The sequence below is a fragment of the Lysobacter sp. TAF61 genome, from assembly GCF_052113485.1.
Taxonomy (GTDB): Bacteria; Pseudomonadota; Gammaproteobacteria; order Xanthomonadales; family Xanthomonadaceae; genus Lysobacter_J.
Genome location: NZ_JBFRDH010000001.1, coordinates 170,481 through 285,823, shown reverse-complemented (window position 1 = coordinate 285,823; position 115,343 = coordinate 170,481). Strand labels below are relative to the sequence as shown.

Below are 115,343 nucleotides of genomic sequence, written 5' to 3'. Positions count from 1 at the left end.
ACCTGGGGCTATGACGGGCGTGGCGTGTGGGTCAACGGCGGTTGCCGCGCCGAATTCGCACTGACGCGCGCCGGCCAGGGCGGCTGGAATGGTGGCAACGGCGGCGGGAACGGCGGCGGGAATGGCGGCGGGAATGGCGGTGGCAACGGTGGCCGCAATGTGCGCTGCGACTCCAACGACAACCGTTACCACCAGTGCCAGATCGACGGCCGCAGCGCCTACCTGGTGCGCCAGTACTCCAAGGCCTCGTGCGTCGAAGGCCGCAGCTGGGGCGTCGGCCGCGGCTTCGTCTGGGTCGATGACGGCTGTCGCGCCGAGTTCGCCAGTGGCTACGGCGGCGGTCACGGCGGTGGCAACGGTGGCGGCCAGGGTGGCGGCCAGGGCGGCGGCAACTATCCCGGCGGCTGGGGGCAGGCGCAGCAGCTGTACTGCGGTTCCGATGATCGCCGCCAGCGCCGCTGCAACGTGACCATCCGTCGCGATGCGCGACTGGTCAAGCAATCGTCCAAGGCTCCGTGCATCGAAGGCCAGAGCTGGGGCTGGGACCGCAATGGCGTGTGGGTCAGCGACGGCTGCCGCGGCAGCTTCAGCGTCCTTTGACGCCACGCGGGTGCTCCCAAGTCCCCGTCGCCACACGCGGCGGGGACAGCCGGCAGCCGGATGTCGCCAAGTCGCGGCGTGCAGTTCGCTAAACTGCACGGCATGAACACCACCATCGATTTCGACCGTTACGACCGCATCCGCCCGATCCGCTGGACCGGGCAGGCCCTGGAGCTGCTCGATCAGCGCAAGCTGCCCTTCGTGGTCGAGTACGTGGCGTGCCGCGACAGCGCCGCGGTCGCAGAAGCCATCCACGCGCTCACCGTGCGCGGCGCGCCGGCCATCGGCATCGCCGCGGCCTGGGGCGTGGTGCTGGCCGCGCGCGAGATCGATGCAGGCGACGGCGCCGAAGCGGCGACCAGGCTCGAGCCGGCCATGCAGCAACTCAACGCAGCCCGCCCGACCGCGGTCAACCTGGCCTGGGCGCTGGCGCGGATGCGTCGCACGCTGGCTGCGGCAGGCTCCGACTGGCGCGAAGTGATCGAACGCGAAGCGCAGGCCATCGCCGACGAGGACCTGGCTGCAAACCGCCGCATGGGCGCACTGGGTGCGGCCCTGATCGAACCTGGCAGCGGCGTGCTGACCCATTGCAACACCGGCTCGCTCGCCACCGCGGGCTTCGGCACCGCGCTGGGCGTGATCCGCGCGGGCGTTGCCGAAGGCCGGATCGACAAGGTTTTCGCCGGCGAAACCCGGCCCTGGCTGCAGGGCGCGCGCCTGACCGTGTGGGAGCTGCAGCAGGATGGCATCGCGCCGACCCTGATCGCCGACTCGGCGGCCTCGCACCTGATGAAGACCGGTGACGTGCAGTGGGTCGTGGTCGGCGCGGACCGGATCTGCGCCAATGGCGACACCGCCAACAAGATCGGCACCTACCAGCTGGCCATTGCAGCGCGCCATCACGGCCTGAAGTTCATGGTTGTCGCGCCGTCCTCGACGGTCGACATGGAAACTCCGTCCGGCGACGCGATCCACATCGAGGAGCGCGACCCCGGCGAGCTGTTCGGCGTCGGTGGCGTACGCACCGCGGCCGAGGACGTGGGCGCCTGGAACCCGGTCTTCGACGTCACCCCGCACGAGCTGATCGACGCCATCGTGACCGAGCGCGGGGTGATCGAGCGCCCGGATGCAGCGGCGATGAAGGCCGCCTTCGGCTGAGCCTGGGCTGGCGCACCGCCGTGGCGGCTTGCTGCCTTCGGAAAGGCGCCGTCCGCCACGCCGGGGATTGCTCCGCGGGAAGCCAGCGACCTGGGATCAGGAACCCGGTCGGCAACCCAAGGCAGTCCCCGACAATTCCGCTTGCAAAACCCCCGCAACTGCTTGTTTCTGCGTGGGAATCGGGCAGCAGACGGACCCCGTTCCGTGCTATGATTTCGTGTCCATTTGAAGCCGTCGACGACGGGCTGTCAGAGGGCCCCTGACGGGGTCCGCGACGCAGGCCCGCCGGGCAGTTACAGCGGCGGTGTTCAAACGTGATGCCCGACCGCAGTCGTCGCTGCGGACAACCAACGAACGGAAACCTGATGGCCGAACTCGCCAAGGAAATCATCCCGGTCAATCTCGAAGACGAGATGCGCCGCAGCTACCTCGATTACGCCATGAGCGTCATCGTCGGGCGCGCGCTCCCGGACGCGCGCGACGGACTCAAGCCAGTCCACCGCCGCGTGCTCTACGCGATGAACGAGCTCGGTGCCCACAGCAACAAGCCGTATTACAAGTCGGCGCGTATCGTCGGTGACGTCATCGGTAAGTACCACCCGCATGGCGACACGGCCGTGTACGACACGCTGGTGCGCATGGCCCAGCCGTTCTCGCTGCGCTACATGCTGGTCGACGGCCAGGGTAACTTCGGCTCGATCGACGGCGACAACGCCGCGGCGATGCGATACACCGAAGCGCGCATGTCGCGCATCGCCCATGAGCTGATGGCGGACATCGACAAGGAAACCGTCGACTTCCAGCCCAACTACGACGAGAAGGAACTCGAGCCCACGGTCATGCCGACCCGTGTGCCGAACCTGCTGGTCAACGGCTCGGCCGGCATCGCCGTCGGCATGGCGACCAATATCCCGCCGCACAACCTGTCGGAAGTGATCGACGCGACCATCGCGCTGATCGATGACCCGACGATCGATGTCGATGGCCTGATCCAGTACATCCCGGGTCCGGACTTCCCGACAGCGGGCATCATCAACGGCACGGCCGGCATCGTGAATGCCTACCGCACCGGCCGCGGCCGCGTGCGCATGCGCGCGCGCGCCGAGATCGAGGTGGCCGACAACGGCCGCGAAGCGATCGTGGTCTCCGAGATCCCGTACCAGGTCAACAAGGCGCGGCTGATCGAGAAGATCGCCGAGCTGGTCAAGGAAAAGAAGCTCGAAGGCATCAGCGAGCTGCGCGATGAGTCCGACAAGGACGGCATGCGCATCTACATCGAGGTCAAGCGCGGCGAATCGGCCGAGGTCGTCCTCAACAACCTCTATCAGCAGACGCAGATGGAGTCGGTGTTCGGCATCAACATGGTCGCCATTGTCGATGGCCGGCCGAAGCTGCTCAACCTGAAGGACCTGCTGGAAGTGTTCGTGCGCCACCGCCGCGAGGTGGTGACCCGCCGCACCATCTTCGAGCTGCGCAAGGCCCGCCAGCGCGCCCATATCCTCGAAGGCCTGACCGTTGCGCTGGCCAACATCGACGAGATGATCGAGCTGATCAAGACCTCGGCCAACCCCAACGAAGCGCGCGACCGCATGCTCGCCCGCAAGTGGGAAGCCGGCCTGGTCGGTGCGCTGCTGTCGGCGGCCGGTTCCGACGCCTCGCGTCCGGAAGACCTGCCGGTCGGTGTCGGCCTGGTCGATGGTTTCTACCAGCTGACCGAGACCCAGGCCCAGCAGATCCTCGAGATGCGCCTGCACCGCCTGACCGGGCTGGAGCAGGACAAGCTCACCGAGGAATACAAGCTGCTGCTGGAAACCATCCGTGGCCTGATCGAGATCCTCGAGCATCCGAACGTGCTGCTGGAAGTGATCCGCACCGAGCTGCGCAACGTCAAGGAAGAGTTCGGCGACAAGCGTCGCAGCGAGATCCGTGCCAGTGAGGAAGATCTCGACATCCTCGACCTGATCGCGCCGGAAGACGTGGTCGTCACGCTGTCGCATTCGGGCTACGCCAAGCGCCAGCCGGTCAGCACCTACCGCGCGCAGAAGCGTGGCGGCAAGGGCCGCAACGCGGCGGCGACCAAGGACGAGGATTTCATCGACCACCTGTGGCTGGTCAACACGCACGACACGCTGCTGACCTTCACCAGCGCCGGTCGCGTGTTCTGGCTGCCGGTGCACCAGTTGCCCGATGCCGGCCCGAACGCGCGCGGTCGTCCGATCATCAACTGGATCCCGCTGGAAGCCGGCGAGCAGGTGCAGGCCGTGCTGCCGGTGCGCGAGTACGTCGAAGACCAGTTCGTGTTCTTCGCCACCCGCAACGGCACCGTCAAGAAGACGCCGCTGACCGAGTTCGCCTTCCGCCTGCAGCGCGGCAAGATCGCGATCAACCTCGACGACGGCGACGCCCTGGTCGATGTGTCGCTGACCGATGGCACCCGCGACATCATGCTGTTCGCAAGCAACGGCAAGGCCGTGCGCTTCGCCGAAGACGCGGTGCGCTCGATGGGTCGCACGGCCACGGGCGTGCGCGGCATCCGACTCGCCGAGGGCGAGGAGGGCGAGGACGGCGCGCAGGACACCAGCGGCGCGCATGTGGTCAGCCTGATCGTGGTCGAAGGCGATGGCGACATCCTAACCGCCAGCGAACGCGGCTTCGGCAAGCGCACTTCGCTGGAGGAGTACCCGCGCAAGGGCCGTGGCACGCAGGGCGTGATCGCGCTCAAGACCACCGAGCGCAACGGCACGCTGGTGGGCGCGGTGCAGCTGTCGGATCACCACGATGTGTTGCTGATCTCCGATGGCGGCACGCTGGTGCGTACGCGCGCGGCAGAGATCTCGCAAGTGGGCCGCAACACCCAGGGCGTGACGCTGATGCGCCTGGCCGCCGACGAAAGCCTGCAGACCATCGAGCGCGTCGATGCCTCGCTGGACGCGGACGAAGACGGCACCGATGCGGTGATCGATCCGGGCACCGCCGCAGGATCGGTCGACGTCGCCCCGATTCCGGGCTGATTGATCGCTTGCCACGAAGACGCCGCCGAAAGGCGGCGTTTTCGTTTGTGGACGCGGGCGGCTGTGGAGCCGGGCAGCTGTGGAGCCGGGCAGCTGTGGAGCCGGGCGGCGCCGCGTTGCCCGGGCGACCTCAGGCAATGCGGGCGAAGACCTCGTCCACGGACAACTGCCCCAGGTCCGCCGTCTCGATCGCATCGAACGCTCGCATCCGGATGCCGGTGCGGCGGGCGCTGGTATGCGGCCCGAAAAGCGCCAGGCCTGGGGTGCCGAGGGCCGCCGCGAGGTGGGTCGGGCCGGTGTCGTTTCCGACCACGAACGACGCCCTGGCCAGCACCCCGGCAAGGGCGAACCAGTCCAGGAAGCCGGACGGCCCGACCAGCACCTGGCAGGGCAGCGTGCGCGCGAGGTCGAGTTCGTCCGGCCCCGGCGCCACTACGACCTGGCGACCAGACTGGACGAGCCGCCGGGCGAGTTCGGCGAAATGCGGCCAGCGCTTTTGCGGGTGACGCGCCGAACTGCCGGGAACGAGCGCGATGTAGCCTGGAGCGACGCCCTCGGCGGCGAGCAGCGCCGAAACGTCGTCGGCCATCCAGGCCACGTCCGGTGTACCGGTATGCGTCGGCTCCACGCCCGCAGCGGCGAGCAGGCGCGCGTAGGCGGCGCGGTCGGGGGCCGCGCTGGAGCCGGGGTTGTCCTTGCCATGCCATGCCAGCCCGGGCGTCATCAGGTGCCGGTACAGGCGCGTGCGCTGGCTGCCCTGGAGGTCGTAGACGCGGGCGAAGCCCGAATCGCGGAGCCTGCGCAGCAACGCCAGGTTGCCAGGCAGGTTCAGCAGTGGCGCACGCGGGTCGTCGATCAGCGTGTCCACGTGCGGACAGCGCTGCATCAGCCGGTGGAACTGGGGCGCGACCAGCAGGCTGATATGCGCGCCCGGGTGATGCGCGCGGATGTCGCGCAGGGCGCCGTCGGCCTGGACCAGGTCGCCGAACGAGCCCTGGCGGATCACCAGGATCTGCTGTCGCGGTCCGGGAATGCGGTCGGGCATGGCGGCGCCTGGTTCGCTGGCGGGGGGAAGCAGGTCTTCGCGCAGCATGGTGGTCCGGGAAAGGCGTTGGGATCGTCGGGGCCCGCTGCGCGGATGATCGCACAAGCGCTCGCATCGCCGTGGTGGCGCGCTCACATGCGGCCTGTTGCGGGGCCCGTTTCGTGGCATGTTCCATGGCCGATCGCGTGTGCCGATCGCGTGTGCCGATCGCGTGAGCCGATCCAATGGCGATGCTCCTATACTTCGCCAAAATCAGGGGAGGTCGCATGAAGCGCGTATCCGTTGCGGAAGGAACCGTCCACGCCCCATTGTCTGCAACGTCCCGGGTCCGGCCGCTCCTGCGCCTGATCGCCATCGGCATGGCAGCGCTGCTGATGCTCGGCGCCTGCAAGCGCGATCCCGACGGCCAGTTGCCCGCGGTCAGTGGCGAAGCGGTGCACGCCAGGCGCGAGGCGGTGCAGGGTTTCGCGCTGGTCGCCGCCTACCCGGACCAGAAGGCCGACGAGCAGATGGCCATCGCGCTCGAGTTCAGCCGGCCGCTGGTGGGCAGCCAGTCGTTCGACGAACTGATTGCCGTCGCCGATGAGAATGGCGCGGTTGTCGAGGGCAGCTGGGTGCTGTCGGACGACGCAAAGATGCTGCGCTTCCCGCACGTGGCGGCCAGTCGCGACTACGTGGTGACGATCAAGGGCGGGCTGACCGCCGCCGCCGGCGACCGGCTGGGGCAGGAGCTTCGCAGGCAGGTCCACACCGGGCCGCTCGACCCCGTGGTCGGCTTCGCCTCGCAGGGCAGCGTGCTGCCGGCGCGCGAGAGTCGGGGCTTGCCGGTGGTGTCGGTGAATGTCGCCGAAGTCGACGTCGAGTTCCTGCGCGTGAAAGACAAGGAGCTGCCGCGGTTCTTCGCCCAGTACCAGCGCGGTGGACGGCGCAGCAGCTGGGAGCTGGCCAACGACTACGGCGACAAGACGCCGATGGATCACCTTGCCGAGCCGGTCTACGTGAACCGGTTCGTGCTCGGTGGCAAGACCAACGAGCGCGTGCTTACGTACCTGCCGTTGCAGGACATCAAGGAACTGCAGCAGCCAGGCCTGTACTTCGCGGTTATGAAGCGCACGGGCCAGTTCCAGAACAGTTTTGAAACCGTGTTCTTCACGGTCAGTGACCTGGGTGTGCACGTGCGCGCCTACAAGGACAAGCTCTTCGTCCACACCGCGTCGCTGCACACCGGATCGGCGGTGGGCGCGGTCGAGCTGAAGGTGCTCGACGACAAGGGCGAGACGGTGCTGAAGGGCGAGACCGACGGCAACGGCAATGCCATGCTCGGCTACAAGCTCGATGCCGCGCACGTGCTGGTCGCAACGCACGGCAAGGATGTGTCGATGCTGCCGTTCAACCAGCCGGCGCTCGACCTGTCCGAGTTCGCGGTGAGCGGTCGTGAGCAGGCATGGTTCGACGTGTTCGCCTGGTCCGGGCGCGATCTGTATCGCCCCGGCGAAACGGTGCGGGTTTCGGCGTTGCTGCGCGACCAGGACGGTCAGCCGGTCGCGACCAGGGGCAAGCCACTGCAACCGCTGTTCCTGCGCTACGTCCAGCCCGACGGCAAGACGTTCGTCGAGACGCGCCTGCAACCGGACGCGCAGGGCTACGTGCGACATGCGCAGGTGATCCCGGTGGATGCGGCGACTGGCCGCTGGCGCATCGAGTTCCGCACCGACCCGGGCAGCAAGGAAGCGGTGCAGGGCATGGCGTTGCGGGTCGAGGAGTTCCTGCCCGAGCGGCTCAAGCTGGACCTGCAGGCACAGCCCGTGTTGAGGCCGGGCGAGCCGCTGCACCTGGCGGTGGACGGCGCTTACCTATACGGCGCCCCTGCTGCCGGAAACCGCTTCACCGCCAAGCTGGCGGTGGCGGTGGAGCAGCATCCGCTGGAACAGATGCCCGGTTACTTCTTCGGCGACCCGACGATGTCGCTGCCCAAGGAAGCCAAGGACGTCATCGATACCAAGCTCGATGCCAGCGGCAAGTTGCAGCAGGACATCGCACTGCCGGCCGAAGCCAGGCCGGTCAGCACGATCGCCGCGATAGTCACCGGCAGTGTCTTCGAGAGCGGCGGCCGCAGCGTCAACCGCAGCGTCAAACGCGTGCTGTGGCCAGCCGGCGCGCTGGTCGGCGTGCGCCCGTTGTTCGACGACAAGGAAGGCACCGATGCCAACGCGACCGCGGGCTTCGAACTGACCCGGGTCGACAGTGCCGGCAAGCCACGCGCCGGCAAGGGCCTGCGCGTGACCCTCGTCCGCGAGCATCGTGACTACCACTGGAACTACCAGGACGATGGCGGCTGGGATTACGACTTCACCCGGCGCTACGAAGACATCCAGACGCGCACCCTGGACGTCGGCCAGGCGCCGCAGCGCATCGACTTTCCGGTGGAGTGGGGCGATTACCGCGTCGATGTGTTCGATCCCGCGACGAAACTCACCACCCGCTACCCCTTCACCGCCGGGTGGAGCTGGGACGACGACAACCGCGGCCTGGACGCGCGCCCGGACAAGGTCAAGCTCGCCCTCGACAAGACCGCCTATCGCGCCGGCGACACACTCAAGGTAACGCTGACGCCGCCGCACGAAGGCAAGGGCCTGCTGATGGTCGAGAGCGACCGCATGCTCTTCGTGCAGGACATCGACGCCAAGGCCGGCAGCACCTATGAGATTCCGGTGACCGCCGACTGGGAGCGCCATGACGTGTATGTCACCGCACTGGTGTTCCGCGGCGGCAGCGCGCCCAGCAAGGTCACGCCCGCGCGCGCCGTCGGCGTGGCGCACGTGGCGATGGACCGGCGCGAGCGCAAGGTCGCCGTTGGCCTGTCGGCGCCGGCGCTGATGCAGCCCGGTCACGACCTGCCGGTGACGGTGAGCGTGCCGCAGCTGGCGGGCCAGGATGCATTCGTGACCGTATCCGCCGTCGACGTCGGCATCCTCAACATCACCCGTTTCCCGGTGCCGGACGCGGCCGCGCATTTCTTCGCCCAGCGTCGCCTCGGCGTCGATGCCTACGATGTCTACGGCCGCGTGATCGAGAGTTTCGAGGGCGGCATCGCCAAGCTGCGCTTCGGCGGCGACATGGCGCTGGCGGCCTTGCCGCAGGCGCGGCGTCCAACGGCGCGGGTGCAGACCGTGGACCTGTTTGCCGGACCGGTGAAGCTGGACGCAAGAGGCAATGCGCGCATCAACCTGGCAGTGCCGGACTTCAACGGCACGTTGCGCGTGTCGGCGCTTGCGTTCTCGGGCAACCGCTACGGCAGTCGCGATCGCGAGACGGTCGTGCGGGCGCCGGTTCTGGCCGAGGCCAGCCTGCCGCGCGTGCTCGCACCCGGCGACCGCAGCAACGTCACCCTCGACATACAGAACTTCACTGGACGCGATGGCCAGTTCAAGGTCGAGGTCAACGGTGAAGGCCCGCTGGCGCTGACCGATGGCGCGCGCAATGCGAGCCTGGCTGCGCAGGCCAAGGCCACTTACACCTTCCCGTTGCAGGCGAAAGAGGGTTACAGCACCGCGCAGGTACGCGTGCGGGTGCAGGGTAACGGCTACACGGTCGACCGCCGCTACGACGTGCCGGTGCGGCCGGCGTGGCCTTCGGTGGTGCGTGCACGCACGCGCGTGCTCGATGCGGCCGGCCCGCTGCAGTTCGACACCGGCCTGGCCGACGGCCTGATGAGTGAATCGGTGACTGCACGCCTGTCGGTCAGTGCGCTGCCGCCGATTCCGTTCGCGAGTGCGCTGCAGGGAGCGCTCGACTATCCCTATGGCTGCGCCGAACAGACCACGAGCAAGGGCTTTGCCGCGCTCGAGCTCGATGACGCTACGGCGAAGATGCTCGGGGTGAAGGGGCTGGATGCGAAGGCGCGCCGTACGCGCATGGAAGGTGCATTCGGGCGCTTGGCGGCGATGCAGATCGGCTCTGGCCACTTCTCGATGTGGGGCAGTGGCGACTACGTCAATCCCCTGATCACACCCTACGTCGTCGAGTTCCTGCTCGACGCGCGCGAGGCCGGGTTCGCCGTGCCCGATGCGGTGTTGCAGAAGGCGCTGAAGGTGCTCAGCGATGACCTGCTGTCGGGGGGGCAGGGGTTCTATGGCTACGACTCCCGCGATCACCTCAAGTTCGCCTACCAGGCCTACGCCGGCTTCGTGCTCGCGCGTGTGAACCGCGCGCCGCTGGGCACCCTGCGCGCGCTTTACGACAACGATCGCAAGCAGAGCCTGACCGGCCTGCCGCTGGTGCACCTTGGCCTGGCACTGGCCCTGCAGGGCGACAAGGCGCGTGGCGGCAAGGCCATAGCGGACGGGTTCGCACGCGACTCCGTCGATCGTCCCGAATACCTCGGCGACTACGGCAGCCGCATCCGCGACGATGCACTGATGATTGCGTTGCTTCATGAGCGCGGCCTGGCCACACCGGCCTACGATGCCCGCGCGGTGGAGCTGGGCAAAGAGCTCGATGCGCGCCGCAACAGCGGCTGGATGTGGCTCAGCACGCAGGAGCAGGTGGCGCTGGTGCGGCTGGGCAAGGCGCTCGCGGCGGAGCAGGGCAAGCAGGTTTCGGGGCAGTGGAAGATCGGCGATATCGCCACCGATGCGCCGGCCGCGCGCCTGGTCGGTCGTGTGTTCGATTACGCCACGTTGCTGCGCGGCGTGTCCTTCAACGCCAAGGGCGAGCCGCCGCTGTACGCCAGCCTGGAAGTGGCCGGCGTCCCGCGGCGCGCCCCGGAGCCGGATGACTCGTTGATCAAGGTGACGCGCCGGTACTTCGCCACCGATGGCAAGGAGTGGAGCGGCGGCAAGCTGGAGGAGGGCGAGGCGCTGATCGTGCAGGTCGCGATCACCAGCCATCGCGACATGCCCGATGCACTGCTGACCGACCTGCTGCCGGCCGGACTGGAGATCGAGAACTTCAACCTCGGAGACGGCAAGCAGTGGGCGGGCGTGGTCATCGACGGCATCGAGATCGCCGACCGCGATGATGCGGCCGAGGTCCGCCACGAGGAGTTCCGCGACGACCGCTACGTCGCCGCGCTCAAGCTCGACAGTGGCGACACCGCGCGGCTGTTCTACCTGCTGCGCGCGGTGACACCGGGCACCTACACCGTGCCGCCGCCGCTGGTGGAAGACATGTACCGGCCGGATCTGCGTGGCGTGGGCAAGTCCGTGCCGGCCACCGTGACGGTGACACAACCCGGAGGCGGGTGATCGCCGCGCCACCCGCCACCGTCATCCCGGCGAACGCGGCGCCCCTCAAGCGCAGGTGGCATCGCCCTGCGCTCAAGGCGATGTTCACCGCGCTGACGCTTGTCACCGCGGCCATGCTCCTGGACCTCGCATTCCCACTGCCGTTGCCCGACCGCGACGACGAGGGCGCGATTGTCGTGGCCGCCGATGGAACGCCATTGCGCGCATTCGCCGATCGTCGCGGCATCTGGCGCTATCCGACGACGATCGACCAGGTCTCGCCGCTGTATCTGCAGGCGCTGCTGAACTACGAAGACCGCTGGTTCTGGAGGCACCCCGGCGTCAATCCGGTGGCGATGCTGCGCGCCGGCGGGCAGTGGCTGCGCAGCGGCCGGGTGGTGTCCGGCGGCTCGACGCTGACCATGCAGGTCGCGCGGATCCTCGATCCTGCACTGCGCACGGGCACCCGCACGCCGCCGGCGAAGTTGCGCCAGCTGCTGCGCGCACTGCAGCTGGAAGTGCACCTGTCCAAACGCGGGATCCTCGCGCTCTACCTGCAACGCGCGCCTTTCGGCGGCACGGTCGAAGGTGTCGAAGCCGCCAGCTGGGCCTATCTCGGCAAGCCGGCGTCGCGGCTGTCGCATGCCGAAGCGGCGCTGTTGACGGTGCTGCCGCAGGCACCCGGGCGGCTGCGCCCGGACCGTGATCCCGGCCGCGCCCGCATCGCCCGCGACAAGGTGCTGACGCGGATGCAGGCATTGCAGGTGTGGTCGCCCGATGCGGTCGCCGACGCACGCATCGAACCGGTCGTGGCGCGATCGCTGCATCCACCCCTGCATGCACCCTTGCTGGCGCAGCGTCTGCGCTTCGAATTTCCACGCTCGCCCAGGCTGGTATCGACGCTGGATGCGGAGTTGCAGCGCACGCTCGAGGAACGGGTCGCTAGTTACTTCTCCGACCTGCCGCCGCGCACTTCGGCTGCGCTGCTGGTGGTCGACAACGCCACGCTGGAAGCGCGCGCCTACGTCGGCTCGGTCGCCTTCACCGACACCGAACGGCTGGGGCATGTCGACATGGTCAAAGCCTGGCGCTCGCCAGGTTCGACGCTCAAGCCGTTCCTGTACGGGCTGGCGCTGGATGACGGCCTGATCCACTCGGAAAGCCTGCTGGTCGATGCGCCGCAATCGTTTGGCGGCTACCGGCCGGGCAATTTCGACGCGGCGTTCAACGGTCCGGTCAGCGCGGCGCAGGCGCTGCGCCTGTCGTTGAACGTTCCGGCCGTGGACCTGCTCGACCGGGTGGGTCCATCGCGTTTCGCTGCGCGCCTGGCGCACGCGGGCATTCGCCTGCAGTGGCCGCGTGGCGGGGCGCCAAACCTGGCGATGATCCTCGGCGGTACCGGCGCCAGGCTCGAGGACCTGGTGGGCGCCTACGCCGCGCTCAACCGCGGCGGCGTCGCCGGACGCGTGCGTTACACCGCAGGTGCGGCGCGCATCGACCGGCGTGCGATGTCGCCCGGCGCGGCCTGGATCGTGCGCGAAATCCTCGAGGCGAACCCGCGCCCGGGCAGCGTCGCCGATACGTTCGAACCCGGCGGCCGTCCGCGCGTCGCCTGGAAGACGGGCACCAGTTACGGCTTCCGTGACGCCTGGGCGTTGGGCAGCACGCGCCGCCACACCGTCGGGGTGTGGGTTGGCCGCCCGGACGGCACGCCACTGCCCGGCCAGTACGGCGCGGTCACGGCATTGCCGTTGTTGTTCGAGGTCATCGACAGCCTGCCGCGCCAGCGCGGCGATTCGTCGCCGCGCCCGGTGCCGGCCGATGTCGCCAGCGTCGAAGTGTGCTGGCCACTGGGACTGCCGCCCGACCCGCAGGCGCCGCAGTTGTGCCAGCGACGCCTGCAGGCGTGGACCCTGGACGGCTCGCAGCCGCCGACGATGTCCGAGCGCGATGCGCGGTTATGGAATGCCGGGATCGAGCGCTTCGACGTCGATGCACGCAGTGGCCTGCGCCTGTCGGGTGAGTGCTCCGCAGCGCATGTGCGCGTACCGCGCCAGCTGGCGCGCTGGCCGGTACTGGCATCGCCGTGGTTGCCGGCGGAAACACGCCGGGCAGCGCGATTGCCGCCGCTGGCCGCCGACTGCGCCGCCGACGGACGCGACGCGGTCGAGGAATTGCGAATCGATGGTCTGGCCGACCGGGCCACGCTTGCCCGCGCTCCCGGCAGCGAACATCCGGTGCGATTGTCCCTGCGTGCGCTGGGCAGCGATGCGCGGATCCGCTGGTTGCTCGATGGCCGGCTGATCGGCGAGTCGGCCGGCGCGGCGTCGTTCGTCCACGACTTCGGCGAAACCGGCCCGCACACGCTGACGGCGCTGGCCGACAGCGGTGCCTGGTCGCGGTTGCAGTTCAGCGTGCTGCGCTGACTGCGGCGGTGTTGCTCAGAGGTCCTGCTTGAGCTGCGCGAGCATGTGCTCGGCCGAAGACACCCGGAACTCACCCGGCGCCTCGACGTTGAGCAGCTTCACCACGCCGTCCTCGGCATACAGGGCGAAGCGCTTGGCGCGGCGGCCCATGCCATAGGCGCTGGCGTCGAGTTCCAGGCCGAGCGCGCGGGCGAAGTCGCCGTTGCCGTCGGCCAGCATCATCAGGCCTTCGGGCACGTGCTGGCTTTCGCCCCAGGCCTGCATCACGAACGGATCGTTGACCGACATGCAGGCCACTTCGATGCCCTGGCTGCGGAACTCGTCGAAGTGCTGCACGAAGCCGGGCAGGTGCTTCTCCGAGCAGGTCGGCGTGAACGCGCCCGGCACCGCGAACAGGACGATGTTGCGTCCGTCGAACAGGGCATTGGTGTCGAGGGTTTCCACACCCTCGCGGATGCGCTGCAGGGTGACTTCGGGGATGTGATCGCCGATCTGGATGGTCATGGAGGACTCCGGTGAGAATGGGCAGCATACTGGCAGCGCCCGCAATGCCGCGTCAAAGTCACTTGAAATCGACTGCGCGGCTGGCATTGTCTGCGGCGTGCCGGAACGCACGTTCGCCGGACGTTTCCGGGCGCGCCAGTCGCGGCGCATGCATCGAGGGAGCCACACCATGCAGTTCAAGGATTACTACGAAACCCTGGGCGTCGAGCCCAGCGCCGGCGAGGCCGAGATCAAGACGGCCTACCGTCGCCTCGCCCGAAAGTTCCACCCCGACGTCAGCAAGGAAGCCGGCGCCGAGGACAAGTTCAAGGCGATCAACGAAGCCTACGAGGCGCTGCGCGACCCGCAGAAGCGCGCCGCGTACGATCAGTTGCGCGCGCGCGGTTATCGACCCGGCGATGAGGTGCAACCTCCGCCCGGCGGATTCGGCGGCGGCGGTTACGGTGGCGTCGACTTCGAGGAGATCTTCGCAGGCGGCGGCGCGGGCGGCGGCTTCAGCGATTTCTTCGAAAGCATGTTCGGTCGCGGTCGCGGCGGCGGTTTCGGCCAGCGCGGTCCGCAAGCGCGCGGCAGCGGCGACACGCGCGCCAAGCTGGCGGTCTCGCTGGAAACCGTCCATGACGGCGGCAGCGTGCGCATCGCCGTCAACGAACGCACGCTCGACGTGCGCATCCCCAAGGGCATCCGGCCGGGCCAGGTCATCCGCCTGGCCGGGCAGGGCGTACAGGGCGATCTGTTGCTGGAGATCGAGTACGCCGCGCACCCGCAACTGGAAGTCGACGGGCTCAACGTGATCTATGTGTTGCCGCTGGCGCCATGGGAAGCGGCGCTGGGCGCTTCGGTCAGCGTGCCGACACTGGGTGGCCCGGTGGAGCTGAAGATCCCCGCCAACTCCGAGGCCGGCCGCAAGCTGCGCCTGCGCGGACGCGGATTGCCGGGGGATGCAGCGGGCAGGATCGCGCCGGGTGACCAGCTGGTCGAACTGGAAGTGCTCGCACCGCGTGCGCACAACGAGGCGCAGCGGGCGGCCTACGAAACGATGCGGGAAGCATTCGGCGACGACTGGCGCCGCGTCTGAGGACTCGTGGCCGGGTTGGCGGCCAGTTTGGCGATCCAGGCAGCCTGGATCGCCGGTGTCCGGATCAGGCCGGGATCATCTGCGAGATGATGTCGGCCAGGTCGTTCTCGCTGAAAGGCTTGGTGATGTAGGCCTTGGCGCCTTGGCGCATGCCCCACACGCGGTCGGTATCCTGGTCCTTGGTGGTGACCAGCACGACCGGGATGTGCTTGGTGCCCGGATCCCGGCAGATCGAACGCGTCGCCTGGAAACCGTTGAGATTGGGCATGACGACGTCCATCAGCACCATGTCGGGCAGCTCGCGCTTGGCCGCTTCCACGCCGGCAGCGCCATCCTCGGCAGTCAGTGCCTCGTGGCCAAGCTTCTCGACGATGCGACGGATACCCATCAGCTGCGACGGCGAGTCGTCGACGATCAGAATGCGCGCCATATGTTCCCCCTGAACCTGACGCGATTGTAGCGGTCGGCGATGGGGCCGCAATAGCCGTCGCCGAATCGGACGGGGAGCTGGCACCGGAACTGGGAACCGGGTGCCGGTTGCGGCAGAGTCCCGGCGGGCCGGCAGGGCAGGTGCGCTCAGCCCACCGCGACCAACGTGCGCCCAAGCGAACCGCCCGCCAGCATCGTTGCGAACACCTCGGGCAACTGTTCCAGCCGTACTTCGCGCGTGCAGATGCGCTTGAGATGACGCGGCTTCCAGTCGCTGGCCAGGTGCTGCCAGACGGCCTGGCGGATATCGCGGGCAGTGCCGGCCGAGGCGACGCCCAGCAGCGACACGCCGCGAATGATGAAAGGCATCACGGTGGCGTCGAGTTCGGCCGTGGCGGCCAACCCGGCGCTGGCGACATTGCCATACGGCACGGTCTGCGCGAGCAGGCTGGTCAGCATCGGTCCACCGACGTTGTCGAGACCACCGCCGAAGCGCGCCGTTTCCATCGGCCGCGTCGTGGCAAGGGCGTCGCGCCCGAGCACTTCGCTGGCGCCGATCTCCTTGAGGTAGTCGCTCTGTTCGGCCTTGCCGCTGATCGCGTGCACCTGGTAGCCGGCGCGACTGAAGATGTCCAGGGCCAGCGAGCCCACGCCGCCGCTGGCACCGGTGACAGCGAGCGGACCGAGCTCGGGCGTCTGCCGGTTCTCGGTCATGCGCAACAGCGCCAGCGCGGCGGTGAAGCCGGCAGTGCCCAGGATCATGCTCTCGCGCAGGCTCAGCCCCTTGGGCAGCGCGATCACCCACTTCGATTCCAGCCGCGCGTACTGGCTGTAACCACCGTCGCGCGTTTCGCTCAGCCCGCAGCCGGTGACGAGGACTTCGTCGCCCTCGCGGAACGCTGGATCGGTCGATGCCACTACATGGCCGGCGACATCGATGCCACCCACCAGCGGGAACCGGCGCAGGATCTTGCCCTGGCCGGTGCCGGCGAGCGCGTCCTTGAAATTGACCGAAGAGTAGGCGGTGCGGATGACCACTTCGCCCGGCGCCAGGTCGTCGACCGAAACCGCTTCGATGCCACTGCGGTAACCAGCGTCGTCGTTATGGATGCGGAAGGCGTTGAATGAAGTCGGAATCGTCATCGTCGTGTTTCCTGAGGGGGTTATCGCAGCGCCTTGCGTCGCTTCTCGTCCATCCACTTCGACGCTGCCGCAGGCTCATACGCCTCCATCCACGACAGCATCGCGCCGATGTCGTCACCGTGCCACAGGTCCTCGCGCTGGTCCGGGTGCAGGAAACGCTCGGACACCATGCGGTCCATCATCGCGATCAGCGGCTCGTAGAAGCCATCCACGTCGAGGAAGGTGCACGGCTTGTCGGCAATGCCCAGCTGGCGCCACGTCAGCATCTCGAACATCTCGTCGAGCGTGCCGAAACCGCCGGGCATGGCGATGAAGCCGTCCGACAGGTCGAACATGCGCGCCTTCCGCTCATGCATCGAGCCGACCACTTCGAGGTGGGTCACGCCCTTGTGCGCGACCTCCCAGTTGACCAGTTGCTCGGGGATCACGCCGGTCACTTCGCCACCGGCGGCGAGCACGGAATCGGCAACCACGCCCATCAACCCGACATTGCCGCCGCCATAGACCAGGCCGATCCCGCGCTTGGCCAGTTCCGTGCCCAGGGCGATCGCGCGCTCGGTGTAGATGGGCTTGGCGCCGGCATTGGAGCCGCAATAGACGCAGACATTCTTCATTTCATTGAACCGGGATGGACAGGCAGGATGGGGCGGACGTTCATCGTGCGCGGAACAGGACGATGCCGGACATGCGCACCATCTCCTCACGCAGGCGCCTGGGCTGCAGCAGGCGCAGCAGTTTCCACAGCCAGGCGTGCGGCGCGGTGCGATTGAGGCGCAGCGATTCGGTCCAGCTCGAGCGGAACTCGACCTCGTCCCAGCCGAAGGGCGCGAAGAAGGCGGTGCCCTCGGCCGGGCCAAACCGGAATGGCGCATTGCCTTCGCGCAGCTTTGGCGACCAGCGCTTCTCGAGGAACTTCAGCAACCGCGGCGAGGCCAGGTCGGTCAACCACCACTGTGCCTGTGCCACGTCGTGCAGGTCGGCGGCAAGTTCGGCGACGTTCTCGGCCTCCAGGTAAACCAGCAGGCCCTCGGTGATCACCAGCATGGGGCCGTGGCCGGCGGCATGGGCGAAGACTTCATGGCGCACCGCGCGTTCGCGCAGGTCGGCAGGGATGAACTCGACCGCGCAGTTCGGCGTTTCGCTGGCCATGTGCCGGCGGAAGTGGTCGACCATGTCGGGGAGGTCGACATGCAACCAGCGCAGCGTCGAGGGCAGCGGCAAGCGGTAGGCGCGCGCATCCAGTCCCGCAGCCAGGTTGAGCACCGTGGTCGCGCCCTGCTGCACGCAGCGCAGGATGATCTCGTCCATGACCGCCGTGCGTACCACCATCGGCCAGCTCATCGACGCGCCCTGCGGCATCGCATCGACGATGGCCTGGCCGCGTTCCCCGGCGAGACGGCGCGCATACGGGTCGCGGAAGATCGCGTCCGGGCGGTCGCTTTCCATCGCGCGATAGACCGCCACCCAGGCGGCGGTGTCGGAGACGTTACGGATCGGGTTGGCGTCAGCCATCGTTGTGCTCCTGTCGTGAACGCAAAAGGCCGCCAGCACCTGCGTGATGGCGGCCTTCCGGCTCGATCATCGCCGACGAGATCGGCGAGACGATCAGTTCGCCTTGTGGATCGAGCGCTTGTCGACCGCCATGGCGGCGTCGTGGATCGCCTCCGACAGCGTCGGGTGGGCATGGCAGATGCGCGCCAGGTCGTCGGCCGAGCCCTTGAACTCCATCGTCAGCACGCCTTCGTGGACGAGTTCGGAAACGCCGACGCCGACCAGGTGCAGGCCCAGGACCAGATCCGTCTCGGCGTGCGCGATCACCTTGACGAAGCCGGCCGGCTCGCCCATCGCCACGGCACGACCAATCGCGGCGAACGGGAAGCTGCCGGTCTTGAACGGCGTGCCCTCGGCCTTGAGCTGCTGCTCGGTCTTGCCGACCCAGGCAATCTCCGGCTCGGTGTAGATGACCCACGGAACGGTGTCGAGGTTGACGTGGCCCGGCAGGCCGGCGATCAGCTCGGCCACGGCGATGCCTTCCTCGAAGCCCTTGTGCGCCAGCATCGGGCCACGGACGCAGTCACCGACCGCCCAGACGCCGTTGACGCCGGTGTGGCAGTGCTCGTCGACCTCGATCATGCCGCGCGCATCGAGCTTGACGCCGGTGCCATCGGCCAGCAGGCCCTTGCTTGCGGCGCGACGGCCAACCGAGACCAGCAGCTTGTCGACGACGATCGTCTTCTCGCCTTCGGCGTCGGTGTAGGTGACTTCGACTTCCTTCGCCTTGCCCTTGGTCTTGATCTCGGCCTTGCTCACCTTGGCGCTGAGCTTGATGTCCAGGCCCTGCTTCTTGAACTCGCGAGCGGCAGTCTTGGCGACCTCGGCATCGGCGGCGGCGAGGAAGTCGGGCAGGGCTTCGAGGATGGTGACCTCGGCGCCGAGGCGCTTCCAGACGCTGCCCAGTTCCAGGCCGATCACGCCTGCGCCGATCACGCCGAGGCGCTTGGGCACGGCGGTGAAGTCGAGCGCGCCGACGTTGTCGACGATGGTGTCGTTGTCGAACTTGGCGAACGGCAGCTCGATCGAATCCGAACCAGCAGCCAGGATCACATTGGTGCCCTTGAGCTCGACCTCGGAACCGTCGTGCTGCTTCACCTTGACCACGTTGCCCGGCTGCAGCTGGCCGAAACCATAGAACGGCGTGATCTTGTTGGCCTTGAACAGCATCGCGATGCCGCCGGTGAACTGCTTCACGATCTTGTCCTTGCGGGCGATCATGGTGCCGACGTCGATCTTGGCGTCCTTGGTGGTGATGCCGTGCTCACCGAACAGGTGCTGCAGGTTGTAGAACTGGCGCGAGCTGTCGAGCAGCGCCTTGGACGGGATGCAGCCTACGCGCAGGCAGGTGCCGCCGAGGGCAGGCTTGCCGTCCTTGCCGAGCGCGGCGTCGATGCACGCGGTCTTCAGGCCGAGCTGGGCGGCGCGGATGGCGGCGTGGTAGCCGGCCGGGCCGGCGCCGATGACGACTACGTCGAAGTTCTGCTGTTCGCTCACGTCTTGATCCTTGCTGATGCCCCCAACGCTCACGCAGAAGCCGGGGAGCCGATAGTTCCCTCCCCTTCAAGGGGAGGGCAGGGTGGGGATGGGTTTCAGGTCGCGGGCGCGCATGCAGCACGGCGCTTGCAACCCTTCCCCATCCCGGCCTTCCCCTTGAAGGGGAAGGAGCAAATCACATGCCCAGCAGCATGCGGTGCGGATTCTCGAGCTGGTTCTTGATGTCGACCAGGAACAGCACCGCTTCCTTGCCGTCGATGATGCGGTGGTCGTACGACAGCGCGATGTACATCATCGGCGCGGCGATGACCTGGCCGTTCTCGACGATCGCGCGTTCCTTGATGGCATGCATGCCCAGGATCGCCGACTGCGGCGGATTGACGATTGGCGTCGACATCAGCGAACCGAAGGTGCCGCCATTGGTGATCGTGAACGTGCCGCCTTGCAGGTCATCGAGGCCGAGCTTGCCGTCGCGCGCCTTCTTGGCGTAATCGGCGATGCCCTTCTCGATGTCGGCAAAGCCCATGCGCTCGACATTGCGCAGCACCGGCGTGACCAGACCCTTCTCGGTCGACACGGCGATCGAGATGTCGGCGTAGCCGTGATAGATCACGTCGTTGCCGTCGACCGAAGCGTTGACCACCGGGTACTTCTGCAGCGCGTTGGCGGCGGCCTTGGCGAAGAAGCTCATGAAGCCCAGCTTGATGCCGTTGGCCTTCTCGAACTGCTCGCCCAGCTCCTTGCGCATGGCCATGACCTTGCCCAGGTTGACCTCGTTGAACGAGGTCAGCATGGCGATCGAATTCTTCGACTGCATCAGGCGCTCGGCGATGCGGGCGCGGATTCGGGTCATCGGCACGCGCTCTTCCGGACGCGCGCCGCCGGAGGCGCCGACGCCCTTGCCCGAGGCGTAGTTGACCAGGTCTTCCTTGGTCACCGCGCCGCGACGGCCGGTGCCTTCGACCTGCGCCGGATCGATGCCCTGGGTGACGGCGGTGAAACGCGCGCCCGGCGGCAGGCTTTCGGTGCCGGCAGCGGCCGGAGCGGCCTTGGCGGCCTCGGCCTTGGGCTGCACCGGCTGCGCTTCGGCCGTCGTGGCGGCAACGTTCTTGGCGTCGATGGCCTCGGCCTTGGTCGCGGCGGCCGGAGCCGCCGCGGCAACCGCGCCGGCTTCGACCACGGCGATCAGCTGCTCGCTGACGACCGTGGTGCCTTCGGCGAACTTGATTTCCTTGAGCACGCCGTCGACAGGCGAGGGGACTTCCAGGACGACCTTGTCGGTTTCCAGGTCAACCAGGTTCTCGTCGCGCTTGACCGCGTCGCCGACTTTCTTGTGCCAGGTCGCGATGGTGGCGTCGGAGACGGATTCGGGCAGAACGGGAACTTTGATTTCGGTGCTCATGGGGTGCGTCCTAATGTCATTCCGAACGTAATGAGGAATCTTGATGCCCGGGCGGCGACGGCGCTGCCCGGGGCGACACGATGGTTACTCTGCGGTGACTTCGCCGCGCAGCGGGTTGCGCAGCGCGTCGGCGACCAGCGCGGCCTGCTCGGCGACATGGTCGGCGAGGTGGCCGGCAGCCGGCGACGGCGAACGCGCGCGACCTGCGTAGTGCAGCGTCTGCCCGGACTGCAGGCAGGCCGCCAGGTGGTGGCGGATCTGGTACCACGCGCCCTGGTTCTGCGGCTCTTCCTGGCACCAGACCACGTCGGTGGCCTTGGTGAAACGCTTGAGTTCGGCCACCAGCTGCGGACGCGGGAACGGATACAGCTGTTCGACGCGGACGATGGCGACGTCGGTCAGGCCCTGCTTCTGCTGTTCCTCGAGCAGGTCGTAGTAGACCTTGCCGCCGCAGAAGACCACGCGCTTGACCTTCTTGGCGTCGGCGCTGGCATCCGGGATCAGCTGCTGGAACTCGCCCTTGGCCAGCTCGTCCATCGTCGACACCGCCAGCTTGTGGCGCAGCAGCGACTTGGGCGTCATCACCACCAGCGGCTTGCGCGTGGTCATGCGCATCTGCCGGCGGATCATGTGGTAGGCCTGTGCCGGCGTGGTCGGCGTGCAGACGATCATGTTCTCCAGCGCGCACAGCTGCAGGAAGCGCTCCAGGCGTGCGGAGCTGTGCTCCGGGCCCTGGCCTTCGTAGCCGTGCGGCAGGAACAGCGCCAGGCCGCACAGACGACCCCACTTGGCCTCGCCCGAGGACAGGAACTGGTCGATCACGACCTGCGCGCCGTTGGCGAAATCGCCGAACTGCGCTTCCCAGATGTCGAGCGTCATGGGATCGGCGGTGGCATAGCCATACTCGAACGCCATTACCGCTTCTTCGCTGAGCAGCGAGTCGATGATGGTGACGTCGGACGGGTTCTTGACCAGGCGACGCAGCGGCAACACGTACTCGTCGTTGGTCTGCTCGTGCAGGATCGCGTGGCGGTGGAAGAACGTGCCGCGACCGCAGTCCTGGCCGACCAGGCGCAGCTTGTAGCCTTCGTCGACGAGGGTGGCATAGGCCAGGTTCTCGGCGAAGCCCCAGTCGCCGCCGAGCTCGCCGGCGATCATCTTGCGGCGGTCGTCGTAGATCTTGGCCACGCGCGGGTGCAGCTTGAGGTCGGCCGGGACGTCGTTGATGGTGACGGCCAGCTTGTCGAGCTTCTTGCGGTCGAAGGTGGTGTCGACCTTGTCGCTGAGCTTGCCCGACAGGTAGTTCGACCAGTCGATGGTGAACTCGTCCGGCTTGACCTCGACCACTTCGGTGGTGACCGCGCCGTCGTCGAGCTTCTGGCGGTAGCCGTCGACCAGCGCCTGCGCCTCGTCGGCGCTCAGCGTGCCTTCGGCAACCAGCTTCGTCGCGTACAGCTCGCGCGGCGTCTTGTGCTTGCGGATGATCTGGTACATCACCGGCTGCGTCGCCGCCGGCTCGTCGGCCTCGTTGTGGCCGTGGCGGCGGTAGCAGACCAGGTCGATGACCACGTCCTTGCCGAACCTGTTGCGGAAGTCCAGCGCCAGCTCGGCGCAGAACACCACCGCTTCCGGGTCGTCACCGTTCACGTGCAGCACCGGTGCGTCGACCATCTTGGCCACGTCGGTGCAGTACAGGGTCGAGCGCGCGTCCTGGACGGCGCTGGTGGTGAAGCCGACCTGGTTGTTGATGACGATGTGGACCGTGCCGCCAACGCGGAAACCGCGTGCCTGCGACATCTGGAACAGCTCCATCACCACGCCCTGGCCGGCAAACGCGGCGTCGCCGTGGATCAGGATCGGCAGCACCTGCTGGTGGCCCTTGTCGCCGCGGCGGGTCTGGCGCGAACGAACGCTGCCAACCACGACCGGATCGACGATCTCCAGGTGCGACGGGTTGAACGCCAGCGCCAGGTGGACCGGGCCGCCCGGAGTGGCGACGTCGGCCGAGAAGCCCATGTGGTACTTCACGTCGCCCTGGTGGGCCAGGTCGCTGTGGACGTGCTCGAACTTGCCTTCGAACTCGTCGAACAGGTGACGCGGCGGCTTGCCCAGGGTGTTGATCAGCACGTTGAGACGGCCGCGGTGGGCCATGCCGATGACCACGTCCTTGGCACCCTGTTCGCCGGCGCGGCGCACGGTGGAGTCCATCAACGGGATCAGCGCATCGCCGCCTTCCAGCGAGAAGCGCTTCTGGCCGACGTACTTGGTGCCCAGGTAGCGTTCCAGGCCATCGGCGGCGGTGAGGCGCTCGAGGATGCGCTTCTTGTCATCGCTGCTGCGGCCGAACTTGCCGCCGGCCTTTTCCAGGCGCTCATACAACCAACGCCGCTGTTCGGAGTCGGAGATGTGCATGAACTCGGCGCCGATCGGGCCGGTGTAGGTGGCCTTGAGCAGCGCGAGCAGGTCGCCCAGCTTCATGCGCTCGTTGCCACCGACGCCGCCGGTGCTGAACTCGGCCTTGAGGTCGTTGTTGGTCAGGTGGTGGAAACCCAACTCGAGGTCCGGCGCTTCGGGCTTCTGCAACAGGCCAAGCGGGTCGATGTCGGCACCCAGGTGGCCACGCGACCGGTACGCCGTGATCAGGCGGCCGACTTCGCGCTCGCGCTCGTCGCCTGCACCGGCGGCCACGGAAACGACCCCGCGGGCAGCCATGCGACCGGCCTGGGCGATGGTGTCGATGACGGCCGAATGCGGCACGTCACCGGCTTCGCGGCCCTTGAAGCCGTCGAAATACGCCTTCCATTTCGGGTCGACACTGTCGGGGGAAACCAGGTACTGCTCGTACAGGTCCTCGACGAAAGCGGCATTGGCGCCGAGCTGGGAGGACTGGGAGAACTGCTTCAGGAGACTGTCCACGATGGTGATCGGGAAACTCGGTGGGAGAAGGCGGAGGAGGCCTGGATTGCACGCTTGTACGGCTATTCAGGCGCCAAGATTCGGAATTATAGCCCTTGGCTGGTGGTAAACGGCTAACACTTATGTCGAATCAGCCACTGCAGCCAAGCCCTTGGTCACATAGCGTTGGGTCGCCACGGGCCGCTTCAAGGGTGAAACGCCGGTGCATCAGGCCATCACAGGCCCAGTGCGCGGTACTCGCTGCAAGGCCGGGCACGTTCCCAGACGGGCTCGAAGTGGGCGCGCAGCTGGCGGCCGCGGGCCGGATCGTCGAGTCGGGTCTCGCCGTCGAAGCGGTGGCCGAGCGGGCGGAAGTACCAGCCGCCGTCGTCGTTGACCACGTAGGCGCTGGCGTAGTCGCGGTCCACCGGCTCCTCGATCGCGCGCATGGCAAAGGCGCTGGTCAGGCGCTGGGCCAAGCCGAGCACTGGCGCTATGGCGCGCTGAGGTGCGGCCGGGTCGTGCAGCAGGACCCGCACCTCGCCACCGGCGACGGCGAAGGTGCGCAGCTGCGCCAGCACTTCGGGCTGGTCCAACACGCCCGGGTCCAGCTCGCGGCTATAGACCAGCAGGCGCCGGCGGGCATTGGCGATCACGCCCAGCACGGCGGCGATCGCGGCGTCGCGACGTTCCACCACGTTGACCTTGCCCAGCGCCAGATGCATCGACTGGTGGTCCAGGCCGGCTTCGACGAAGCGCTCGCCATAAGGCAGGAATCCCTGGCGGGCATAGAACACGATGGCGGGCACCTGCGCGTGCAGGCTCACGACCGGCCAGCCCAGTTGCCGGGCCTGCGCGAGCAGGGCCAGCAGCAGTGCCTCGCCGACGCCCTGGCCGCGCCATGAGGGCAGCACCGCCATCCGGCCGATGCGATGGTCGGGGGTGAGGCGGCCGGTGCCGATCGGCTGGCCCAGGTCGTCGCGGGCGATGACGTGGACGCACAGCGGGTCCAGGGCGTCGCGCTCGATCTCGACCGGCACGCCCTGTTCCTGCACGAACACCGCATCGCGCACCACGCGCAGCTCGGCCACGCCGTCCTGGAAGGCGATGGCCTCCACGCGGAAGGTGCGGCCGGTATGGCTCAAGTCGTTCATTCTTCTTCGTCCGCCAGGGCCAGCTGGTAATGGCCGGCCTGGAACAGGGCGTACACGCAGTCACGGCCGGCCTCGGACAACCCGGCGTAGGTCGCACCGTCGAGGAGCGCGGCGTTGGCGATGGCGGATGCGTCGTCGGCAGGCAGGTCGTACGAGTGGCCGCTGACGAACAAGCGCGACGGCTCGCCCTTGCCGTGGGCCCTGCGCCAGGCCATGCGCGACCAGGGATGGCGGTGCAGGGCGGCCTCGTGCTGCAGGTCCCATTCGATCTCGATGCGCGAGCGGGTATCGCTGCCGGGCTGGACCTCGCCAGCGGCGCGATAGACCGTCATGAAGCGGCCGAACCAGTCGCCAAGGCGGTCCGGGTTGTTCATGCGCAGCAGGTTCAGCGCCTCGACGGCGCGATTCATCGCGGCAGCGTCTATCTCGGCCGGGTCGGCCGCGGGCGCCAGATCCGGGTCGGCGTAGCGCAGCGCCTCATCGGCATCGGCAGCGAGGGTGTCGACAAAATCGCCAAGCAACTCGGCCGCCGATGGCGCGCGCATGCCGACCGAGAAGGTGAGGCAGGCATCCTCGGCGACGCCGTTGTGCGGCACGCCCGGCGGCAGATACAGCATGTCGCCCGGGCCCAGCACCCATTCGTGGGTCGCGTTGAACTCGCTCAGCAGCTTGAGCTCGACGTCGTTGCGGAATCCCAGCGGCGGATTGGCCGAAGCGTCGATTTCCCAGCGCCGGTGTCCCTGCGCCTGCAGCAGGAACACGTCGTACTGGTCGACATGGGCGCCAACCGAACCGCCCGGCGCGGCAAACGACACCATGATGTCGTCGATGCGCCAGCGCGGCAGGAACGAGAACGCCGGCAGCAGCGCGGCAACATCGCTGTCCCACTTGTCCATGTCCTGCACCAGCAGGGTCCAGTCCTGGTGCGGCATGTCGGGGAACTCGGCCTCGTCGAACGGGCCGTGGCGCAGCGTCCAGTGGTCGTTGGCTCGGTCGTGCATGACGATCCGCGACAGCGCCGCTTCCTCACAGGCCAGGCCGGCGAGGTCCTCGGGCTGCAGCGGCGATTCGAAGCCGGGAAAGGCATTGCGGATCAGCAGCGGCTTCTTCTGCCAGTACTCGCGCAGGAATCGCTCGGGCGTCATGCCCAGCGGCGGCAGCGCGCTTGCGTCGATTTCATTTGCGTTGATCTCGATGGGGACTTCCTTCGAGGCCGGCTTCTTCGCCGCCACGGTTTTCCTGCTCATGTCGTGATCTCGTCGTAGCCGCGGCCGCGGAACTGCAGCAGGCACCAGCCATGCCCGAACGGGTCGGCGATGGTGACAATGCGGCCCCAGTCGGCTTCGCGGATGGCGCCTTCCTGCACAGCACCGGCGGCGACGGCCCGGGCCAGTGCGGCGTCCAGGTCGTCGACCACCACGTCGCAGTGCAGCGGCGTCCAGTGTCGGTCGTAATTGCGTGGTTTGGCGCCGGCGCCGGTGCTGCCGGCGGCCTTGAGCAGCAGGTAGATCGGCGCTTCGGCGCCGAGCATCTCGACTACGGCTTCGCCAAAGCGGCGCGCCGGCTGCAGGCCGAACGCGGCGACGTAGAACGCCTCGGCCGAGGACAGCTCGTCGACGTCGATGTTCAGCAGCAGCTTCACTCAGATCTCGCGCGCCAGCTTCTCTGCCAGACCGGTGTAGCTGCCCGGCGTCATCTCGAGCAGGCGCTTCTTGTCCGCCGCCGGCAGTTCCAGCGAGGCGATGAACTCGCGCATGGACGCTTCATTGATGCCCTGGCCGCGGGTCAGCGCCTTGAGCTGTTCGTACGGGCTGGGCAGGCCATGTCGGCGCATCACCGTCTGCACGGCCTCGGCCAGCACTTCCCACGAGGCGTCCAGGTCGGCCGCCAGGCGTTCGGGGTTGACGCTGAGCTTGCCCAGGCCACGCTGCAGCGCATCGAAACCAATCAGTGCATGGCCGAACGCCGTGCCCAGCGCGCGCAGCACGGTTGAGTCGGTGAGGTCGCGCTGCCAGCGGCTGATCGGGAGCTTGGCAGCGAAATGTTCGAACAGTGCATTGGCGATGCCGAAGTTGCCTTCGGCATTCTCGAAGTCGATCGGGTTGACCTTGTGCGGCATCGTCGAACTGCCGACTTCGCCGGCCTTGACGGCCTGCTTGAAGTAGCCCAGCGAGATATAGCCCCAGACGTCGCGGCACAAGTCGATCGCAATAGTGTCGATGCGGCGCTGCGCGTCGCAGATCTCGGCGATGCCGTCGTGCGGTTCGATCTGGGTGGTGTAGGGCTGCCAGTTCAGGCCGAGCGAGTGGACGAAGTGCTCGGAGAACGCCGGCCAGTCGACATCCGGATAGGAGGCGACGTGGGCGTTGTAGTTGCCGACTGCACCGTTGATCTTGCCCGGCATGCGTGCCGCGGCGAGCGTCTCGCCCTGGCGCTGCAGGCGCGCGACGACGTTGGCCAGTTCCTTGCCGACGGTGGTCGGCGAGGCGGTCTGGCCGTGCGTGCGCGACAGCATCGGCAGCGCGGCATGCTCGTGCGCCATCGTGCGCAGGGTCTGGATCAGCTCGTCGAGCTTGGGCAGCAGCACGAACTGGCGCGCCTGGTTGAGCATCAGCGCATAGCTGAGGTTGTTGATGTCCTCGGAGGTGCAGGCGAAGTGCACGAACTCCAGCGCCGGGCCGAGCTCGGTATCGTCCTTGAGACGCTCCTTGATCAGGTACTCCACGGCCTTGACGTCGTGGTTGGTGGTGCGCTCGATCTCCTTGACCCGGGCGGCATCGGCCGGCGACAGGTTGTCGGCGAGGGCACGCAGGCGCGCGGCGGCGGCATCGGAGAACGGCGCCAGTTCGGCGATGCCCGGTTCCGCACCCAGTGCCAGCAGCCATTCCACCTCGACCTTCACGCGCGCCTTGATCAGGCCGTACTCGGAGAAGATCGGGCGCAGCGCATCGACCTTGCCGGCGTAGCGGCCATCGAGCGGGGACAGGGCAAGCAATTGGGATTCGACGGACATGGCGGGCTGGGGGCGAGAAAACCGCGATTCTACTACTCCTGCCAAACCGTGCCCTGCACGCGGATGGGGCATCCGATGGGGGCGCGCCGGTGGGGTTAAGCTGATCCCATCGATCCCCCCGGAGAGTCGGCAATGGCCAGGCAGCGACGCAGCAGCGCGCAGTTCCGTACCGAACGAGACAGCATGGGCGAACTGCAGGTGCCCGCCGACGCGCTCTGGGGTGCGCAGACGCAGCGCGCCGTGCAGAACTTCCCGATTTCCGGCCAGCCGATGCCGCGCGAGTTCATCCGTGCGCTGGGCCTGATCAAGGCCGCCGCGGCCCAGGTCAATGGCAGCTATGGCCTGCTCGGCAAGGGGGCGGCGCAGGCGATCCAGGCGGCCGCACTGAGTGTGGCCAAGGGTGAGTACGACGCGCAGTTCCCGATTGACGTCTACCAGACCGGCTCGGGCACCTCCAGCAACATGAACGCCAACGAGGTCATCGCCACGCTGGCCACCTCTGGTAGCCGCCACAAGGTCCACCCCAACGACCACGTCAACCTGGGCCAGAGCTCCAACGACGTGATCCCGACCGCGATCCGGGTATCGGCGCAGATTGCCACCGTCGAGCACCTGCTGCCGGCCCTCAAGCACCTGCGCCGCACCATCGAGCGCCGCGGCAAGGCGCTGGGCAGGGTGACCAAGACCGGCCGCACCCACCTGATGGACGCGATGCCGTTGACGTTCGCCCAGGAGTTCGGCGCCTGGGCGTCGCAGCTGGCCTCGGCGCAGGCGCGCATCGACGACGCGCTCAAGCGCCTGCGTCGCCTGCCGATCGGCGGCACCGCGATCGGCACCGGCATCAATGCCGATCCGCGCTTCGGCCGGGCGATGGCCAAGGCGCTGTCGACCCTGGCCGGCACCCGCTTCGAGTCGGCGCAGGACAAGTTCGAGGGCATCGCTTCGCAGGACGACGCCGTCGAGTTGTCCGGCCAGCTCAGCACGCTGGCGGTGGCGCTGATGAAGATCGCCAACGACCTGCGCTGGATGAATTCAGGGCCCCTGGCCGGCCTGGGCGAAATCGAACTGCCGGCGCTGCAGCCTGGCAGCTCGATCATGCCGGGCAAGGTCAACCCGGTGATTCCCGAAGCGACCTGCATGGTCTGCGCGCAGGTCATCGGCCATCACGCCGCGATCACGGTGGCCGGCCAGAGCGGCAACTTCCAGCTCAACGTGATGCTGCCGCTGATCGCCTGCGACCTGCTCGACTCGATCCGACTGCTCGGCAACGTGATGCGGCTGCTTGCTGACGACGCGATCGAAGGGCTCAAGGCGCGACCGGAACGGATCCGCGAAGCGCTCGACCGCAATCCCATCCTGGTGACGGCGCTCAACCCGATCATCGGTTATGAAAAGGCCGCGGCGATCGCCAAGCAGGCCTACAAGGAAGGGCGACCGGTGCTGGAGGTCGCAGTCGAAGTCAGCGGTCTGCCGGCGCAGGATCTGCGCCAACTGCTGGACCCCGCGGCGCTGACGCGCGGCGGGATCCACGAGGGCGCTGGCGGCGGCGGATAGCGCCGCCGGACAACGCCGCCGGATAGCGCCGCCGCGGGCCCCGTTCGAAGATCAGCGCTTGGCCGCTTCGGCCGCCGCCGTGCTCGCCGTGTCGTGGTCGCGGGATTCCTTCCAGCAATCATCGATGTCGGACGCGTCCATGCTCGCGTACGGCCTGAACTCCGGCAGCGCCTCGGCCAGCTCCTGCTGCGAAGCCAGCATCGCCGGCAATTGCGTGCACAGTTGCTGGGCGGCGTTGCGGATCTTGTCGGCCTGGGCATCCACGCGCTTTTCGACGTCGTCGGTGTTGCCCGTGAACACGCCCTTGAGCGATTCGGCCACGGCCTTGGTGGCCAGGTCCGCGCCTTCCATGCCGATGTTCATGCCGGCCGTGGCGATGCCGACGACGTGGCTGCGGTAGTCGAGCACCAGCGCACGCTGCGCCGGCGTCTCTGACACCGGCTGGCCATCGATCAGCAGGTCGCCCTTGGGGGTGATCTCGGCCTTCTTGCCGCCACCGTGTTCGTTCTTGGAGACCGTGATGTTGCCTTCGGTGATTTCCTTGTGCGCCTGGGTGATGGCTTTGTGGATCGTCGACGAGATGAACGTGCTGTCGCGCTTGGCGGTGGCCTCGCTGCCGGATTCCTGCGCCTTCGCCGTCGATGCATTGTCCGGGGCGGGGTTGGCGCCGCAGGCGGCCAGCAGCGACATGCCGGTGAGCGTGGCGGCCAGTAGAACGGTACGGCTTGCGGCAATCATGTGAAGCTCCTGGCGGCAGAGGAGGGCGCGCGGACGCGCCCATGGTGGTTTTGGTCTGGAGCGCGGTTGCTGATCAGTTGTCCTGCGGCACGTCGGTGCGACCCGACACGCCACTGTGGTCGACCGAGCCGCTGCCGACGCGATGCACGGTGAGGTTGCCGCGCACGTTGCGCACGTCGAGGTCGCCCGAGCCGATCCGGTCGACGCTGACGTCGCCGTCGACATCGACCAGTTCGACATCGCCCGAGCCGATGCTGCCCACGGTGGCGCCGCGGCCAATGCGGCGCGCGGTGAAGTCGCCGGAGCCGACGCTGAGCACCTGCAGCGAACCAATCGAATCGAGCTTGATGTCGCCCGAGTTGAGATCGGCGGTGACCAGGCCGCGGATGTCGCGTGCCTCCACGTCACCCGAACCCAGGTCGATGCTCAGCGCCGACGCGCCCTTGACCTGGGCATCGCCGGAACCGACCTTCAGCTGCACCATCACGTTGTCCGGCACCGAGGCCTTCAGGTCGAGGTAGGCGTAGTGATTGCCGCTCCAGTTGAACGTGATCCCATCGCTGCGCTCGGCCGTCACCATCAGCTTGTCGCCGACGCGCTGCTGGGTGAGGGTGAGGTCCTTGAGGCGGTCGGCATCGGAGGCGCATGCCTTGCCATCGACGGCGCCGCGGGCATTGGGCGTGGCCGTGACGATCAGATCATGCGGGCCGATGTCGAACACGACCGTCTTCACCCCGGCCAGGTCGAGCTGCAGGTTGCGTGCCTCGGTGTGCAGGCACTGCGGGGTGCCGGCATGGGCGACCGGCAGGAGCGAGAAGCTCAGCGAGAGGGCGGCGGCAACGACAGGCGTGCGGATCTTCATTTTGGGGCTCCGTGGGTCAGTGCAGCTGGGATGCGGGACCGTGGCCGAAGGTTGCATGCCACGGTCCCGCAGACCCTGCGATGGCGATCAGCCGTCGTCGCGCCAGCGGCGCATGCGGATCGCGCCGTAGAGCATCGCTGCACCTGCAATCGCGCCGATCCACAGTTTGGTCGAGAGCAGGACCGAGTACATCGTGCGCAGGTTGATCACCGAGTGGATCGCCGTCGGGCCGTCGACGCTGATGTCGCCGATGTTGGCCGCGTCGAACCAGGCGCCCGGCACGATGCTGGTCAGGCTGCGGGCAACGATGTTCTTCCAGAACCAAGCCGTATCCAGGTCGAAGATGTTCATCAGGCCGAACCAGCCGACCAGGATGCCGGCGAAGACCGGGATGATCAGCGCCCACAGGAACGGCTTGCTCTTGGCCCATGAGGAGCACAGCATCAGCCAGCCGACGGTCGGCAGCGCCCACAGCGCATACACCGGGATCGAGGCGAGCAGGTGTGCGCAGACCGTCAGCGGGCTGGCCGGCACCCAAAGCAGGGTGTACGGGTTGCCGCCATGCAGCAGCACGACCAGGCTGTAGAGCAGCATCGAGCCGAACACGGTCAGGATCGCGGCGATCGCGGCGATGGTCGGCGCCATCACGGTGGCGCTGAGCACCTTGGACAACACTGTGTCGCGGTCGGAGATCGGCAACGACTTCCAGAACAGCACGCTACGGTCCTTGCGGTCGTCGTACAGGCTGCCCAGGCAGTAGAAGAACACTACGAAGGCGAGGACAACGAACGGCCAGGTCGCCGCCATGTAGAGGCTGGCGTCGATCGCGCCGCCGAACTCACGCAGCTCGTTCGGGCTGATCTTCTCGGTCAGTCGCGCCAGGTCGAGTCCGTTGACCTGGAAGCTGCCGCCTTCGACGTTGATGGTGGCGTGCTCGGGGACCTTGCGCAGCAGCACTTCGCCGGCGCCGACACCCATCAGCGTCAGCAGCAGGAGGATGCCGCCAGCGACCAGCGGCGCCCAGAAGAAGCCGCCCTTGTGCTCCCAGAACTCGCGCTTGAGCAGCATCTTGTAGGTGTGGGTCGGGTGCGGCGCAGCCATCGCGGTGGCCCTGCTTGCGCCGTGGGACTCTTGGATTGCGTTCATGCGTAGGTCCCCTTCATGGTGGCCACGAACAGGTCGGCCAAGCCCGGCGTACGGGTTTCACCCAGGCCCGCCAGGCGCTCGTGCGGCACCGAATCGAACAGCATCACGGTCTTGCCGAAGGGCAGGGCACGTTCGTCGATCGGCTGCAGCGCACGCGCCTGCTCGGTCTTGTCGCCGTTGACCAGCACTTCGATGAAGCGCTCGCCCAGCGATTCCATGTCGTTGTCGAGCACGATCTTGCCGTCGCGGATGAACATGACGTCGGTGAGGATGTGCTCGATCTCCTCGACCTGGTGGGTGGTGACCAGGATGGTTTTCTCCTCGTCGAAGTAGTCCTCCAGCAGGCGCTGGTAGAACTGCTTGCGGTAGAGGATGTCCAGGCCCAGGGTCGGCTCGTCGAGGACGAGCAGCTTGGCGTCGATCGCCATCACCAGCGCCAGGTGCAGCTGCACGATCATGCCCTTGGACATTTCGCGCACCCGCATGTTCGCAGTGAGCTTGGTGTGGGCGAGGAAGCGTTCGCACTTGGCGCGGTCGAAGCGCGGATGCACGCCGGCGACGAATTCGATCGCCTCCTTGACCCGGATCCAGCGCGGCAGCACCGCCACGTCGGCGATGAAGCAGACATCGCGCATCAGCTCGTCGCGTTCGCTGCGCGGATCGCGGCCCAGCACCTGCAGCGTGCCTTCGAACGGGATCAGCCCGAGGATGGCCTTGAGCGCGGTGGTCTTGCCGGCGCCGTTGGGGCCGATCAGGCCGACGATGCGGCCGGCCGGGATCTCGAAGGCGGTGTCGTCCAGCGCCATCTTGTTCTTGTAGGCCTTGCGCAGGCCGTGGGCGCTGACCACGGACGCGGAAGTGGTGGCGGGGGCGTTCATTGCGTGCCTGCCTTGACGTCGGTGGCCAGCAGTTCCTGCGGGGTGAGGCCCAGGCGCATGATGCGTTCGAGCACCAGCGGCCATTCCTCGCGCAGGAAGCGTTCGCGTTCGTTGAACAGCAGTTTCTTTGCGGCCTCTTCGGTCACGTACATGCCCAGACCCCTGCGTTTTTCGACGAGAGCCTCGTCCGCCAATTCCTGATAGGCGCGCGAGACGGTGATTGGATTGAGCTGGTATTCGGCGGCCACCTGGCGCACGGAGGGAAGAGCGTCTCCGGGCTTGAGCACCCCGTCGAGCATCATCGCGATGACGCGCTCCTTCAGCTGGCGATAGATCGGAGCGCCGTCGCTCCATTGAATTGCGGTCATGGGTTCAGCCCCGCGGTGCGAATGAGAAATAAGGCATGACTAGGGTTTGCCGGCGATGCCGGGCGGCAGTCCTTGCCTGTTTCTGTTCGGTGTCGATGGTGGCGCTCTGGAAGGACCTGGAACTCTTTACCGCCTCGGCCAGGGCGGCCGCGGTGGCGATCTCCGCAGTCAGGGCGGCGGCGTCGGCCAGGCTTTCGACCTTGTCTGCGCGACGCTCGATGCTGCGGGTGAGGGCCTCGATCTGGGCGCCGTGGTTGGCATTGGGATCGGACGGAGTGAAAGTGAATTCGACCGGTCCCACGTTCAGGGCGATCGGGCGGGCCTTGGCCTGCTGCTGCGTCTGCTGCTGGGCGGGGAGCGCCAGGGCCAGGCACAGCGCCAGGGTCGAAGCCGAGGCGAGCAGGGCGAAGTAGGAGTTGTGGAGCCTGCGGTTCATGTGGGCGTCCTGCTCGTTGGTCAACCGGTGTTGTAGGCAACTATAACACCTAAAAGGTTCCGGTCAAGTACTGCCTACCCAACTGATGGCATAGAAGGCTGAATGGGGCAAGCCCGCTCTCGTGCCGGATGGCCCGGAACGTGCTTGCACAGGCGCGATGGCCGGGCCGGGACCGGAGTCCGCGCGGACTGACCAGAGGTATTGGACCGGTCGCCATCGGGCAGGCGCCCGATGCTGAGTGCGCCGCAGCCGATCGACGAAGGAACAAACGGACATCAAAACGGTCCGACGGTACTGCGCGCACGGTCATTGCCCATGCGATCCTGTGCCGCGACAATGCATCGCTTGCGTGGCGGTGCCGGTACCCGGCGCCGTCGATGTGCGATCCGGCCAGCCAGGCCGACGACTTTCCCTTATGGAGTAGGTAGGTACCCGATGAAGGCTTTTGTGCGCGGCGCAGCCGTGTTGATCACCACTGCGGCCACGCTGATCGGCGCGGCAGCCTCTGCCCAGGACAAGACCGTGCTTACTACCGAACGCGACAAGGCCAGCTACATGGTCGGCAGCGACATCGCCCAGTCCATCGCCCCGGTGGCGCCGGACATCGACCTGGCCGCCTTCGAGCGCGCCATCAAGAATGCCTTCGACGGCGGCAAGCCGCTGATCACCGAGGACGAAGCCCAGGCCGTCGGCCCGGCGCTGATGCAGCGCATCGCCTCGCGCGCCGGCCAGGCCCCGGCCGGCGCCAAGGTGCCGGAAGTGCCCAAGGACAAGGTTGCCTACCTCGTCGGCGCCGACGTCGGCCGCTCGCTCGCTCCGATCAAGGACGAGCTCGAGCTGCCGGTGGTGGTGCAGGCGATCAGCACGGCCTTCAACAAGGGCAAGCCGCTGCTGAGCGAAGAAGAGCAGGCAGCGGTGCGCCAGGCCTTCCAGCAGAAGGTCCAGGTCAAGATGCAGGCGCAGGCTTCTGCCCTGGGCGGCAAGAACCAGGCCGATGGCGCCGCGTTCCTCGCCAAGAACAAGGCGGTCAAGGGTGTCTTCACCACCGGTTCGGGCCTGCAGTACATGATCCTGCGCCAGGGTTCGGGCCCGCGTCCGAAGGCCACCGACCATGTCCGCGTCAACTACCACGGCACGCTGCTTGACGGCACCGTGTTCGACAGCACTTACGAGCGCAACCAGCCGGCCGAGTTCGCACTGAACCAGGTCATCGCCGGTTGGACTGAAGGCGTGTCGATGATGCCGGTCGGCAGCAAGTTCCGTTTCTGGATCCCGGGCGAGCTGGCCTATGGCCCCAAGGGCACGCCGGGTGGCCCGATCGGTCCGAATGCAACGCTGGTGTTCGACGTTGAACTGATGTCCATCCTCTGAACTCGAGCCCGGCACTGAACGCGAAGGGTCGTCTTCCGTTCAGTTCGGTGCTGGCAGTTTGTCTGGCCGCAATGGCAGCGTGATGCCCAAGTCACACGCTGCCGCCCCCAATTCCTGGAGCCCCCAACCGATGAAGTTTTCCCCGCGCCACACCGCTCTCGCCCTGGCCGTCGCCTCGCTCGCGGTGGTGACCGCCGCCTGCAACAAACCGGCCGACAAGGCTGCCGATGCGGCCAAGGCCGACACCGCCGCCGAAGCCGGCAAGACTGGCGACGCCAAGGCGATCCCGGGGCTTGCGACCGAGAAGGAGCAGGTCAGCTACATGATCGGCATGGACATGGCGCGCTCGCTGGAGCCGGTCAAGGACGAAATCGACCTGGACACCCTGCACAAGGCGCTCAAGAGCTCGCTGGCCGGCGAGAAGCTGCTGCTCGATGAGAAGCAGTCCGGCGAGATCCGTGAGGCATTCGCGCAGAAGGTGCAGGCGCAACGCATCGCCAAGATGATGGCCGAAGCCAAGAAGAACCTCGTCGACGGCGAGAAGTTCCTCGCCGAGAACGGCAAGAAGCCGGGCGTCGTCACCACCGCTTCGGGCCTGCAGTACCAGGTGCTGACCGAAGGCAAGGGCGCCAAGCCCGCCGTCACCGATGCCGTCAGCGCGCACTACAAGGGCGCACTGCTCGACGGCAAGACCTTCGACAGCTCCTATGACCGCGGCGAGCCGGCCACATTCGTCCTCGGCCAGCTGGTCCCGGGCTGGCAGGAAGGCATCGCGCTGATGCCGGTGGGGAGCAAGTACCGCTTCTGGATCCCGAGCAAGCTGGCCTATGGCGAGCAGGGCGCGGGCCCGATCGGCCCGAACCAGACCCTGGTGTTCGAGGTCGAACTGCTCGACATCGTCAAGCCGGGCGGCAACGCGAAAAAGTAAGTAACGAGTAACACCCCCCGGGCGCAGCGGACGCCACCCGTCCGCTGCGCCAGAAGACTCGTTCCTTCGTTGGAGTACCTATGCGCGTCACCATTTTCGGCACCGGATACGTAGGCCTGGTCACCGGCACCTGCCTTGCCGATGTCGGCCACGACGTGATCTGCGTTGACATCGACCAGGCCAAGGTCGACGGCCTCAACCAGGGCGTGATCCCGATCTACGAGCCTGGCCTGGAGCCGATGGTCAAGGCCAACCACGCCGCCGGCCGACTGCGCTTCACCACCGACGCCGAAGCCGCGGTGGGTCACGGCGACGTGGTGTTCATTGCCGTGGGCACGCCACCGGACGAGGACGGCAGCGCCGACCTCAAGTACGTGCTGGCGGTGGCGCGCACGATCGGTCGCTTTCTCGAGCGGCCGGTGGTGGTGGTCAACAAGTCGACGGTGCCGGTCGGTACCGCCGACAAGGTGCGCGCGACGATTGCCGCCGAGCTTGCGGCGCGCGGCGCAGAGTTCGGATTCGAGGTTGCCTCCAACCCCGAGTTCCTCAAGGAGGGCGACGCGGTCAACGACTGCATGCGTCCTGACCGGATCGTGATCGGCGCCAGCAGTACGGCGGCGGTCGACAAGCTCAAGCGCCTGTATTCGCCGTTCAACCGCAATCACGAGCGGATCGTGGTGATGGACGTGCGGTCGGCCGAACTGACCAAGTACGCCGCCAACGCGATGCTGGCGACCAAGATCAGTTTCATGAACGAGATCGCCAACATCGCCGAGAAGGTCGGCGCCGACGTGGAGATGGTGCGCCAGGGCATCGGTTCGGACCCGCGCATCGGCTGGCACTTCATCTATCCGGGTGCCGGCTATGGCGGCTCGTGCTTCCCCAAGGACGTGCAGGCGCTGGCGAAGACGGCGCAGCAGCATGGCTACCAGGCGCAGCTGCTCGACGCGGTGGAGTCGGTCAACGACCGCCAGAAGGAACATCTGTTCGAACTGATTGGTCGCCACTACGACGGTTCCATTGCCGGCAAGACGTTCGCGGTGTGGGGCCTGGCCTTCAAGCCCAACACCGACGACATGCGCGAGGCATCGAGTCGGCGCCTGCTGCAACTGCTGTGGGACGCCGGTGCGAAAGTGCGCGCCTACGACCCGGAGGCGAGCGAGGAAGCACACCGCATCTTCGGTGACCGCGACGACCTGGTGCTGTGCGATTCGGCGCGCGCCGCGCTGGCAGACGCCGACGCACTGGTCGTGGTGACCGAGTGGAAGCAGTTCCGCAGCCCGGATTTCCAGCGTTTGAACCAATCGCTGGGCGATAGGGTGATCTTCGACGGACGCAATCTCTACCATCCCGATGAGGTCGAGGCGGCCGGGCTGGCCTATTACGGCATAGGCCGTGGCCGCTCGATCGTGATTGAAGCGCCGTGAGCAGCCAGGGCGAACTCGAGCAGCGCCTGGTCGATCTGGAGGTGCGCGTGGCATTCCAGGAGCAGGCGCTGACCGAACTCAGCGACGCGCTGGCGGGCGCGCGTGAGGAAGAAGGTCGCAACGCCTTGCTGTTGCATCGCGTGCTTGAAGAGCTCAAGCAGATGCGCATGGCGATGTCGACCAACCCGATCACCGGCGACGCTTCGCAAGAACCGCCCCCGCCGCATTACTGACACGACGCAATGAGCAATAGTCTTCGCGATCAACTGATGGGGCTGGGCTTCACGCCGGCGCCGAAACCCGAACGTCCGGCGCAGGGCAAGCCCGATGGCAGGCCAGGTGGGCGTGGCCCCGGCAAACCGCCGGGTGGCAAGCCTGGCGCGCAAGCGGCTGGCGCTCCTGGCGGTGAGCAGCGCAAGGGCGAGCAGCGCAGGAACGATCAGCACCGGGGCGACCCGCGCAGGGGCGACCAGCGCAGAGGCGCGCCCGGCAAGCCAGGCGCCCCGCGCCCGGGCGGCAAGCCGCAGTCGCGCGAGGACATCGACCTGGCCAAGGCCTATGCGATCCGCGCCCAGCGCGAGAAGGACGAGCGCATTGCCGCCGAGGCGGCCAAGCAGGAAGAAGCACGCCTGCGGCGCGAAGCGCGCGCGAAGCTGACCGAGCTGGTCAAGGACAAGACGCTCAACGATCCGGCCGCCGAGATCGCCCGCCATTTCCCGTACGGCGGCAAGATCAAGCGCATCTATGTCAACGAGGTCCAGCTCAAGGCACTCAACGCCGGCGAGCTCGGCGTGCTGCAGATGGACGGCCGCTACGTGCTGGTCAGCGCGGAAATGCTGGCCCAGGCCGAGGCGATCTTCGCCGCGGCGATCGCGTTGAAGGTCGATCCGAATGCGCCGGCGGGCGAGGATCCGTACGCCGACCCGCAATACCAGGTGCCTGACGACCTGGTCTGGTGAGATTTGCCTGTCGTCCCGGCGAAAGCCGGGATGACGTAGCTTCTCGACAACCCGTGGATCACTCCGGGTCGTAATCCAGGTTCGAAGCCAGCCAGCGCTCTGCCTGCGCGACGCTGGCGCCCTTGCGGCGCGCGTAATCCTCTACCTGTTCCTTCGACACCCGGCCGACCACGAAGTACTGGCTGTCGGGATGGCTGAAGTAGTAGCCCGAAACCGCCGCCGCCGGATACATCGCGAAACTCTCGGTCAGCTGCAGGCCGGCGTTGTTTTCGGCGTCGAGCAGGCGGAACAGCGTTGCTTTCTCGCTGTGTTCCGGACAGGCCGGATAACCAGGCGCCGGGCGAATGCCGCGGTAGGCCTCGTGGATCAGCGCGTCGTTGTCCAGTGTCTCGTCGTTGGCAAATCCCCAGAATTCCTTGCGCACCCGCTGGTGCAGGCGCTCGGCCAGCGCCTCTGCGAAGCGGTCGGCCAGCGCCTTGAGCAGGATCGCGTTGTAGTCGTCGTGATCGGCCTCGAATCGGGCGACATGCGCTTCGATACCCAGCCCCGCGGTGACGGCGAAACCGCCGATCCAGTCCTGCTTGCCGGAGTCCTTGGGCGCGATGAAATCGGCCAGGCAGAAGTCCGGGCGCTCGACCGGCTTGTCGACCTGCTGGCGCAGGAAGTGCAGGGTGGTGGGCGTTGCGCCGGTGTCGACGACGACATCGTCGCCGACGCTGTTGGCCGGCCACAACGCGAACACTGCCTTGGCCTTGAGCCACTTCTCGTCGACGATGCGCTTGAGCATCTGCCGGGCATCGCGATACAGCTCGCGGGCCTGTGGCCCGACGATCTCGTCGTCGAGGATCGCCGGGTACTTGCCGGCCAGTTCCCAGGTGTTGAAGAACGGCGTCCAGTCGATGTAGTCGACCAGTTCGGCCAGCGGGTAGTCGTCGAACACCTGCAGGCCCGGTTGCTTCGGCGTCGGCGGCGTGTAGTCCTGCCATCGGCCGTCGAAGCGTTGCCCGCGCGCCTTTGCCAGCGGGACCAGGCGCTTGCCGTCGCCGCGGTGCTTGTGACGCTCGCGGATCTCGGCGTAATCGGCATCGTTGGCGGCGACGAAACTGGCACGCAGGTCCGGGCTGATCAGCGACTGCGCCACGCCGACGGCGCGCGAGGCGTCCTTGACCCACACCGTGGGCGACTTGTAGTGCGGATCGATCTTCAGCGCGGTGTGCGCACGCGAGGTGGTTGCACCGCCGATCAGCAGCGGCACGTGGAAGCCCTGGCGCTGCATCTCGCGCGCGACGTGGCTCATCTCCTCCAGCGATGGCGTGATCAGGCCCGACAGGCCGATCAGGTCGGCATTCTCGGCGCGGGCGCGGTCGAGGATGGTCTGTGCCGGCACCATCACGCCCAGGTCGACCACGTCGAAGTTGTTGCAGGCCAGCACCACGCCGACGATGTTCTTGCCGATGTCGTGGACGTCGCCCTTGACCGTCGCCATCACGATCTTGCCGTTGGACTTGCCGACGTCGCCGGTGCGCAGCTTCTCGGCTTCGATATAGGGCAGCAGGTAGGCCACGGCCTTCTTCATCACGCGCGCGGACTTCACCACCTGCGGCAGGAACATCTTGCCGGCACCGAACAGGTCGCCGACGACGTTCATGCCGTCCATCAGTGCGCCTTCGATCACGTCGAGCGGGCGGCTGGTCTGCACGCGCGCTTCTTCGGTGTCGGTCTCTATGTACTGGTCGATGCCGTGTACCAGCGAGTGACTCAGTCGCTCGCGCACCGGGCGCTCGCGCCAGGCCAGGTCCTCGACGCGCTTTTCGCCTTTCTTGCCCTTGTAGCGGTCGGCGATCTCGAGCAGGCGCTCGGTGCCGTCGCTGCGGCGATTGAGCACGACGTCCTCGACGCGCTCGCGCAGGTCGGCGTCCAGGTCGTCGTAGAGGGGCAGGGCGCCGGCGTTGACGATGCCCATGTCCATGCCGGCGCGGATCGCGTGGTACAGGAACACGACGTGGATCGCCTGCCGCACCGGTTCGTTGCCGCGGAACGAGAAGCTGACGTTGGAGACGCCGCCGGAGATGTGGCTGTACGGGAACCGGCGCTTGAGTTCGCGCGCGGCCTCGATGAAGGCCACCGCGTAGTCGTTGTGCTCGTCGATGCCGGTGGCGATGGCGAACACGTTCGGGTCGAAGATGATGTCTTCCGGCGGGAAGCCGATCTCCTGCGTCAGCAGCCCATAGGCGCGCGTGCAGATATCGACCTTGCGCTCGATCGTGTCGGCCTGGCCGACCTCGTCGAAGGCCATCACCACCACCGCGGCGCCATAGCGGCGCACCAGCCGTGCCTGGCGCAGGAATTCGGCCTCGCCTTCCTTCATCGAGATCGAGTTGACGATGCCCTTGCCCTGCAGGCATTTCAGGCCCGCCTCGATGACGCTGAACTTGGAGCTGTCGACCATCACCGGCACGCGCGCGATGTCGGGCTCGGCGGCCATCAGGTTGAGGAACTCGACCATGGCCCGCTCGGAGTCGAGCATGCCTTCATCCATGTTGACGTCGATGACCTGGGCGCCGTTCTCGACCTGCTGGCGCGCGACCACGACCGCCTCATCGAGGCGGCCATCCAGGATCAGTTTCTTGAACTGCGCCGAGCCGGTGACATTGGTGCGCTCGCCGACGTTGATGAAGTTGCTTTCCGGAGTGATCTGCAGCGGCTCCAGGCCGCTGAGTCGGGTCTGGCGCGGCAGTGCGCTCATGCGGCCTCGTCCTTGGCTGCGTTCTCGAGCGACGGCAACACGCGCGGCGGATACGGCGCAACCGCTTCGGCGATCGCGGCGATGTGCGCCGGCGTGGTGCCGCAGCAGCCGCCGACCAGATTCAGCAGGCCGGCCTGGGCAAACTCGCCCAGCACCGCGGCCATGTCTTCCGGTGTTTCGTCATAGCCACCGAACGCATTGGGCAGGCCGGCGTTGGGATGGGTGCTGACGTTGGCATCGGCGACCTGGGCAAGGACGTCGACGTGCGCACGCAGATCCTTGGCGCCCAGTGCGCAGTTGAGGCCGATGGCCAGCGGCTGCGAATGCCGCAGCGAGTACCAGAACGCCTCGGCGGTCTGGCCCGATAGCGTGCGGCCGGAGGCGTCGGTGATGGTGCCGGAGATCATCACCGGCAGCCGCGCGCCGCGGCCATCGAATGCTTCCTCGATCGCGAACAGCGCGGCCTTGGCGTTGAGCGTGTCGAACACGGTCTCGACCATCAGGACGTCGGCGCCGCCGTCGATCAGGCCGTCGGCGGCTTCGCGGTAGGCCACGCGCAGCTCGTCGAAGGTGATCGCGCGGAAGCCCGGGCGGTTCACGTCGGGGCTGAGCGAGGCGGTGCGGCTGGTCGGCCCGAGCACGCCGATGACGAAGCGCGGACGGCCCGGGGTCGTCGCTTCGGCGGCATCGCACGCGGCACGGGCAAGGCGCGCGCCGGATTCGTTGAGCTCGCGCGCGAGGTGCTCCAGGCCGTAGTCGGACAGCGACACCGTGGTCGAATTGAAGGTGTTGGTTTCGATCAGGTCGGCGCCGGCGTCCAGGTACTGGGCGTGGATGCCGCCGATGATGTCCGGCTGGGTCAGGGTGAGCAGGTCGTTGTTGCCACGCTGGTCGCGCGCGCAGCCGCAGCCTTCGCCGTGCACGTGCTCGGAAGCGGCGTAGGCACGGTCGTAGCCATGGGCGAAGCGCTCGCCGCGATAGGCGGCCTCATCGAGTTCGTGGCGCTGGATCATCGTGCCCATGGCGCCGTCGATGATGAGGATGCGCTCGCGCAGAAGCTGCTGCAGCGACTGCGCACGATCGGGGTTGAGCCAGGGGAGGGTGCTCATGTCAGGCTTTCCTGCTGCTTTTGCGTGCTGCGGATCTGGAGTCGGGGGTGACGGCATCGACCGGCTTGCGCGCGATCAGGGCGATGACTTCGAAATGGGGCGGGCGGCGTTCGCGGGTGACGGTTTCGCAGCTGCTGATCTCGAACCCGGCCTTGCCGACGAACTTCGACAGGTCCTTTTCGCTGAAGCCCAGGTTGACGTGGCCATAGGCCTCCACCACGCCACGATGCTCGTGCTTGGCCAGGCTGGTCAGGAGCAGGCGACCGCCCGGTCTCAGTACCCGTGCGGCCTCGGCCACTGCCTGCGCCGGATGGTCGGCGTAGGTCAGCGCATGCATCAGCACCACAAGGTCGAAGTGCGCGTCGTCGAAGGGCAGCGCGTGCATGTCGCCTTCGCGGACCTCGACGTTGCGCAGCTTGCGCAGGCGCTCGGAGGCGGCAAGTACGACCTTGGTGCTGGAGTCCAGGCAGACGTAGCGGCGCGAATGCGGCGCGAGCAGTTCGGCCAGGACGCCGTCGCCCGATGCGATGTCGAGCACGTCGCCCGGCTCCAGCAGCGGCAATGCCGAGCGTGCAAGCGCCTCCCAGGTGCGGCCCGGGGAGTAGTGGCGCTCCATGTCGCCGGCCACTGAATCGGCCCAGTTCTGTTCGGAGGCGCGCGCCGCGAGCACGTTGCCGACGCGCTCGGCATCCTGGCGCAGCAGGGGGTCGTCGCTGCCTTCACGCAGCGTTTGCCACAGTGCCCGCTGCGCCGAATCGAGCGAGGCGTCGTCGAACCGGTAATACGCCGAGACGCCGGAACGGCGGTCGCGGACCAGCCCGGCCTCCTTGAGCTTTGCCAGGTGCGTCGAAACGCGCGGCTGGGCGAGGCGGGTGATGGCCGACAATTCGGCGACCGTGAGCTCCTCGCGCTCCAGCAGCGCCAGCAGGCGCACGCGGGTGGCGTCGGCGAACACCTTCAGTCGCAGCGACCAGCCTTCCAGATCCATGATTTATCAACCTATCGCGATATAGCGATAAGTTTGGGCCGCAAGGCCTCAAGGGTCAAGCGCAACCGCGGGCCTGCCTTTCCTGCACGAGACGGCTACAATTCGCGTCTGCGGTACCGAAATAACATCCGTAAGCACCCGAATTACTAAAGCCCGAGGTAACCGACGTGGATTTTGGCTTCACTGAAGAGCAGTTGATGATCCAGGATGTGGCCCGCCGCATCGCCCAGGAAAAAATTGCTCCCAGCGCAGAGCACCACGACCAGACCGGCGAGTTTCCGCTGGCGAACATCCGCACCCTGGGCGAGAACGGCCTGATGGGCATCGAGGTGCCGGCCGAGTACGGCGGAGCCGGCATGGACCCCATCAGCTACGTGCTGGCCATGATCGAGATCGCCGCCGGCGACGCTGCCCACTCGACCATCGTTTCGGTCAACAATTCGCTGTTCTGCAACGGCATCCTCAAGTTCGGTACCGAAGAACAGAAGCAGCTGTACGTGCGCGCGATTGCCGAAGGCCGCGAGATCGGCGCCTTCGCGCTGACCGAGCCGCAGTCGGGTTCCGACGCCACCGCGATGCGCTGCAAGGCCACCAAGCAGGCCGACGGCACGTTCGTCATCAACGGCAAGAAGAGCTGGATCACCTCCGGCCCGGTTGCCAAGTACATCGTGCTGTTCGCGATGACCGAGCCGGACAAGGGCGCGCGCGGCATCACCGCTTTCATGATCGACACCGCCAAGCCGGGCTTCCTGCGCGGCAAGACCGAGCCCAAGCTCGGCATCCGCGCCTCGGCCACCTGCGAGATCGAGTTCGAGGACTACGTCGCGCAGCCCGAGGACGTGCTCGGCGACGAAGGCCACGGCTTCAAGATCGCCATGAGCGTGCTCGACGCAGGCCGCATCGGCATCGCCAGCCAGGCCATCGGCATCGCCCGCGCCGCCTACGAGAGGACCCTGGAGTATGTGCGCGAGCGCAAGGCCTTCGGCGCCGCGATCGGCACGTTCCAGATGACCCAGGCCAAGATCGCCGACATGAAGTGCAAGCTCGACGCAGCCACGCTGCTGACGCTGCGCGCGGCATGGCAGAAGGGCCGGTTCGAGCAGGGCGGCGCCCGCTTCAGCAACGAGGCGGCGATCGCCAAGCTCACCGCTTCCGAAGCGGCGATGTGGATCACCCACCAGGCCGTGCAGATCCATGGCGGCATGGGTTACTCCAAGGAGATGCCGCTGGAGCGGTACTTCCGCGACGCCAAGATCACCGAGATCTACGAGGGCACCAGCGAGATCCAGCGCCTGGTGATCGCCCGCAACGAGACCGGCCTGCGCTGACAGGCCGGCGTACCGAGCGGGTGCCGGCGCCCGGCGCCCGTGACACGGCTGCAGCCAGACCCGCTGCAGCCGAGCGATGAAGTAGCACTCCCGCTGTAGAGATCCACGCAGTAGCGAGCCACGTCATGAAACGTTTTGGATCGTCACGCCCCACGGCCTGTCCCGTCGACCGCGGTGGCGGCCTGCTCCCGGCCCGCCTCCGCAAACCCGAGGCCGGCGCACCCGACGCCGACCCGGGCGTAAAGCGTCCGCTGATCGCACCGCGCCAAGTCGCGCCCGCGAACTGCCCGTACTGAACCGTATCCCCCTGGCCCGCGCGAATAGCGTGGGCCTCTTTCCATTGGACCTTCAGTTCCCATGAGCATCAAACGCAACGTTGCTGCCAAGCCCGCCGCCAAGGCCTCCGCGGAAAAGACCAAGGCTCCGGCCAAGGCGCCCGCCAAGTCATCGCCGGCAACCGTGAAGAACGACACCGTCTCGCTCGAACCGATCCTCGCCGCCATGCGCAAGCGCCTGCCCAAGGCGCGCCATGCCGAGGCCGAGGCCTTCATCAACGCTTTCTACAAGCGCATGAGCAGCGATGAGCTGCCCCAGCACAGCGCCGAAGGCTGGGCCGAGCTGGCCACCGATTTCCTCGATTACGCCCGTGCGCGCAAGCCGGGCGCGGCGCTGGTGCAGCTGTTCAACCCGACGATCAAGAACGAAGGCTGGGAATCGACCCACACCGTCGTCCAGATCGCCAACGACGACATGCCGTTCCTGGTCGATTCGGTGACCATGGCGCTGGCCGAGCAGGGCATCGGCGTGCACGTGCTGGGACACCCGGTGGTGACCTTCAAGCGCGACAAGTCCGGCAAGCTGGTCGCGGTCGGCGAGGGCGTGTCGGAATCGCTGATGCACCTGGAGATCGACCGCCAGCCGCTGGAAGCGATGCCGAAGATCAAGCAGGCGCTGGAAGCGGTGCTGGCCGATGTCCGCGCCTCGGTGCGCGACTGGCCGCAGATGAAGGCGAAGATGCTCGCCATTGCCGAGGACCTGGGCTCGCGCAAGCTGCCGGTCGGCGACGCCGGCAAGCACGAGGCACAGGAGTTCCTGCGCTGGGCCGCCGACAACCACTTCACCTTCCTCGGCTTCCGCGAGTACGACGTGGTCGAAAAGGGCGGCCAGCAGGTGCTTGCTGCCGACAAGGCCAGCGGCATGGGCCTGTTGCGCGGCCAGGACGTCGGCAAGCCGCGCCTGCTGACCTCGCTGGCGGCGCATTACATGCCGCAGTCCGGTTCGGTCGATGCACTGATCCTGACCAAGACCAACGCCCGCGCCACCGTCCATCGCCCCGGCTACATGGATTACATCGGCATCCTCAGCTTCGACGCCAAGGGCCAGCCGGTGCGCGAGGAGCGCTTCCTGGGCCTGTACACCTCCAGCGCCTACAACCGTCGCCCGTGGGACATCCCGCTGGTGCGCCAGCGCCATGAGTACGTGATGGCCAAGTCCGGCCTGGCGCCGGACAGCCACAGCGGCAAGGCGCTGCGCCACATCCTCGAGAGCCTGCCGCGAGACGAGCTGTTCCAGTCCAGTGAACAGGAACTGCTGCGCACGGCCACCGGCATCCTGGGCCTGCAGGAGCGCGTGCGCAGCAAGCTGTTCCTGCGCCGCGACCGCTACGGTCGCTATTTCTCGGTGCTGGTCTACATCCCGCGCGATCGCTTCAACACCGACATGCGCCTGCGCATCGAGGCGATGCTCAAGCGCGAGTTGCGCGGCGAGCACGTCGATTCCTCGGTCACCCTCGGCGGCGAGTCGCCGCTGGCGCAGGTGCACCTGATCGTCCGGCCCAAGAGTGGCGAAGCCGCGCGCGAGGACATCACCGCCGCGGAAACCGTGCATATCGAAGCCGAGCTGTCGAAGATCGTGCGCAACTGGCAGGACGACCTGCGTGAACAGCTGATCGCACGCCATGGCGAGGAACGCGGCCTGGCGCTGACCAACATCTACGGCCGCGCGTTGCCGACCGGCTACATCGAGGAAGTCAGCGCCGGCGTCGCCGCCGACGACGTCGACCACCTGGCCGCGCTGACCGGTCCGGACGACCTGCGCCTGAGCCTGTATCGCGCCCATCGTGGCGTGGGTGGCCTGCGCTTCAAGTTCTATCGCGAGCACGACGACATCCCGCTGTCGGATGCGCTGCCGATGATGGAGAACATGGGCCTGCGGGTGATTTCCGAGCACCCCTACCGCCTGGTGGCCGGCGACAAGGCGACCGGCGACGGGACCACCGGCTCCAAGACGATGTTCATCCAGGACTTCGAGGTCGAGATCGCCGATGCCAACCTCGACATCTCCAGCCTCGATGCCAACTTCGAGGAAGCCTTCGCGCAGATCTGGCGCGGCAATGCCGAGAACGACGGCTTCAACCGCCTGATCCTCACCGCCAACCTGTCCTGGCGCCAGGTGTCGATGCTGCGCGGCTACACCAAGTACCTGATGCAGGTCGGCGTGCCGTTCTCGCAGCCGTACGTGGAAGCCACGCTCAACCGCTACCCGCTGCTGGCGCGCCTGCTGGTGGAGCTGTTCGAGGCCAAGTTCGACCCGTGCACCGGCAACGAGAGCAAGGCCGAGATCAAGGCCGGCATGGAGCAGTTCGCCGCCCAGCTCAAGACGCTCGCCAACGGCGACGAAGCCGCGCTGGCCGTGCTCAAGCCGGCCATCGACGCCCGCGCCGGCAAGCGTGACGCGCAGGTCGGAGCCACCCGCGAGGCGATCAAGGGCCTGCTCGACCGCGTTGCCAGCCTCGATGAGGACCGCATCCTGCGCAGCTTCATCGGCGTGATCGACGCCACCCTGCGCACCAGCTACTACATCAACTACAAGAACGGCCTGCGCGCCGACGGCGGCCCGACCGACTACATCAGCTTCAAGTTCGACTCCAGCAAGGTGCCGGACCTGCCCAAGCCGCGTCCGTACCGCGAGATCTTCGTCTACGGCCCGCGCGTGGAAGGCGTGCACCTGCGCTTCGGTCCGGTTGCCCGTGGCGGCCTGCGCTGGTCGGATCGCCGCGAGGACTTCCGCACCGAGGTGCTGGGCCTGGTCAAGGCGCAGATGGTGAAGAACACCGTGATCGTGCCGGTCGGCTCCAAGGGCGGTTTCTTCGCCAAGCAGCTGCCGGACCCGGCCGTCGACCGCGACGCCTGGTTCAACGAGGGCGTGGCCTGCTACCAGCGCTTCATCAACGGCCTGCTCGACATCACCGACAACCTGGTCGACGGCAAGGTCGTGCCGCCGTCGAACGTGGTGCGCCACGACGGCGACGATCCGTACCTGGTCGTGGCCGCCGACAAGGGCACCGCGACCTTCTCCGACATCGCCAACGCCATCGCCCGCGCGCACGGCTACTGGCTCGACGACGCGTTCGCGTCGGGCGGCTCGGTCGGCTACGACCACAAGGGCATGGGCATCACCGCACGCGGCGCCTGGGAGTCGGTCAAGCGCCACTTCCGCGCCATGGGCCGCGACAGCCAGAAGGACCCCTTCACCGTGGTCGGCGTCGGCGACATGTCCGGCGACGTGTTCGGCAACGGCATGCTGCTGAGCAAGCAGATCCGTCTGCTGGCCGCGTTCGACCACCGCCACATCTTCCTCGACCCGAACCCGGATGCGGCGGCGACGTTCAAGGAGCGTCAGCGCATGTTCAAGCTGCCGCGTTCGAGCTGGGACGACTACGACAAGTCGCTGATCAGCAAGGGCGGCGGCGTGTTCCCGCGCTCGGCCAAGTCCATCCCGCTGTCGCCGGAGATCAAGGCCGCGCTCGGCATCGACAACGGCGTGACCGCGATGAGCCCGGTGGAACTGCTCAGCGCGATATTGAAGGCGCCTGTCGACCTGCTGTGGAACGGCGGCATCGGCACCTACGTCAAGTCCAGCAACGAGAGCAACTCCGACGTCGGCGACCGCGCCAACAACGCCCTGCGCGTGAATGGCCGCGACCTGCGCTGCAAGGTGGTGGGCGAGGGCGGCAACCTGGGCATGACCCAGCTCGGCCGCATCGAGGCCGCGCTGCACGGCGTGCTGCTCAACACCGACTTCATCGACAACTCCGCCGGTGTGGACACCTCCGACCATGAGGTGAACATCAAGATCCTGCTCAACGGCGAAGTGCAGAAGAAGAAGCTCACGGTGCCCGATCGCAACAAGCTGCTGGCGCAGATGACCGACGAGGTCGGCCTGCTGGTGCTCAACGACAACTACCGCCAGAACCAGGCGCTGAGCCTGATGGAGCGGATGAGCGTGCACCGCCTGGGCTCCAAGCAGCACTTCATCCAGACGCTGGAATCGCAGGGCCTGCTCGATCGCCAGATCGAATACCTGCCTTCCGATGCCGAGATCGCCGAGCGCAAGTCGCGTGGCCAGGGCCTGACCCGTCCGGAGCTGGCGGTGCTGTTGTCGTACTCGAAGATCGTGCTGTTCCAGCAGCTGCTCGACTCGGACGTGCCGGAAGACCCGTACCTGTCCAAGGAACTGGTCCGCTACTTCCCGCAGCCGCTGCAGGCCAAGTACGCCAAGGCGATGGAAAACCATCGCCTGAAGCGCGAGATCATCGCCACCGCGGTGACCAACTCGATGGTCAATCGCATGGGCGCGACGTTCACCCTGCGCATGACCGAGGACACCGGCCGCAGCCCGGCCGAAGTGGCCGAGGCCTACACCATCTCCCGCGAAGCGGTCGATGCACGTGGCCTATGGGCGCAGATCGACGCGCTCGACGGCAAGGTGCCCGAGAGCGTGCAGGTCGATGCCTTGCAGGTGATCTGGCACCTGCTGCGGTCGATGTCGCGCTGGCTGTTGTCGCGTCCGGGCAAGATGCCGGAGATCGCCGCGGCCATGACCCGCTACAGCGACGGCATCAACGCCGTGCGCGGTGCGGTGCCGGGCGTGCTGTCCGATGCCCGCCGCGACACCTACGCCGCGCGCGTGGCCGAGTGGAAGGGCAAGGGCCTGCCGGCTGCGCTGGCCGAGCAGCTTGCCGTGCTGCCGCTGCTGGAGTTCGGCTGCGACATCGTCGAGATCTCGCTGGCGCGCAAGATGCCGGCGGTCGAGGTTGCCCGCGCGTACTTCTCGCTGGGCGCCGCGCTCAACCTGCCGTGGCTGTACGAGCAGGTCGAGCAGCTGCCTGTCGATGGCCGTTGGCAGGCACTCGCCCGCGGCGCGCTTCGCGACGAGCTGGCGACGCAGGCACGCACGCTGGTGTCGCAGATCCTCGCCGACGGCGGCAAGAAGCCGACCGAGGCCAAGGTCGAGGCCTGGCTCAAGCGCGACGACGCGGCACTGCGCTTCACCCTGACGATGTTTGCCGACCTGCTCAACCAGAAGTCGCTCGACTACCCGACGTTGTCGGTGGCCGTGCGGCGCCTGGCACAGGTGGCCGCTTCCGGCGCGTAAGCCCGGTCGAAGGTCGAGAACGAGCCCCGGCATGTCCGGGGCTTTTTCTTTCCAGGCCACGCCTGAATCCGCTCCGGGTTATGCTGATCGCATCCACCCGGAGCCGCCGATGACCGCGACGCCACGCATCGCCTTCCTCGCCAGTACCGCCGATGAGGCGCAACGCGCACTGGCGGAACTGGTTGCACGACACGGCCAGCACGAACCCGCGGACGCGGACGTCATCGTCGCGCTCGGCGGCGATGGCTTCATGCTGTCGACGCTGCACCGCCACGGCAGCCTCGGCCGCCCCGTCTACGGCATGAAGCTGGGCACGGTCGGCTTCCTGATGAACCACCATGGCGGGGACGGCTTGCTCGGGCGCCTGCACGCAGCCGAACCGGCGGTGCTGCGGCCGCTGGAAATGGTCGCGCAGACCGAATCCGGCGCCACCGTCGGCTCGCTGGCCTACAACGAGGTCTCGTTGTTGCGCCAGACCCGCCAGGCCGCGCACCTGCGCATCGATCTCAACGGCGAGACACGCCTGGACGAACTGATCTGCGACGGCGTGCTGGTGGCGACCACCGCGGGCAGCACGGCCTACAACTTTTCCGCGCTCGGACCGATCCTGCCATTGGGAGCGAATGTCATCGCGCTGACGCCGATCGCGGCCTTCCGCCCCCGTCGCTGGCGCGGCGCCGTGCTCAAGGCCGACACCGAAGTGCGGTTCCAGGTCCTGGACCCCTACAAGCGGCCGGTCAGCGCCACTGCCGATTCCCATGAAGTCCGCGACGTGGTCGAGGTCACCATCCGCGAATCGCATGACCGCACCGTCACGCTGCTGTTCGACCCGGAGCACAACCTCGAAGAGCGGATGCTGGCCGAACAGTTCACCAGCGGTTGAGCTCGGCCCGCACCGCCCGGATGGGGCCCGGTCGCCGGCGTGCAGGCCGGTCGTGTCGCATTGGGCGAGACGGGACTGCTGCATAATGCGCCCATGCCCGACCGTGACGCCGATCCGCTGATAGTCGCGATTTCATCGCGCACCCTGTTCGACATGGAAGACAGCCACGCGTTGTTCGAACGCGAGGGCATCGATGCCTATGCCGAATTCCAGCGCGCCCACGAAGACGATCTGTTGTCGCCGGGCGTGGCGTTTCCGCTGGTGCGCAAACTGCTGGCCCTCAACGAAGGCGCGCCGCAGGAAGCCCCGCGGGTCGAAGTGATCCTGATCTCGCGCAATTCGGCCGACAGCGGCCTGCGCATCTTCAACTCGATCGCCCACCATGGCCTGGCGATCAAGCGCGCGGCATTCAGCAATGGCGCGCCACCGTTCCCCTATATCCGCCCGTTCGGCGCCGACCTGTTCCTGTCGGCCAACGCCGAAGACGTGCGCAATGCGCTCGCCGCCGGGATCGCGGCCGCGACGCTGCTGCCCTCGCACGTGCCGCAGCAGCGTCACGACCAGTTGCGCATCGCCTTCGACGGCGACGCGGTGATCTTCGATGACGAGGGCGAGCGCGTCTCGCGCGAAGGCGGCCTGGCCGCGTTTGCCGAACACGAGCGCAGCCACGCTGGCGAACCGCTGTCCGGCGGGCCGTTCCGCGGCTTCCTCGATGCGTTGCACCGGTTGCAGGAGGCGTTCCCGACCGGCCAGAACGCGCCGATTCGCACGGCCCTGGTCACCGCACGCTCGGTGCCTGCGCACGAACGCGTCATCCGCACGCTGCGCGAGTGGGGCATCCGCCTGGACGAGGCATTGTTCCTCGGCGGCCGCGCCAAGGGGCCGTTCCTGGAAGCATTCGGGGCCGACATCTTCTTCGACGACTCCGAACACAACATCGTGTCCGCGCGCGATCACGTCGCCGCGGGGCACGTGCCCCACGGCATCGCCAATCGCTGAAGACGGGTACGCGCCGGCGAAGGTGCGTCAATCGGAGAGCGCAGGACCGTCCAGTGGCAGGCGGATGTCGGCAAGTTTCCAGGTCATCCCTTGTCGCAGCAGGACGAACACGACGGGTGAGCCGTCCGCGGTGCGGACCGTGGCGGTGAAACGCGAGGGCGACTCGAAGCGGTAACTGGCGTCGCGCAGCGGATCGGGCGGTGGCTGGTGCGCGTAGCTGTCGTCGCTGCGGATGCCGCCGCCGCTGAGGCGGTGCACCAGCCCGCGACCCTCCAGGATTGCGCCGATTCCGGCTGGCGTGGCGATCGCATCGACCATGCCGCCGGCGGCCTGGTTGGCCAGCCCGAGCGCGATGGCGCCGAGCGGGTTCTCCTGCACCTGCGCGCCCGCACGCCGCGCCAGCGTGTCCTCGACCTGCGCCCGCAGGCTCTGCCGAAGCAACGGGAAGTCGACCTGCTCCGACAGCGCCGCGCTGTTCTGGCTCTGGATCGCCTCGCGAATGGCGCGGATGGTCATGAACGGGCCCGCCGCGATCCAGGCCATCAGGGCCAGCACGACGAACAGCGACAACGCGATCCATTTCTTCATCGGGCGCTCCATATTGCAGGCGCACCAGCATAGCGGCGCATTCAGCCGCGACGGTGAAGGCCGGTCGAACGCGTCAGCGTGGCGCACTCAATGAATCAGACGTTTCTCATTGTTCCGTCTGGCCGCAGCTGCCATTTTTCACCCCCTATTTGAAGCGGCCCTTCGGGTTCGCAGTGCCGCAGCGGCGGCAGCGCGATGGCACAGCCGGCCTGCGACCATCCCACGGAGGATCTGCGTGAGAGCAATACGACCCCTGGCGTTTGCGCGTGCATTGCCGAAACCGCGTTTGCCAGTTCCACTGCAAACGCTGATGGCGACGCTGGTGCTGCATTCCGGACAGGCGTTCGCTTCCGGCGGATTGGAGGATGCGATTGCCGACGTCATGGTCTGGGTCGTCATCGTGGTGACGCCGGTCCTGGCCCTGAGCGTCTTCTGGGTCGTGCACGTCTGGCCCGAACGGGTCGCCGAGGCGCGCAACCACCCGCAGAAGGAGGCCATCCAGGCGCTGTGTCTTTTGTCGCTGGTGTTCGGCGGCCTGTTGTGGCCGCTGGCAATGCTGTGGGCCTACATGAAGCCGCTGCGTTTCCGCCTGGAGCCATCCGTCGAAAACGAGCATGAAGGCAGGTCGGCGGCATTCGACAAGCCCCTGCCCGGGAAACGCGCAGCAATCGTGCCGGACCCGCATTTCGATGACGCCGCCGACGACGACCGTATCGACGAGGAACTCGTGCTGCTGCGCCAGCGGGTTGCCGTGCTGCAGGGGCGTCTGGATGCGCTGACGGCACGCAACACGTCGTTGCACGGCTGAACCCTGCCGCCCATGGTGCGCAGCTTGCCCCGCGACATGCCTACACCACCCATCCGCAACGAAGTGGGGACACCTTGGAAGTCCTGATACTCGCGATTTACAGCCTCGTCGTCTGGCTGGTCTTCATCAAGTTCAAGCTGCTGCCCTGGAACATCTACTCCCAGGTCGCAGTGGTGGTGATCGCGCTGGCGGGAATGGCCGCCACGATCCTGGTGCTCAACGTGGTCGCGCCCTCGTCCAACGACGTGCGCGTGCTGAACTACGCGGTTGAAGTGGTTCCGCGCGTGACCGGACGCGTGATCGAGGTGCCGATCGAAGGCAATCGCCTGTATCGCAAGGGAACGCCGATCCTGAGGATCGATCCGGAACCGTTCAAGCTGAAGGTGAAGGAACTCGAGGCCACGCTGGTGGGTGCCGAGTCGTCCGCCGCCCAGCTCAATCAGGATCTGCGTGCCGCGCGCAGCAACACGCAGTCGGCGCTGGCGCAGCTCGGCCTGGCGCGGACGCGACTGAAGCAGTCGCAGCAGCTTTCGTCGGAGGGTGCCGGCGCCCATTACGACGTCGAATCGTACGAGGCAGACGTCAAGCGGCTGGAACCGGCCTACCACGCCGCGATGGCGGCCGAAGCGAAAGTGCAGACCGAGCTCGACGCACTGGTCGGCGGTGAGCAGTCCGCGGTCGCCGCCACGCGTGCGCAACTGGAGCAGGCGCAGTGGGAGCTGTCGCAGACCGTCGTGCGGGCACCGGCGGATGGTTACGCGATCAACCTGCAGGTGCGCGTGGGCTCCTACGCGGCGGCGTTGCCGTTCCGCCCGGTGATGACGTTCGTCGAAGTCGACCAGCAGGTAGTCGCGTTCTACAACCAGAACGAGCTGACCAAGGTCAGGCCGGGCGACGAAGTGGAGATCGCGCTGCCGACCTTGCCGGGGAAAATCATCAAGGGCGAGGTCGATTCGATCGTGTGGGCAACCGGGCAGGGGCAGCTCCAGGCCTCCGGTGTGCTGCCCAACCTGCCGGGTCAGTCCGAGCTGCCGCCGACGGCGCAGAAGTATGCGGTCAAGGTTCGGATCATCGATCCCGAGCGCAACTTCCTTGCCATGGGCGCGCGCGGCACGGGGGCGATCTACACGCCGCATGTGCGGCCGATTCACCTGATCAGGAAGGTGCTGATCCGCGTCGATTCGGTGACCAACTACCTGATCCTGAAGTTGCATTGAGGTTGGCATGGGCAGGGCACAAGTCATGACCACCGATCGCGCACGCCGCAGACGCGTTCTCCTGGCGGGCGCCGTTGCGGGCCTCGCTGTCGCGATCGCCGGTTGCGCCAACCTCACCGCACCGTCCGATGGCGAGATCTACCAGGAGGCGGTCGGTTCGCTGGTGGTACCCGCGCAGTGGACCGCCGCGGCGCAGGCCAATCCCTTCCGCCCGGAATGGCTGGGCTTCAGCGACGATGGACAGCTCGGCCAGTTGATCGACGAGGCCATCGCGCACAACCCCGACCTGCGCGCGGCCGGCAGCCGGCTCGAGCAGGCGCGTGGCCAGATGCAACTGGCCGGCGCAGACCTGCTGCCCACCATTGGCCTGGGCGGCAAGTATTCCAACTCGCTGCAGCCGGCCAACGGACTCGACATCAACGGCTATGGCGCCGTCCTCAACTGGGAGCTGGATATATGGGGCAGGGCGCGCGCCGGGAAGAAAGCTGGCGAAGCCGCCTTTCGATCTGCCCAGGCCGACTACGTCTATGCCCGCCAGTCACTGGCGGCGATGACTGCGCGTGCCTGGCTGCTTGGCATCGAGGCGTCGCGCCAGGCCGAACTGTCCGCCCGGATCCGCGATATCGCGCTTGCCCAGGCGGACCTCGTGGCCCGGCGCGAACAGGTCGGCAAGGTCTCCGGCCAGGACGTGGCCGTCGCCCGCGCACAGACGCGGACCTCCGAGGAAGCGGCGTTCCAGGCCGAACAGGCCCGTCAGCAGGCGCTGCGCACGCTGGAGCTTCTGGTCGGGCGCTATCCGTCGGCCTCCATCGCGCTGCCGACCGCGCTTCCCGGAGGGCTCGACCCGATTCCCGCCGGTGTGCCGTCGGATCTGGTCGAGCGGCGTCCGGACCTGCAGGCAGCACGCAAGCGCTACGAGCAGGCCTTCTTCAATCACGAGGAGGCCAAGGCGGCGCGCCTGCCGCGGCTCGCACTCAATGCTGGTGCAGGGCAGCTGACCTCCGACTACGTCAGGTTCAAGGACGGATTGAGCTCGACCGTCTTTCCGGTGGGGGGCACGTTGTTGTGGCCGCTGTTCGATGCGGGCAGGCTGAAGACCCAGGTGCTGATTCGCGACGAGCAGCAGCACGAAGCGGCGGCCGACTATGCACGGGCGATTCTGGCGGCATTCGGCGAAGTGGAAGGTGCGCTGGCGGCAGATGCCCTGCTGCAACAGCGGGAATTGTCCCTGTCCGGCCAGGTCGGGGCGCTGCAGCAGGCGCTGGACGCGGCCAATGCCCAGTTTCGGGTCGGCAAGATCGATCGCTACGACGTGCTCGATCGCGAGCTGGCCGTGGATGCAGCCAGCATTGCCCTGATGCGCGTGGCGACCGAACGTCGTGCGCAGCGCGCCACGCTGCATCTTGCGCTCGGCGGCGATTTTGGTGTCCAGGCGCAGGCTGCCGCAGGTGCCACGCCGGCGGGCGAGTGACGGGGATCGGATAGCGGATCTGCGGCGGAGTGGCGACGCTGCGCGGGTATCGAAACTGGTATAAGGGCGTGCAGCTGGCTACGGCCCGGCTGATCAATCGCGTCGCTGTTCCTTCATGCCGCTGTAGAACGACCACTGCCGTGGATGGCTGCCATGGGCATCGAACGTCGCTCCTCACTGATGAACCGATACCTCGACCCGGCCACGAGCCTGGCAGAGGTACTGTTCGGCCTGATCATGACGCTGACCTTCACCCTCGGTGCCGGCATCATCATCCAGGACGAGGGCCGCGAAGGCGCACGCGAGCTGCTGATCGCGTTGATCGGCTGCAATATCGCCTGGGGCATCATCGATGCCGCGATGTACCTGGTGGGCGTGCTGTTCGACCGCGGCCGCAAGCGCCGCCTGGCGCAGGCCGTGCGCGCAGCGGCGGACGAGCGTTCCGCCCATATCGTGGTCGCCGGTGAGCTGGACGAGCTGCTGGGCGACGTGATGCCCGCCAGCGATCGGCAGTCGCTGTACGCGCGAATCGCCAGCCACCTGCGCACCCGGACGGAAGCGGCTGTGTCGCTGCACAAGGACGATTACCTGGGTGCGTTCACCAGTTTCTGGCTGGTGGTGCTGAGCAGCGTGCCGGCGGCGGTGCCCTTCCTGCTGATCGACGATGCCTGGCTGGCGCTGCGCGCGTCCAACGCCGTGCTGCTGTTGCTGCTGTTCGGCACCGGTTGCGCCTGGTCGCGCTACACGCTGGGCAGACCCTGGCTGGTTGGCCTGTGTTTCCTGTTCGGTGGCGCGGGGCTGGTGGCCCTGGCGATCGCACTGGGCGGCTAGCGTAGCCGCGAGGCATGCTTCAAGTGGCCGGTTGCGCGCGCAGTAAGCGGACGGGCACCAGATGCACCACCAACGCGAGCACCGCGATCACGGCGCCGAGCAGGAACGCGCGTTGGCCGCCGCCCGTCTGCCAGGCAACCGCGGCGATGCCCGCGCCGGCGACGCCGCCGATGCCGCCGCTGAAGCCGTAGAGCATTCCCTGTGCGGCGGCCATGTCGCGCCGCTGCGGGAACAGCTCGGCCATGCGCCGCATGCACCCGGCATGAAACGCGGCGAAGCTGAAGGCATGGCCGGTCTGCGCCAGCGCCATCCATGCGAACGAGCTGCCGAGCAGGGCGACCATGGCCCAGCGCAGCGCGGTGGCGACCAGGCACGCCGTCATCAGCCGCTGGGCACCGAAACGCTGCACCAGGCGAGGCGCCTGCCAGAACATCAGGATCTCGCACAGCACGCCGATCGCCCAGAGCACGCCGACGGCAAATCCGTCGTGTCCGTTGGCCTGCAGGTGCAGGGTGAAGAACACATAGAACGGGCCGAAGCCCAGTTGCATCAGCATCGCAACGAGCAACAGGCGACGCACGCCGACACGGCGCCACAGGGCCAGTGCCGGAGCACCGGCATGGGCGGCGGGCGCGGCGGGAATGGGCCGGTCGCCACGGTGCAGCCACGAGGCGACGACGGTCAGCGCCAGCCAGGGCAGGGTCAGCCAGACGAAGGCGTCGTTGCCGAGGCGATCGAGCAGCCAGCCGTAGCTGCCGGCGACGATCAGGAAGCCGATCGATCCCCACATGCGGATGCGGCCGTAGTCATGGTTGCGATCGCCCAGCGCCGACAGCGTCATCGCTTCGAACTGCGGCATCACCGCGTTGAAGAAGACGCCGAACCAGGCCATGGTGACGAACAGCATCGCGCCGGTGTTGAAGCCGGTGAACGCGCAGAAGCCGAGCAGGGAGAGCAGGCAACCGGCAACCAGCCAGTGGCCCGGGTGGGGGCTGCGCGTACTCAGGCGCGCCCAGGTGGGCGGCGCGACGATGCGGCCGCCGTACCACAGCGCCAGCATCGCGCCGACGGCGTAGCCGCCGTGGCCGTTGGCCACCACCCAACGACCGATATAGGGGGTGTAGGCGCCCAGCGCACCGTAATACCCGAGGTAGAACAGCGCATAACGGCGGAAGTCGGCGGGGGACACTCAGAACTCCAGGTCGAGTGCCGCACACAGATAGTCGGTGAACGGCGACAGGCCCTGCAGGTCGGTCTCGAGCGTCTTGAGCAGGCGTGGACCGGTCATCGTCGCATCCTCGATCGCGCGCAACGCAACGAAGTTCTTGCGCTTGAGGTCCTCGGCGAACTCGAAGTCGTCGGGGAAGCCGCGCGGCATGCGTGTCAGCATTTCGCTGTCGTCGAGGTCGAAACGCCGGCGGAACCTGCTGGCGTGCGCCGCTGCTTTCCAGCTGCCCGGATTGTCGAGGATGAAGTGGCGCACGCGGCGCAGGCTGTCCGGTTGCGGGTGCCAGATGCCCGAGGCGATGAAGCAGTTGCCCGGCTGCAGGTGCAGGTAGAACGACGGCGCCTCGACCTGGCGGCCGCGCTCATGGAACAGGCGCGCGCCCTGCCAGTTCTTGTAGGGCGTCTTGTCGTTGGCGAAGCGGGTATCGCGATGGATGCGGAACAACGACCCGCCAACGCCCTTCGGCTCGGAGCGGTAGTGCGTGCTGACGCCGGCGAGGACCGGTTGCAGGTCGCCGAGCAGGCGCTGGAACGGTTCACGCACGTGGGTGTCGTAGTCGCCCTTGTGCGCGTGGAACCACTCGCGGTCGTTGTTGCGGGCAAGGCCGCGCAGGAACTTGAAGCTGGCGTCGCTGAAGTACTGGCTCATGGGGGATGTCCGGACTCAGGTCAGGCTGGCCGCGATCTCGCCGCCCCAGGCTTCGAGTCGTTCGAGCAGGGCCAGCTTGTCGGGGGAGGTGGCGTGGGCCGCGCGCAGTTCGGCGATCTCGGTACCGAAGCGGTCGAAGCCGTACTCGGCCAGGCCCGTTTCGGTGTAGAGGCGTTGGCGGCGATAGTCGTCCCAGCTGGCGCGCTCGTCGGCGGACAACGTCTGCAGCCAGTTGCGCGCACGGTAGCGAAACAGGATGCCGGGCAGGCGCGCGTCGCGGAAGCCGAACTCGCGCTGGCCCAGGGCTTCCGGCGGAGTCGTACGCACCTGCGCGAACAGGCGCTTGTCGCCGTCGCCGATGAAGCCGTCGTACAGCGCCGCATCGAGGTCGGGCGTCGAGCGTTCGCGCTCGCGGGCGAACACCTGGCGGACTTTTTCCACCAGCGCCGGACCGGCGTCGCGGATCCGCGCCGCACGCTGCTGCACCTGGGCCGGGTCGATGCGCAGGCGTTCGAAGTCCGGCGCGCGCAGGTGGTCCCAGGCGACCAGGGCCGGGCTGCGGTTGCTGTGCACTTCCTTCAGGGCGATGCGTTCCTCGCCTTCGGCCAGGTCGGCCGAACGCACGTACAGGCGCGCCGCGATCGACTCGGCATCGAGTTGCAGCAGCGGTTCCGGGTCCTGGTCGAGATCGAACACGATCACGCGGCTGTCGATGTGCGGATGGCGCGCGACCGGCAGCACCGCGGCCGCGCACAGCCGGCTGGCCGGGAAGCGTTGGGACACATGCAGCAACGGCGTCATCGCCACGACGTCCATCAGGCTGGCGGCATAGCGCTTGTCGCGCAGGCGCAGGGCGTAGTCCCAGAAGCGGGGCTGGGCCGTCTTGAGCTTGCGTGCCAGGCCGATCAGCGCGCGCACATCGGAGAGCGCCTCGTGGGCATCGCCCTCGCGCACGCCATTGGCCTGGGCCAGGTGCTCGAGGCGGAACGAAGTGGCGCCGTCCTCGCGCTTGGGCCAGACCAGGCCCTCCGGGCGCAGCGCATGCGCCAGTCGCAGCACGTCGAGCAGGTCCCAGCGCGAGTTGCCGCTGCGCCATTCGCGCTCGTAGGCGTCGTAGAAATTGCGGAAGAAGCCATAGCGGACGAACTCGTCGTCGAAGCGCAGCGAGTTGTAGCCGAGGCTGCAGGTCTCCGGTCGCGCCATTTCCTCGAAGATGCGCGCGAACGCCTCGGCCTCGTTCACGCCTTCGCGCATGGCGTGCTGCGGCGTGATGCCGGTGACCAGGGTCGCGCCGGGCGAGGGCAACAGGTCGTCGGCAGGTTTGACGAAGAAGCTGATCGGTTCTTCGGCCTGGTTGAGGTCGGCATCGGTGCGGATCGCCGCGAACTGGGCGATGCGCGAGGTGCGCGGGTCGGCACCGAAGGTTTCGAGGTCGTAGAAGAGGAAGCTGGCGGGCATGGGCGGGCAGGGACTCAGGCGCGCGGCAGCACGTCGAGCCGTTCGCGCACCGTCGCATCGACAATTTCCCAGTCGAGCGAGTCGAGCGAACGGTGGCCGCGCGTCAACTCCACCAGCAGCTCGCGCTGCACCCGGCCGCGCTCGAACGCGGTTGCGTAGGGCATGCGCTGGAAGGTGACCATCGAATAGCGCGGCATGAAACGGTCCGGGTGGCGCTCGGCCAGGGTACGTTCGAGGGCGCGCTGCAGCAGGTAGTCGTCGTCGTCGACGCGGTCGCGCATTTCCAGGTAGTTCTCCAGTGCCATCGCCTGGATCGCGCGGGCGTTGGGCAGGCGCTCGGCCTGGAAGGCGGCGAATGCGGCGGCGCGGTCGCTGTTGGCGTCCAGGTGCTCGGCCAGGGCGACGCAGTCCTCGAACGCGCAGTTCATGCCCTGGCCATGGAACGGGACCATCGCATGGGCGGCGTCGCCGACCAGGACGGCGCGGTCGTCGAGATGCCAGCGATTGAGGTAGAGCGTGGCCAGCAGGCCAGCCGGGTTGCGTTCGAAGTCCTGCTCAAGGTTGGGGATCAGCGCCAGTGCGTCGGCGAAGTCGCGCTCGAACAGGGCGCGCGCATCGGCGCCGTCGCGCACGGTGGCGAAGCTGGGGTCGCCCTCGTTCGGCAGGAACAGCGTCACCGTGAACGTGCGCTCGTCGTTGGGCAGTGCAATGCACATGTAGCGGCCACGCGGCCAGATGTGCAGGGCGTTGGGTTCGATGCTGAAGCCACCGTCCGCGGCCGGAGGGATTTCCAGTTCCTTGTAGGAATGGCCCAGGAACTCGGTGCGCTCGCCCAGATCGGCCTGCGGGCCCATGGCTGCGCGCAGCGCGGAGCCGGCGCCGTCGGCGCCGACCAGCGAGACGAATGCGGCCTCGTGCGAGCTGCCATCGCGCGGGTCGGCGAAGCGGGCGATGCGCGCGTCGAAGTCGACCTGCGACAGGCCACGGTTGAAGTGCAGCCGCGCGCCGGCGCGTTCGGCGATGTCGAGCAGGATCACGTTGAGCTCGCCGCGATGCACCGACCAGATCACTTCGCTGTCGTCGCGACCGTAGCGCTGCAGGTCGGTGCGGCCGTCGAGGAAGTGGACCATGCGTCCGCGCATCATCACCGCGTGCTGCATCACCGCCTCGTCGGCGCCGGCCAGGCGCAGCGCATGGCGGCCGCGTTCGGCGAGCGCGAGGTTGATCGAACGCCCGCCCTCGTAGCCCTTCAGGCGCGGATCGCCACGCTTTTCGAACACGTCCACGCTCCAGCCGCGCTGCACCAGCAGCGTGGCGAGCACGGCGCCGGCAAGGCCGGCACCGATCAGGGTGATGTGCTTGGAAGTGTCGTTGCTCAAACAGGTCACCTCAGACAGTGCTGCAGATTTCCCCGCCCATCGGGAGAGGAGTTCGACGGGACATCAGTGGGCGTCGCGCCAGGCTTCCGCGGTGCGGACGAATCGCAGCACATCGGCATAGCGGTTGTAGAGCGGGGCGGGCGAGATGCGGATCACGTCGGGCTCGCGCCAGTCGCCAAGCACGCCGTTGCGGGCCAGGTACTCGAACAGGTCGCGTCCACGTTCGCGCCCGCCGACCACGCGCAGCGATAGCTGGCAGCCACGGCGCTCCGGTTGCGAGGGCGTGACGACCTGCAAAGTGTCGGCCAGGCGCAACTTGATGAGTGCTTCGAGGTAGCCGGTGATCTTCAGCGACTTGGCGCGCAACGCCGCCATGCCGGCCTGGTCGTACAGCTCCAGCGACGCACGCAGCGGCGCCAGGCCGAGGATCGGCGGATTGCTCAGCTGCCAGCCTTCGGCGCCCGGTGTCGGCACGAACTGCGGGCCCATGCGGAAGCGGGTGTCGGCTTCGTGGCCCCACCAGCCTGCGAAGCGCGGACGGTCGCTGGTGGCATGACGCTCATGGACGAAGCAGCCGGCGACCGCGCCCGGGCCACTGTTGAGGTACTTGTAGTGGCACCAGACCGCGAAGTCGACGCCGCTGTCGTGCAGCGCCAGTTCGAGGTTGCCGACGCCATGGGCGAGGTCGAAACCGCACACGGCGCCCTGTGCGTGCGCCAGGCGCGCGATCGCTGCCGGGTCGAAGGCCTGGCCGGTCCGGTATTGCACGCCCGGCCACAACACGAGCGCCAGGCGCGGGCCGTGTTCGGCGATGGCGCGCTCGATGGCGGCCATCGAAATGGTGCCGTCGGCTTCGTCTGCTTCCAGTTCGATCAGATCGGTCGCCGGATCGAAACCGTGGAAGCCGATCTGCGAGGCAACCGCATGGCGGTCGGACGGAAACGCGCCGGCTTCGATCAGGATCGCCGGGCGCTCGCGCGTGGGCCGGTAGAAGCTGACCATCATCAGGTGCAGGTTCACGGTCAGCGTGTTCATCGCGACCACTTCGACCGGTTTTGCACCGACCAGACGGGCCAGCGATTCGCGCACCAGCTGGTGGTAGGCCATCCACTGCGCGTCGCCGCTGAAGTGGCCTTCGACGGCTTCGGCCGCCCACTTGTCGAGCACTTCCTCGACATGGCGGCGCGCGCCGCGCGGCTGCAAGCCAAGCGAGTTTCCGACGAAGTAGGCCTGGTCGGCGCCGTCGTGCTGCGGGATCAGGAACTGCGCGCGCATGTCGCGCAGCGGGTCGGCGGCGTCGAGGGCCTGGGCGTGGGAATCGGAGTAGAGGTCGTGCGAAGTAGTCACGTTAAAGAACCCTGAGATGTTTCATCGCCGTCATCCCCGCGAAGGCGGGGAGCCAGCGACTTTGAGGCTAGCAAGACGCTGGGTTCCCGCCTTCGCGGGAATGACGGTCAATGGCTACGGTGGTAACGCCGTTCACACGAACCGCGCCTTCGACAGCCCCAGCCATTCCAGCGCGGTGCCGTGGTAGAGCCTGGCCTGTTCTTCTTCCGACAGCGTCAGCGCGGCGATGCCGGCGCCGGGCTCCTGCTCGCCGAGCGGGAACGGATAGTCGGTGCCGAGCATCACCCGGTCGACGCCGCAGGTGTCGAGCAGGTAGCGCAGCGCGCGCGGGTCGGCGACCCACGAATCGAAGAACAGCTGGTTGAGGTACTCGCGCGGGTTGCGCGGGTTGTCGGTGGCCACCAGGTCCGGACGCATGTTGAAGCCATGCTCGATGCGGCCGATCGTGTACGGGAAGCTGCCGCCACCGTGGGCCATGCAGACCTTCAGGTTGGGGATGCGCTCGAGCACGCCTCCGAACACCAGGCAGCAGGCCGCGCGCGACTGCTCGGCCGGCATGCCGACCAGCCATGGCAGCCAGTACTTCGGCATCGTCGCCGCGCCCATCATGTCCCATGGGTGCACGAGGATCGCCGCACCGAGTTCACCGGCGGCCTGGAAGAAATCGAACAGCTCTGGCGCGTCGAGGTTCCAGTCGTTGATGTGGCTGCCGATCTGCACGCCCTGCAGGCCGAGCTGGTCCATGCAGCGTTCCAGTTCCTGGATGGCCAGGCGCGGCGACTGCAGCGGCACCGTGCCGATGCCGGCGTAGTGGCGCGGGTAATCGCGGCAGGCCTGGGCCATGTGTTCGTTGAGGGCCTGGTGCAGCTCCAGCGCGTGATGCGGCTTGGCCCAGTAGCTGAACATCACCGGCACGGTGCTGATCACCTGCACCTGCACGCCGAAGCGGGCGTAGTCGTCGATGCGCTCCTGCGGGTCCCAGGTCTTGGACCAGATCTCGCGGAAGAACTTGCCGTCCTTGTAGATGCGATGACGCCCGTCCTCGGTGTGGTGGATCACCGGGAAGCGGTCGTCGCCGTACTTGCGCGCCAGGTTGGGCCAGTCGCGCGGCAGGTAGTGGGCGTGGGTGTCGATCTTCAGCATGGTTGGCTCAGGTGTCGGGCATGACGTACTTGGCCGGAGCCGGGTTGAGGTGCCCGCACTGCTTGCAGGTACGGTGCTCGCGCGACGAATAGAAATGGTCGAACACCGGCGGGAAGTCGGTCTCGATGTTCTTCAGCGGGAAGAACTCTTCGTAGAGCTTGTGGTTGCACTGCTCGCAGAACCACATCAGGCCGTCGAGCTCGTGCGGCAGGCGACGGCGCTCGATCACCAGGCCGACCGAGTCGGGCATGCGCTGCGGCGAATGCGGTACGCGCGGCGGCAGCAGGAAGGTCTCGCCGGCGCGGATCGGGATGTCGCGCACGGCGCCGTCTTCCTGGATGCGCAGCACCATCTCGCCCTCGAGCTGGTGGAACCACTCGGCGCCTTCGTCCCAGTGGTAGTCGGTGCGCTGGTTCGGGCCGCCGACGACCATCACGATGAAGTCGCCCAGGAACACGACCTTGTTGCCGACGGGCGGCTTGAGCAGGTGGCGGTGTTCTTCGATCCAGGCCTGGAGATTGATCGGGTTGGGAAGCATGGTCTCTTACTCTCCCGCGGACGTGCCGGGCATGACGGCGATGCACTTGAGCTCGATCGCGATCGGAGTCGGCAGTGCGGTGATGCCCAGCGTGGTGCGGCACGGCGCGGTATCGATGTCGGGGAAGTACTCGGCCCAGACCGCGTTGTAGGCCTTGAAGTCGTGTGCCATGTCGGTCAGGTAGACGGTGACGTCGACCAGATCCTCCCAGCGCGCGCCACTGGCCTCGAGCACGGTGTGCACGTTGGCGAACACCGCGCGCGTCTGCGCATCGATGTCGTAGCTGATCAGGTTGCCATCGGCGTCGTGGACGTTGCCGACGATGGCGTTGCTGGCCGGATCGCGCGGACCGATGCCGGACAGGAACAGCAGCTCGCCGACGCGTCGCGCATGCGGGTACGAGCCGACCGGTCGTGGCGCCGCGCCGGCGCGGATGGCATCGCTCATCGCGGCGAGTCTCCCTTGAAGGCGTTCACCCGCGCCACCGCCGCCTTGTACAGGCCATCGAGCGCATCGAAGCCGTCGACGTTCATGGCCATGTCGTGGACCAGGCCGTTGCGCAGGCTGTAGACCCAGCCGTGCACCGACAGGTCCTGACCGCGCGTCCAGGCGTCGCGGACAATGGTGGTCTGGCAGACGTTCTGCACCTGCTCGATCACGTTGAGCTCGCACAGGCGGTCATGGCGCTCGCTCTCGGCGGCGTGGGCGATGCAGTTGCCATGCTTGTCGGCGACGTCGCTGACGTGGCGCAGCCAGTTGTCGGCCAGGCCGACGCGCTGGCCGTGCAGCGCCGAATGCACGCCGCCGCAGCCGTAGTGGCCAACGACCAGGATCCGCTTGACCTTGAGCACATCGACGGCGAACTGGATCACCGACAGGCAGTTGAGGTCGGTATGCACCACGACATTGGCGATGTTGCGATGGACGAAGACCTCACCCGGTGCCATGTCGATGATCTGGTTGGCCGGCACGCGCGAGTCGGAGCAGCCGATCCACAGGTACTCGGGGGCCTGCTGCTTTGACAGGCGTCGGAAGAAGTCCGGATCCTCGCGGTTGATCCGCTCGGACCATTCGCGATTCTTTTCCAGCAGGTCGGCGAGGGGGTTTGTGCTCATTGCTTCCATCCCAGGTTCAGACCGACGTTCTTGGCGTCGGTGAAGAAGCGCATGGCCTCGAATCCGCCCTCGCGGCCCAGCCCCGACGCGCCGCTGCCGCCGAAGGGCGTTCGCAGGTCGCGTTGCAGCCAGGTGTTGACCCAGACCATGCCGGCGCGCAGCTGCGCGGCGAAGTGGTGGGCGCGGTTGAGGTCGCGGGTCCAGACCGATGCGGCCAGACCGTAATCGCCGGCATTGGCCAGGGCCAGTGCTTCGGTATCGGTGTCGAAAGGTTGCAGGGTCACGACCGGGCCGAAGATCTCTTCGCGGTTGCTGGCGCAATCCGGGCCGAGGCCGTCGATCACGGTCGGCATCACGAACCAGCCGGGGCGGTCGAGCGCGTTGCCGCCGCACAGCACCTGGCCGCCTTCATCGCGGGCGCGCTGCAGCGCCGCCATGACCTTGTCGAAGTGCGCCTGCGACACCAGCGGACCGAGCTGGTTGTCCTCGTCGATCGGATCGCCGACGCGCAGTCCGGTGGCGCGTTCGACCAGGGTGTCGCGGAATTCGCGATAGATGCTGCGCTCGACCAGGATGCGCGAGCCGCACAGGCAGATCTGCCCGGAGTTCTGGAACGCCGAGCGCACCAGCATGTCGAGATGATCGCGCCAGTCGCTGTCGGCGAACACCAGGGTGGGGTTCTTGCCGCCCAGTTCGAGCGAGACCTTTTTCAGTAACGGGCTGGCCATGCCGGCGATGCGACGGCCGACCGCGGTGCTGCCGGTGAACGACACCGCCTTGACGCGCGGGTCGACCACCAGCGGCTCGCCGACTTCGGGACCCAGGCCATGGACGATATTGAGCACGCCCTTGGGGAAACCGATCTGCGCGGCCAGTTCGCCGAGCATCGTCGCCGTCAGCGGTGTGACCTCCGACGGCTTGGCGACAACCGTGTTCCCTGCGGCCAGGGCCGGCGCGATCTTCCAGGTGAACAGGTACAGCGGCAGGTTCCAAGGAGAGATCGTCGCGACCACGCCGAGCGGCTGGCGCAGCGTGTAGTTCAGACCGGCCTGGCCGTGGTGCGATTCGCTGGCGAACTGGGTCGCGGCGTGGGCGAAGAAGCGCAGGTTGCTGATCGCGCGCGGGATCTCGGCTTCGCGTGCGAGCCGGATGGGTTTTCCGCCATCGCGCGACTCGGCGTGGGCGAAATCGTCGAGCCTGGCCTCCAGCGCATCGGCAAGCTTTTCCAGCCAGCGCGCGCGCTCGCTGTTGGGAAGGGCCGACCAGGCGGGGAAGGCGGCTTCAGCGGCGGCGATCGCCGCGTCGACGTCCGTGGCGTCGCCCTGGGCGACTTCGGCGAAGGGTTTGCCGTTGGAGGGGTCGATGACTTCGAGCCAGCGGCCCGATGCGGGTTCGCGGGATTGGCCGGCGATGAAGTGGCAAAGGCGCATGGGGCTAGCTTAACAGTGCGGCTTGGCCGTGCCTGTGCGTATGTTCGCTGCCTCCCGGCGGACCGGGGGCGCGCTTGCACCGTTCGTCCTGAGCGTAGCGCAGCGAAGTCGAAGGATGATCGGGCGGCCTGGCATGGCGGGCGCGGCGGTCCTTCGACTTCGCGCCTGCGGCGCTACGCTCAGGACGAACGGAGAGGGGCGCGATAGCTTCCCGGCAGGGCTACAGCGACCGCGTCCGCCCGCCATCCACCGGCAGGTTCACCCCGGTGATGTACGACGCCGCCGGCGAGCACAGGAACGCGATCGCCGCCGCGGTCTCCTGTGGCCGCGCGAAGCGGCGCATCGGGATCTCCGACACCATCTTCTCGAACACTTCCTCGCGGCTGCGCCCGGTCTTGCTGGCGGTGTTGTCGATGATCTGCTCGATGCGCGGCGTCTCGGTCGAGCCGGGCAGCACATTGTTGACGGTGATGCCCTTGGCGGCGACTTCGGTCGCCAGCGTCTTGGCCCACGATGCCACCGCCCAGCGCGTGGTGTTGGACACGCCCAGGCCCTGCAGCGGCTCCTTCACCGAAGTGGAGATGACGTTGACGATGCGGCCGTAGCCGTCGCGCTCCATGCCCGGGATCACCGCCTCGGCGAGCACGTGGTTGGCGATGAGGTGCTGGCGGTAGGCCGCCTCGAACGCAGCGATGTCGGCGCCGTGCACCGGACCCGGCGGCGGGCCGCCGCTGTTGTTGACCAGGATGTGCACGGGCCTGGCCGCCACGAGTGCTTCGACCTTGGCGCGCAGGGTATCGGTATCGGCGCTGTCGACGGCGATCCAGCCGTGAGACTGCCCCGGCGCGGTCGGCAACTGTTCGGCCGCATCGCGCAGGCGCTCTTCGCGTCGCGCCAGCAGGGTGACATTGGCGCCCAGTTCGGCCAGCGCCTTGGCGGTCGACAGCCCGATGCCCTGGCTGGCGCCGCAGACGAGGGCATGTCGGCCCTTCAGGTCCAGATCCATGTCTCAGTCTCCCTCGTTCTCGAGCAGGTGTTCGTTCGTGTGTTCGCGCATCAGCGCGGCGATCTCGCGGCCACCTTCGCGCTCGCTGGCGGACAGGTGCCGGCTGACCGACTCGCGATTGGCGAGCGGGTGGTTCTGGCTGAGCTTGAACTTCAGCGTGATCTGCTCGGCGACGAAGCGGAAACCGATGATCCCGCGCAACTGGCTGCGGTGATCGTCGCGTTCGAACTCGAAGCGCCAATCCTGGCCGACGCTGGCCTCGTGCTCGCGGCTCAGGCCATCGACGACCATCGCCAGCGAGGCCTCGTCGTTGAACGTGGTCAGGTTGCCGCGAAGGTGGGCGACCGCGTAGTTCCACGTCGGAACGCGCGCCTCTTCCTCCTTGTCCGGATACCACGACGGCGAGACATAGGCGTGCGGGCCGTGGAATATCGCCAGCGCAGGACCGCTGTGCCGCGCCTGCGGATTGGGCCTGGCCCAGTGACCGATCAGTTCGACGCGCTCGCCGTCGCGGCGATACAGCACCGGCAGGTGGGTGACGGTCGGCTCACCGTCGCTCACCGTGACCAGCGTGATGAAACGATCGCGTTGCGCCAGCCAGTCGAGCGCCTGCAGGTCGGTTTCGGCGAAGGCACGTGGCAGGTACATGCGGTCTCCGGTCGCTTGCGATCAGCGCCGCGAGGGAAGCTGCCGCACCATCTGCGCGCGCAGCATCTCGTCGTCGTCGCCGCTGGGCGGCGCCAGTTCGTCGAGGGCGAAGCCGCGCGTGTGTGCGTCGTCTTCATCGAGGCCGTCGAGGGAGACGAACTCGGCGTCCATCAGCGCGGCGCGGGCGGTGTCCTCGCTGTCGTAGGGCTGGCTGACGCCATCGCTGTCGAGCACTTCGGCGGTGCCGGCATCGAGGACGCGAAGGCGTGCCCAGATCAGCGTGCGGCCGATCGTCGCCAGCCACCATTGGTCGTTGTAGCTCATCCGATCACCACTGAAAGCAGCCAGAGGAGGGCGGCGCAGGCCAGGCCGGAGATGATCGTGAGCAACGAGATCCGCGCCGGATTGGCCAGGCCATTGAGGTTGCCGTCGGCCACCGACAGGTAACCGCGGCGCAACAGCCAGCCCCAGGCCGAGGGACGGGCGAACGCGCCTTCACCAAGTTGTGCCTGCAACTGCGGGTGGCGGTCGCGGATATGCACCAGCGACAGCGGCCAGAAGATCACGAACGCGCAGAAACCGGCGATAGCGATGGCGACGAAGAGCAGGGCGAAGAACAGGATCATGTCATTCCGTTTGCTGAGCCCTTCTCCCGCTGGCGGGAGAGGGGTTGGGGTGAGGGGACGAGCGCCCTCATCCGGCCCTTCGGGGCCACCTTCTCCCGCATGCGGGAGAAGGGCAGGGTCGTCAGTACTCGGCCTGGCCCGGCGCGCGCGGGTAGGGGATCGCGTCGCGGATGTTGCTCAGGCCGCAGACGTAGACCACCAGGCGCTCGAAGCCCAGGCCGAAGCCGGCATGCGGGACCGTGCCGTAGCGGCGGAAGTCGCGGTACCAGCCGTAATGCGAAGCATCCAGGCCGAACTGCGCCATGCGCGCGTCGAGCATGTCCAGGCGCTCCTCGCGCTGGCTGCCGCCGATGATCTCGCCGATGCCCGGGGCCAGCACGTCCATCGCCGCGACGGTCTTGCCGTCGTCGTTGAGGCGCATGTAGAAGGCCTTGATGTGCTCGGGGTAGTTGGTCACCACCACCGGGCGGCCGACGTGTTCCTCGGTCAGCCAGCGCTCGTGCTCGGTCTGCAGGTCCAGGCCCCATTCGACCGGGAACTCGAACTTCTTGCCGGACTTCTGCAGCAGCGTGATCGCATCGGTGTACTCGATGCGCTCGAACGGCGCGTTGACGAAGGCCTCCAGGCGCGTGATCGCATCGGGCTGGACGCGCTCGGCGATGAAGGCCAGGTCGTCGCCACGCTCGTTGAGCACGGCGCGGAACAGGTACTTGAGGAACTCCTCGGAGACGCGCGCGTTCTCGGCCAGGTCGGCGAAGGCGATCTCCGGCTCGACCATCCAGAACTCGGCCAGGTGGCGCGTGGTGTTGCTGTTCTCGGCGCGGAAGGTAGGACCGAAGGTGTAGACCTTGCTCAGCGACAGCGCATAGGCCTCGACGTTGAGCTGGCCCGACACGGTGAGGAAGGTTTCCTTGCCGAAGAAGTCGCGGCTGAAGTCGACCTGCCCCTTGTCGTCGCGGGGCAGGTTGGCCACGTCGAGCGTGGAGACGCGGAACATCTGCCCGGCGCCCTCGGCGTCGGAGGTGGTCACGATCGGCGTGCTGATCCAGTAGAACCCGTTCTCGTGGAAGTAGCGATGCACGGCCTTGGCCAGGCAGTCGCGGATGCGCGTGACGGCGCCGAACAGGTTGGTGCGCGGACGCAGGTGGGCGACCTCGCGCAGGAACTCCAGCGAATGCGCCTTGGGCTGGATCGGGTAGGTTTCCGGGTCTTCAACCCAGCCGACCACTTCCAGCGATGTGGCCTGGATCTCGAAGCTCTGGCCCTGGCCCTGCGAGGCCACCAGGGTGCCGGTGGCGATCACCGAGCAGCCGGCGGTGAGGCGCTTGACCTCGGATTCGTAGTTGGCGAGGGCGGCCGGGGCGACCACCTGGATCGGCGCGAAGCAGGAACCGTCGCTGACGTTGACGAAGCTCAGCCCGGCCTTGGAGTCGCGGCGGGTGCGGACCCAGCCACGGACCGTGACTTCGCCGCCCGCCGGGATCCTGCCTGCGAGGGCGTGTTCGACGCTGACCACCGTCATGCCTTGAATCCTTGCCTGTTCGGGCCGATATGGGGAATGCGGCAGTTTACCGAAGCGTCCGCTAAGCGTCGCTATAATTCGCCCAATGACGGTTTACCGTCCGTGTCGCCACCCCGGAGTGCCTCAATGGCTGTCACCCTTGCCCCCGCCGCCCTCGAACGCGTGCAGCGCTACCTGGTTGAATCGCCCGACGCGATCGGCCTGCGCTTTGGCGTGTCCCGGACCGGCTGCTCGGGCTGGCAGTACAAGGCCGACCTGGCCCGCGAGACGCACGAAGGCGACACCGTGTTCGAGCAGGAGGGCGTGCGCATCTACGTCGACGCGCTGAGCCTGGCGCTGGTCGACGGTACCCAGATCGATCTGGTCAAGCAGCGCCTGGGCGAGCAGTTCCTGTTCCGCAATCCCAACGTCACCGCCGAATGCGGTTGCGGCGAAAGCTTCACGACCAAGGCCGACGCGGCCTGAGTCCGGGCACGCCCCCCAAGCACCCCCCTGCAAGCGGGGGCAACAGCCAAGCTAGACTCGGTCCCTGTCTTGAAGGGGATTCCGCCATGCTCCGTCCCGTTTTGCTTGCCGTGGCCATTGCCGCCGGCCTGTCGGCGTCTGTGGTGACGACGTCGACCCACGCCGCCGAGCCCACGTCTGCGGCCGCACCGGCACGCAACGCCGCCACCCAGGCCCTCTACACGCTGTTCGACGAGGAATGGGAGCGCGGGCTGCGCGAGAACCCGGAAGAGGCCAGCTACAACGGCGACAACCGATTCAACGACCGCTGGACCGACATGCGCATGGCCGCGATCCAGTCGCGCATGGATGGCGACCGCAAGGCCCTGCAGCGCCTGCGCGCGATCGATCGCAATGCGCTGTCGGCAAGCGACCAGCTCAACTACGACACCTTCGCCTGGGACCTGGAAAAGGCGGTCGAGCGGCAGAAGTACCGCGAGTACCTCAGCCCGGTCGGCCACAGCGGCGGCGTGCAGACCGCCGAAGGCATCGCCGAGGTGCTGCCGTTCGCGACGACGAAGGACTACCGCGACTGGCTGGCGCGCATGCGCGCATTGCCGGCAGTGATCGAGCAGAACGAGGCACTGATGCGCGAAGGCGCCGCCAGCGGCAACACGCCGCCGCGCGTGCTGATGGAGCGCGTGACCGGGCAGATCCAGGCGCAGATCGTCGACGATCCCACCAAGAGCCCGTTCTACAAGCCGTTCGGCCGCTTTGCCGACACCGTCCCGGAGGCCGATCGCGCCGCCCTGCAGGCCGAAGCGAAGCAGGTGATCGGCGAAACCATCGTCCCGGCCTACCGCGGCTTCGCCACGTTCTTCGCCAACGAGTACCTGCCCAGGACACGCACCACGATTGCCGCCACCGATCTGCCCGACGGCAAGGCCTACTACGACTTCGTAGCCGGCTACTTCACCACCACCGACCTGAGCGCCGACCAGATCCACCAGATCGGCCTGAAGGAAGTCGCGCGCATCCGCGCCGAGATGGAGAAGGTGAAGGCCGAGGTCGGTTTCAAGGGCAGCATGGCCGACTTCTTCCAGTACCTGCGCAGCGACCCGAAGTTCTTCTACAAGACGCCGCAGGAGCTGTTCACCGGCTATGAGGCCATCGCCAAGCGGATCGACCCGAACCTGGTGAAGGTGTTCAAGACGATTCCGCGCCTGCCGTACGGCGTGCGCCCGATCCCCGACAACATCGCCCCCGACACCACCACGGCCTACTACCAGCCCGGTGCCGTCGACGGCACCCGCGCCGGCTACTACTACGTCAACCTGTACAAGCCGGAGGTCCGGCCGAAGTGGGAAATGATGGCGCTGTCGTTGCACGAAGCCGTGCCGGGCCACCACTTCCAGTTCGCCCGCGGCATGGAGCTGCCGGACATGCCGATGTTCCGCCGCACCGCCTACTTCGTCGCCTACGGCGAAGGTTGGGGTCTGTATGCGGAGCGACTTGGCTACGACATGGGCCTGTACGACGATCCGTACGACCGGATGGGGCAGCTGGCCTACGACATGTGGCGGGCGGTGCGGCTGGTGGTGGACACCGGCATGCACAGCAAGGGCTGGAGCCGCGACAAGGCGATCGCCTATTTCATGGACAACTCGCCCAAGACCCGCCAGGACGTGGTCAACGAGATCGACCGCTATATCGGCTGGCCGGGGCAGGCGCTGGCGTACAAGATCGGCCAGCTCAAGATCTCAGAGCTGCGTGAGAAAGCGTCGAAGCAGCTGGGCGACCGGTTCGACCTGCGCGAGTTCAATGATGCGGTGCTGGAGACGGGCTCGGTGCCGTTGCAGGCGCTGGAGGCGCGGATTGATGCCTGGATAGCCCTCAAGAAGGGTTGAGGCAGCTGCGGGGAGACCCATCCCCACCCCGGCCCTCCCCTTGAAGGGGAGGGAGACTATCGGGCGAGCGAAGTTGAGGGGGGGGGCTGGCGGCCGCAGGCCGTCGGGATTTGCTCCAAGCCCTTGAATCAGCCATAATTTCCGGCTCCGCGGGCCCAGGCCCGGGGAGACCTTGCTCCACCGCCTCCATTCCGGGAGGCCGGGGGGCTGATCCGGTCCGCACGGAAGTCATGCGGATCATCATCCACAAGGAATCACACCATGCGTCATTACGAAGTCGTGTTCCTGGTCCATCCGGACCAGAGCGAGCAGGTGCCTGCCATGATCGAGCGCTACAAGTCGCTCATCGAAGGCGGCGAAGGCAAGATCCACCGTCTCGAGGATTGGGGCCGCCGTCAGCTGGCCTACCCGATCGAGAACCTGGTCAAGGCCCATTACGTCCTGCTCAACATCGAAGTTACCCAGAACGTGCTCAACGAACTGGTCGACGGTTTCCGTTTCAACGATGCCGTGCTGCGTCACCTCGTCATCAAGCGTGACGACGCCGACACCGAGCAGTCCCTCATCATGAAGTTCAAGGATGAGAAGGGCGACAAGCCCGAGCGCGGCGAGCGCCGCCGCCGTGACGAAGAAAGCGAGACCGCAGTCGGTACCGCCGACGTCGCCGACGATAACGAAGCCGCCTAAGGAATCGCCAACATGTCCAAGTTCTTCCGTCGCCGCAAGTTCTGCAAGTTCACTGCCGAAGGTGTGAAGGAGATCGACTACAAGGATCTCAACACCCTGCGCCAGTACCTCACCGAGACCGGCAAGATCGTGCCGAGCCGCGTGACCGGCACCAAGTCGAAGTACCAGCGCCAGCTGTCCACGGCCGTCAAGCGCGCCCGTTTCCTGGCCCTGATCCCGTACACCGACAACCACAACGCCTAAAGAAATTGGTCCGCTCCCAGGGGGCGGACTCTCCTTGCCTTCAGCCGTTCGCGGCGAGGGCAGGGGTTTCGGACAGCGAAACACCGCTGCGGGGCATTGCCTCGCTAACGAAATAGGAGCAACACCATGCAACTGATCCTCCTGCAGAACGTGCAGAACCTCGGCAAACTCGGCGACAAGGTCAACGTCAAGCCGGGCTTCGGCCGCAACTACCTGATCCCGTACGGCAAGGCCACCCCGGCGACCCCGACCAACCTGGCCGAGTTCGAAGCGCGTCGCGCCGAGTACGAAGCCAAGGCCAAGGCCGCCCTCGACGGCGCCGAAGGCCGCAAGGCCGCGCTGGACGGCGTGGAAGTCACCCTGTCGGCCAATGCATCGACCGAAGGCAAGCTGTACGGCTCGGTCACCCCGCGTGACATCGCCGAAGCGCTGACCAAGGCCGGCCACAAGGTCGAGAAGTCGGAAGTCGTGCTGGGCGAAGGCCCGCTGCGTCGCACCGGCGAGTACGAGATCGTCGTGCACCTGCACGCCGACATCGAAGCCACGGTCAAGATCATCGTGGTCGGCGAAGTCGCCTGATCCGACGATCCACCCGGTTGCAGACGAAGGGCGCCCCAGGGCGCCCTTCGTTTTTCCGGGGCCCGTACTTGGTCTGCGCGCACTCAGACAATTCCTATGTGGTTCCGCTGGATGAGATGACACAGTTCCAAGTGCCATCGCCGTGGGATGGCGCTCCTTATCCCAGGACATCGCCACCGTGGACATGGACCACCAGAATTCCCCTGCCATCGATGCGATGCATGCGGTCGACCTGGCCGGCATTATCTGCCCGGGCAGATGCGACGAGGGCATGCCGCTCACGTCCATGGACGTGGTCGACCTGGTCGCCGACAGCCTGCGGGCGCTGTGCGAGGACGCGCAGGATGCGGATCGGGTGTTCTGGCTGATGGCGCGGGCGATCGATCTGCACCTGGCCGAAACCCTGATGGACGTGCGCCCGCGGCGGTGGAAGGCCGAAGCGCTGGACGCGATACTCAGCCTGGTATCGGAGCCGTTGCAGCGACAGGTCCGGTTGCACCTGGAGGCGTCGGGGTGATCGGGGACAGGGACACCGTCGGGCATTGGCCGCCGCGGCGCTCCTGAGTCGTCGAAACACGGGATACTGCCGGCGGGGATTGCCCGCGGTCCGGCGATGGACGGTCATCGGCTGCTGTCTCACCTGTTGAGACCCTGCCGTGTGATCTATCCACGCTGGCCTTATCCACGCGATATCCACAGAGTTATCTGCAACCCCTCGACGGCATCGGCGACTACGATGCCCGACCCGTTACACAATCACCGCCGCATCAGACGGCACACGGAAGGGGCAACAAAACGGCATGAGCGCACGTCCAGGGTTTCGCGGCGAGAAGCGGTTCGAGACGCGCACCGAGCAGCGCCTTGACCAGCTGCGTGTGCCTCCGCAGTCGATCGAAGCCGAACAGGCGGTGCTCGGCGGCCTCATGCTGGTGCCCGATTCCTACGACCGGATCGCCGACCAGCTCAGCGACAGCGACTTCTACCGGCGCGACCACCAGCTGATCTACCGCGCAATCCGCGAGCTGGCCCAGAAGAACCGGCCGTTCGACGCGGTGACCCTGGGCGAATGGTTCGAGTCGATGGGCCTGGCCGAGACGGTCGCCGGTGGCGCCTATCTGATCGAACTGGCCAGCACCACGCCGTCGGCCGCCAACATCACCGCGTACGCCGAGATCGTCCGCGACAAGGCGATCCTGCGCCAGCTGATCGACGTCGGCACCGGCATCGTCAACGACGGCTTCCAGCCCGACGGCCGCGAGAGCAGCGAGATCCTGGAAGACGCCGAGCGCCAGGTGCTGGCGATCGCCCAGGCCAACACCGCCGGCAAGACCGACTTCACCGCGGTGACCAAGGCGCTGTCGGAAGCCTTCGACCTGCTGCAGACCCGTTACACCAACGGCAGCGGCGTCACCGGCCTGGCCACCGGCTACACCGAGTTCGACATGTTGACGGCCGGCCTGCAGAAGACCGACCTGATCATCCTCGCGGCGCGCCCGGCGATGGGCAAGACGACGCTTGCGCTCAACATGGCCGAGTACGCCGCCTTCCGCAGCAAGCTGCCAGTGGCGGTGTTCTCGATGGAAATGTCGGCCTCGCAGCTGGCGATGCGCCTGATCTCCTCGGTCGGCCGCGTCAACGCCCAGCGTCTGCGTACCGGTCAGCTCGAGGACGAGGACTGGAGCCGCGTGACCAGCGCGATCCGCCAGCTGCGCGAGGTCAAGATCTTCATCGACGACGAGCCGGGCCTGTCGCCGGTCAAGCTCGCCGCCAAGGCGCGCCGCCTCAAGCGCGAGCACGGCGGCCTGGGCCTGATCGTCATCGACTACCTGCAGCTGATGTCGGTGCCCGGCAACAGCGAGAACCGCGCGACCGAAATCTCGGAAATTTCGCGCTCGCTCAAGGGCCTGGCCAAGGAACTGCAGGTGCCCATTATCGCCCTGTCGCAGCTCAACCGCTCGCTGGAAACGCGTACCGACAAGCGCCCGGTGATGGCCGACCTGCGCGAATCGGGCGCCATCGAGCAGGACGCGGACATGATCGTGTTCATCTACCGCGACGACTACTACAACAAGGAAAACTCGCCGGACAAGGGCCTGGCCGAAATCATCATCGGCAAGCAGCGTTCCGGCCCGACCGGGTCGATGAAGCTCAAGTTCTTCGGCGAGTACACCCGCTTCGACAACCTGTCGCACGACTCGGTCGGCAGTTTCGAATAAACGCTGGCCAAACGACGGTGGCACGCTTGACGTGCCCATAACGGCTGCCGGTGCAGCGTGGTCGCATCCTCTGGAGGTGTGCCATGCGCAGTTCATCGATTCTTCTGGCAGCCGTGCTTGTCGTCGCCGCGCCGCTGGCGATGGCGCAGAGCAAGAGCAAGTCGACCGGCAAGACCCCGCACTGCTACGACGTCCAGGTCGAGAAGCCAAAAGAGGTCAAGGACGAGCACAAGATCGCCGGCACGGCGATCGGTGCGGTCGCCGGTGGCCTGCTGGGCAACCAGATCGGTGGCGGCAGTGGCAAGACGATCGCGACGGTTGCCGGTGCCGCTGGCGGCGCGTACGCCGGTCGCAAGATCCAGGAAAACAACCAGAACAAGACCGAGACGGTGACCGAGCGGCGCTGCGACTGACGGTGGCGGGCGCGGCCCTTACAATGGCTTGCGCGTGACCACCCTCCGGGAACCAAGTGCACCAGTCAGCAGGCATGCCCCCGGCCGTCAGTGAACGGCCCACCCGAATCGCGGTCGATCTCGACCATCTGGCCTTCAATCTGCGCAGCATCCGCGCGCATGTCGGCGTGCCGGTCATGTCCATCGTCAAGGCCAATGCCTACGGCCATGGCCTGGTGCCGGTGGCCATGCACCTGCAGGCGCAGGGCGCGGAGCAGCTGGGCGTGGCGTTCCTGGAAGAGGGGATCGCGCTGCGCCAGGCGGGCGTGACCGCGCCGGTGCTGGTGCTGGGCGGCATCTTCGGGCGCCAGGTGACGCAATTCATCGCCCACGACCTGGAGATCACCGTTTCCTCGCTGGACAAGCTGCGGCTGGCCGAGGCAGCGGCCGAGGCGATGGGGCGCAAGGCGGTCATCCATCTCAAGATCGACACCGGGATGGAGCGCATCGGGGTGCACAGCTATTCCTCGCGCGCCTTCATCGAGGCGGCGGTGGCGTCGCCATGGTGCGTGCTCAAGGGCATCTATTCGCACCTGGCCTGTTCGGACGACCCGTTCTCGCCGATGACCGCACAGCAGCTGGAGCGGTTCCTCGATGCCTGCGCGCACTTCGAGCGGATCGGCGCGCCGATGCCGCTGCGGCACCTGGCCAACTCCGGCGGCGTGCTGCATTTCCCCGGCACCTGGCTCGACATGGTCCGCCCCGGGATCATGCTCTATGGCGTCCAGCCCGATCCGGGGTCGCAGCGCACGGTCGAGCTCAAGCCGGTGATGTCGCTGGCCTCGCGGGTCGTGTACTTCAAGGTGGTCAAGGCCGGCAATCCGGTCAGCTACGGCGCGACCTGGGCGCCGCAGCACGACACGCGCGTGGTGACAGTTCCGATCGGCTATGGCGACGGCTTTCCGCGGGCGCTGTCGTCGCGCGGCGAAGTGCTGATCCGCGGCCAGCGCTACCCGATCGTGGGAAGGATCTGCATGGATCAGTTCATGGTCGATATCGGCCAGGACAGCGCCTTCAACGAAGACGAGGTGGTGCTGGTCGGCGCCCAGGGCGACAACGCCATCACTGTCGAAGCGCTGGCGCAGCGGGCCGGGGTGATTCCGTACGAGATCCTGGTCGGCCTCAACGACCGCATTCCGCGCGAGTACCGCGGCGGCGCATAACTGACCTGGCCGCCCAGGCAGGGGCTGACGCCAGCGCCCCCGACGACGGCATACTTCGCCGGTCGATCATCTGGAGGCGCGATGTCCGCAACCGAGGCAGGTCCGATCGCGCTGGTCTGGTTCCGCAATGACCTGCGACTGGCCGACAACCCGGCGCTGCGGGCTGCCCTGGGCGGCGGCTACGTGCCGGTGCCGGTCTACATCCATGCACCAGACGAAGCCGGCGACTGGCGGCCGGGCGCGGCCTCCGATGCCTGGCGGCATCGTTCGCTGGACGCGCTGGACGCGCAGCTGCGCCAGCGTGGCTCGCACCTGCGCCGTTTCTTCGGCCCGAGCCTGGCGACGCTGCAGTCGCTGGTCGCCACCACCGGCGCCGAGGCGGTGTTCTGGAACCGCCGCTACGAGCCTGCGTACGAACAGCGCGATGCCCGCATCAAGCAGGTGCTGCGCGGGCAGGGTGTCCATGCCGAAAGCTTCAACAGCGCGCTGTTGTTCGAACCGTGGACGTTGAAGACCCAGCAGGGCAAGCCGTTCCGGGTGTTCACACCGTTCTGGCGTTCGGCGCTGGCGAACTGGCGACTGCAGGTCTGCGAGGACGCGCCGGCACGCCTGCCCGACAGCGGTGACGGACCCGAGGGCGTGCCATTGCCGGCGTTGCGCCTGGCGCCTGCCCGCGACTGGGACCGCGGCTTCTGGGAGACCTGGACGCCCGGCGAGGAAGGTGCGCTGCAGGCGCTGGAGGCATTCACCGACGGCGCACTGCGCGGCTACGCCGAACAACGCGACCGCCCGGATCGCGTCGGTACCTCGCGCCTTTCGCCGCACCTGCACTTCGGCGAGATCGCACCGTGGCGAGTGGTCGCGGCGCTGGAGCGCCTGCGTGGTTCGGCCGCCGACGCCGACATCGATGCGGCCCGGCGCGAACTGGGCTGGCGCGAGTTCGGGCATCACCTGCTGCATCACTTCCCCGAAACGCCGCAGCAGAACTTCGACCCGAAGTTCAACGCGTTCGACTGGGCGCAGATGTCGCCGTCGCGCCTGCAGGCCTGGCAACAGGGCCGCACCGGTGTACCGATCGTCGATGCCGGCATGCGTGAACTGTGGAGCACCGGCTGGATGCACAACCGCGTGCGCATGGTCGTCGCCAGCTATCTCACCAAGCACCTGCGCTACCACTGGCGACACGGCGCGCGCTGGTTCTGGGACACGCTGGTCGATGCCGACCTGGCCAGCAACACGCTGGGCTGGCAGTGGGTGGCCGGCACCGGCGCCGATGCCGCGCCGTACTTCCGCATCTTCAATCCGGTCACGCAGGCGCAGAAGTTCGATCCCGACGGCCACTACATCGCGCGCTGGTTGCCGGAGCTGGCGGCGCTGCCGCTGCCGTTGCGGTTCGCGCCCTGGCAGGACCCGGCGACCTCGCAGCGGCTGGCGCCGGACTATCCGGTGCAGCCGCTGGTCGACCTGTATGCGGGGCGTGATGGCGCCTTGCAGGCCTATCGCCAGATGCGGGTGTCGTAGCCGTTGCGTTGACGCTGCTCTTGGCCGCGTGATTCACTCGCGGCAAGGCTTTGGAGGGCGCATGGCGACGACAGGAGAGCGGGCAACTTCGCGCAAGCGCGCGCGCCGAGAGGCGATGTCGCGCGTGGACACGGCCTGGTTGCGCATGGAGCGGCCGACCAATCCGATGATGATCACCGGCGTGCTGATGTTTGCCGAGCCGATGTCGCTGGATCGGCTCAAGCGCGTGATCAAGCAGCGCTTCCTGTCCTACCGCCGTTTCCGCCAGAAGGCCGTCGATACGCCGGCCGGCGCGTCCTGGCGCACCGACCCCAACTTCAACCTCGACTGGCACGTGCAGCCGGCGGCGTTGCCGGGGCGTGGCGACAAACGCGCGCTGGAGCGTTTCGTCAGCCAGCTGGCGTCGTCGCCGCTGAGCCACGACCGGCCGTTGTGGCAGTTCCACCTGGTCGAGCATTACGACGGTGGTTCGGCGCTGATTGCACGCATCCACCACAGCTACGCCGATGGCATCGCCCTGGTGCAGGTGCTGCTGTCACTGACCGACACCCAGCCCGACGCCAGCGGCGACAGCGAACTGCCGCGCGCCTGGCTCAAGCAGGACCACGCCGAGGTTGCCCGACGCGTCGGCGCCGTCGACCGCTACATGCAGCTCGGCAGCAAGGTCGTCGAGAAGGGCATGGACTTCTATCGCGACCCGGGCCTGGCCGCGGTGCTGGCCAAGGAGGGCGGCGAGATCGCGCGCGAACTGCTGCATGCGCTGGCGCTGTCGGACGATCCGCCGTCGCTGTTGCGCGGACGCCTGGGCGTGAGCAAGCGCGTGGCCTGGGCCGAGCCGCTGGACCTGGAGGAAGTGAAGGCGGTCGGTCGCGCCTGCGACTGCACCGTCAACGATGTGCTGATGGCGACCGCCGCCGGCGCCTTGCGCAGCTACATGATCGAACGCGGCGAACGCGTCGATGGCATGACGCTGCGGGCGACGGTGCCGGTGAACCTGCGGCCGCTGGAGCATGCACGCAAGCTGGGCAACCACTTCGGCCTGGTATTCCTCGATCTGCCGGTCGGCGAGGGCAATCCGATTCGTCGGCTGGAGCGCGTGGCCGAGTGCATGCGTAACCTGAAGAATTCCAGGCAAGCCATTGTTGCGTATGGTTTGTTGGCTGCGCTTGGCATGGCGCCGGCGGCGGTGCAGGGATTGGCGCTGGAGCTTTTCAGCCGCAAGGCGACGGCGGTGGCGACCAACGTGCCGGGGCCGCAGCAGCCGCTCTACCTGGCCGGCTGCATGCTGCGCGAGATGATGTTCTGGGTGCCGCAGACCGGCTCGATCGGCGTCGGCATTTCGATCCTGAGTTACAACGGCCGCGTGCATTTCGGACTGATCGCCGATGGCCGTCTGATCCCGGATCCGGATGCGGTGATCAGCCGTTTCGGCGCCGAGTTCGAGAAGCTGCTGTACCTGTCCTTGATGGGAAGTTGGGAGCACACGCTGGATGCCGTTGCGGCAGAAGCCATGTTCCCTGCCGGAAACTGAATAGGTGTGATGGCTGCTCGCTCGCGTTGTACGCGGACGTGATTAGCTTGTCGCAACTCTCAGTCATCCGACTTTCCAGGAAGGACCTTCCCGATGAAGAACCAGATCAAGATCGCATTCGCCGCGCTGGCGATGACCGCCGTGCTGGCCGGTTGCGCCACCAGCCAGCCCTATTACGGCCAGCAGTATCCGCAGGGTCAGTATCCGCCGCAGCAGCAGGGTCAGCAGCCGCCGCCGGCGCAGCAGCAGGGCATGAGCAAGACCGGCAAGGGTGCGTTGATCGGTGCGCTGGCCGGTGTCGCCGCGGGCCTGCTCAGCGGTGACGATGCCACCGAGCGTCGCCAGCGTGCGCTGGTCGGCGCTGGTGTGGGTGGCCTTGCCGGTGCTGCGATCGGCAACTACCAGGACCGTCAGGAGCGTGCGCTGCGCGACCAGATGGCCGGTACTGGCGTCGATGTCGTCCGCGACGGCAACAACATCACGCTCAACATGCCCAGCGGCATCACCTTCGATTTCGACAAGTCCAATCTGAAGCCGGAGTTCTATCCGGTGCTCGACAACGTTGCGCGCACGCTGCAGGAGTACAACCAGACCATCGTCGAGGTGGCCGGTCATACCGATAGCGTTGGTAGCGATGCCTACAATCAGAAGTTGTCGGAGCAGCGTGCCAATGCGGTGTCGGGCTATCTGACCGGTCATGGCCTCAACCGCGATCGTTTCATCGTGGTCGGCGCGGGTGAGACCCGTCCGGTGGCGAGCAATGATTCCGAGTCGGGTCGTGCGCAGAACCGTCGCGTCGAGATCACGCTGGTGCCGATCGAGTCCTGATCCGGCGCAGGTGTGATTCGTAGAGAGCCGCCTTCGGGCGGCTCTTTGCTTTTGGCGGAGCTTCTGTCTTCGGTGCGGCGCCGTCCGCCAACCCGGGGATCGCTACGCCCCGCGGACGACGTCCTGTCTTTACGCGGGGCGTGGGCCATCCAACGGCGCTTCGGCGCTTTATTGCCTGGTCTTCGGGTTGCCAATGGATCCCGGCTTTCGCCGGGATGACGGCCGGGACCCTGTCCCGCAACATTTCGGCCAGGGCTTCAGCAATCATTCGTAAGGCGTTGAAATCTATTGGGCCAATGATCACCGCTCGCGCAAAGACGACAGGCGGATCTGTTCAATCCTGACGCCAAGGTGTAAATATATGCACCATGGCCAGCCCTTCCCCGAAACGTACCGCCGTCCTGGCCTTCATCCGTGATCGGATCGAGGAGGGGCAGCCGCCGAGCCTGGCCGAGATCGCACAGGCTTTCGGGTTCGCGTCGGTCACAGCGGCCAAAAAGCATGTGCAGGCATTGGCCGACGCTGGCCAGATCGAGCTGGTGCCAAACCAGCGACGCGGCATCCGCCTGGTCGGTCGCGATGCGCCGGGTGAGCTGGTCAGCCTGCCGGTGCTGGGTCGGGTTGCGGCCGGTGTGCCGATCGGGGCCGACATCGTCGAGGACGCGCCGCGGTTGCGGCTCGATCGCCGGCTGTTCTCGCGTGCGCCCGATTACCTGCTCAGGGTGCAGGGCGATTCGATGATCGACGACGGCATCCTCGATGGGGATCTGGTCGGGGTGCATCGCAGCAGCGAGGCGCGCGATGGCCAGGTGGTGGTGGCGCGGGTCGATGGCGAGATCACCATCAAGCGGCTGGAGCACGAGGGCGAGGGCATCCGCCTGTTGCCGCGCAACCCGGCGCATTCGCCCATCGTGGTCGGGCCCGGCCAGGACTTCGCCATTGAAGGCATCTTCTGCGGTCTGATCCGGCAGGGCTGAGGGCAGGGCATGGGCGCGGTCGTCGCCATCGACAGCCTGCTGGACCAGCGCCGGCTCTGGAAAGGCCAGCAGCGCCATGTGCTGTCGGCCAGTCCGCAGCCGAGCGGGCACGCCATGCTCGATGCCGTGCTGCCTTCCGGTGGCTGGCCCGACGGTGCGTTGACCGAACTATTGATCCCGGCCGATGGCGTCGGTGAGTTGCGTCTGCTGTGGCCGACGCTGGCACGGCTGTCGCAGCAGGACGGCGCGCTGGATAAAGGCCCGCTGGATAAAGGCCCGCTGGATAAAGGCACGATCATCCTGGTCGCGCCGCCCTACGTGCCGTTCGCACCGGCGTGGCAACGCGCCGGCGTGCGCCTGTCGCAGTTGCAGGTGATCGATACGCCGCCGCGCGATGCGTTGTGGGCGGCCGAGCAGTGCCTGCGCTCGGGGGCCTGCGCGGCCGTGCTGTGCTGGCCGATGCATGCCGACGATCGCGCGCTGCGGCGGTTGCAGGTGGCGGCCGAAACCGGGCGCTGCCTGGGCTTTGCCATCCGTCCGGCCAAGGCCGCGCGCAATCCTTCGCCGGCGGCGCTGCGCATCGCCATCGACACCGATCCGCAGCAACTGCGCGTGCTCAAATGCCGCGGCGGCCTGGCGCCGACGCGGCCCATTGCCTTCGACTGGCAGTGAGGCAGGACCGTCATGCGCTGGGTCTGCCTGCTGTTGCCGCAACTGGCGTTGGACGGTGTCCTGCGCCGCCAGCCCGTGCCCGAGCAGCCATTGGCGCTGATCGACGGCCCGGTGCAGCGGCGCGTGCTGCATTCGGTCAATCCGGCCGCGCGTGCGCTCGGGTTGCGGCCGGGGCAGTCGCTGGCGGCGGCGCAGGCGATCAATGCCGGCTTCACCAGCGTCGCCCATGACGCGAAAGAGGCGGCGCACTGGCGTGACCTGGTCGCGGCATGGGCCTACCGTTTCAGTTCGCAGGTCAGCACGCAGTTCTCGCATGCGATCGTGCTGGAGATCGGTCGCAGCCTGAAGCTGTTCGGGCCGTGGCCGCGGCTGGAGGCGCAGTTGCGCGAGGAACTGCGCGAGATGGGGTTCCGCCATCGCCTGGTGGCCGCGCCCAATCCGCATGCCGCGCGCGTGCTGGCCAATGTCCACGATGGCATCGGCCTGACCGACGAAAGCCTGCTGACCGGCCTGGGGCAGATTCCGGTGGAGCGTGCCGGGCTCGATCGCGAGACCGCGCTGTCGCTGTCGCGCATGGGCCTGCGCCGCCTGCGCCAGGTCTTCGAGCTGCCGCGCGACAGCATCACCCGGCGCTTTCCGAAGACGGTGCTGCCGTACCTGGATGCGCTGCGTGGCGAGATGACCCAGCCGTTGACCCTGTACCGGCCGCCGGATGAGTTCGACCAGCGCATGGAGTTCGACCACGAGATCGAATCCAGCCAGGCATTGCTGTTTCCGCTGCGCCGGCTGACCGCCGACCTGGCCACGTTCCTGGCCGGTCGCGACGGCGGCGTGCAGCGCTTCGTGCTGGTGCTCGAGCACGAGCGTTGTGAGGACAGCGAGGTCACGGTCGGCCTGCTCGCACCCGAACGCGCGGCGGCCACGCTGTTCGAACTGACCCGTGGCCGCCTCGAGCAGGCGCAGGTGCCGGCACCGGTGCGCGGCCTGCGCCTGATCGCACAGGAACTGCCGCCGTTCGTGCCGGCCAGTCGTGACCTGTTCGATGCCCGTTCGCAGCAGGCGATGCCGTGGCCGCAACTGCGCGAACGCCTGCGTGCGCGCCTTGGCGACGACGCCGTGCATGGCCTGGCCGTGCGTGGCGATCACCGGCCCGAGCGCGCCTGGGGCGTGGAGGCGCCGGCGCAGCGCGACGTCGCGCCGCCGTCGCTGCCGCGTCCGGGCTGGCTGCTGCATCAACCGATCCCGCTGCGCGATCACGCCCTGACCGTGCTCGCCGGCCCTGAGCGCATCGAGTCGGGCTGGTGGGACGGCTTCGAAGTGCGCCGCGACTATTACCTGGTGGAGACCTCCAGCGGTCAGCGCGCCTGGGCCTATTGCGTCGCCGGCGAACGCGGGCCGTACATGCTGCACGGGTGGTTCGCATGAATACCCCGGTTGCGCTGCCCGACTATGCCGAGCTGCATTGCCTGTCGGCCTTCAGTTTCCAGCGCGGCGCCTCGGTCGCGCAGGAGCTGTTCGATCGTGCGAAGGAGCAGGGCTACCAGGCGTTGGCGATCACGGATGAGTGTTCGCTCGCCGGCATCGTGCGTGCACTGGAGGCGTCGCGGAAAAGCGGCCTCCCGCTGATCGTCGGGAGCGAGATGCGGATCGAGGATGGGCCCGCCATGGTCCTGCTGGTGGAAGACCGCGAAGGCTATGCCGCGCTGTGCCGGATGATCACCGTCGCCCGCCGTCGTGCCGAAAAGGGCCGCTACCGGCTGCTGCGCGAGGACTTCGACGGGCTGCCCGATGGCCTGCTGGCGCTGTGGCTGCCGGCCGACGCCAGCGATGCGGATGTCGGCTGGCTGAAAGCGGTATTCCCCGAGCGCCTGTGGATCGCCGTCGAACTGCACCGCGGCCCGGACGATGACGAACGCCTGCAGGCCCTGCGCGAATTGGGCCATCGCCACGGCCTGCCGCTGGTCGCTGCCGGTGATGCTCACATGCACGTGCGCTCGCGCCGGGTGCTGCAGGACACGCTGACCGCGATCCGCCACCGCACCACCGTGGTCGAGGCCGGGGCGTTGCTGTTCCCCAACGGCGAGCGCCACCTGCGCACACGTCGCGCTCTGTCGGCGATCTACCCGGCCGACCTGCTCGCCGAAACCGGGCGCATCGCCGGGCGCTGCCGCTTCACCCTCGACCAGCTGCGCTACGAATACCCGCGCGAACTGGTCCCGGAGGGCCACACCGCCGCCAGCTGGCTGCGCCACCTCACCGAGGAAGGCGCGCGCTGGCGCTGGCCCGCCGGCACGCCCGACAAGGCCCGCGACCAGATCGAGCACGAACTGGCGCTGATCTCCGAGCTGCGCTACGAGTCCTACTTCCTCACCGTGCACGACATCGTCCGCTTCGCCCGCGGCCGCTCGATCCTGTGCCAGGGCCGCGGCTCGGCCGCCAACTCGGCGGTGTGCTACGCGCTGGGCGTGACCGAACTCGACCCGGGCGCGATGAACATGCTGTTCGAACGATTCCTCTCGCGCGAGCGCAACGAGCCGCCGGACATCGACATCGATTTCGAGCACGAGCGTCGCGAGGAAGTGCTGCAGTACGTGTTCGAGCGTTATGGCCGCGAGCGCGCCGCGCTGGTGACGGTGGCGATCAGCTACCGCGGCAAGAGCGCGATCCGCGATGTCGCCAAGGCGCTCGGGCTGCCGCCGGACCAGGTCAACGAACTGGCCGCGACCATGGAACGCTGGACCGGCGAACTGCCGATGCCCGAATACCTGCGCGAGCGCGGCTTCGACCCGGAGGCGCCGATCCTGCGCCGGGTGATGCAGCTCACCGCCGAGCTGATCGGGTTCCCGCGCCACCTGTCGCAGCACCCGGGCGGATTCGTCATCAGCGAGCAGCCGCTGCACAACCTGGTGCCGGTGGAGAACGCGGCGATGGAAGGCCGCACCGTGATCCAGTGGGACAAGGACGATCTCGACGTCATGCAGGTGTCCAAGGTCGACTGCCTGGCCCTGGGCATGCTCACCGCCGTGCGCAAGACCCTCGACCAGTTGCGCCTGCACGGCCGGCGCGAGATGACCATGGCCGACATCCCGGCCGACGACCCCGACACCTACGAGATGATCGGCCGCGCCGATACCGTGGGCGTGTTCCAGATCGAATCGCGCGCGCAGATGGCGATGCTGCCGCGGTTGCGGCCGAAGAACTTCTACGACCTGGTGATCGAGGTCGCGATCGTGCGACCGGGGCCGATCCAGGGCGACATGGTCCATCCCTACCTGCGCCGTCGCAACGGCCAGGAGCCAGTCGAATACCCGCCGCGCCTGCGCGAGGTGTTCGAGCGCACGCTGGGCGTGCCGCTGTTCCAGGAGCAGGTGATGCAGCTGGCGATCCAGGCCGCCGACTACACGCCCGGCGAGGCCGACGAGCTGCGCCGCTCGATGGCGGCATGGAAGCGCCACGGCGGGCTGGAGCATCATCGCGAACGGCTGACCACGCGCATGCTCGACAACGGCTACACGCTCGAGTTCGCGCAGCGCATCTTCGAGCAGATCAAGGGCTTCGGCAGCTACGGCTTCCCCGAGTCGCACGCGGCCAGCTTTGCGTTGATCACCTACGTCACCTGCTGGCTCAAGCGGCACGAGCCGGCGGCGTTCGCGTGCAGCCTGATCAACAGCTGGCCGATGGGGTTCTACACGCCCGACCAGATCCTGCAGGACGTGCGCCGCCATGGCGTGGGCGTGCTGCCGGTCGATGTGCGCTTCAGCGACTGGGATTGCAGCCTCGAACACCTGCGCGACCAGGCCGGGCTCCGCGACAAGATGCTGTCGATCCGACTCGGGCTGCGCATGATCCAGGGCTTCGACAGTGTTGCCGCCGAGCGCATCGAGGCGGCGCGCGCACGGCGTGCCTTCGACGACGTCGCCGACCTGTGCGAACGCGCCGCGCTGGATCGCCGCCAGCAGGGCCTGCTCGCCGACGCCGGCGCGCTGAAGTCACTGGCCGGCCATCGTCATCGCGCGCGCTGGGCGATCACCGGTGTCGAGCGACAGTTGCCACTGCTGGGCGCGACCGTCTCCGGCAAGGAGACGCAGATCCGCCTGCCGATGCCGACGCCCGACGAGGACCTGCGCGCCGATTACGCGCTGACGGGCACCACGCTGGGTCGCCATCCGCTGTCGTACCTGCGCAAGGCGCTGGCCGCGCGTCGCTGCAAGGGCTCCACCGAGCTGGACAAGGTCGAGCACGGCCGCAGCGTGCGCACGGCCGGGCTGGTGCGCGGCCGACAGCAACCGCAGACCGCCAGCGGCGTGATCTTCGTGACGCTGGAAGACGAGTCGGGAACGATCAACGTCGTGGTCTGGAAGCACCTGGCCGAACGCCAGCGGCGGGTGCTGCTGGAGTCGCAACTGCTGGCGGTGGAAGGGCGCCTGGAACGCGTCGATGGCGTGCAGCACGTGATCGCGCAGCGGCTCGTGAACTATGGCGAGCTGCTGGGCGAACTGGACATCAGCTCGCGCGACTTCCACTGAAACGCGGCAGCAGCCTTACTTCTTCGAAAGCTTCGAGTGTCCGTCGCCATTTCCGCTGGCCTTCACCCGCGCCAGCATGCGCCGCTCGATGGCGCCGACCGCGGCCAGCACCAGCAGGGTCAGCACCGTCGCCGCCAGCGCCAAGAGGTGGTAGCGGAACCCGGCCATCACGCCGATCACCGCGACCATCAGGATCGAGGCGGCCGTGGTGATGCCAGCCACGACCTGCGATCCGCGATGGCCGAAGATCGTACCGGCGCCAATGAACGACACGCCGGCAATAACCGCTTCGACCAGGCGCAGCGGATCGAGGGTGAGGCCTTCGCCATCGAGGCGGTGGTCGGTGATCACCAGTTGGCCCAGGCCAACCAGCAGGGCGGCGGCGCCGGCCACCAGCATATGCGTGCGGAAGCCGGCCGGCCGGTTCTTCAGTTCGCGCTCGAAGCCGATCGCGCCGCCCAGCACCATGGCGATGGCGGTGTCACCGAGCACGATGAGCTGCAAGGTCCAGTCCATACATCCACCCTCGGGCAGGGGATGTATAGATGGCGTCACGAGCGGGCCAGGATGCCGCCACATGCGCGTCACATCGCCCTTCCTAGGATCGGTCCACCTAAACGGAGGGGTGTGACATGGGCATGATCATCTGGTTGATTGTAGGTGGCGTCATTGGCTGGCTCGCGAGCATCGTCATGCGCCGTGACGGTCAGCAGGGAATTCTTCTCAACATCATCGTCGGCATCGTCGGTGCGTTCATCGGCGGCTGGCTGGGCGGCGTGCTGGGCATCGGCGGTGGCGACATCAACGATGGCAACTTCAGCATCGGCGGCCTGCTGCTGTCGCTGCTCGGTGCGATCGTGCTGCTGGCGATCGTCAACCTGTTCACCCGTGGGCGTGCGCGCTGAGCAAGCACGCAATGGTCGAAGGGGCGCGCCAGCCGCTTGCGGCTGGCTGACCAGGAACCTGGCACGCCTATCGATTTCCTGCTGCACTGCGGTACCAGCGCCCCAGCAGATCGGGCAGCCCCTCGACCACCGGAATATCGACCGCGGCAAACGCGTCCAGTGTGTCGAGGACGTGCCGGCGCAGGGCCGCCATCTGCGGCTGGTCGAGCCAGTCCGGTTCGCCCTCGAGGCCGATGAGCAGGTTGCTCGCCCAGGTGAACAGATCGTCGCGGCCGCGCAGCAACTCGCGGCGCAGCCATGGACGCAGCGGACGGTGGACGGTGTATCCACGGCCGGCGAGGGCGGCGGCGTCGGCCTGCAGGACCGCAAGGGCGCCGCGATACCACTCGCTGTGACCGCCGGCTTCCTCGCGGACCAGCAGCGGGACGGGTGCCGAATGCAGGGCGATGGCATGGCCCAGTGAGAGTTCCAGATCGCGCGCATCGCGCACGGTTTCGGTTTCGACCAGGAAGGCCAGGTCGAGGTCGAAGAAGTCGAAGTAGCGTGTGTGCAGCGATTGCATTCGCCGGAGCGGGTGGCGGGAGAAGCCGAGCTTGAGCAGGTCTTCGCCCGCGCACGGGAGCACATACAGATAGCTAGCCCCCTCGCTGACGGCGCGGGTGCTGTCGGGGTCGGCGGTGCGGATGAAGGCCATGGAGCGGATGATCGCGCCGGAAGGGTGCGCGGCCTGTGCATGAACGGACGCCCGCAACAGTGACGCGGCCTTGATGCAGCCGCCCGGATGCTGCGGACATGGCCGCACGCGAACGCACCACGACCGCCAGCAAGTCCGACTCGGCCGTGCAATCGGCCAGGGCCGGCGGCCTGGTCTACGTCAGCGACGGCGATCCCGGCCTGCGCCGCCGCCGCGCAGGCAAGGGATTTTCATACGTCGATGCCAACGGCCGGCGGATCCGTGATGCCGCGACGCTGGCGCGGATCCGCGCCCTCGCCATCCCGCCCGCCTATCGCGACGTATGGATCTGCACCCGCGCCAATGGTCACATCCAGGCGACCGGTCGCGATGCCCGCGGCCGCAAGCAGTACCGCTACCACCCGGACTGGAGCCAGGTCCGCGACAGCGACAAGTTCGATCGCACCATCGCCTTCGGCACAGCGCTGCCGCGCCTGCGCCGACGCCTGCGCAGCGACCTGGCGCGCAGTGGCCTCGGCCGCGAGAAGGTATCGGCGATCGTGGTGGCCGTGCTCGCCGACACCCTGCTGCGCATTGGTAACGACGAGTACGCGCGTGGCAACCGCTCCTACGGCCTGACCACGCTGCGCAACCGCCACGTCGAATTCCTGCGCGGCGGGCGGGCCAAGTTCCGCTTCCGCGGCAAGAGTGGCCTGGAGCACGATGTCGTACTCGACGACGCGCGCCTGACCCGCCTGATGCACCGGTGCCAGCAACTGCCCGGGCAGATGCTGTTCCAGTACCGCGACGACGACGACGAGGTACAGCCGGTCGATTCCGGCCTGGTCAACGATTATCTGCGCGGCGCCACGGGTGGCGACTTCACCGCCAAGGACTTCCGCACCTGGGGCGGAACCCTGCTGGCCGTGCGCCTGCTGGCCGGCAGCGAAGTCCCGTGCAAGGACGACGGGCAGCCCGACACGCAGGGCCTGGTGGCGACCCGCAACGCGGTGATCAAGGAAGTCGCGCAGGTGCTCGGCAACACGCCGGCGATCTGCCGCAAGTCCTACATCGACCCGGTGGTCTTCGCGTGCTGGGAGGATGGGCGCCTGCACCGCGCCACCACCAGCGCGCGCGGGCCGCGGCAGTGGGAGCAGGCGGCGCTGCGGCTGCTGAAGCGTGCGCATCGGAAGTGAGCGTGAAGAGTTCAGAAAGCAAAAAGCCCGCACAAGGCGGGCTTTTTGCTTGAATGGTGGAGGTGGGGGGAATTGAACCCCCGTCCGAAGGCACTCCATCCCCGGCACTACATGCTTAGCGCTCCGTTGGATCTCGTCCCCGAACAGCACGGCGCGCAAAGCGCATCCGGGAACCAGCCTGTTTTGAGTTGACCAGGGACTGACAGGCAACCGTCCCCGGCGATTCCGTGATGATGACCCTACGGTGCGAACACGGACACAAGCACTTTCGGGGCTTACGCCTTAAGCGGCGAGAGCGTAGTTGTCGTCGTTGGCAACTAGAAGTTTGCAGCTGGATTTACGAGGAAAGCTACCCCCTCGGCATGCGCCAGGCGATTTTGCAACCCCCGTCGAAGCCAGTGCACCCCCGGGGACAGCTGTTCGCTGACTCAGCCAGTATAGGGGCGCACTGCGGCGATACAAGCGCCATCACGCTCCGCCGGGCGGCCGCCATTCAACCAACGGACGAGGGCAGGAGCGGACGAACCCCGCGACAATGCCCCGCCGGACGCCCCGGCTTTGTATGCTTGGCGCAATGACCGACGCCGCCGGCCCCCGTACCCCCGATCTCGCGGAGCTGTCGCCAAGGCGGGGCTACCTGCTGGCGCTGATCGTGCTGGTCGGTTCACTGGTGCTGGTGTTCACCGCCTGGCGGGCGGCGCGCGAGCGCGAGCTGCGTGCCGCCGAGGCCGAGTTCATCAGCAAGAGCGCGGAAGTCACCGAGCTGCTGCGCCAGGGCATGATCAAGTACGAACTGGTCGCGCGCGGCGGTGTGTCGATGTTCGCTTCGGTCTCGCGGGAGCGGCCTACGCCGGCGCAGTGGAAGGCCTACGTCGACGGAATGGACATCCAGGAGCGCTTTCCGGGCATGGTCGGGCTGGGTTTCGGCGAGTACGTGACCGCCACGCGCCTGCCGGAACTGCAACTGCTGTGGCGCGATGCCGGTTACGGCATGCTCGAAGTGTGGCCGCGCGGCGAGCGCGCCGACTACGGCCCGATCCTCTATCTGGAACCCAAGACGCCAGCCAACGTCGCCGCGGTCGGCTACGACATGTATTCGGAACCGGTGCGCCGGGCGGCCATGACCGCCGCCATGGACACAGGCAACACCTACCTCAGCGGTCCGGTGCACCTGATCCAGGACGGCCCGCTGCAGGGCACCGGGCTGCTGCTGTACCTGCCGGTCTACCGCGGCGGTAGCCGGCCGGCGACCACCGGGCTGCGGCGGTCCGAGATCCAGGGCTGGGCCTATGTGCCATTGCGCATGGAAGGTTTCGTCAGCAATGCGCTGGGCGCCGTGCATGGCAGCACCAATTTCCGCGTCTTCGACGAAGGCGGCGACGAGCGCCTCCTGTTCGCCACGCCCAAGGGCGGCGACCGCCGTGCGCCGGCGTTCCACCACAGCGAGCGCTTCAACCAGTACGGCCGACGCTGGCGCGTGGATTTCGACTCGGCGCCGCTGGCGGTAGCGGCGCCACGCCTGCAGGGCCTGCAGAACCTGCTCGCGCTGGGATTGTTCTCGTCGTTGCTGCTGTACGCGATCGCCTGGATGCTGGCGCGCACCGAGGCGCAGGCGTACCGGATCGCGGTGCGCATGACCGAGGACTTCCGCCGCAGCGAGCAGCGCTTCCGCAGCGCCATGCTGTACTCGGCGATCGGCAAGGCGCTGCTCGACAGCGAGGGCCATATCGTCGAAGCCAATCCGGCGCTGGCGACCATCGTGGGCCTGACGCCGCAGGCGCTGGTCGGCATGCGCTTCGACGCGCTGTTCGAAAGCGACGAACCGGAAATGATCGCCCATGCCAGCGGCAGCACCGATGCGCAGGGCGTGCACCGCGCCACCCGGCGCCTGCACCGCGAGGGTGGTGAGCCGCGCCAGGCGCAGCTGACCTATTCGCCGGTGCCGGGCAACGTGGGCCAGGACATTGCCGGCCTGGTGCAGGTGGAGGATGTCACCGAGCGCCTGCGCGCCGAAGCCCGCGTGCACGCGCTCAACCGCACCCTGGAGGCGCGCGTGGCGCTGCGCACGCGCGAGCTCAGCCAGGCCAACCAGGAACTGGAGGCCTTCGCCTACAGCATCTCGCACGACTTGCGCGCGCCGCTGCGCGCCATCGACGGTTTCAGCCGGATCCTGGTCGAGCGCCATTCCATTGGCCTGGACGATGCCGGCAAGGGCTATCTGGTGCGCGTGCGACGCGCCGCCGCGCGCATGGGCGAGCTGATCGATGCGCTGCTGAAGATGTCGCGCCTGAGCCGCGGCGAACTGAAGCTGGAGCGCGTCGAGCTCAGTCGCCTCGCCAGCGAAGTGCTGGAAGAACTGAGGGTGGGGGACGGCCGGCGCCAGGTCGAGACCCTGATCGAACCGGACCTTTTCGTCATTGGCGACGCCACGCTGCTGCGCAATCTGCTCGGCAACCTGCTGGGCAATGCCTGGAAGTTCACTCGTGATCGCGTCGGCGCCCGGATCGAGTTTGGCGCCGTGCAGCGCGAGGCCGGCCCGGAATATTTCGTCCGCGACAACGGCGCGGGCTTTGCGCAGGAGTACGTGGACAAGCTGTTCCGGCCGTTCCAGCGCCTGCACCAGAACGAGGACTTTGCCGGCCACGGCATCGGCCTGGCCTCGGTCAAGCGCATCGTCGAGCGCCACGGCGGGACGATCCGCGCCGAAGGCGAAGTCGGGCACGGGGCGACGTTCTGGTTCACGCTGCCGCGCGAAAAGCTGATCGACTGAGACCCGTCATCGCGGCGAAAGCCGGGACCCCTCTGGATCTTGCCACGTCGAAATGGATTCCGGCTTTCGCCGGAATGACGGGGAGGGCGCCGGCCGGCTTGCAGGTCTACGCGCTGCTACGCGTTCTTGTTGTGCCCGCGCATCACGCGCTGCTTCTCGCGCTGCCAGTCTTGTTCCTTGCTCGCCTGGCGCTTGTCGTGCGCCTGCTTGCCCTTGGCCAGGGCGATCTCGCATTTGACCTTGTTGCCCTTCCAGTAGAACGCCGTCGGCACGACGGTGTAGCCGTCGCGCTGGATGCGGCCGATCAGGTTGTCGATCTCGTGCCGGTGCATCAGCAGCTTGCGGGTGCGGCGCTCCTCGGGGACGACGTGGGTCGAGGCCGAGATCAGCGGGGTGATCTGCACGCCGTGCAGGAACATTTCGCCGTTACGGACCACGGCGTAACCTTCGACGATGTTGGCGCGGCCGGCGCGGATCGCCTTCAGTTCCCAGCCCTGCAGGGACAGGCCAGCCTCGAACTTCTGCTCGAGGAGGTAGTCGTGGCGGGCGCGCTTGTTGAGCGCAATGGTCCCGCCGGCGCCGCCCTTTCCCTTATCCTTGCCGGTCTTATTGTTGGAATTCTTGGACATCGCTCCATTGTCCCCGAAGCGGGGCCCGGGCGATACCACGTCGGAAACCAGCCCAGACATGCAGACCATCCGCCGCACCGCCCTTGTCGAACACTCCGCCGCGCGCATGTTCGCGCTGGTCAACGACGTGGCCGCCTATCCGCGCCGGTTCGACTGGTGCGAGGCGGCGCAGATACTGGAAGAGGCGCAGGGCCGCATCGTCGCCCGCCTCGACATCGGGTTTGGCGCGTTGCGCACCTGGTTCACCACCGAAAACACGATGTCGCCGCCTCACCACATCGAGCTCAAGCTGGTGGATGGCCCGTTCCGCAGCCTGGGCGGGCGCTGGGAGTTCCATGCGCTGGACGAGTCGGCGTGCAAGGTCACCCTGACCCTGAGCTTCGAACCGAAGGTGAAGCTGCTCGGGCCGGCCATGGCGATCGGTTTCCAGGGGCTGGCCGACCGCATGGTCGACGACTTCATCAAGGTGGCCGATCGCGGCGAAGAGGCGGCGGCCGGGGCATGAAGGTCGAGGTCGTCCGCGCCTGGCCACGACGCTTCGAGTCGCTCCATCTGGAGTTGCCTGCAGGCGCGAGTGTGGCCGATGCGCTGGCCGCGGCCGGACTGGCAGGCGACGAGGAAACCACGGGCTACGCCGTGTTCGGCGTCCGCGCGAGTGCCGATACCCGGCTGCAGGATGGCGACCGCCTGGAGTTGCTCAGGCCGTTGCAGGTCGACCCGAAAGAGTCGCGACGCCGTCGCGCGCGGCAGGCGCCACGCACGTAACGGCAGGGGATTTGCCCCAGCGCAGGGGCAGGGGGCGGCGCGGGTCCCGCGCTGCGGCCGGACTCAGCGCCCGCGGCGCTTGCTGTCCTTTTCCTTGGGCAGGTTGCGGCCGAACTGCTTGGGCGCGGCCTTGGCCAGTTCCTCGTCCTGCTCGGGGAAGTAGTCGCCTTCCCACTTGGCCAGGGTGTCGCCCTCGAACCACAGGGTGAGGTTCTTGATCTCGGTATGGCCGACCCGGTCGGTGCGCTGGGTCGAGGTGTAGTCCCAGCGGCTGTGGTGGAACGGGTCTTCGATCGACGGCGAACCCAGCAGCAGGGTGACCTGTTGCTTGCTCATGCCGGTCTGAAGCTGGTCGACATTGGCCTTTTCCAGCAGGTTTCCCTGATAGATAGGCTGCTTGTAGAGGATGCCGCACCCACCGGTGATCATGGCGATGGAAAGGACCAGCAGGAGCTTGTGCATCGTGTGCTTCGGCATCGGTGTCTGCGACAGGCGGATAACGCGGCGATGATACACTGAAGCCCGCATCCACCAAGCGCGGACGCAGGCGGCGGCGCCCCGGTCGCGTTCATCGGGCGTTCCGGCGCCCGGTACCCCGGGCCCGGGGAGGCCCGTCCGGAGCAGAGCTTGACCCCGAGGAAACCTGATGGAATCGCAAGACCTGCGCAACGCCGGATTGAAGGTCACCCACCCGCGCCTGCGGATCCTGGAACTGCTCGAGCAGTCCAAGCCGCGCCACATGACCGCCGAAGACATCTACCGGCACCTGCTCGAGCACGGTGAGGACATCGGCCTGGCCACGGTCTATCGCGTGCTGACCCAGTTCGAAGCGGCCGGCCTGGTGCTCAAGCACAATTTCGAGGCCGGCCAGTCGGTCTATGAGCTCGACCGCGGTCACCACCACGATCACATGGTGGACGTGGACACCGGCAAGATCACCGAGTTCGAGAGTGCGGAGATCGAGGAACTGCAGCGCAAGATCGCCGCCAAGCACGGCTACGAGATCGAAGAGCATTCGCTGGTGCTGTACGTGCGCAAGAAGCGCTGAAGTGTGAGGTCCGGGCCAGGGCAGGCCCGAAGAGCAAGCATTGCCGCCGCCTCCAATCGCGGAGGGGCGGCCAACCACAAGGAAGAACGCCATGCTTAACCAGTTGCTCTGGGCACTGCTGCTGACCGCGATAACCGTGGTCATGCACAGCGGTTACAGCGCCATCACGATCAAGCAGCTCGCCAAGGCGCAAAGACCGCGCGAAGGCCGCTACCTGCATTTCTTCCTGGTCCGCGTGGTCATCGAGCTGATGCTGCTGCACAGCGCCGAGACCATCGTGTGGGCCTGGTTCTACGAGTGGAAGAACGCCGAGTGGGACTGGAACACGTCGCTGTACTTCTCGGTGGTCAGCTTCGCCACGCTCGGTTACGGCGACGTCCTGCTGCCGCCGCAATGGCGGCTGGTCGGCGCGCTGCAGAGCCTGGTAGGCGTGCTGCTGGCGGGCTGGTCGGTGGCGCTGCTGGTGGCGGTGCTGCAGACGACGCTGCGCAAGAAGGCGGCCGAGAGCAATATTCCTCTCGAATAGGATCGCTGCAGGCGCGAACATCTTCGCGCCTGGAGGAAGTATCCGGAGTCAGACGTCGGCCAGCAGCCGCTTGGCTGCAGCGCGCGCTTCGCGCGTGAGTTCGACGCCGCCGAGCATACGCGCCAGTTCTTCCTCGCGCTGTTTGGCATTGAGCAGCTGCACCGCGCTCTGGGTGACGCCCTCGCTGGCGGCCTTGCTCACGCGGTAATGGGCATGGCCCTGCGCCGCGACCTGCGGCAGGTGGGTCACGCACAGCACCTGACGGCTGGCGCCCAGCGCGCGCAACTTCTGTCCGACGATCTCGGCCACGGCGCCGCCGATGCCGGTGTCGACTTCGTCGAAGACCATCGTCGGCACCGCATCCAGTCCGAGCGCGGCGACTTCGATGGCCAGCGAGATGCGCGACAGTTCGCCGCCGGAGGCGACCTTGCGCAGGGCCCGCGCGGGTTGCCCCGGGTTGGCCGCGACCAGGAACTCGACGCGCTCGCCGCCCTGCGGATCGGGGCGGTCGGTCTCGAGCGGCTCGATCTGGACGTCGAAGCGGCCGCCGCCCATGCCCAGTTCCGAAATCAGGGCGGTGGTGCTGGCCGACAGGTTCGCTGCGGCTTCGCGGCGCATCCGGCCAAGGGCGTCGGCGGCCTGGCGCCAGTCGCGACGCGCGGTCTCGATCTCGCTGTCGAGGCGGGCCAGGCGCACGCCGGCACCTTGCAGGGATTCCAGTTCGGCGGCGATCGCATCGCGCTGGGTCGCCAGCTGCTCGGGCGGAACCCGGTGCTTGCGTGCCAGTTCGTGGATGCGGGTCAGGCGCTGTTCGATCGCTTCCAGGGCGGAGGGATCCAGGTCGAGGTCGCTGCGCACGCGGTCGAGCAGGGCCAGGGCCTCGTCGACCTGGATCGCGGCGGCGTCGAGCATGCCGTCGACATCGCCCAGCCGCGGTTCGTGTTCGAGCACGCGCTGCAGGTCGCTGCGCACCTGCTGCAGGCTGCGCGACAGCGATGGGCCTTCGTCGCCGCCGAGGCGGGCGAAGGTGCCTTCGCAAGCCGAAATCAGGTCGGCGGCGTGGGACTGGCGGCGGTGGTCATCCTGCAGGCGGGCGATGGCGTCGGCCTCGAGGTCCTCGCGGTCGAGCTCGCCATGCTGGTGTTCCAGCCAGCCGATGCGGTCGGACACGTCGCCCTTGGCCGACAGTTCGTCGCGCTCGGTCAGCAATGCGCTCCAGCGCGCCGCGGCAGTGCCGACAGCCGCCAGTTCGGCATGGGTACGGCCGAAGGCGTCGAGCAGCGCCAGCTGGCTGGGGCGCGACAGCAGCGCCTGGTGTTCGTGCTGGCCATGGATCTCGACCAGCAGCGCGGACAGCTCGCTGAGCTGGCCCAGGGTGACCGGGCGGCCATTGACCCAGGCGCGCGAGCCGCCGTCGGCGCGGATCACGCGGCGGATCTGGCAGGGGGCGTCCTGGGAGGCATCGTCTTCGTCGAGCTCGTTGTCGCGCAGCCAGGCGCGCGCCAGCGGGACGTCGTCGAGGCTGAAGCCGGCGACCAGTTCGGCGCGATCGGCGCCATGGCGGACCACGCCGCTGTCGGCGCGCAGGCCCGAGATCAGGCCCAGCGCATCGACCAGCAACGATTTGCCGGCGCCGGTCTCGCCGGAGATGACGGTCAGGCCGGGGCCGAAGCCGAGCTCGGCTTCGTTGACCACGGCGAACTGCTTGAGGGAGAGATGGACGAGCATGGAGCGCGATTGTGCCTCTTGTCGGTTGCGGCGTGATAGCGGGGCGGCGTCTCGCAGGTTCAGATCGGCGGCGTCGGTCGCGAAAAGCCTTGCACCGGCCCGGGCTGCGCTCTATCAATAGCGACGCCATGAACCGCAAAACTGCCGATCCCACCCTGGACCCGCGTGCACGGCAGCTGTTGCGCACCCTGATTGGCCGCTATATCCACAGCGGCGAACCGATCGGCTCGCAGACCCTGGCCCGCCATGCCGGCCTGGACGTCAGCGCGGCGACCATCCGCAACATCCTCTCCGACCTGGAAGACGCCGGCCTGCTCAGCGCGCCGCACAGCTCGGCCGGGCGCATCCCGACCGCGCAGGGCTACCGCCTGTTCGTCGACTCGCTGCTGCAGGTGCGGCCGCTGCCCGACAGCGACCTGGCCCGCCTTCGCGGCGAGCTGCCGGCCGGTTCCGGCACCCAGGCGCTGCTGGGCAGTGCCTCGGAGCTGTTGTCGGCGATGACCCACTTCGTCGGCGTGGTCAGCGTGCCCCGGCGCGAGCAGTTCGCCTTCCGCCGGATCGACTTCGTCCCGCTCGACGGCGCCCGCGTGCTGGCAATCCTGGTTTTCGCCGACAACGAAGTGCAGAACCGCATCGTCCAGACCCGCCGCCCGTTTGACGCCGGCGAACTCGAGCGCGTCGCCAACTACCTGAACGCCCATTTTGCCGGGCGCACCGTGGCCGACATCCGCGCCACCCTGGTGCGCGAGCTGCGCAGCGCCCAGACCGAGATGCAGACGCTGTTGACGCAGTCGGTGGAGCTGGCCGAGCAGGCCCTGGCCCCGGGTGGCGACGACATGGTCCTGTCCGGGCAGACGCGCCTGATGGGCGTGCAGGAGCTGGCCGACCTCGACCGACTGCGCGACCTGTTCGATGCCTTTGCCCGCAAGCGCGAGATCCTGCAACTGCTCGAGCGCACCGTGCAGGCGCCGGGTGTGCGCATCTTCATCGGCGAAGAAACCGGCCTGGCGCCGCTGGAGGGGATGTCGCTGGTGACCGCTCCCTACGTCGCCGCCGGTGGCAGTGGCCAGGTACTGGGCGTGCTCGGGGTGATCGGGCCGAGCCGGATGGCCTATGACCGGGTGATCCCGGTGGTGCAGGCCGCCGCCGACGCGCTGGGCGCGGCGATCCATTCGGAGTCCTGAGGTCCCGTCCCCCGGCAGGTCCGTGAGGGCAGGGCCCACGGCTCCGGCCCCGGACCGTCCCTGACGCCTCCCGGGCGCGGCCTGGCCGCTGCCAATGGAACAGTTCGTCTTGAAACCTCGCGGGGCGGCCCCATTGCTGCCCTGTCGCGCATGAGCGCGGATTTCCGAATGTTTGGCGCCCCTGGCGCAGGGATGGAGCACCGCATGACCCACATCGACCCGATTGAAACCCCCGACAACGACACCCCGGACCTGGCCGGCGGCACCGCCGACGGCGCCTCGCTGGCCGCCCAGCTTGAGGCCGTCCGTGCCGAACTGGCGCAGGTGCGCGAAGAGTCGCTGCGCGAACGCGCCGAACTCGACAACCAGCGCAAGCGCATGGCCCGCGACATCGACATGGCGCGCAAGTTCGCCAACGAGCGCGTGCTCGGCGACCTGCTGCCGGTGATCGACAGCCTCGAAGCCGGCCTCACCATCCAGGCCGACACCGCCCAGCACCTGCGCGAAGGCATGGAGCTGACCCTGCGCCAGCTGCTCAAGGTCGTCACCGACAACGGTCTGGTCGCGATCGATCCGGCCGGCAAGAGCTTCAACCCGGAGCAGCACCAGGCGATGAGCATGGTCGAGAGCGCCGGGCATGCACCGGGCGACGTGGTCCAGGTCTACCAGAAGGGCTGGCTGCTCAATGAGCGCCTGCTGCGCCCGGCGCTGGTGGTGGTGGCCAAGCACGACTGAACGAGCGGGGCAGGCAGGCGCCATGCGGCCACTGGTCGCTTGAAGAGCCCGCCGCCGGCCCCCAGATAACGCACATCGGCGCCACTGCAGATTCGGCGCCACTCAATTTCAAGCATTAGCGAGGGAGCTACACACATGGGCAAGATCATCGGTATCGATCTGGGCACGACCAATTCGTGCGTCGCGATCATGGAAGGCGGCAAGGCCAAGGTCATCGAGAACGCGGAAGGCGATCGCACCACGCCTTCGATCGTGGCCTTCACCAAGGACGGCGAAGTCCTGGTGGGCGCCTCGGCCAAGCGCCAGGCCGTCACCAACCCGAAGAACACCTTTTTCGCGGTCAAGCGCCTGATCGGCCGCAAGTTCACCGACGCCGAAGTCCAGAAGGACCTCGACCTGGTGCCGTACAAGATCGCCCAGCACGACAACGGCGACGCGTGGGTGGCCACGGCCGACGGCAAGAACATGGCGCCGCAGCAGATCTCCGCTGAAGTGCTGGCGAAGATGAAGAAGACCGCCGAAGCCTACCTGGGCGAGACGGTCACCGAGGCGGTCATCACCGTGCCGGCCTACTTCAACGACAGCCAGCGCCAGGCGACCAAGGACGCCGGCAAGATCGCCGGACTCGACGTCAAGCGCATCATCAACGAGCCGACCGCGGCCGCGCTGGCCTACGGCATGGACAAGAAGGGCGGCGACCGCAAGGTCGCGGTCTACGACCTCGGCGGCGGCACCTTCGACGTGTCGATCATCGAGATCGCCTCGGTCGACGGCGAGATGCAGGTCGAGGTGCTGGCCACCAACGGCGACACCTTCCTGGGTGGCGAGGACTTCGACAAGCGCGTCATCGACTACCTCGTGGAGGAGTTCCAGAAGGACCAGGGCATCGACCTGCGCAAGGACCCGCTGGCCCTGCAGCGCCTGAAGGACGCGGCCGAGCGCGCCAAGATCGAGCTGTCGAGCGCGCAGCAGACCGAGGTCAACCTGCCGTACGTCACCGCTGACGCCTCGGGCCCGAAGCACCTCAACATCAAGCTGACCCGCGCCAAGCTCGAAGCCCTGGTCGAAGACCTGGTCAAGCGCACCATCGAGCCGTGCCGCATCGCCCTGAACGACGCCGGCCTGCGTGCCAGCGAGATCAGCGAAGTGATCCTGGTCGGCGGCCAGACCCGCATGCCCAAGGTGCAGCAGGCCGTGGCCGAGTTCTTCGGCAAGGAACCGCGCAAGGACGTCAACCCCGACGAGGCCGTGGCAGTGGGCGCCGCGATCCAGGGCGGCGTGCTGGCCGGCGACGTCAAGGACGTGCTGCTGCTCGACGTGACCCCGCTGTCGCTGGGCATCGAAACCCTGGGCGGCGTGTTCACCAAGATCATCGAGAAGAACACCACCATTCCGACCAAGGCCTCGCAGACCTTCAGCACCGCCGAGGACAACCAGTCCGCGGTGACCGTGCACGTGCTGCAGGGTGAGCGCGAGCAGGCTCGCTACAACAAGTCGCTGGCCCGCTTCGACCTGACCGGCATCGAGGCCGCGCCGCGCGGCATGCCGCAGGTGGAGGTGTCGTTCGACATCGACGCCAACGGCATCCTGCACGTGTCGGCCAAGGACAAGAAGACCAACAAGGAACAGAAGGTCGAGATCAAGGCGGGCTCCGGCCTGTCCGAGGACGAGATCGCCAAGATGGTCGCCGACGCGGAAGCCAACCGCGAGGAAGACCAGAAGTTCCACGAGCTGGTGCAGGCCCGCAACCACGCCGACGCGCTGATCCACAGCGCCCGCAGCGCGATCAAGGACAATGGCGACAAGGTCGCCGGCGACGTGATCGGCCGCACCGAAGGCGCGATTGCCGAGCTGGAGACGGCGATGAAGGGCGACGACAAGGGCCAGATCGAGGCCAAGTCGAAGGCGCTGGAGGAAGCGGCGCAGTCGCTGTTCGCCGCCGCTGCCGCATCGTCGCAGCCGGGCCAGGAAGGCGGTGGTGGCGCGCCGAAGTCCGATGACGTCGTGGACGCCGAGTTCACTGAAGTCAAGGACGACAAGAAGTAAGGCGGAACTCGTCACTGGAACGGGGAGCCGGAGTGAGGACAGCGCAGCCAACGGCAGTGCTTCCGCAACCGGTTCCCCTTTCTTGTGTTCGCGTCCACTGCATTCCAGGGGCCGCGCGGTCCTTCGCTTTGACGATTTCCCCTTCTACTGAGTTTCCGAGTCATTCCCGGCAATGAGCAAGCGCGATTACTACGAAGTCCTGGGCGTGGCCCGTGACGCCAGCGACGAAGACCTGAAGAAGGCTTACCGCCGCTGCGCGATGAAGCACCACCCGGACCGCAATCCGGGCGACGCTGCCGCCGAGGCGACGTTCAAGGAATGCAAGGAGGCCTATGAGGTCCTGGCCGACGGCAATCGCCGCCGCGCCTACGACCAGCATGGCCACGCTGCGTTCGAGCACGGCATGGGCGGAGGTGGCGGCGGGGCCGGCTACGCCGACATGGGCGATATCTTCGGCGACATCTTCGGCAACATTTTCGGTGGCGGCGCTGCCCGGGGACCGCGTCGCGGCGCCGACATCGGCTACGTGATGGAGCTGTCGCTGGAAGAGGCGGTCGGCGGCATCGAGAAGCAGATCGAGATCCCGACGCTCGACGAATGCGACACCTGTGACGGCACCGGTTCGGCCGACGGCAACCTTGAGACCTGCTCGACCTGCCAGGGTCGCGGCCAGGTGCGTTTCCAGCGCGGCATCTTCTCGATGCAGCAGGCCTGCCCGCATTGCGGCGGCCGCGGCAAGACCATCGCCAACCCGTGTGGCGACTGCAACGGCCAGGGGCGCGTGGAGCGCACCAAGACCCTGCAGGTCAAGATTCCGGCGGGCGTCGACAATGGCGACCGCATCCGCCTCAACGGCGAGGGCGAGGCCGGCCCGGCCGGCTCGCCCCCGGGCGACCTGTATGTCGACGTGCGCGTGCGCGAGCACGAGATCTTCCAGCGCGACGGCGACGACCTGCATTGCGAAGTGCCGGTGCGCATTTCGCAGGCGGCGCTCGGCGACACCATCCGCGTGCCCACGCTCGATGGTGAAGTCGAACTGCGCATTCCGGCCGAGAGCCAGACCGGCAAGCTGTTCCGCCTGCGCGACAAGGGCGTGCAATCGGTGCGCAGCCGCGCGCCGGGCGACCTGTACTGCCGCATCGTGGTGGAGACGCCGGTCAACCTGACCCCTGAGCAGCGCGAGCTGCTGGAGAAGTTCGAAGCGACGTTCGTCGGGGAGGGAGCCCGTCGACATTCGCCGCGCGCCTCCACCTTTCTGGACGGGGTGAAGGGCTTCTGGGACCGGATGACGTCCTGAGCAATCGTGTTTGCCCATCGCGCGGCCTTGTCGCGCGATGAATGCGCGTTTAGCCTGCGCGCATGAATGAATCGATCCCACCGGTCCGTGTGCTGATCCACGGAGTGAGCGGCCGCATGGGCCAGGCCCTGCTGCGGCTGGCCGGCGAGCGCGACGACATCGCCGTGGTCGCCGCGGTATCGCGCTCACAGCCTTCCCAGCGCGTCGTCGAAGGCGTGCCGCACTTCGCCGCGACCGAGCTGTCGGGCGTGCCGCCGTTCGATGTCGCGATCGATTTCAGCCTGCCGCAGGGCTTCGACGCGATCCTCGAGTTGTGCAGCCATCGCGGAGCTGCGCTGGTGTCCGGCACGACCGGGCTCGAAGAGGGTCAGCGCCAGGCGCTCGGCGTGGCGTCGCAACGCATCGCGCTGCTGTGGGCGGCGAACTTCAGCCTCGGCGTGGCCGTGCTGAGCGAACTGGTCGAACGGGCTGCCGCGGCTCTGCCGGGCTGGGACTGCGACATCGTCGAATCGCACCACGTGCACAAGAAGGATGCGCCGTCCGGGACCGCCTTGGCCCTGGGCGCCAGCGCCGAGCACGGTGGGGCGCAGCCGCGCTACGCCTCGCTGCGGGCCGGCGACATCGTGGGTGAGCACCTGGTGCAATTCGCCACCGCCGGCGAGCGCATCGAGCTGGTGCACCGGGCCACCAACCGCGACATCTTCGCCCGCGGAGCACTGCACGCTGCCGCCAAGCTCGCCGCGAAGGCGCCCGGCCAGTACCGCCTGCGCGATTTGCTTTGAACCGCCATTGACGCCCGACCGGGGCCGCCGGACGGGCTGAAGCCCCGATTGGTGGCCTCGCGCCACCATCGCAGGCCTGAAGAATCCCTGGCCGCCATTCATTCAAGACTGGCGCCCGGGGCCGCGTGCCGCTAGAATTCCCGCTCGCCTGAACCCCTTCCGTCGGACCGGTCCCGCACCGCGTCCGCGCTTTGCTGCAGGCCGGTATTTGCCAACTCTGGCTGCCGGCATCTGCGCAGCGGTGGGGGTGTCAGCACCCCCCGGCAGCCAAGGCGATCCCCGTGACCCAACCCGCAATCCTCGCGCTCGAAGACGGCACCATCTTCGAGGGCGTTTCCGTAGGCGCGCCCGGCCTTTCAGTCGGCGAAGTCGTGTTCAACACGGCCATCACCGGCTACCAGGAAATCCTCACCGATCCGTCGTATGCACGGCAGATGGTGACGCTGACGTATCCGCACATCGGCAACACCGGTTGCACCGACCAGGACGACGAGGCCGCGCAGGCCTGGGCTGCCGGCCTGATCGTGCGCGATGTGCCGCGCCGCCCGAGCAACTGGCGCAGCCAGGTGTCGCTGCCGGAGTGGCTGGCCAAGCGCGGCATCGTCGCCATCGCCGACATCGACACGCGCAAGCTGACCCGCATCCTGCGCGAGAAGGGTGCGCAGAACGGCGCGCTGATGGCAGGGGAGATCAACGTCGAGAAGGCGCTCGAAGCCGCGCGCAAGTTCCCCGGCCTCAAGGGCATGGACCTGGCCAAGGAAGTGACCACGGCCAAGCGCTACGAGTGGACCGACGGCCAGCTCGACCTGGACCGCAACGAGTTCGTCAAGGCGCCGCCGCGTTTCCACGTGGTGGCCTACGACTACGGCGTCAAGCACAACATCCTGCGCATGCTTGCCGAGCGCGGCTGCCGCCTGACCGTGGTGCCGGCGCAGACGCCCGCCGCCGAAGTGCTGGCGCTCAAGCCCGACGGCGTGTTCCTGTCCAACGGCCCCGGCGACCCGGAGCCGTGCGTCTACGCGATCAAGGCGATCGGCGAGTTCATCAAGGTAAAGATCCCGACCTTCGGCATCTGCCTGGGCCACCAGCTGCTGGCGTTGGCCAGCGGCGCGAAGACCATGAAGATGGGCACCGGCCACCACGGCGCCAACCATCCGGTCCAGGACCTCGACAGCGGCCGGGTGATGATCACCTCGCAGAACCACGGCTTTGCGGTCGATGAGCCCACGCTGCCGGCGAACGTGCGCGTGACCCATCGCTCGCTGTTCGACGGCACCAACCAGGGCATCGCCCTGACCGATGCGCCGGCCTTCAGTTTCCAGGGCCACCCCGAGGCCAGCCCCGGTCCGCACGACGTCGCGCCGCTGTTCGATCGCTTCGTGGCGATGATGGAGCAGGCCAAGTGACCCACGCGCTGCGCCGCGTGGCTGCGGTCGCACTGGTGCTGTTGCCCGTTGTGGCAGTGGCGGCGGTGCCGACCGATGGCCAGGTGGCGCGGGTCCAGCAGTTGCTGGGGTTCGACGAAGCGTTTGCGCTGACCATGGACGAGAAGTTCGAGCGCGCGCCGGAGCTGTCCCACTACAGCAGCACCGAACGCACCTGCGTCAGCGGTCTGGTCCGGCCGGCATTTGCCGGTGCCCTCAATGACGCCTTCCGCAACCTGTTCGGTGACGGCGCGGTGGTCGAGGACTGGGAGCGCTTCGCGCAGACGCCCGGTGGTGCGCGTTTCATGGAGTTCGTGCGCAGCGGCGTCGTTGCAACGGCGCGCAATCAACCGCGCCCGGAACCGGAAGCCTTCATGCGGGGCATGACGCCCGAGCAGTTTGACGAAGTCTCGAAGTTCCTGGCCAGTCCGGCGGCTGCGGTGCTCAAGCGCGAGTTTCCGGAAATGGATCTACCGCAGGAGCAGCAGTCGATTCTGGCGGCAAAGGTTCATTCGCAGTGCGGCGTGGAGTTGCCCAAGGCGTGATGGGCGCGGCCGGCGCCAGTACCGCACGTGCGATGGATGCGCACAACAACCGGATCGGTGCGCGCATCGGCGCCACCGCCGGCAGCTGGAATTCGATGCAGCAGGCCACGCTCTCACAAGGCCGGCTTGCTGCGATTAGGAGCGGCGCGATCGATGCACATCTTTTGAGTGCACGATCCGCCGAGCAGATCACCTGGCTCGCACCCCACGCGTGGCAGGAACGACTTTACTGAGGACACCATGCCCAAGCGCACCGACATCAAGACCGTCCTGATCATCGGCGCTGGCCCGATCGTGATCGGCCAGGCCTGCGAATTCGATTATTCAGGCGCCCAGGCATGCAAGGCCCTGCGTGACGAGGGCTTCCGCGTGGTGCTGGTCAATTCCAACCCCGCGACCATCATGACCGACCCGAACATGGCCGACGCCGTGTACATCGAGCCGATCAACTGGCAGACGGTCGAGAAGATCATCGCCAAGGAGCGCCCGGACGCGCTGCTGCCGACCATGGGCGGACAGACCGCGCTGAACTGCGCGCTCGACCTGGCCGACAACGGCGTGCTGGAGAAGTACAACGTCGAACTGATCGGCGCCTCGCGCGACGCCATCCGCATGGCCGAAGACCGCGAGCTGTTCCGCGTCGCCATGGCCGAGATCGGCCTGGAGTGCCCGAAGGCCGAGGTTGCGCGCAGCTTCGAGCAGGCTGTCGACATCCAGACCCGCGTCGGCTACCCGACCATCATCCGTCCTTCGTTCACCCTGGGCGGCACCGGCGGCGGCATCGCCTACAACAAGGAAGAGTTCGAGGACATCGCCAAGCGCGGTCTCGAACTGTCGCCGGTGCACGAGATCCTCGTCGAGGAGTCGGTGCTGGGCTGGAAGGAATTCGAGATGGAAGTGGTCCGCGACAGGGCGGACAACTGCATCATCGTCTGCTCGATCGAGAACTTCGACGCGATGGGCGTGCACACCGGCGACTCGATCACCGTCGCCCCGGCGCAGACCCTGACCGACAAGGAATACCAGCGCCTGCGCGATGCCTCCATCGCGGTGCTGCGCAAGATCGGTGTGGACACCGGCGGCTCGAACGTCCAGTTCGGCATCAACGCCAAGGACGGTCGCGTCGTCGTCATCGAGATGAACCCGCGCGTGTCGCGTTCCTCGGCGCTGGCGTCGAAGGCCACCGGCTTCCCGATCGCCAAGATCGCCGCCAAGCTCGCCATCGGCTACACGCTCGATGAGCTGCGCAACGAGATCACCGGCGGCGCCACCCCGGCCTCGTTCGAGCCGACGATCGACTACGTCGTCACCAAGATTCCGCGCTTCGCCTTCGAGAAGTTCCCGCAGGCCGATGCCCGCCTGACCACGCAGATGAAGTCGGTCGGCGAAGTCATGGCGATGGGCCGCACCTTCCAGGAATCGCTGCACAAGGCCCTGCGTGGCCTGGAAACCGGCAAGGTGGGTCTCGACCCGACCGGCCTGGATCTTTCCAGCGAGCAGGACCTGGCGACGCTGCGCCGCGAGCTCAAGGAGCCGGGCCCGGAGCGCATGTTCTTCATCGGCGATGCCTTCCGCGCCGGGATGAGCGTCGAGGACGTGCATGCGATGTCCTTCGTCGACCCGTGGTTCCTCGACCAGATCGAAGAGCTCATCGCCGCCGAGAAGCAGGTCAGCGATGCCGGCCTGTCCTCGCTCGACAAGAACCGCATGCGCGCGCTCAAGCGCATGGGCTTCTCCGACGCGCGCCTGGCGCAGCTGACCGGCACCGACGAGACCGCCGTGCGCACCCTGCGTCGCGCCTTCGGCGTGCGCCCGGTGTACAAGCGCGTGGATTCCTGCGCGGCCGAGTTCGCCACCACCACCGCCTACATGTACTCGACCTACGAGGACGAGTGCGAGGCCAACCCGAGCAACCGCGACAAGATCATCGTGCTCGGTGGCGGCCCCAACCGCATCGGCCAGGGCATCGAGTTCGACTACTGCTGCGTGCATGCCGCGCTCGCCCTGCGCGAGGACGGCTATGAAACCATCATGGTCAACTGCAACCCGGAGACGGTTTCGACCGACTACGACACCTCCGACCGCCTGTACTTCGAGCCGCTGACGCTCGAGGACGTGCTCGAGATCGCCGACCTCGAAAAGCCCAAGGGCGTGATCGTGCAGTACGGCGGGCAGACCCCGCTGAAGCTGGCGCGTGCACTGGAAGCCAACGGCGTTCCGATCGTCGGGACGACTCCGGACAGCATCGACCTGGCCGAAGACCGCGAGCGTTTCCAGAAGCTGGTGCAGCAGCTGGGCCTGGCGCAGCCGATCAACCGCACCGCGCGCAACCCCGAGGAGGCGCTGCTGCTGGCCTCGCAGATCGGCTACCCGCTGGTCGTGCGCCCGAGCTACGTGCTCGGTGGCCGGGCGATGGAGATCGTCTACGGCGACGCCGACCTGACGCGCTACATCCGCGACGCGGTGAAGGTCTCGAACGATTCGCCGGTGCTGCTCGACCGCTTCCTCGACAACGCTGTCGAAGTCGACGTCGATGTCATCGCCGACAAGGATGGCAACGTCCTGATCGGCGGCGTGATGGAGCACATCGAAGAGGCCGGCGTGCACTCGGGCGATTCCTCGTGCTCGCTGCCGCCGTACTCGCTGACTGCGGCCGTGCAGGACAAGCTGCGCGACCAGGTGCGGGCGCTGGCCAAGTCGCTCAAGGTCGTCGGCCTGATGAACACCCAGTTCGCGATCACCTTTGACGAGAACGGCGACGAAACCATCTACCTGATCGAGGTCAATCCGCGTGCCTCGCGCACGGTGCCGTTCGTCTCCAAGGCGACCGGCATGGCGCTGGCCAAGATCGCGGCGCGCTGCATGGTCGGCCAGACCCTGGCAGAGCAGGGCGCGACCAAGGAAATCATTCCGGAGTACTACTCGGTCAAGGAAGCCATCTTCCCGTTTGCCAAGTTCCAGGGGGTCGACCCGATCCTCGGCCCGGAGATGCGCTCCACCGGCGAGGTGATGGGCGTGGGCCGCAACTTCGGCGCGGCGATGGCGCGCGCGCAGGAAGCCGGCGGCATCAAGGCGCTGCCGGCGGGCGGCAAGGTGTTCGTGTCGGTGCGCGATCCGGACAAGACCCGCGTGCTGCCGGTGGCGCAGGATCTGGTCAAGCGTGGCTACAGCCTGGTCGCGACCGAAGGCACGCACGCCTTCCTGACCGCGCAGGGCATCACCTGCGAGCGCATCAACAAGGTCACCGAAGGCCGCCCGCACGTGGTCGACCTGATCAAGAACGGCGAGCTGGTCTACATCGTCAACACCACCGAAGGCCGCCAGGCGATCAACGACTCGTTCTCGATCCGCCGCGAGGCGCTGCAACACCGCGTGACCTACTCGACGACGGTGTCGGGCGCGCGTGCGCTGGTCAACTCGCTGGAGTATCGCGGCACCGGCCCGGTGTGGTCGCTGCAGGAGTTGCACGCGGAAATCGACGGCGCGGCCTGAGGCCGCGCCCGGTCCGTCGTTCCCGCCTGCGCGGGAATGACGGGCGAGGGATGACGACTTGGCACCATCTGATACAGAATCGGCTATCGAAGCCGTAGCCGGCCGTTGGGCCGGATCCAAAGGAACAAGCAATGCGAGCACCCATTACCCTGCACGGCGCCCAGCGCCTGCGCGCCGAACTTGAAGAGCTGAAGTCGGTCAAGCGTCCGGCCGTGATCAATGCCATCTCCGAGGCGCGCGCCCACGGCGATCTCAAGGAGAACGCCGAGTACCATGCCGCGCGCGAGCAGCAGGGCTTCATCGAAGGCCGCATCAAGCAGCTCGAAGCGGAGCTGTCGCATGCGCAGATCATCGACGTGGCGTCACTCAATGCCGGTTCGCGCGTCGTCTTCGGCGCCAAAGTCGAACTGGCCGACAGCGAGACCGACGAGGAGCGCAGCTACCAGATCGTTGGCGACCTGGAGGCCGATATCAAGCAGGGCCTCATCGCGATTTCCTCGCCGGTGGCGCGTGCGTTGATCGGCAAGCACGAGGGCGACACCGTGACCATCGAAGCGCCCGGTGGCATCCGCGAGTACGAGATCATCGGCGTCAGTTACGCCGGCTGATGATTACCCTGCTGCTGCCTGCACGCAGTCGCTTCGGCGGGCAGCGCCTGTCGCCCGCCACCGGCAAGGCCCTGGCGCGCGCCGATCGCAGCCAGGCGGCAGCAGATCCTTCCGAAGAAGGCCACGCGCAGCTGGCGCGCGTGCTGGACGTGATTCCCCGCGGTTTTCCGGTAGCGGCCGCCGCGCGCCAACGCGATGCCGGCGATGCCGCCAACGCGGTCTGGCTGCGTGCCGACCCCGCGTACGTGCAGCCGGACATCAATGGTGCGCGCCTGTTGTCGTACGGCCAGGCGCTGGGCCTGAGCGCGGACGATGCGGCGGCGCTGCTGCGCCCGTTGAAACCCCTGTTCGGCGACGCCGGCTTCCCGATCGACGCGCCGGTGCCGTCGCGCTGGTACCTGCGCCTTCCGCCCGGCGCGAAGCTCCCCGGGTTCACCTCGCCCGAGCAGGCCCTGGGCGCCGACATGTTCGACCAGTTGCCCGAAGGCCCCGAGGGTCGACGCTGGCGGGCATTGCTGAGCGAGGCGCAGGTCGTCCTGCATAACCATCCGCTCAACGCGCAGCGCAGTGCCGCAGGCCTGGCGCCGGTGAACTCGCTGTGGTTCTGGGGCGCCGGCGTGCTGCCCGATCACGTGCGCAGCCGGTTTGCGCGCATTGCCAGCGACGACGAGACGGTGACCGCGCTTGCCGCGCTCGCCGGCGGACAGGTAGGCGCGCGTCCATCGGCGTGGCCCGGCGAGGGCGACGATGCTCTGTTCGATCTGCGCGACGCGCGCGACCTGGCGTTGCTCGAACAAGACTGGTTCGCGCCGCTGCTGACCGCGCTGGCCCAGGGCCAACTGGACCGCCTGCAGTTCGATTTCGCCGATGGTGTCCGCTACGACCTTGCGCGTGGCCAGCGCTGGCGCTTCTGGCGCAAGCCACTGCGTTCCTTCATCGCTGGCGCCGCCGGCAACGCTGCATGAAGCCACAAGCCAGGTTGCGCCGGCGCGAGTGCGCCGACTCCGGGCAATGGCCCGAGACCCTGTCGCCGCTCCTGCAGCGACTGTACGCGGCCCGCGGCGCAACCAGCATCGACCAGGCGCAGCCGCGCCTGGCCAACCTGCTGGCGCCCGATGACCTTGGCGGTCTCGATGCCGCAGTGGCGCTGCTGTCGACGGCCATGGCCGAGGACCGCCATATAGTCGTTGTCGGCGATTTCGATTGCGACGGTGCGACGGCCTGCGCCGTTGGCGTGCGTGGGCTGCGCATGCTCGGCGCGCGGCGCGTTTCGCATGCGGTGCCCAACCGGATCGTTCACGGCTACGGCCTGTCGCCGGCGCTGGTGGAGGAACTGGCGCTGCTGCAGCCCGAGTTGCTGGTGACGGTCGATCACGGCATCGCCTGCCATGCCGGCATTGCCGCGGCGAAGGCGCGTGGCTGGAAGGTGCTGGTCACCGACCATCACCTGCCGGGCGAGCAGCTGCCGCCCGCCGATGCGATTGTCGACCCGAACCTGCAGGGCGATGCGTTTCCAAGCAAGGTCCTGGCCGGTGTCGGCGTGATGTTCTACGTCCTGCTGGCGCTGCGCAGGCACCTGCGCGCGCACGGCGCATTCGCCGACCAGGGCCCGGATCTGTCGACGCTGCTCGACCTGGTCGCGGTGGGTACCGTTGCCGACCTGGTGCCGCTCGATGCCAACAACCGCGCCCTGGTCGGTGCTGGCCTGCGCCGCCTGCGTGCCGGGCAGGGCAGCGTCGGCCTGCGTGCGCTGATCGAAGTGGCGCAGCGCGACCCCAGTCGCCTGACCGCGTCCGACATCGGCTACGCGGTGGCCCCGCGTCTGAATGCAGCCGGTCGCCTGGAGGACATGTCGCTCGGCATCGAATGCCTGCTGACCGACGACCTGGCGCGGGCGCGCGAAATCGCCGCGACCTTGAACGAGATCAACAACGAACGTCGCGCCGTGCAGCAGCAGATGACCGACGAGGCTGAGCAGGCGCTGGCGCGCGTGAGCGTGCTGGAGCAGGGCGCACGCAGTGCGGTCTGCCTGTTCGACGCGCAGTGGCATCCCGGCGTGGTCGGGCTGGTTGCGTCGAAGATGAAGGAGCGCCTGCATCGACCGACCATTGCCTTCGCACCGGCGGAGCCGGGGAGCGATAGCTTGCGTGGTTCGGCGCGATCGATACCCGGCTTCCACATCCGCGATGCCCTGGCCGATGTGGCCGCGCGCCATCCGACGCTGATCGAACGCTTTGGCGGCCATGCGATGGCGGCGGGCCTGTCACTGCGCGCCGAGGCCTATCCGGCATTCGTCCAGGCGTTCGAGCAGTGCGCACAGGCTGCGCTGACGCCTGAGTTGCTGCAGGCCGACGTGCTCAGCGATGGCGAACTGGGCGTGTCCGATTTCAACCGCGCCAGTGCCGAAGTGCTGCGCGACGGTGGTCCGTGGGGGCAGGGGTTTGCGGAGCCGCTGTTCGACGGTGAGTTCGACGTGGTGAGCTGGCGCGTCATCAGCGAACGCCACCTCAAACTGGTGCTTGGGATTTCCGGCCTGCGCCTGAACGCGATCGAATTCGGAGGCTGGCTTGGCAGTGCACCGCCCGATCGCCTGCGCATCGCGTATCGACTGGAGCCCGACGACTACCGTGGCGGCGACGCGGTGCAGCTGGTGGTTGTGCACAGCGAGCCCGTGTAGGGCTGCACCTACCGTCACTGGGTCGAATTTCCTGGCGCGGGTTTGGATTTTTCCTACCCAGACTTTCAGACGATTCTTAAAGACTGCCGAGATACCGGCCTATAGCGTTGCGCCGAAGCTGAATGTTTGTTCAGGCGCTGCATCCACGCTGACAGCCACGGTGGGCACCCATGAAGATGCATACGTATCGCGCGTCATTGCTGACGGTGGCGCTGCTGGCGGCCTATTCCTCCGCCGCGATCTCCGCCGAGTGGCGCGAGGGAACGACATACAACGCCGGCGCAACGGTCACGTACGAAGGGCGGACGTATCATGCGCTGCAGGCGCACACGGCCTACGTCGGTGCCGGCTGGACGCCCAAGGCGAGCCCGACGCTGTGGCGCGACATGGGGGCCGCCACAGGCGCGCCATCGCCGACACCGGCACCGGCGCCGGCGCCTTCTCCCGCACCTGCACCCGCGCCGGGTCCGTCATCGGGCAGCTGCGGCGCAGCCTGGTCTGCGAGCGCGACCTACGCCAACGCCGGCACCCGGGTGACCAGTGGCGGTCGCGTCTATCAGAACAAGTGGTGGACCCAGGGCGATAACCCGGCCCAGTCGGGTCAATGGGGTGTGTGGCAGGACATGGGTGCTTGCTCGGGCGGCGCGGGGACGCCTGCACCGGCCCCTGCACCGGTACCAACACCAACACCAACGCCGGTGCCCACTCCGACACCGACACCGACACCTGCACCTGTGCCCGCACCGGCACCCACTCCAACGCCTGCACCTGCGCCCGCACCTGTACCCACTCCAACACCGACACCGACACCGACACCGACACCGACGCCGTCTCCGGTGCCTGCACCAACTCCAACTCCAACTCCAACTCCAACTCCAACTCCAACTCCAACTCCAACGCCCGCACCCGCACCCGCACCCGCTCCCGCTCCGTCACCGACCCCAGCCCCTGCGCCAACACCCGCACCGGGCCCGTCGTCAGGCAAAGAAGTAGGCGGCTACTTCGCGCAGTGGGGCATCTATGGGCGCAACTACCAGGTCAAGGACATCGCCAGCAGCGGCGCGGCCGCGCACCTGACCTTCGTCAACTACGCCTTCGGAAACCTCTACGCCAAGAACGGCGGCTATGAGTGCGACATCATCACCAAGGCCGAGCCGACCGATTCCAACAGTCCGCAAGCCGGCACCGGTGGCGATGGCTGGGCCGACTACCAGAAGGGCTTCACCGCCGCCGAGTCGGTCGATGGCGCAGCCGACTCGTGGGGGTTCGCCTGGGAC

General features: G+C 67.5%; 98 protein-coding genes, 1 other RNA gene and 1 pseudogene (2 of these 100 cut by a window edge). 56 read left to right on the top strand and 44 right to left on the bottom strand.

Annotated elements, in window-relative coordinates:
• From AB4Y64_RS01295 to gyrA, 3 genes are all read left to right on the top strand, one after another.
• Positions 1–600, top strand: the 3' portion of a protein-coding gene (locus tag AB4Y64_RS01295) for a DUF3011 domain-containing protein (protein ID WP_441814653.1). 168 nt of this gene lie to the left of the window's left edge; 600 of the gene's 768 nt are visible here — the last part of the coding sequence; the start codon falls outside the window, past its left edge; it ends in the stop codon at positions 598–600.
• Positions 601–702: 102 nt separating this feature from the next.
• Positions 703–1,758 (top strand): S-methyl-5-thioribose-1-phosphate isomerase, encoded by a 1,056-nt coding sequence (gene mtnA / locus AB4Y64_RS01290; RefSeq protein ID WP_441814652.1) that lies wholly within the window; start codon positions 703–705, stop codon positions 1,756–1,758.
• A gap of 365 nt (positions 1,759–2,123) precedes the next feature.
• Positions 2,124–4,769: a DNA gyrase subunit A gene (gyrA, locus tag AB4Y64_RS01285; protein WP_441814651.1), complete on the top strand. Its 2,646-nt coding sequence runs from the start codon at positions 2,124–2,126 to the stop codon at positions 4,767–4,769.
• 130 nt (positions 4,770–4,899) lie between these two features.
• Here the strand turns inward: gyrA and AB4Y64_RS01280 are convergent, their stop codons facing one another.
• The gene (locus AB4Y64_RS01280; protein ID WP_441814650.1) at positions 4,900–5,814 is read right to left on the bottom strand and encodes a glycosyltransferase family 9 protein; all 915 of its coding nucleotides are present in this window, start codon (positions 5,812–5,814) and stop codon (positions 4,900–4,902) included.
• Positions 5,815–6,173: 359 nt separating this feature from the next.
• Here AB4Y64_RS01280 and AB4Y64_RS01275 point away from each other — a divergent pair, with 359 nt between their 5' ends.
• The gene (locus AB4Y64_RS01275) at positions 6,174–11,060 is read left to right on the top strand and encodes an alpha-2-macroglobulin family protein (protein ID WP_441815200.1); all 4,887 of its coding nucleotides are present in this window, start codon (positions 6,174–6,176) and stop codon (positions 11,058–11,060) included.
• A gap of 80 nt (positions 11,061–11,140) precedes the next feature.
• The gene (gene pbpC / locus AB4Y64_RS01270; protein WP_441815199.1) at positions 11,141–13,465 is read left to right on the top strand and encodes a penicillin-binding protein 1C; all 2,325 of its coding nucleotides are present in this window, start codon (positions 11,141–11,143) and stop codon (positions 13,463–13,465) included.
• Between the two features lie 15 nt (positions 13,466–13,480).
• On the opposite strand, the gene AB4Y64_RS01265 is transcribed toward pbpC, so the two are convergent.
• The gene (locus tag AB4Y64_RS01265) at positions 13,481–13,969 is read right to left on the bottom strand and encodes a peroxiredoxin (protein WP_441814649.1); all 489 of its coding nucleotides are present in this window, start codon (positions 13,967–13,969) and stop codon (positions 13,481–13,483) included.
• Between the two features lie 169 nt (positions 13,970–14,138).
• Here AB4Y64_RS01265 and AB4Y64_RS01260 point away from each other — a divergent pair, with 169 nt between their 5' ends.
• Positions 14,139–15,047: a DnaJ C-terminal domain-containing protein gene (locus tag AB4Y64_RS01260; protein ID WP_441814648.1), complete on the top strand. Its 909-nt coding sequence runs from the start codon at positions 14,139–14,141 to the stop codon at positions 15,045–15,047.
• Positions 15,048–15,111: 64 nt separating this feature from the next.
• Here AB4Y64_RS01260 and pilH read toward each other — a convergent pair whose 3' ends face one another.
• From pilH to purB, 11 genes are all read right to left on the bottom strand, one after another.
• Positions 15,112–15,477, bottom strand: a complete 366-nt coding sequence (gene pilH / locus AB4Y64_RS01255) for a twitching motility response regulator PilH (RefSeq protein WP_441814647.1) — start codon at positions 15,475–15,477, stop codon at positions 15,112–15,114.
• A 146-nt stretch (positions 15,478–15,623) separates the two neighbouring features.
• Positions 15,624–16,619: a YhdH/YhfP family quinone oxidoreductase gene (locus AB4Y64_RS01250; RefSeq protein ID WP_441814646.1), complete on the bottom strand. Its 996-nt coding sequence runs from the start codon at positions 16,617–16,619 to the stop codon at positions 15,624–15,626.
• A 20-nt stretch (positions 16,620–16,639) separates the two neighbouring features.
• Positions 16,640–17,233, bottom strand: coding sequence for a TIGR00730 family Rossman fold protein (locus AB4Y64_RS01245; protein ID WP_441814645.1), 594 nt, complete (start codon positions 17,231–17,233; stop codon positions 16,640–16,642).
• Between the two features lie 40 nt (positions 17,234–17,273).
• Entirely contained in the window at positions 17,274–18,131 is an 858-nt protein-coding gene (locus tag AB4Y64_RS01240) for a class I SAM-dependent methyltransferase (protein WP_441814644.1), read from the bottom strand.
• Positions 18,132–18,224: 93 nt separating this feature from the next.
• Positions 18,225–19,667, bottom strand: coding sequence for a dihydrolipoyl dehydrogenase (gene lpdA, locus AB4Y64_RS01235; protein ID WP_441814643.1), 1,443 nt, complete (start codon positions 19,665–19,667; stop codon positions 18,225–18,227).
• Between the two features lie 175 nt (positions 19,668–19,842).
• The gene (gene sucB, locus AB4Y64_RS01230; RefSeq protein ID WP_441814642.1) at positions 19,843–21,069 is read right to left on the bottom strand and encodes a dihydrolipoyllysine-residue succinyltransferase; all 1,227 of its coding nucleotides are present in this window, start codon (positions 21,067–21,069) and stop codon (positions 19,843–19,845) included.
• A gap of 84 nt (positions 21,070–21,153) precedes the next feature.
• Positions 21,154–23,985, bottom strand: a complete 2,832-nt coding sequence (locus tag AB4Y64_RS01225; protein WP_441814641.1) for a 2-oxoglutarate dehydrogenase E1 component — start codon at positions 23,983–23,985, stop codon at positions 21,154–21,156.
• Positions 23,986–24,200: 215 nt separating this feature from the next.
• Complete coding sequence (locus tag AB4Y64_RS01220) at positions 24,201–25,118, bottom strand: GNAT family N-acetyltransferase (RefSeq protein WP_441814640.1); 918 nt, start codon at positions 25,116–25,118, stop codon at positions 24,201–24,203.
• Entirely contained in the window at positions 25,115–26,365 is a 1,251-nt protein-coding gene (locus tag AB4Y64_RS01215; protein WP_441814639.1) for a JmjC domain-containing protein, read from the bottom strand. Before AB4Y64_RS01215 ends, AB4Y64_RS01220 begins: the two co-directional genes overlap by 4 nt.
• A complete protein-coding gene (locus AB4Y64_RS01210; protein ID WP_441814638.1) occupies positions 26,362–26,760 on the bottom strand; it encodes a VOC family protein in 399 nt (132 codons plus the stop codon). The genes AB4Y64_RS01215 and AB4Y64_RS01210 overlap by 4 nt, the downstream gene beginning before the upstream one ends.
• Positions 26,761–28,131 carry an adenylosuccinate lyase gene (purB, locus tag AB4Y64_RS01205; RefSeq protein WP_441814637.1) on the bottom strand — a complete coding sequence of 457 codons (1,371 nt, stop codon included), beginning with the start codon at positions 28,129–28,131 and terminating at the stop codon, positions 26,761–26,763. It abuts the gene before it with no gap.
• Between the two features lie 132 nt (positions 28,132–28,263).
• Between purB and AB4Y64_RS01200 the strand changes: the two genes are divergently transcribed.
• Complete coding sequence (locus tag AB4Y64_RS01200; RefSeq protein ID WP_441814636.1) at positions 28,264–29,685, top strand: class II fumarate hydratase; 1,422 nt, start codon at positions 28,264–28,266, stop codon at positions 29,683–29,685.
• Between the two features lie 51 nt (positions 29,686–29,736).
• On the opposite strand, the gene AB4Y64_RS01195 is transcribed toward AB4Y64_RS01200, so the two are convergent.
• The 6 genes from AB4Y64_RS01195 to AB4Y64_RS01170 form a co-directional block, all read right to left on the bottom strand.
• A complete protein-coding gene (locus tag AB4Y64_RS01195; RefSeq protein ID WP_441814635.1) occupies positions 29,737–30,423 on the bottom strand; it encodes a hypothetical protein in 687 nt (228 codons plus the stop codon).
• Positions 30,424–30,496: 73 nt separating this feature from the next.
• Positions 30,497–31,285: a hypothetical protein gene (locus AB4Y64_RS01190; RefSeq protein WP_441814634.1), complete on the bottom strand. Its 789-nt coding sequence runs from the start codon at positions 31,283–31,285 to the stop codon at positions 30,497–30,499.
• 87 nt (positions 31,286–31,372) lie between these two features.
• Positions 31,373–32,431: a hypothetical protein gene (locus tag AB4Y64_RS01185; protein WP_441814633.1), complete on the bottom strand. Its 1,059-nt coding sequence runs from the start codon at positions 32,429–32,431 to the stop codon at positions 31,373–31,375.
• Positions 32,428–33,309, bottom strand: a complete 882-nt coding sequence (locus AB4Y64_RS01180) for an ABC transporter ATP-binding protein (protein ID WP_441814632.1) — start codon at positions 33,307–33,309, stop codon at positions 32,428–32,430. Before AB4Y64_RS01180 ends, AB4Y64_RS01185 begins: the two co-directional genes overlap by 4 nt.
• Complete coding sequence (locus AB4Y64_RS01175; protein ID WP_441814631.1) at positions 33,306–33,677, bottom strand: GntR family transcriptional regulator; 372 nt, start codon at positions 33,675–33,677, stop codon at positions 33,306–33,308. The genes AB4Y64_RS01180 and AB4Y64_RS01175 overlap by 4 nt, the downstream gene beginning before the upstream one ends.
• Positions 33,678–33,681: 4 nt before the next feature.
• Positions 33,682–34,137 (bottom strand): hypothetical protein, encoded by a 456-nt coding sequence (locus AB4Y64_RS01170; RefSeq protein ID WP_441814630.1) that lies wholly within the window; start codon positions 34,135–34,137, stop codon positions 33,682–33,684.
• 411 nt (positions 34,138–34,548) lie between these two features.
• Between AB4Y64_RS01170 and AB4Y64_RS01165 the strand changes: the two genes are divergently transcribed.
• The 5 genes from AB4Y64_RS01165 (at position 34,549) to AB4Y64_RS01145 (ending at position 38,798) form a co-directional block, all read left to right on the top strand.
• Positions 34,549–35,484, top strand: a complete 936-nt coding sequence (locus AB4Y64_RS01165; RefSeq protein ID WP_441814629.1) for an FKBP-type peptidyl-prolyl cis-trans isomerase N-terminal domain-containing protein — start codon at positions 34,549–34,551, stop codon at positions 35,482–35,484.
• A 130-nt stretch (positions 35,485–35,614) separates the two neighbouring features.
• Positions 35,615–36,412, top strand: a complete 798-nt coding sequence (locus AB4Y64_RS01160) for an FKBP-type peptidyl-prolyl cis-trans isomerase (protein WP_441814628.1) — start codon at positions 35,615–35,617, stop codon at positions 36,410–36,412.
• A gap of 80 nt (positions 36,413–36,492) precedes the next feature.
• Entirely contained in the window at positions 36,493–37,839 is a 1,347-nt protein-coding gene (locus tag AB4Y64_RS01155) for a UDP-glucose dehydrogenase family protein (RefSeq protein ID WP_441814627.1), read from the top strand.
• Positions 37,836–38,072, top strand: coding sequence for a SlyX family protein (locus AB4Y64_RS01150; RefSeq protein WP_441814626.1), 237 nt, complete (start codon positions 37,836–37,838; stop codon positions 38,070–38,072). Before AB4Y64_RS01155 ends, AB4Y64_RS01150 begins: the two co-directional genes overlap by 4 nt.
• A gap of 9 nt (positions 38,073–38,081) precedes the next feature.
• On the top strand, positions 38,082–38,798 hold the full coding sequence (locus tag AB4Y64_RS01145; RefSeq protein WP_441814625.1) for a DUF2058 family protein: 717 nt from the start codon (positions 38,082–38,084) through the stop codon (positions 38,796–38,798).
• A 58-nt stretch (positions 38,799–38,856) separates the two neighbouring features.
• Here AB4Y64_RS01145 and metH read toward each other — a convergent pair whose 3' ends face one another.
• The 3 genes and pseudogenes from metH to AB4Y64_RS01130 form a co-directional block, all read right to left on the bottom strand.
• On the bottom strand, positions 38,857–41,544 hold the full coding sequence (metH, locus tag AB4Y64_RS01140) for a methionine synthase (RefSeq protein ID WP_441814624.1): 2,688 nt from the start codon (positions 41,542–41,544) through the stop codon (positions 38,857–38,859).
• Complete coding sequence (locus tag AB4Y64_RS01135; RefSeq protein WP_441814623.1) at positions 41,541–42,653, bottom strand: homocysteine S-methyltransferase family protein; 1,113 nt, start codon at positions 42,651–42,653, stop codon at positions 41,541–41,543. The genes metH and AB4Y64_RS01135 overlap by 4 nt, the downstream gene beginning before the upstream one ends.
• Before the next feature lie 61 nt (positions 42,654–42,714).
• Positions 42,715–43,641, bottom strand: a pseudogene (locus tag AB4Y64_RS01130) (ArsR/SmtB family transcription factor); the annotation flags it as partial.
• Positions 43,642–43,808: 167 nt separating this feature from the next.
• Here AB4Y64_RS01130 and AB4Y64_RS01125 point away from each other — a divergent pair.
• The 4 genes from AB4Y64_RS01125 (at position 43,809) to AB4Y64_RS01110 (ending at position 52,287) form a co-directional block, all read left to right on the top strand.
• Positions 43,809–44,969: an acyl-CoA dehydrogenase family protein gene (locus tag AB4Y64_RS01125; RefSeq protein WP_441814622.1), complete on the top strand. Its 1,161-nt coding sequence runs from the start codon at positions 43,809–43,811 to the stop codon at positions 44,967–44,969.
• Positions 44,970–45,326: 357 nt separating this feature from the next.
• On the top strand, positions 45,327–50,405 hold the full coding sequence (locus AB4Y64_RS01120; protein WP_441814621.1) for an NAD-glutamate dehydrogenase: 5,079 nt from the start codon (positions 45,327–45,329) through the stop codon (positions 50,403–50,405).
• A 109-nt stretch (positions 50,406–50,514) separates the two neighbouring features.
• Complete coding sequence (locus AB4Y64_RS01115) at positions 50,515–51,288, top strand: NAD kinase (protein WP_441814620.1); 774 nt, start codon at positions 50,515–50,517, stop codon at positions 51,286–51,288.
• A 93-nt stretch (positions 51,289–51,381) separates the two neighbouring features.
• A complete protein-coding gene (locus tag AB4Y64_RS01110) occupies positions 51,382–52,287 on the top strand; it encodes a 5'-nucleotidase (protein WP_441814619.1) in 906 nt (301 codons plus the stop codon).
• A 27-nt stretch (positions 52,288–52,314) separates the two neighbouring features.
• Here the strand turns inward: AB4Y64_RS01110 and AB4Y64_RS01105 are convergent, their stop codons facing one another.
• On the bottom strand, positions 52,315–52,875 hold the full coding sequence (locus AB4Y64_RS01105) for a DUF2939 domain-containing protein (RefSeq protein ID WP_441814618.1): 561 nt from the start codon (positions 52,873–52,875) through the stop codon (positions 52,315–52,317).
• Between the two features lie 310 nt (positions 52,876–53,185).
• Between AB4Y64_RS01105 and AB4Y64_RS01100 the strand changes: the two genes are divergently transcribed.
• The 4 genes from AB4Y64_RS01100 to AB4Y64_RS01085 all read left to right on the top strand — a co-directional run bounded on the left by AB4Y64_RS01100 (position 53,186) and on the right by AB4Y64_RS01085 (position 57,202).
• Positions 53,186–53,683, top strand: a complete 498-nt coding sequence (locus AB4Y64_RS01100) for a DUF3302 domain-containing protein (protein ID WP_441814617.1) — start codon at positions 53,186–53,188, stop codon at positions 53,681–53,683.
• A gap of 74 nt (positions 53,684–53,757) precedes the next feature.
• On the top strand, positions 53,758–54,900 hold the full coding sequence (locus tag AB4Y64_RS01095) for an HlyD family secretion protein (protein WP_441814616.1): 1,143 nt from the start codon (positions 53,758–53,760) through the stop codon (positions 54,898–54,900).
• 25 nt (positions 54,901–54,925) lie between these two features.
• Positions 54,926–56,371, top strand: a complete 1,446-nt coding sequence (locus AB4Y64_RS01090) for a TolC family protein (protein ID WP_441814615.1) — start codon at positions 54,926–54,928, stop codon at positions 56,369–56,371.
• A gap of 153 nt (positions 56,372–56,524) precedes the next feature.
• On the top strand, positions 56,525–57,202 hold the full coding sequence (locus tag AB4Y64_RS01085; protein WP_441814614.1) for a hypothetical protein: 678 nt from the start codon (positions 56,525–56,527) through the stop codon (positions 57,200–57,202).
• A gap of 19 nt (positions 57,203–57,221) precedes the next feature.
• On the opposite strand, the gene AB4Y64_RS01080 is transcribed toward AB4Y64_RS01085, so the two are convergent.
• The 15 genes from AB4Y64_RS01080 to asnS form a co-directional block, all read right to left on the bottom strand.
• Positions 57,222–58,391: an MFS transporter gene (locus AB4Y64_RS01080; RefSeq protein WP_441814613.1), complete on the bottom strand. Its 1,170-nt coding sequence runs from the start codon at positions 58,389–58,391 to the stop codon at positions 57,222–57,224.
• The gene (locus AB4Y64_RS01075) at positions 58,392–59,078 is read right to left on the bottom strand and encodes a DUF2461 domain-containing protein (protein ID WP_441814612.1); all 687 of its coding nucleotides are present in this window, start codon (positions 59,076–59,078) and stop codon (positions 58,392–58,394) included.
• Positions 59,079–59,093: 15 nt separating this feature from the next.
• Positions 59,094–60,536, bottom strand: a complete 1,443-nt coding sequence (gene sbcB / locus AB4Y64_RS01070) for an exodeoxyribonuclease I (RefSeq protein ID WP_441814611.1) — start codon at positions 60,534–60,536, stop codon at positions 59,094–59,096.
• 14 nt (positions 60,537–60,550) lie between these two features.
• Complete coding sequence (locus tag AB4Y64_RS01065) at positions 60,551–61,915, bottom strand: FAD-dependent oxidoreductase (protein WP_441814610.1); 1,365 nt, start codon at positions 61,913–61,915, stop codon at positions 60,551–60,553.
• 63 nt (positions 61,916–61,978) lie between these two features.
• Complete coding sequence (gene kynU, locus AB4Y64_RS01060) at positions 61,979–63,262, bottom strand: kynureninase (protein ID WP_441814609.1); 1,284 nt, start codon at positions 63,260–63,262, stop codon at positions 61,979–61,981.
• A 132-nt stretch (positions 63,263–63,394) separates the two neighbouring features.
• A complete protein-coding gene (locus AB4Y64_RS01055; protein WP_441814608.1) occupies positions 63,395–64,405 on the bottom strand; it encodes an amidohydrolase family protein in 1,011 nt (336 codons plus the stop codon).
• 7 nt (positions 64,406–64,412) lie between these two features.
• Positions 64,413–64,943, bottom strand: coding sequence for a 3-hydroxyanthranilate 3,4-dioxygenase (locus tag AB4Y64_RS01050; RefSeq protein WP_441814607.1), 531 nt, complete (start codon positions 64,941–64,943; stop codon positions 64,413–64,415).
• A 6-nt stretch (positions 64,944–64,949) separates the two neighbouring features.
• Entirely contained in the window at positions 64,950–65,390 is a 441-nt protein-coding gene (locus AB4Y64_RS01045) for a RidA family protein (RefSeq protein WP_441814606.1), read from the bottom strand.
• Entirely contained in the window at positions 65,387–66,058 is a 672-nt protein-coding gene (gene can, locus AB4Y64_RS01040) for a carbonate dehydratase (protein WP_441814605.1), read from the bottom strand. The genes AB4Y64_RS01045 and can overlap by 4 nt, the downstream gene beginning before the upstream one ends.
• Complete coding sequence (locus AB4Y64_RS01035; RefSeq protein WP_441814604.1) at positions 66,055–67,488, bottom strand: aldehyde dehydrogenase; 1,434 nt, start codon at positions 67,486–67,488, stop codon at positions 66,055–66,057. Before AB4Y64_RS01035 ends, can begins: the two co-directional genes overlap by 4 nt.
• A 220-nt stretch (positions 67,489–67,708) precedes the next feature.
• Complete coding sequence (locus AB4Y64_RS01030; protein WP_441814603.1) at positions 67,709–68,494, bottom strand: SDR family oxidoreductase; 786 nt, start codon at positions 68,492–68,494, stop codon at positions 67,709–67,711.
• Between the two features lie 3 nt (positions 68,495–68,497).
• Positions 68,498–69,142 (bottom strand): FMN-binding negative transcriptional regulator, encoded by a 645-nt coding sequence (locus AB4Y64_RS01025; RefSeq protein WP_441814602.1) that lies wholly within the window; start codon positions 69,140–69,142, stop codon positions 68,498–68,500.
• Positions 69,143–69,163: 21 nt separating this feature from the next.
• Positions 69,164–69,466, bottom strand: a complete 303-nt coding sequence (locus tag AB4Y64_RS01020; protein WP_441814601.1) for a hypothetical protein — start codon at positions 69,464–69,466, stop codon at positions 69,164–69,166.
• Complete coding sequence (locus AB4Y64_RS01015) at positions 69,463–69,768, bottom strand: hypothetical protein (protein WP_441814600.1); 306 nt, start codon at positions 69,766–69,768, stop codon at positions 69,463–69,465. The genes AB4Y64_RS01020 and AB4Y64_RS01015 overlap by 4 nt, the downstream gene beginning before the upstream one ends.
• A gap of 121 nt (positions 69,769–69,889) precedes the next feature.
• The gene (gene asnS / locus AB4Y64_RS01010) at positions 69,890–71,290 is read right to left on the bottom strand and encodes an asparagine--tRNA ligase (protein WP_441814599.1); all 1,401 of its coding nucleotides are present in this window, start codon (positions 71,288–71,290) and stop codon (positions 69,890–69,892) included.
• A 126-nt stretch (positions 71,291–71,416) separates the two neighbouring features.
• Between asnS and AB4Y64_RS01005 the strand changes: the two genes are divergently transcribed.
• The 16 genes from AB4Y64_RS01005 (at position 71,417) to AB4Y64_RS00930 (ending at position 89,036) form a co-directional block, all read left to right on the top strand.
• A complete protein-coding gene (locus AB4Y64_RS01005; protein WP_200605071.1) occupies positions 71,417–71,755 on the top strand; it encodes a HesB/IscA family protein in 339 nt (112 codons plus the stop codon).
• A gap of 86 nt (positions 71,756–71,841) precedes the next feature.
• Entirely contained in the window at positions 71,842–73,641 is a 1,800-nt protein-coding gene (locus AB4Y64_RS01000) for a DUF885 domain-containing protein (RefSeq protein ID WP_441814598.1), read from the top strand.
• Positions 73,642–73,902: 261 nt separating this feature from the next.
• Positions 73,903–74,328, top strand: coding sequence for a 30S ribosomal protein S6 (gene rpsF / locus AB4Y64_RS00995; protein WP_441814597.1), 426 nt, complete (start codon positions 73,903–73,905; stop codon positions 74,326–74,328).
• A 12-nt stretch (positions 74,329–74,340) separates the two neighbouring features.
• Positions 74,341–74,571 (top strand): 30S ribosomal protein S18, encoded by a 231-nt coding sequence (rpsR, locus tag AB4Y64_RS00990; RefSeq protein WP_055899483.1) that lies wholly within the window; start codon positions 74,341–74,343, stop codon positions 74,569–74,571.
• 126 nt (positions 74,572–74,697) lie between these two features.
• Complete coding sequence (rplI, locus tag AB4Y64_RS00985) at positions 74,698–75,150, top strand: 50S ribosomal protein L9 (protein ID WP_441814596.1); 453 nt, start codon at positions 74,698–74,700, stop codon at positions 75,148–75,150.
• A 178-nt stretch (positions 75,151–75,328) separates the two neighbouring features.
• Positions 75,329–75,667 carry a hypothetical protein gene (locus AB4Y64_RS00980; RefSeq protein ID WP_441814595.1) on the top strand — a complete coding sequence of 113 codons (339 nt, stop codon included), beginning with the start codon at positions 75,329–75,331 and terminating at the stop codon, positions 75,665–75,667.
• A 283-nt stretch (positions 75,668–75,950) separates the two neighbouring features.
• Positions 75,951–77,366 (top strand): replicative DNA helicase, encoded by a 1,416-nt coding sequence (locus tag AB4Y64_RS00975; RefSeq protein ID WP_441814594.1) that lies wholly within the window; start codon positions 75,951–75,953, stop codon positions 77,364–77,366.
• 83 nt (positions 77,367–77,449) lie between these two features.
• A complete protein-coding gene (locus tag AB4Y64_RS00970) occupies positions 77,450–77,779 on the top strand; it encodes a glycine zipper 2TM domain-containing protein (protein WP_441814593.1) in 330 nt (109 codons plus the stop codon).
• Positions 77,780–77,853: 74 nt separating this feature from the next.
• The gene (gene alr, locus AB4Y64_RS00965; protein ID WP_441814592.1) at positions 77,854–78,981 is read left to right on the top strand and encodes an alanine racemase; all 1,128 of its coding nucleotides are present in this window, start codon (positions 77,854–77,856) and stop codon (positions 78,979–78,981) included.
• A gap of 81 nt (positions 78,982–79,062) precedes the next feature.
• Positions 79,063–80,502, top strand: a complete 1,440-nt coding sequence (locus AB4Y64_RS00960; RefSeq protein WP_441814591.1) for a cryptochrome/photolyase family protein — start codon at positions 79,063–79,065, stop codon at positions 80,500–80,502.
• Positions 80,503–80,563: 61 nt separating this feature from the next.
• On the top strand, positions 80,564–82,033 hold the full coding sequence (locus tag AB4Y64_RS00955) for a WS/DGAT/MGAT family O-acyltransferase (protein ID WP_441814590.1): 1,470 nt from the start codon (positions 80,564–80,566) through the stop codon (positions 82,031–82,033).
• 93 nt (positions 82,034–82,126) lie between these two features.
• Positions 82,127–82,861 (top strand): OmpA family protein, encoded by a 735-nt coding sequence (locus tag AB4Y64_RS00950; protein ID WP_441814589.1) that lies wholly within the window; start codon positions 82,127–82,129, stop codon positions 82,859–82,861.
• A gap of 368 nt (positions 82,862–83,229) precedes the next feature.
• Entirely contained in the window at positions 83,230–83,838 is a 609-nt protein-coding gene (gene lexA, locus AB4Y64_RS00945) for a transcriptional repressor LexA (RefSeq protein WP_441814588.1), read from the top strand.
• Between the two features lie 9 nt (positions 83,839–83,847).
• Positions 83,848–84,510, top strand: a complete 663-nt coding sequence (gene imuA, locus AB4Y64_RS00940; protein ID WP_441814587.1) for a translesion DNA synthesis-associated protein ImuA — start codon at positions 83,848–83,850, stop codon at positions 84,508–84,510.
• A gap of 12 nt (positions 84,511–84,522) precedes the next feature.
• Positions 84,523–85,935 (top strand): Y-family DNA polymerase, encoded by a 1,413-nt coding sequence (locus AB4Y64_RS00935; protein ID WP_441814586.1) that lies wholly within the window; start codon positions 84,523–84,525, stop codon positions 85,933–85,935.
• Complete coding sequence (locus tag AB4Y64_RS00930) at positions 85,932–89,036, top strand: error-prone DNA polymerase (RefSeq protein WP_441814585.1); 3,105 nt, start codon at positions 85,932–85,934, stop codon at positions 89,034–89,036. Before AB4Y64_RS00935 ends, AB4Y64_RS00930 begins: the two co-directional genes overlap by 4 nt.
• A 15-nt stretch (positions 89,037–89,051) precedes the next feature.
• Here the strand turns inward: AB4Y64_RS00930 and AB4Y64_RS00925 are convergent, their stop codons facing one another.
• Positions 89,052–89,552, bottom strand: coding sequence for an MgtC/SapB family protein (locus tag AB4Y64_RS00925; RefSeq protein WP_441814584.1), 501 nt, complete (start codon positions 89,550–89,552; stop codon positions 89,052–89,054).
• A 116-nt stretch (positions 89,553–89,668) separates the two neighbouring features.
• Here AB4Y64_RS00925 and AB4Y64_RS00920 point away from each other — a divergent pair, with 116 nt between their 5' ends.
• Entirely contained in the window at positions 89,669–89,941 is a 273-nt protein-coding gene (locus AB4Y64_RS00920; RefSeq protein ID WP_441814583.1) for a GlsB/YeaQ/YmgE family stress response membrane protein, read from the top strand.
• A gap of 67 nt (positions 89,942–90,008) precedes the next feature.
• On the opposite strand, the gene AB4Y64_RS00915 is transcribed toward AB4Y64_RS00920, so the two are convergent.
• Positions 90,009–90,635, bottom strand: coding sequence for a GIY-YIG nuclease family protein (locus tag AB4Y64_RS00915; protein WP_441814582.1), 627 nt, complete (start codon positions 90,633–90,635; stop codon positions 90,009–90,011).
• 98 nt (positions 90,636–90,733) lie between these two features.
• Here AB4Y64_RS00915 and AB4Y64_RS00910 point away from each other — a divergent pair, with 98 nt between their 5' ends.
• Positions 90,734–91,810 carry a DNA topoisomerase IB gene (locus AB4Y64_RS00910; RefSeq protein WP_441814581.1) on the top strand — a complete coding sequence of 359 codons (1,077 nt, stop codon included), beginning with the start codon at positions 90,734–90,736 and terminating at the stop codon, positions 91,808–91,810.
• Between the two features lie 54 nt (positions 91,811–91,864).
• Here the strand turns inward: AB4Y64_RS00910 and ssrA are convergent.
• Positions 91,865–92,218: a transfer-messenger RNA gene (gene ssrA / locus AB4Y64_RS00905) on the bottom strand.
• 166 nt (positions 92,219–92,384) lie between these two features.
• On the opposite strand from ssrA, the gene AB4Y64_RS00900 reads away from it, so the two are divergent.
• Positions 92,385–94,580: a CHASE domain-containing protein gene (locus tag AB4Y64_RS00900; protein ID WP_441814580.1), complete on the top strand. Its 2,196-nt coding sequence runs from the start codon at positions 92,385–92,387 to the stop codon at positions 94,578–94,580.
• Positions 94,581–94,696: 116 nt separating this feature from the next.
• Here AB4Y64_RS00900 and smpB read toward each other — a convergent pair whose 3' ends face one another.
• On the bottom strand, positions 94,697–95,209 hold the full coding sequence (smpB, locus tag AB4Y64_RS00895) for an SsrA-binding protein SmpB (RefSeq protein ID WP_441814579.1): 513 nt from the start codon (positions 95,207–95,209) through the stop codon (positions 94,697–94,699).
• A 58-nt stretch (positions 95,210–95,267) separates the two neighbouring features.
• Between smpB and AB4Y64_RS00890 the strand changes: the two genes are divergently transcribed.
• A complete protein-coding gene (locus AB4Y64_RS00890) occupies positions 95,268–95,714 on the top strand; it encodes a type II toxin-antitoxin system RatA family toxin (RefSeq protein ID WP_441814578.1) in 447 nt (148 codons plus the stop codon).
• Positions 95,711–95,974, top strand: a complete 264-nt coding sequence (locus AB4Y64_RS00885; protein ID WP_441814577.1) for an RnfH family protein — start codon at positions 95,711–95,713, stop codon at positions 95,972–95,974. The genes AB4Y64_RS00890 and AB4Y64_RS00885 overlap by 4 nt, the downstream gene beginning before the upstream one ends.
• Positions 95,975–96,037: 63 nt before the next feature.
• Here the strand turns inward: AB4Y64_RS00885 and AB4Y64_RS00880 are convergent, their stop codons facing one another.
• The gene (locus AB4Y64_RS00880) at positions 96,038–96,436 is read right to left on the bottom strand and encodes an outer membrane protein assembly factor BamE (RefSeq protein WP_441814576.1); all 399 of its coding nucleotides are present in this window, start codon (positions 96,434–96,436) and stop codon (positions 96,038–96,040) included.
• A 184-nt stretch (positions 96,437–96,620) separates the two neighbouring features.
• Here AB4Y64_RS00880 and fur point away from each other — a divergent pair, with 184 nt between their 5' ends.
• Together fur and AB4Y64_RS00870 are read left to right on the top strand one after the other, a co-directional pair.
• A complete protein-coding gene (gene fur, locus AB4Y64_RS00875; RefSeq protein WP_158730850.1) occupies positions 96,621–97,022 on the top strand; it encodes a ferric iron uptake transcriptional regulator in 402 nt (133 codons plus the stop codon).
• Positions 97,023–97,113: 91 nt separating this feature from the next.
• Positions 97,114–97,548, top strand: a complete 435-nt coding sequence (locus AB4Y64_RS00870) for a potassium channel family protein (RefSeq protein ID WP_441814575.1) — start codon at positions 97,114–97,116, stop codon at positions 97,546–97,548.
• 48 nt (positions 97,549–97,596) lie between these two features.
• Here the strand turns inward: AB4Y64_RS00870 and recN are convergent, their stop codons facing one another.
• Positions 97,597–99,276, bottom strand: a complete 1,680-nt coding sequence (gene recN / locus AB4Y64_RS00865) for a DNA repair protein RecN (protein WP_441814574.1) — start codon at positions 99,274–99,276, stop codon at positions 97,597–97,599.
• A 128-nt stretch (positions 99,277–99,404) separates the two neighbouring features.
• Here recN and hrcA point away from each other — a divergent pair, with 128 nt between their 5' ends.
• From hrcA to AB4Y64_RS00800, 13 genes are all read left to right on the top strand, one after another.
• On the top strand, positions 99,405–100,460 hold the full coding sequence (gene hrcA, locus AB4Y64_RS00860) for a heat-inducible transcriptional repressor HrcA (RefSeq protein ID WP_441814573.1): 1,056 nt from the start codon (positions 99,405–99,407) through the stop codon (positions 100,458–100,460).
• A 204-nt stretch (positions 100,461–100,664) separates the two neighbouring features.
• Entirely contained in the window at positions 100,665–101,195 is a 531-nt protein-coding gene (gene grpE, locus AB4Y64_RS00855; RefSeq protein ID WP_441814572.1) for a nucleotide exchange factor GrpE, read from the top strand.
• 135 nt (positions 101,196–101,330) lie between these two features.
• A complete protein-coding gene (dnaK, locus tag AB4Y64_RS00850; protein ID WP_441814571.1) occupies positions 101,331–103,241 on the top strand; it encodes a molecular chaperone DnaK in 1,911 nt (636 codons plus the stop codon).
• Positions 103,242–103,413: 172 nt separating this feature from the next.
• A complete protein-coding gene (gene dnaJ, locus AB4Y64_RS00845) occupies positions 103,414–104,538 on the top strand; it encodes a molecular chaperone DnaJ (RefSeq protein WP_441814570.1) in 1,125 nt (374 codons plus the stop codon).
• A 62-nt stretch (positions 104,539–104,600) separates the two neighbouring features.
• Positions 104,601–105,320, top strand: a complete 720-nt coding sequence (gene dapB, locus AB4Y64_RS00840; RefSeq protein WP_441814569.1) for a 4-hydroxy-tetrahydrodipicolinate reductase — start codon at positions 104,601–104,603, stop codon at positions 105,318–105,320.
• A 281-nt stretch (positions 105,321–105,601) separates the two neighbouring features.
• Positions 105,602–106,726, top strand: a complete 1,125-nt coding sequence (gene carA, locus AB4Y64_RS00835; RefSeq protein ID WP_441814568.1) for a glutamine-hydrolyzing carbamoyl-phosphate synthase small subunit — start codon at positions 105,602–105,604, stop codon at positions 106,724–106,726.
• Complete coding sequence (locus tag AB4Y64_RS00830) at positions 106,723–107,289, top strand: hypothetical protein (protein WP_441814567.1); 567 nt, start codon at positions 106,723–106,725, stop codon at positions 107,287–107,289. The genes carA and AB4Y64_RS00830 overlap by 4 nt, the downstream gene beginning before the upstream one ends.
• 32 nt (positions 107,290–107,321) lie before the next feature.
• Positions 107,322–107,522, top strand: a complete 201-nt coding sequence (locus AB4Y64_RS00825; protein WP_441814566.1) for a hypothetical protein — start codon at positions 107,322–107,324, stop codon at positions 107,520–107,522.
• A 7-nt stretch (positions 107,523–107,529) separates the two neighbouring features.
• Positions 107,530–110,781: a carbamoyl-phosphate synthase large subunit gene (carB, locus tag AB4Y64_RS00820; protein WP_441814565.1), complete on the top strand. Its 3,252-nt coding sequence runs from the start codon at positions 107,530–107,532 to the stop codon at positions 110,779–110,781.
• Between the two features lie 131 nt (positions 110,782–110,912).
• On the top strand, positions 110,913–111,389 hold the full coding sequence (gene greA, locus AB4Y64_RS00815; protein ID WP_441814564.1) for a transcription elongation factor GreA: 477 nt from the start codon (positions 110,913–110,915) through the stop codon (positions 111,387–111,389).
• The gene (locus AB4Y64_RS00810) at positions 111,389–112,354 is read left to right on the top strand and encodes a phosphoglycerate mutase (RefSeq protein ID WP_441814563.1); all 966 of its coding nucleotides are present in this window, start codon (positions 111,389–111,391) and stop codon (positions 112,352–112,354) included. The genes greA and AB4Y64_RS00810 overlap by 1 nt, the downstream gene beginning before the upstream one ends.
• Entirely contained in the window at positions 112,351–114,066 is a 1,716-nt protein-coding gene (recJ, locus tag AB4Y64_RS00805) for a single-stranded-DNA-specific exonuclease RecJ (RefSeq protein ID WP_441814562.1), read from the top strand. Before AB4Y64_RS00810 ends, recJ begins: the two co-directional genes overlap by 4 nt.
• 170 nt (positions 114,067–114,236) lie before the next feature.
• Positions 114,237–115,343, top strand: the 5' portion of a protein-coding gene (locus AB4Y64_RS00800) for a glycosyl hydrolase family 18 protein (RefSeq protein WP_441814561.1). 1,017 nt of this gene lie beyond the right edge of the window; the window shows 1,107 of its 2,124 coding nt (coding positions 1–1,107); its start codon is at positions 114,237–114,239; its stop codon lies off the right edge, out of view.

Coding starts and splice junctions, on each gene's coding strand:
- AB4Y64_RS00915 (WP_441814582.1), bottom strand. CDS start 90,635: ATGGCCTTCATCCGCACCGCCGACCCCGACAGCACCCGCGCCGTCAGC.
- AB4Y64_RS01190 (WP_441814634.1), bottom strand. CDS start 31,285: ATGAAGATCCGCACGCCTGTCGTTGCCGCCGCCCTCTCGCTGAGCTTC.
- AB4Y64_RS00970 (WP_441814593.1), top strand. CDS start 77,450: ATGCGCAGTTCATCGATTCTTCTGGCAGCCGTGCTTGTCGTCGCCGCG.
- AB4Y64_RS01090 (WP_441814615.1), top strand. CDS start 54,926: ATGACCACCGATCGCGCACGCCGCAGACGCGTTCTCCTGGCGGGCGCC.
- AB4Y64_RS01075 (WP_441814612.1), bottom strand. CDS start 59,078: ATGAGCCAGTACTTCAGCGACGCCAGCTTCAAGTTCCTGCGCGGCCTT.
- grpE (WP_441814572.1), top strand. CDS start 100,665: ATGACCCACATCGACCCGATTGAAACCCCCGACAACGACACCCCGGAC.
- AB4Y64_RS01030 (WP_441814603.1), bottom strand. CDS start 68,494: ATGGATCTGGACCTGAAGGGCCGACATGCCCTCGTCTGCGGCGCCAGC.
- AB4Y64_RS00910 (WP_441814581.1), top strand. CDS start 90,734: ATGGCCGCACGCGAACGCACCACGACCGCCAGCAAGTCCGACTCGGCC.
- carB (WP_441814565.1), top strand. CDS start 107,530: ATGCCCAAGCGCACCGACATCAAGACCGTCCTGATCATCGGCGCTGGC.
- AB4Y64_RS00925 (WP_441814584.1), bottom strand. CDS start 89,552: ATGGACTGGACCTTGCAGCTCATCGTGCTCGGTGACACCGCCATCGCC.
- AB4Y64_RS00825 (WP_441814566.1), top strand. CDS start 107,322: ATGGATGCGCACAACAACCGGATCGGTGCGCGCATCGGCGCCACCGCC.
- rplI (WP_441814596.1), top strand. CDS start 74,698: ATGCAACTGATCCTCCTGCAGAACGTGCAGAACCTCGGCAAACTCGGC.
- AB4Y64_RS01035 (WP_441814604.1), bottom strand. CDS start 67,488: ATGCGCCTTTGCCACTTCATCGCCGGCCAATCCCGCGAACCCGCATCG.
- sbcB (WP_441814611.1), bottom strand. CDS start 60,536: ATGCCCGCCAGCTTCCTCTTCTACGACCTCGAAACCTTCGGTGCCGAC.
- AB4Y64_RS01000 (WP_441814598.1), top strand. CDS start 71,842: ATGCTCCGTCCCGTTTTGCTTGCCGTGGCCATTGCCGCCGGCCTGTCG.
- AB4Y64_RS01180 (WP_441814632.1), bottom strand. CDS start 33,309: ATGAACGCCCCCGCCACCACTTCCGCGTCCGTGGTCAGCGCCCACGGC.
- dnaJ (WP_441814570.1), top strand. CDS start 103,414: ATGAGCAAGCGCGATTACTACGAAGTCCTGGGCGTGGCCCGTGACGCC.
- lexA (WP_441814588.1), top strand. CDS start 83,230: ATGGCCAGCCCTTCCCCGAAACGTACCGCCGTCCTGGCCTTCATCCGT.
- fur (WP_158730850.1), top strand. CDS start 96,621: ATGGAATCGCAAGACCTGCGCAACGCCGGATTGAAGGTCACCCACCCG.
- AB4Y64_RS01195 (WP_441814635.1), bottom strand. CDS start 30,423: ATGATTGCCGCAAGCCGTACCGTTCTACTGGCCGCCACGCTCACCGGC.
- AB4Y64_RS00920 (WP_441814583.1), top strand. CDS start 89,669: ATGGGCATGATCATCTGGTTGATTGTAGGTGGCGTCATTGGCTGGCTC.
- gyrA (WP_441814651.1), top strand. CDS start 2,124: ATGGCCGAACTCGCCAAGGAAATCATCCCGGTCAATCTCGAAGACGAG.
- purB (WP_441814637.1), bottom strand. CDS start 28,131: ATGTCCGTCGAATCCCAATTGCTTGCCCTGTCCCCGCTCGATGGCCGC.
- AB4Y64_RS01045 (WP_441814606.1), bottom strand. CDS start 65,390: ATGAGCGATGCCATCCGCGCCGGCGCGGCGCCACGACCGGTCGGCTCG.
- AB4Y64_RS01005 (WP_200605071.1), top strand. CDS start 71,417: ATGGCTGTCACCCTTGCCCCCGCCGCCCTCGAACGCGTGCAGCGCTAC.
- AB4Y64_RS00885 (WP_441814577.1), top strand. CDS start 95,711: ATGAAGGTCGAGGTCGTCCGCGCCTGGCCACGACGCTTCGAGTCGCTC.
- AB4Y64_RS01200 (WP_441814636.1), top strand. CDS start 28,264: ATGGCCAGGCAGCGACGCAGCAGCGCGCAGTTCCGTACCGAACGAGAC.
- mtnA (WP_441814652.1), top strand. CDS start 703: ATGAACACCACCATCGATTTCGACCGTTACGACCGCATCCGCCCGATC.
- asnS (WP_441814599.1), bottom strand. CDS start 71,290: ATGACGGTGGTCAGCGTCGAACACGCCCTCGCAGGCAGGATCCCGGCG.
- AB4Y64_RS01025 (WP_441814602.1), bottom strand. CDS start 69,142: ATGTACCTGCCACGTGCCTTCGCCGAAACCGACCTGCAGGCGCTCGAC.
- AB4Y64_RS00890 (WP_441814578.1), top strand. CDS start 95,268: ATGCAGACCATCCGCCGCACCGCCCTTGTCGAACACTCCGCCGCGCGC.
- can (WP_441814605.1), bottom strand. CDS start 66,058: ATGAGCACAAACCCCCTCGCCGACCTGCTGGAAAAGAATCGCGAATGG.
- AB4Y64_RS01020 (WP_441814601.1), bottom strand. CDS start 69,466: ATGAGCTACAACGACCAATGGTGGCTGGCGACGATCGGCCGCACGCTG.
- AB4Y64_RS01280 (WP_441814650.1), bottom strand. CDS start 5,814: ATGCCCGACCGCATTCCCGGACCGCGACAGCAGATCCTGGTGATCCGC.
- AB4Y64_RS01085 (WP_441814614.1), top strand. CDS start 56,525: ATGGGCATCGAACGTCGCTCCTCACTGATGAACCGATACCTCGACCCG.
- AB4Y64_RS01015 (WP_441814600.1), bottom strand. CDS start 69,768: ATGATCCTGTTCTTCGCCCTGCTCTTCGTCGCCATCGCTATCGCCGGT.
- greA (WP_441814564.1), top strand. CDS start 110,913: ATGCGAGCACCCATTACCCTGCACGGCGCCCAGCGCCTGCGCGCCGAA.
- AB4Y64_RS01055 (WP_441814608.1), bottom strand. CDS start 64,405: ATGCTGAAGATCGACACCCACGCCCACTACCTGCCGCGCGACTGGCCC.
- sucB (WP_441814642.1), bottom strand. CDS start 21,069: ATGAGCACCGAAATCAAAGTTCCCGTTCTGCCCGAATCCGTCTCCGAC.
- AB4Y64_RS01265 (WP_441814649.1), bottom strand. CDS start 13,969: ATGACCATCCAGATCGGCGATCACATCCCCGAAGTCACCCTGCAGCGC.
- hrcA (WP_441814573.1), top strand. CDS start 99,405: ATGAACCGCAAAACTGCCGATCCCACCCTGGACCCGCGTGCACGGCAG.
- AB4Y64_RS01050 (WP_441814607.1), bottom strand. CDS start 64,943: ATGCTTCCCAACCCGATCAATCTCCAGGCCTGGATCGAAGAACACCGC.
- AB4Y64_RS00935 (WP_441814586.1), top strand. CDS start 84,523: ATGCGCTGGGTCTGCCTGCTGTTGCCGCAACTGGCGTTGGACGGTGTC.
- recN (WP_441814574.1), bottom strand. CDS start 99,276: ATGCTCGTCCATCTCTCCCTCAAGCAGTTCGCCGTGGTCAACGAAGCC.
- AB4Y64_RS01110 (WP_441814619.1), top strand. CDS start 51,382: ATGCCCGACCGTGACGCCGATCCGCTGATAGTCGCGATTTCATCGCGC.
- AB4Y64_RS01220 (WP_441814640.1), bottom strand. CDS start 25,118: ATGAACGACTTGAGCCATACCGGCCGCACCTTCCGCGTGGAGGCCATC.
- AB4Y64_RS01165 (WP_441814629.1), top strand. CDS start 34,549: ATGAAGGCTTTTGTGCGCGGCGCAGCCGTGTTGATCACCACTGCGGCC.
- AB4Y64_RS00900 (WP_441814580.1), top strand. CDS start 92,385: ATGACCGACGCCGCCGGCCCCCGTACCCCCGATCTCGCGGAGCTGTCG.
- AB4Y64_RS01245 (WP_441814645.1), bottom strand. CDS start 17,233: ATGAAGAATGTCTGCGTCTATTGCGGCTCCAATGCCGGCGCCAAGCCC.
- AB4Y64_RS00810 (WP_441814563.1), top strand. CDS start 111,389: ATGATTACCCTGCTGCTGCCTGCACGCAGTCGCTTCGGCGGGCAGCGC.
- pbpC (WP_441815199.1), top strand. CDS start 11,141: ATGTTCACCGCGCTGACGCTTGTCACCGCGGCCATGCTCCTGGACCTC.
- imuA (WP_441814587.1), top strand. CDS start 83,848: ATGGGCGCGGTCGTCGCCATCGACAGCCTGCTGGACCAGCGCCGGCTC.
- AB4Y64_RS00870 (WP_441814575.1), top strand. CDS start 97,114: ATGCTTAACCAGTTGCTCTGGGCACTGCTGCTGACCGCGATAACCGTG.
- AB4Y64_RS01260 (WP_441814648.1), top strand. CDS start 14,139: ATGCAGTTCAAGGATTACTACGAAACCCTGGGCGTCGAGCCCAGCGCC.
- metH (WP_441814624.1), bottom strand. CDS start 41,544: ATGAGCGCACTGCCGCGCCAGACCCGACTCAGCGGCCTGGAGCCGCTG.
- AB4Y64_RS01145 (WP_441814625.1), top strand. CDS start 38,082: ATGAGCAATAGTCTTCGCGATCAACTGATGGGGCTGGGCTTCACGCCG.
- AB4Y64_RS01185 (WP_441814633.1), bottom strand. CDS start 32,431: ATGAACGCAATCCAAGAGTCCCACGGCGCAAGCAGGGCCACCGCGATG.
- AB4Y64_RS00880 (WP_441814576.1), bottom strand. CDS start 96,436: ATGCACAAGCTCCTGCTGGTCCTTTCCATCGCCATGATCACCGGTGGG.
- alr (WP_441814592.1), top strand. CDS start 77,854: ATGCCCCCGGCCGTCAGTGAACGGCCCACCCGAATCGCGGTCGATCTC.
- AB4Y64_RS01120 (WP_441814621.1), top strand. CDS start 45,327: ATGAGCATCAAACGCAACGTTGCTGCCAAGCCCGCCGCCAAGGCCTCC.
- recJ (WP_441814562.1), top strand. CDS start 112,351: ATGAAGCCACAAGCCAGGTTGCGCCGGCGCGAGTGCGCCGACTCCGGG.
- AB4Y64_RS01175 (WP_441814631.1), bottom strand. CDS start 33,677: ATGACCGCAATTCAATGGAGCGACGGCGCTCCGATCTATCGCCAGCTG.
- AB4Y64_RS01115 (WP_441814620.1), top strand. CDS start 50,515: ATGACCGCGACGCCACGCATCGCCTTCCTCGCCAGTACCGCCGATGAG.
- rpsR (WP_055899483.1), top strand. CDS start 74,341: ATGTCCAAGTTCTTCCGTCGCCGCAAGTTCTGCAAGTTCACTGCCGAA.
- AB4Y64_RS00950 (WP_441814589.1), top strand. CDS start 82,127: ATGAAGAACCAGATCAAGATCGCATTCGCCGCGCTGGCGATGACCGCC.
- AB4Y64_RS01250 (WP_441814646.1), bottom strand. CDS start 16,619: ATGACGATTCCGACTTCATTCAACGCCTTCCGCATCCATAACGACGAC.
- rpsF (WP_441814597.1), top strand. CDS start 73,903: ATGCGTCATTACGAAGTCGTGTTCCTGGTCCATCCGGACCAGAGCGAG.
- dnaK (WP_441814571.1), top strand. CDS start 101,331: ATGGGCAAGATCATCGGTATCGATCTGGGCACGACCAATTCGTGCGTC.
- AB4Y64_RS01215 (WP_441814639.1), bottom strand. CDS start 26,365: ATGAGCAGGAAAACCGTGGCGGCGAAGAAGCCGGCCTCGAAGGAAGTC.
- AB4Y64_RS00930 (WP_441814585.1), top strand. CDS start 85,932: ATGAATACCCCGGTTGCGCTGCCCGACTATGCCGAGCTGCATTGCCTG.
- AB4Y64_RS01105 (WP_441814618.1), bottom strand. CDS start 52,875: ATGAAGAAATGGATCGCGTTGTCGCTGTTCGTCGTGCTGGCCCTGATG.
- AB4Y64_RS00975 (WP_441814594.1), top strand. CDS start 75,951: ATGAGCGCACGTCCAGGGTTTCGCGGCGAGAAGCGGTTCGAGACGCGC.
- AB4Y64_RS01155 (WP_441814627.1), top strand. CDS start 36,493: ATGCGCGTCACCATTTTCGGCACCGGATACGTAGGCCTGGTCACCGGC.
- AB4Y64_RS01135 (WP_441814623.1), bottom strand. CDS start 42,653: ATGAGCACCCTCCCCTGGCTCAACCCCGATCGTGCGCAGTCGCTGCAG.
- AB4Y64_RS01160 (WP_441814628.1), top strand. CDS start 35,615: ATGAAGTTTTCCCCGCGCCACACCGCTCTCGCCCTGGCCGTCGCCTCG.
- AB4Y64_RS01100 (WP_441814617.1), top strand. CDS start 53,186: ATGGCGACGCTGGTGCTGCATTCCGGACAGGCGTTCGCTTCCGGCGGA.
- AB4Y64_RS00955 (WP_441814590.1), top strand. CDS start 80,564: ATGGCGACGACAGGAGAGCGGGCAACTTCGCGCAAGCGCGCGCGCCGA.
- pilH (WP_441814647.1), bottom strand. CDS start 15,477: ATGGCGCGCATTCTGATCGTCGACGACTCGCCGTCGCAGCTGATGGGT.
- smpB (WP_441814579.1), bottom strand. CDS start 95,209: ATGTCCAAGAATTCCAACAATAAGACCGGCAAGGATAAGGGAAAGGGC.
- AB4Y64_RS00960 (WP_441814591.1), top strand. CDS start 79,063: ATGTCCGCAACCGAGGCAGGTCCGATCGCGCTGGTCTGGTTCCGCAAT.
- AB4Y64_RS01275 (WP_441815200.1), top strand. CDS start 6,174: ATGGCAGCGCTGCTGATGCTCGGCGCCTGCAAGCGCGATCCCGACGGC.
- dapB (WP_441814569.1), top strand. CDS start 104,601: ATGAATGAATCGATCCCACCGGTCCGTGTGCTGATCCACGGAGTGAGC.
- AB4Y64_RS01240 (WP_441814644.1), bottom strand. CDS start 18,131: ATGGCTGACGCCAACCCGATCCGTAACGTCTCCGACACCGCCGCCTGG.